Origin of the sequence: Marinobacterium weihaiense (assembly GCF_019061305.1) — a bacterium.
Classification (GTDB): Bacteria; Pseudomonadota; Gammaproteobacteria; order Pseudomonadales; family Balneatricaceae; genus Marinobacterium; species Marinobacterium weihaiense.
This window is the reverse complement of the sequence record NZ_JAHQZT010000002.1, coordinates 1-115343: the sequence shown is the minus strand read 5'-3', so window position 1 is coordinate 115343 and position 115343 is coordinate 1. Positions and strand designations below refer to the sequence as shown.

General features: G+C 57.4%; 104 protein-coding genes and 4 tRNA genes (1 of these 108 running past the window's edge). 78 read left to right on the top strand and 30 right to left on the bottom strand.

The genetic code is table 11. From position 1 onward, the window contains the following. The 5 genes from KTN04_RS02365 to gloB all read right to left on the bottom strand — a co-directional run. On the bottom strand, positions 1–173 hold the 5' end (the start) of the coding sequence (locus KTN04_RS02365) for a microcin C ABC transporter permease YejB (RefSeq protein ID WP_217333699.1). Its footprint begins 913 nt before the window's first position; 173 of the gene's 1086 nt are visible here — the first part of the coding sequence; it begins with the start codon at positions 171–173; the stop codon falls past the left edge of the window. After that, positions 173–1978, bottom strand: a complete 1806-nt coding sequence (locus KTN04_RS02360; protein ID WP_328515949.1) for an extracellular solute-binding protein — start codon at positions 1976–1978, stop codon at positions 173–175. Before KTN04_RS02360 ends, KTN04_RS02365 begins: the two co-directional genes overlap by 1 nt. 50 nt (positions 1979–2028) lie before the next feature. Beyond that, a complete protein-coding gene (locus KTN04_RS02355) occupies positions 2029–2280 on the bottom strand; it encodes a hypothetical protein (protein WP_217333602.1) in 252 nt (83 codons plus the stop codon). A gap of 3 nt (positions 2281–2283) precedes the next feature. Further along, positions 2284–3909: a lytic transglycosylase gene (locus KTN04_RS02350; protein ID WP_217333601.1), complete on the bottom strand. Its 1626-nt coding sequence runs from the start codon at positions 3907–3909 to the stop codon at positions 2284–2286. Positions 3910–3973: 64 nt separating this feature from the next. Further along, positions 3974–4750: a hydroxyacylglutathione hydrolase gene (gloB, locus tag KTN04_RS02345; protein ID WP_217333600.1), complete on the bottom strand. Its 777-nt coding sequence runs from the start codon at positions 4748–4750 to the stop codon at positions 3974–3976. Positions 4751–4858: 108 nt separating this feature from the next. Here gloB and KTN04_RS02340 point away from each other — a divergent pair, with 108 nt between their 5' ends. From KTN04_RS02340 to nudC, 4 genes are read left to right on the top strand one after another with little or no spacing between them, the layout of a single operon-like run. Next, positions 4859–5617 carry a class I SAM-dependent methyltransferase gene (locus KTN04_RS02340; protein ID WP_217333599.1) on the top strand — a complete coding sequence of 253 codons (759 nt, stop codon included), beginning with the start codon at positions 4859–4861 and terminating at the stop codon, positions 5615–5617. Positions 5618–5623: 6 nt separating this feature from the next. Beyond that, positions 5624–6064 (top strand): ribonuclease HI, encoded by a 441-nt coding sequence (gene rnhA / locus KTN04_RS02335; protein ID WP_217333598.1) that lies wholly within the window; start codon positions 5624–5626, stop codon positions 6062–6064. Next, on the top strand, positions 6061–6780 hold the full coding sequence (dnaQ, locus tag KTN04_RS02330; protein WP_217333597.1) for a DNA polymerase III subunit epsilon: 720 nt from the start codon (positions 6061–6063) through the stop codon (positions 6778–6780). The genes rnhA and dnaQ overlap by 4 nt, the downstream gene beginning before the upstream one ends. Continuing rightward, entirely contained in the window at positions 6777–7556 is a 780-nt protein-coding gene (nudC, locus tag KTN04_RS02325) for an NAD(+) diphosphatase (RefSeq protein ID WP_254262323.1), read from the top strand. The genes dnaQ and nudC overlap by 4 nt, the downstream gene beginning before the upstream one ends. Here nudC and KTN04_RS02320 read toward each other — a convergent pair. Beyond that, a complete protein-coding gene (locus tag KTN04_RS02320) occupies positions 7546–7869 on the bottom strand; it encodes an SCP2 sterol-binding domain-containing protein (RefSeq protein ID WP_217333596.1) in 324 nt (107 codons plus the stop codon). The two genes, nudC and KTN04_RS02320, sit on opposite strands and share 11 nt — an antisense overlap. A 104-nt stretch (positions 7870–7973) precedes the next feature. On the opposite strand from KTN04_RS02320, the gene sohB reads away from it, so the two are divergent. The 7 genes from sohB to cydC are packed head-to-tail and all read left to right on the top strand — an operon-like array spanning position 7974 to position 15851. Next, complete coding sequence (gene sohB, locus KTN04_RS02315) at positions 7974–9038, top strand: protease SohB (protein ID WP_217333595.1); 1065 nt, start codon at positions 7974–7976, stop codon at positions 9036–9038. 9 nt (positions 9039–9047) lie between these two features. Continuing rightward, positions 9048–9767: a TetR/AcrR family transcriptional regulator gene (locus tag KTN04_RS02310; RefSeq protein WP_254262322.1), complete on the top strand. Its 720-nt coding sequence runs from the start codon at positions 9048–9050 to the stop codon at positions 9765–9767. Next, entirely contained in the window at positions 9767–10249 is a 483-nt protein-coding gene (locus KTN04_RS02305) for a L,D-transpeptidase (protein WP_217333594.1), read from the top strand. The genes KTN04_RS02310 and KTN04_RS02305 overlap by 1 nt, the downstream gene beginning before the upstream one ends. Before the next feature lie 4 nt (positions 10250–10253). Continuing rightward, positions 10254–11264 (top strand): beta-N-acetylhexosaminidase, encoded by a 1011-nt coding sequence (gene nagZ, locus KTN04_RS02300; RefSeq protein WP_254262321.1) that lies wholly within the window; start codon positions 10254–10256, stop codon positions 11262–11264. Continuing rightward, positions 11264–12418 carry a mechanosensitive ion channel family protein gene (locus KTN04_RS02295; protein ID WP_217333593.1) on the top strand — a complete coding sequence of 385 codons (1155 nt, stop codon included), beginning with the start codon at positions 11264–11266 and terminating at the stop codon, positions 12416–12418. The genes nagZ and KTN04_RS02295 overlap by 1 nt, the downstream gene beginning before the upstream one ends. Then, positions 12415–14121, top strand: coding sequence for a thiol reductant ABC exporter subunit CydD (cydD, locus tag KTN04_RS02290; protein WP_217333592.1), 1707 nt, complete (start codon positions 12415–12417; stop codon positions 14119–14121). Before KTN04_RS02295 ends, cydD begins: the two co-directional genes overlap by 4 nt. Beyond that, positions 14118–15851, top strand: a complete 1734-nt coding sequence (cydC, locus tag KTN04_RS02285; protein ID WP_217333591.1) for a thiol reductant ABC exporter subunit CydC — start codon at positions 14118–14120, stop codon at positions 15849–15851. The genes cydD and cydC overlap by 4 nt, the downstream gene beginning before the upstream one ends. Before the next feature lie 14 nt (positions 15852–15865). Here cydC and KTN04_RS02280 read toward each other — a convergent pair whose 3' ends face one another. Continuing rightward, positions 15866–16522 (bottom strand): CsiV family protein, encoded by a 657-nt coding sequence (locus KTN04_RS02280; RefSeq protein ID WP_217333590.1) that lies wholly within the window; start codon positions 16520–16522, stop codon positions 15866–15868. Positions 16523–16525: 3 nt separating this feature from the next. Continuing rightward, positions 16526–19969, bottom strand: a complete 3444-nt coding sequence (mfd, locus tag KTN04_RS02275; RefSeq protein WP_217333589.1) for a transcription-repair coupling factor — start codon at positions 19967–19969, stop codon at positions 16526–16528. Positions 19970–20140: 171 nt separating this feature from the next. Here mfd and KTN04_RS02270 point away from each other — a divergent pair, with 171 nt between their 5' ends. The 10 genes from KTN04_RS02270 to sthA all read left to right on the top strand — a co-directional run bounded on the left by KTN04_RS02270 (position 20141) and on the right by sthA (position 30549). After that, positions 20141–21583, top strand: a complete 1443-nt coding sequence (locus KTN04_RS02270) for a glyceraldehyde-3-phosphate dehydrogenase (RefSeq protein WP_217333588.1) — start codon at positions 20141–20143, stop codon at positions 21581–21583. Positions 21584–21892: 309 nt separating this feature from the next. Then, complete coding sequence (locus KTN04_RS02265; protein WP_217333587.1) at positions 21893–23233, top strand: Na(+)-translocating NADH-quinone reductase subunit A; 1341 nt, start codon at positions 21893–21895, stop codon at positions 23231–23233. A gap of 12 nt (positions 23234–23245) precedes the next feature. After that, positions 23246–24454, top strand: coding sequence for an NADH:ubiquinone reductase (Na(+)-transporting) subunit B (locus KTN04_RS02260; protein ID WP_217333586.1), 1209 nt, complete (start codon positions 23246–23248; stop codon positions 24452–24454). Then, entirely contained in the window at positions 24444–25220 is a 777-nt protein-coding gene (locus KTN04_RS02255; protein ID WP_217333585.1) for a Na(+)-translocating NADH-quinone reductase subunit C, read from the top strand. The genes KTN04_RS02260 and KTN04_RS02255 overlap by 11 nt, the downstream gene beginning before the upstream one ends. Positions 25221–25223: 3 nt before the next feature. Beyond that, complete coding sequence (locus KTN04_RS02250; protein WP_217333584.1) at positions 25224–25883, top strand: NADH:ubiquinone reductase (Na(+)-transporting) subunit D; 660 nt, start codon at positions 25224–25226, stop codon at positions 25881–25883. Positions 25884–25885: 2 nt separating this feature from the next. Further along, entirely contained in the window at positions 25886–26494 is a 609-nt protein-coding gene (gene nqrE / locus KTN04_RS02245; RefSeq protein ID WP_217333583.1) for an NADH:ubiquinone reductase (Na(+)-transporting) subunit E, read from the top strand. Between the two features lie 34 nt (positions 26495–26528). After that, positions 26529–27761 carry an NADH:ubiquinone reductase (Na(+)-transporting) subunit F gene (gene nqrF, locus KTN04_RS02240; protein ID WP_217333582.1) on the top strand — a complete coding sequence of 411 codons (1233 nt, stop codon included), beginning with the start codon at positions 26529–26531 and terminating at the stop codon, positions 27759–27761. Between the two features lie 17 nt (positions 27762–27778). After that, positions 27779–28819: an FAD:protein FMN transferase gene (locus tag KTN04_RS02235; RefSeq protein WP_254262320.1), complete on the top strand. Its 1041-nt coding sequence runs from the start codon at positions 27779–27781 to the stop codon at positions 28817–28819. After that, complete coding sequence (gene nqrM / locus KTN04_RS02230) at positions 28819–29058, top strand: (Na+)-NQR maturation NqrM (protein ID WP_217333580.1); 240 nt, start codon at positions 28819–28821, stop codon at positions 29056–29058. The genes KTN04_RS02235 and nqrM overlap by 1 nt, the downstream gene beginning before the upstream one ends. A 90-nt stretch (positions 29059–29148) precedes the next feature. Continuing rightward, complete coding sequence (gene sthA, locus KTN04_RS02225) at positions 29149–30549, top strand: Si-specific NAD(P)(+) transhydrogenase (RefSeq protein ID WP_217333579.1); 1401 nt, start codon at positions 29149–29151, stop codon at positions 30547–30549. 26 nt (positions 30550–30575) lie between these two features. Here the strand turns inward: sthA and KTN04_RS02220 are convergent, their stop codons facing one another. Next, a complete protein-coding gene (locus KTN04_RS02220; RefSeq protein ID WP_217333578.1) occupies positions 30576–30887 on the bottom strand; it encodes a hypothetical protein in 312 nt (103 codons plus the stop codon). Between the two features lie 150 nt (positions 30888–31037). On the opposite strand from KTN04_RS02220, the gene KTN04_RS02215 reads away from it, so the two are divergent. Further along, positions 31038–32288, top strand: a complete 1251-nt coding sequence (locus KTN04_RS02215) for a lipoprotein-releasing ABC transporter permease subunit (RefSeq protein WP_217333577.1) — start codon at positions 31038–31040, stop codon at positions 32286–32288. Beyond that, positions 32281–32961: an ABC transporter ATP-binding protein gene (locus KTN04_RS02210; protein WP_217333576.1), complete on the top strand. Its 681-nt coding sequence runs from the start codon at positions 32281–32283 to the stop codon at positions 32959–32961. Before KTN04_RS02215 ends, KTN04_RS02210 begins: the two co-directional genes overlap by 8 nt. Positions 32962–32967: 6 nt before the next feature. Here the strand turns inward: KTN04_RS02210 and KTN04_RS02205 are convergent, their stop codons facing one another. Beyond that, entirely contained in the window at positions 32968–33474 is a 507-nt protein-coding gene (locus KTN04_RS02205) for a DUF2062 domain-containing protein (protein WP_328515948.1), read from the bottom strand. Between the two features lie 107 nt (positions 33475–33581). Here KTN04_RS02205 and KTN04_RS02200 point away from each other — a divergent pair, with 107 nt between their 5' ends. From KTN04_RS02200 to murB, 8 genes are all read left to right on the top strand, one after another. Beyond that, positions 33582–35822 (top strand): DNA internalization-related competence protein ComEC/Rec2, encoded by a 2241-nt coding sequence (locus KTN04_RS02200; protein WP_254262319.1) that lies wholly within the window; start codon positions 33582–33584, stop codon positions 35820–35822. A gap of 61 nt (positions 35823–35883) precedes the next feature. Next, positions 35884–36504, top strand: coding sequence for a MotA/TolQ/ExbB proton channel family protein (locus tag KTN04_RS02195; RefSeq protein ID WP_217333573.1), 621 nt, complete (start codon positions 35884–35886; stop codon positions 36502–36504). A gap of 14 nt (positions 36505–36518) precedes the next feature. Further along, positions 36519–36941, top strand: coding sequence for an ExbD/TolR family protein (locus tag KTN04_RS02190; protein ID WP_217333572.1), 423 nt, complete (start codon positions 36519–36521; stop codon positions 36939–36941). Then, a complete protein-coding gene (gene lpxK, locus KTN04_RS02185; RefSeq protein ID WP_254262318.1) occupies positions 36941–37978 on the top strand; it encodes a tetraacyldisaccharide 4'-kinase in 1038 nt (345 codons plus the stop codon). The genes KTN04_RS02190 and lpxK overlap by 1 nt, the downstream gene beginning before the upstream one ends. Next, the gene (locus tag KTN04_RS02180; RefSeq protein WP_217333570.1) at positions 37959–38150 is read left to right on the top strand and encodes a Trm112 family protein; all 192 of its coding nucleotides are present in this window, start codon (positions 37959–37961) and stop codon (positions 38148–38150) included. The genes lpxK and KTN04_RS02180 overlap by 20 nt, the downstream gene beginning before the upstream one ends. 4 nt (positions 38151–38154) lie before the next feature. Further along, the gene (gene kdsB / locus KTN04_RS02175; protein ID WP_217333569.1) at positions 38155–38916 is read left to right on the top strand and encodes a 3-deoxy-manno-octulosonate cytidylyltransferase; all 762 of its coding nucleotides are present in this window, start codon (positions 38155–38157) and stop codon (positions 38914–38916) included. A 22-nt stretch (positions 38917–38938) separates the two neighbouring features. Next, positions 38939–39427, top strand: a complete 489-nt coding sequence (locus tag KTN04_RS02170) for a low molecular weight protein-tyrosine-phosphatase (RefSeq protein WP_217333568.1) — start codon at positions 38939–38941, stop codon at positions 39425–39427. After that, on the top strand, positions 39424–40443 hold the full coding sequence (gene murB / locus KTN04_RS02165) for a UDP-N-acetylmuramate dehydrogenase (RefSeq protein ID WP_217333567.1): 1020 nt from the start codon (positions 39424–39426) through the stop codon (positions 40441–40443). The genes KTN04_RS02170 and murB overlap by 4 nt, the downstream gene beginning before the upstream one ends. An 89-nt stretch (positions 40444–40532) precedes the next feature. Here murB and rne read toward each other — a convergent pair whose 3' ends face one another. Next, entirely contained in the window at positions 40533–43868 is a 3336-nt protein-coding gene (gene rne, locus KTN04_RS02160; protein WP_217333566.1) for a ribonuclease E, read from the bottom strand. Positions 43869–44332: 464 nt separating this feature from the next. On the opposite strand from rne, the gene rluC reads away from it, so the two are divergent. The 5 genes from rluC to KTN04_RS02135 all read left to right on the top strand — a co-directional run bounded on the left by rluC (position 44333) and on the right by KTN04_RS02135 (position 49429). Further along, positions 44333–45301, top strand: coding sequence for a 23S rRNA pseudouridine(955/2504/2580) synthase RluC (rluC, locus tag KTN04_RS02155; protein ID WP_217333565.1), 969 nt, complete (start codon positions 44333–44335; stop codon positions 45299–45301). Positions 45302–45318: 17 nt separating this feature from the next. Next, entirely contained in the window at positions 45319–46425 is a 1107-nt protein-coding gene (locus KTN04_RS02150) for a DNA-binding protein (protein WP_217333564.1), read from the top strand. A 68-nt stretch (positions 46426–46493) separates the two neighbouring features. After that, positions 46494–47468: an HTH-type transcriptional regulator CysB gene (gene cysB / locus KTN04_RS02145; RefSeq protein ID WP_217333563.1), complete on the top strand. Its 975-nt coding sequence runs from the start codon at positions 46494–46496 to the stop codon at positions 47466–47468. Positions 47469–47528: 60 nt separating this feature from the next. Further along, positions 47529–48146, top strand: coding sequence for a bifunctional phosphoserine phosphatase/homoserine phosphotransferase ThrH (thrH, locus tag KTN04_RS02140; RefSeq protein WP_217333562.1), 618 nt, complete (start codon positions 47529–47531; stop codon positions 48144–48146). Between the two features lie 47 nt (positions 48147–48193). Next, positions 48194–49429 carry a peptidoglycan DD-metalloendopeptidase family protein gene (locus tag KTN04_RS02135; RefSeq protein ID WP_254262317.1) on the top strand — a complete coding sequence of 412 codons (1236 nt, stop codon included), beginning with the start codon at positions 48194–48196 and terminating at the stop codon, positions 49427–49429. Between the two features lie 34 nt (positions 49430–49463). On the opposite strand, the gene pabB is transcribed toward KTN04_RS02135, so the two are convergent. After that, positions 49464–50840 (bottom strand): aminodeoxychorismate synthase component I, encoded by a 1377-nt coding sequence (gene pabB / locus KTN04_RS02130; RefSeq protein ID WP_217333561.1) that lies wholly within the window; start codon positions 50838–50840, stop codon positions 49464–49466. Between the two features lie 110 nt (positions 50841–50950). On the opposite strand from pabB, the gene KTN04_RS02125 reads away from it, so the two are divergent. The 7 genes from KTN04_RS02125 to KTN04_RS02095 all read left to right on the top strand — a co-directional run bounded on the left by KTN04_RS02125 (position 50951) and on the right by KTN04_RS02095 (position 59926). Continuing rightward, positions 50951–51817 carry an alpha/beta fold hydrolase gene (locus KTN04_RS02125; protein WP_217333560.1) on the top strand — a complete coding sequence of 289 codons (867 nt, stop codon included), beginning with the start codon at positions 50951–50953 and terminating at the stop codon, positions 51815–51817. Positions 51818–51947: 130 nt separating this feature from the next. Continuing rightward, positions 51948–52670: a GntR family transcriptional regulator gene (locus tag KTN04_RS02120; RefSeq protein ID WP_217333559.1), complete on the top strand. Its 723-nt coding sequence runs from the start codon at positions 51948–51950 to the stop codon at positions 52668–52670. After that, positions 52663–53556 carry a methylisocitrate lyase gene (gene prpB, locus KTN04_RS02115; protein WP_217333558.1) on the top strand — a complete coding sequence of 298 codons (894 nt, stop codon included), beginning with the start codon at positions 52663–52665 and terminating at the stop codon, positions 53554–53556. Before KTN04_RS02120 ends, prpB begins: the two co-directional genes overlap by 8 nt. An 87-nt stretch (positions 53557–53643) precedes the next feature. Next, entirely contained in the window at positions 53644–54774 is a 1131-nt protein-coding gene (prpC, locus tag KTN04_RS02110; protein ID WP_217333557.1) for a bifunctional 2-methylcitrate synthase/citrate synthase, read from the top strand. Positions 54775–54907: 133 nt separating this feature from the next. Beyond that, a complete protein-coding gene (gene acnD, locus KTN04_RS02105; RefSeq protein ID WP_217333556.1) occupies positions 54908–57523 on the top strand; it encodes a Fe/S-dependent 2-methylisocitrate dehydratase AcnD in 2616 nt (871 codons plus the stop codon). A gap of 228 nt (positions 57524–57751) precedes the next feature. Then, the gene (gene prpF, locus KTN04_RS02100) at positions 57752–58930 is read left to right on the top strand and encodes a 2-methylaconitate cis-trans isomerase PrpF (RefSeq protein WP_217333555.1); all 1179 of its coding nucleotides are present in this window, start codon (positions 57752–57754) and stop codon (positions 58928–58930) included. Between the two features lie 210 nt (positions 58931–59140). Beyond that, positions 59141–59926, top strand: a complete 786-nt coding sequence (locus KTN04_RS02095) for a CHASE domain-containing protein (RefSeq protein WP_217333554.1) — start codon at positions 59141–59143, stop codon at positions 59924–59926. Positions 59927–59979: 53 nt separating this feature from the next. Here KTN04_RS02095 and KTN04_RS02090 read toward each other — a convergent pair whose 3' ends face one another. Continuing rightward, positions 59980–61047 carry a 3-deoxy-7-phosphoheptulonate synthase gene (locus KTN04_RS02090; protein ID WP_217333553.1) on the bottom strand — a complete coding sequence of 356 codons (1068 nt, stop codon included), beginning with the start codon at positions 61045–61047 and terminating at the stop codon, positions 59980–59982. 234 nt (positions 61048–61281) lie between these two features. Here KTN04_RS02090 and dsbD point away from each other — a divergent pair, with 234 nt between their 5' ends. Then, entirely contained in the window at positions 61282–63129 is a 1848-nt protein-coding gene (gene dsbD, locus KTN04_RS02085; RefSeq protein WP_328515947.1) for a protein-disulfide reductase DsbD, read from the top strand. Positions 63130–63174: 45 nt separating this feature from the next. Here dsbD and KTN04_RS02080 read toward each other — a convergent pair whose 3' ends face one another. Both KTN04_RS02080 and KTN04_RS02075 read right to left on the bottom strand, forming a co-directional pair. Further along, positions 63175–65124, bottom strand: coding sequence for an acetoacetate--CoA ligase (locus KTN04_RS02080; RefSeq protein WP_217333552.1), 1950 nt, complete (start codon positions 65122–65124; stop codon positions 63175–63177). Positions 65125–65229: 105 nt separating this feature from the next. Next, positions 65230–65775 (bottom strand): hydrolase, encoded by a 546-nt coding sequence (locus tag KTN04_RS02075; RefSeq protein WP_217333551.1) that lies wholly within the window; start codon positions 65773–65775, stop codon positions 65230–65232. A gap of 345 nt (positions 65776–66120) precedes the next feature. Here KTN04_RS02075 and paaY point away from each other — a divergent pair, with 345 nt between their 5' ends. Continuing rightward, positions 66121–66729, top strand: coding sequence for a phenylacetic acid degradation protein PaaY (paaY, locus tag KTN04_RS02070; protein ID WP_217333550.1), 609 nt, complete (start codon positions 66121–66123; stop codon positions 66727–66729). A gap of 42 nt (positions 66730–66771) precedes the next feature. Here paaY and KTN04_RS02065 read toward each other — a convergent pair whose 3' ends face one another. Next, positions 66772–67326: a DUF2889 domain-containing protein gene (locus tag KTN04_RS02065; RefSeq protein WP_217333549.1), complete on the bottom strand. Its 555-nt coding sequence runs from the start codon at positions 67324–67326 to the stop codon at positions 66772–66774. Between the two features lie 33 nt (positions 67327–67359). Continuing rightward, on the bottom strand, positions 67360–68304 hold the full coding sequence (paaX, locus tag KTN04_RS02060; protein ID WP_407659233.1) for a phenylacetic acid degradation operon negative regulatory protein PaaX: 945 nt from the start codon (positions 68302–68304) through the stop codon (positions 67360–67362). Positions 68305–68724: 420 nt separating this feature from the next. Here paaX and KTN04_RS02055 point away from each other — a divergent pair, with 420 nt between their 5' ends. Continuing rightward, a complete protein-coding gene (locus KTN04_RS02055; RefSeq protein ID WP_217333548.1) occupies positions 68725–70119 on the top strand; it encodes an NAD(P)-binding domain-containing protein in 1395 nt (464 codons plus the stop codon). A gap of 71 nt (positions 70120–70190) precedes the next feature. On the opposite strand, the gene mnmH is transcribed toward KTN04_RS02055, so the two are convergent. From mnmH to efpL, 3 genes are all read right to left on the bottom strand, one after another. Beyond that, positions 70191–71303 carry a tRNA 2-selenouridine(34) synthase MnmH gene (gene mnmH / locus KTN04_RS02050; RefSeq protein WP_217333547.1) on the bottom strand — a complete coding sequence of 371 codons (1113 nt, stop codon included), beginning with the start codon at positions 71301–71303 and terminating at the stop codon, positions 70191–70193. After that, positions 71303–72337, bottom strand: coding sequence for a selenide, water dikinase SelD (gene selD, locus KTN04_RS02045; RefSeq protein WP_217333546.1), 1035 nt, complete (start codon positions 72335–72337; stop codon positions 71303–71305). The genes mnmH and selD overlap by 1 nt, the downstream gene beginning before the upstream one ends. Before the next feature lie 91 nt (positions 72338–72428). Further along, positions 72429–72995 carry an elongation factor P-like protein EfpL gene (gene efpL / locus KTN04_RS02040; protein WP_217333545.1) on the bottom strand — a complete coding sequence of 189 codons (567 nt, stop codon included), beginning with the start codon at positions 72993–72995 and terminating at the stop codon, positions 72429–72431. Between the two features lie 141 nt (positions 72996–73136). On the opposite strand from efpL, the gene KTN04_RS02035 reads away from it, so the two are divergent. Then, positions 73137–73508, top strand: a complete 372-nt coding sequence (locus KTN04_RS02035; protein WP_217333544.1) for a DOPA 4,5-dioxygenase family protein — start codon at positions 73137–73139, stop codon at positions 73506–73508. Here KTN04_RS02035 and ppsR read toward each other — a convergent pair whose 3' ends face one another. Then, positions 73509–74327, bottom strand: coding sequence for a posphoenolpyruvate synthetase regulatory kinase/phosphorylase PpsR (gene ppsR, locus KTN04_RS02030; RefSeq protein WP_217333543.1), 819 nt, complete (start codon positions 74325–74327; stop codon positions 73509–73511). It abuts the gene before it with no gap. Between the two features lie 244 nt (positions 74328–74571). Between ppsR and ppsA the strand changes: the two genes are divergently transcribed. Next, positions 74572–76902 carry a phosphoenolpyruvate synthase gene (ppsA, locus tag KTN04_RS02025; protein WP_407659237.1) on the top strand — a complete coding sequence of 777 codons (2331 nt, stop codon included), beginning with the start codon at positions 74572–74574 and terminating at the stop codon, positions 76900–76902. A gap of 275 nt (positions 76903–77177) precedes the next feature. Next, positions 77178–77363 (top strand): tRNA (uracil-5-)-methyltransferase, encoded by a 186-nt coding sequence (locus KTN04_RS02020; protein ID WP_217333541.1) that lies wholly within the window; start codon positions 77178–77180, stop codon positions 77361–77363. 181 nt (positions 77364–77544) lie between these two features. Here the strand turns inward: KTN04_RS02020 and nfsB are convergent, their stop codons facing one another. Further along, positions 77545–78198, bottom strand: coding sequence for an oxygen-insensitive NAD(P)H nitroreductase (gene nfsB / locus KTN04_RS02015; RefSeq protein ID WP_217333540.1), 654 nt, complete (start codon positions 78196–78198; stop codon positions 77545–77547). Between the two features lie 226 nt (positions 78199–78424). Between nfsB and KTN04_RS02010 the strand changes: the two genes are divergently transcribed. After that, positions 78425–79969, top strand: coding sequence for a diguanylate cyclase domain-containing protein (locus tag KTN04_RS02010; RefSeq protein ID WP_217333539.1), 1545 nt, complete (start codon positions 78425–78427; stop codon positions 79967–79969). Between the two features lie 107 nt (positions 79970–80076). After that, positions 80077–80907: a CvfB family protein gene (locus tag KTN04_RS02005; RefSeq protein WP_217333538.1), complete on the top strand. Its 831-nt coding sequence runs from the start codon at positions 80077–80079 to the stop codon at positions 80905–80907. A 60-nt stretch (positions 80908–80967) separates the two neighbouring features. On the opposite strand, the gene KTN04_RS02000 is transcribed toward KTN04_RS02005, so the two are convergent. After that, positions 80968–81975, bottom strand: a complete 1008-nt coding sequence (locus KTN04_RS02000) for an MsnO8 family LLM class oxidoreductase (RefSeq protein ID WP_217333537.1) — start codon at positions 81973–81975, stop codon at positions 80968–80970. Positions 81976–82120: 145 nt separating this feature from the next. On the opposite strand from KTN04_RS02000, the gene yghU reads away from it, so the two are divergent. Then, the gene (gene yghU / locus KTN04_RS01995; protein ID WP_217333536.1) at positions 82121–82960 is read left to right on the top strand and encodes a glutathione-dependent disulfide-bond oxidoreductase; all 840 of its coding nucleotides are present in this window, start codon (positions 82121–82123) and stop codon (positions 82958–82960) included. Between the two features lie 70 nt (positions 82961–83030). Here the strand turns inward: yghU and KTN04_RS01990 are convergent, their stop codons facing one another. Both KTN04_RS01990 and KTN04_RS01985 read right to left on the bottom strand, forming a co-directional pair. Further along, positions 83031–85280: a TonB-dependent receptor gene (locus tag KTN04_RS01990; protein WP_217333535.1), complete on the bottom strand. Its 2250-nt coding sequence runs from the start codon at positions 85278–85280 to the stop codon at positions 83031–83033. 155 nt (positions 85281–85435) lie between these two features. Continuing rightward, positions 85436–86056 carry a LysE family translocator gene (locus KTN04_RS01985; protein WP_217333534.1) on the bottom strand — a complete coding sequence of 207 codons (621 nt, stop codon included), beginning with the start codon at positions 86054–86056 and terminating at the stop codon, positions 85436–85438. 155 nt (positions 86057–86211) lie between these two features. On the opposite strand from KTN04_RS01985, the gene miaE reads away from it, so the two are divergent. Next, positions 86212–86877, top strand: a complete 666-nt coding sequence (gene miaE, locus KTN04_RS01980; protein ID WP_217333533.1) for a tRNA-(ms[2]io[6]A)-hydroxylase — start codon at positions 86212–86214, stop codon at positions 86875–86877. On the opposite strand, the gene KTN04_RS01975 is transcribed toward miaE, so the two are convergent. Further along, positions 86813–87586 (bottom strand): UDP-2,3-diacylglucosamine diphosphatase, encoded by a 774-nt coding sequence (locus tag KTN04_RS01975; RefSeq protein ID WP_217333532.1) that lies wholly within the window; start codon positions 87584–87586, stop codon positions 86813–86815. The two genes, miaE and KTN04_RS01975, sit on opposite strands and share 65 nt — an antisense overlap. Next, on the bottom strand, positions 87586–88089 hold the full coding sequence (locus tag KTN04_RS01970; RefSeq protein WP_217333531.1) for a peptidylprolyl isomerase: 504 nt from the start codon (positions 88087–88089) through the stop codon (positions 87586–87588). Before KTN04_RS01970 ends, KTN04_RS01975 begins: the two co-directional genes overlap by 1 nt. Positions 88090–88277: 188 nt before the next feature. Between KTN04_RS01970 and KTN04_RS01965 the strand changes: the two genes are divergently transcribed. The 3 genes from KTN04_RS01965 to cysS all read left to right on the top strand — a co-directional run bounded on the left by KTN04_RS01965 (position 88278) and on the right by cysS (position 92335). Further along, on the top strand, positions 88278–89957 hold the full coding sequence (locus tag KTN04_RS01965; RefSeq protein ID WP_217333530.1) for a glutamine--tRNA ligase/YqeY domain fusion protein: 1680 nt from the start codon (positions 88278–88280) through the stop codon (positions 89955–89957). A gap of 3 nt (positions 89958–89960) precedes the next feature. Next, a complete protein-coding gene (locus tag KTN04_RS01960) occupies positions 89961–90845 on the top strand; it encodes a hypothetical protein (protein ID WP_217333529.1) in 885 nt (294 codons plus the stop codon). Between the two features lie 98 nt (positions 90846–90943). Beyond that, entirely contained in the window at positions 90944–92335 is a 1392-nt protein-coding gene (gene cysS, locus KTN04_RS01955; protein WP_217333528.1) for a cysteine--tRNA ligase, read from the top strand. A 100-nt stretch (positions 92336–92435) separates the two neighbouring features. On the opposite strand, the gene KTN04_RS01950 is transcribed toward cysS, so the two are convergent. Further along, complete coding sequence (locus KTN04_RS01950; RefSeq protein ID WP_217333527.1) at positions 92436–94271, bottom strand: CHASE domain-containing protein; 1836 nt, start codon at positions 94269–94271, stop codon at positions 92436–92438. A 104-nt stretch (positions 94272–94375) separates the two neighbouring features. Further along, positions 94376–95230, bottom strand: coding sequence for a bifunctional methylenetetrahydrofolate dehydrogenase/methenyltetrahydrofolate cyclohydrolase FolD (gene folD, locus KTN04_RS01945; protein WP_217333526.1), 855 nt, complete (start codon positions 95228–95230; stop codon positions 94376–94378). Positions 95231–95453: 223 nt separating this feature from the next. Between folD and KTN04_RS01940 the strand changes: the two genes are divergently transcribed. The 18 genes from KTN04_RS01940 to KTN04_RS01855 all read left to right on the top strand — a co-directional run bounded on the left by KTN04_RS01940 (position 95454) and on the right by KTN04_RS01855 (position 110707). Further along, positions 95454–95530 (top strand) — tRNA-Arg (locus tag KTN04_RS01940). Positions 95531–95560: 30 nt separating this feature from the next. Beyond that, positions 95561–95636, top strand: a tRNA-His gene (locus tag KTN04_RS01935). A 32-nt stretch (positions 95637–95668) separates the two neighbouring features. Then, a tRNA-Leu gene (locus tag KTN04_RS01930) sits at positions 95669–95753 on the top strand. 22 nt (positions 95754–95775) lie between these two features. Continuing rightward, positions 95776–95851 (top strand) — tRNA-His (locus KTN04_RS01925). Between the two features lie 220 nt (positions 95852–96071). Further along, positions 96072–97415 (top strand): trigger factor, encoded by a 1344-nt coding sequence (tig, locus tag KTN04_RS01920; RefSeq protein WP_217333525.1) that lies wholly within the window; start codon positions 96072–96074, stop codon positions 97413–97415. 97 nt (positions 97416–97512) lie between these two features. Next, a complete protein-coding gene (gene clpP / locus KTN04_RS01915; RefSeq protein ID WP_217333524.1) occupies positions 97513–98148 on the top strand; it encodes an ATP-dependent Clp endopeptidase proteolytic subunit ClpP in 636 nt (211 codons plus the stop codon). Between the two features lie 91 nt (positions 98149–98239). Next, complete coding sequence (gene clpX, locus KTN04_RS01910) at positions 98240–99505, top strand: ATP-dependent protease ATP-binding subunit ClpX (protein ID WP_217333523.1); 1266 nt, start codon at positions 98240–98242, stop codon at positions 99503–99505. 221 nt (positions 99506–99726) lie between these two features. Beyond that, the gene (locus KTN04_RS01905) at positions 99727–100713 is read left to right on the top strand and encodes a DctP family TRAP transporter solute-binding subunit (protein WP_254262329.1); all 987 of its coding nucleotides are present in this window, start codon (positions 99727–99729) and stop codon (positions 100711–100713) included. A gap of 64 nt (positions 100714–100777) precedes the next feature. Then, complete coding sequence (locus KTN04_RS01900; protein WP_217333521.1) at positions 100778–101272, top strand: TRAP transporter small permease; 495 nt, start codon at positions 100778–100780, stop codon at positions 101270–101272. Next, the gene (locus KTN04_RS01895) at positions 101262–102566 is read left to right on the top strand and encodes a TRAP transporter large permease (RefSeq protein WP_217333520.1); all 1305 of its coding nucleotides are present in this window, start codon (positions 101262–101264) and stop codon (positions 102564–102566) included. Before KTN04_RS01900 ends, KTN04_RS01895 begins: the two co-directional genes overlap by 11 nt. 197 nt (positions 102567–102763) lie before the next feature. After that, complete coding sequence (gene exaC / locus KTN04_RS01890) at positions 102764–104284, top strand: acetaldehyde dehydrogenase ExaC (RefSeq protein ID WP_217333519.1); 1521 nt, start codon at positions 102764–102766, stop codon at positions 104282–104284. A gap of 336 nt (positions 104285–104620) precedes the next feature. Continuing rightward, on the top strand, positions 104621–104692 hold the full coding sequence (pqqA, locus tag KTN04_RS01885) for a pyrroloquinoline quinone precursor peptide PqqA (protein WP_003253598.1): 72 nt from the start codon (positions 104621–104623) through the stop codon (positions 104690–104692). A 71-nt stretch (positions 104693–104763) separates the two neighbouring features. After that, positions 104764–105684 carry a pyrroloquinoline quinone biosynthesis protein PqqB gene (pqqB, locus tag KTN04_RS01880; protein WP_217333518.1) on the top strand — a complete coding sequence of 307 codons (921 nt, stop codon included), beginning with the start codon at positions 104764–104766 and terminating at the stop codon, positions 105682–105684. A gap of 10 nt (positions 105685–105694) precedes the next feature. Beyond that, complete coding sequence (pqqC, locus tag KTN04_RS01875; protein ID WP_217333517.1) at positions 105695–106453, top strand: pyrroloquinoline-quinone synthase PqqC; 759 nt, start codon at positions 105695–105697, stop codon at positions 106451–106453. Continuing rightward, entirely contained in the window at positions 106446–106724 is a 279-nt protein-coding gene (gene pqqD, locus KTN04_RS01870) for a pyrroloquinoline quinone biosynthesis peptide chaperone PqqD (RefSeq protein WP_217333516.1), read from the top strand. The genes pqqC and pqqD overlap by 8 nt, the downstream gene beginning before the upstream one ends. Then, positions 106717–107877 (top strand): pyrroloquinoline quinone biosynthesis protein PqqE, encoded by a 1161-nt coding sequence (pqqE, locus tag KTN04_RS01865; protein ID WP_217333691.1) that lies wholly within the window; start codon positions 106717–106719, stop codon positions 107875–107877. Before pqqD ends, pqqE begins: the two co-directional genes overlap by 8 nt. Further along, positions 107843–109789 carry a S9 family peptidase gene (locus KTN04_RS01860; RefSeq protein ID WP_217333515.1) on the top strand — a complete coding sequence of 649 codons (1947 nt, stop codon included), beginning with the start codon at positions 107843–107845 and terminating at the stop codon, positions 109787–109789. Before pqqE ends, KTN04_RS01860 begins: the two co-directional genes overlap by 35 nt. A 72-nt stretch (positions 109790–109861) precedes the next feature. Beyond that, complete coding sequence (locus KTN04_RS01855; protein WP_254262316.1) at positions 109862–110707, top strand: DMT family transporter; 846 nt, start codon at positions 109862–109864, stop codon at positions 110705–110707. Between the two features lie 61 nt (positions 110708–110768). Here KTN04_RS01855 and KTN04_RS01850 read toward each other — a convergent pair whose 3' ends face one another. Beyond that, the gene (locus KTN04_RS01850) at positions 110769–111677 is read right to left on the bottom strand and encodes a hypothetical protein (protein ID WP_217333514.1); all 909 of its coding nucleotides are present in this window, start codon (positions 111675–111677) and stop codon (positions 110769–110771) included. 329 nt (positions 111678–112006) lie between these two features. Here KTN04_RS01850 and KTN04_RS01845 point away from each other — a divergent pair, with 329 nt between their 5' ends. From KTN04_RS01845 to KTN04_RS01830, 4 genes are all read left to right on the top strand, one after another. Then, the gene (locus tag KTN04_RS01845; protein ID WP_217333513.1) at positions 112007–112978 is read left to right on the top strand and encodes an ABC transporter substrate-binding protein; all 972 of its coding nucleotides are present in this window, start codon (positions 112007–112009) and stop codon (positions 112976–112978) included. Positions 112979–113041: 63 nt separating this feature from the next. Further along, on the top strand, positions 113042–113947 hold the full coding sequence (locus tag KTN04_RS01840; RefSeq protein ID WP_217333512.1) for an ABC transporter permease: 906 nt from the start codon (positions 113042–113044) through the stop codon (positions 113945–113947). Next, positions 113944–114747 carry an ABC transporter ATP-binding protein gene (locus KTN04_RS01835; protein ID WP_217333511.1) on the top strand — a complete coding sequence of 268 codons (804 nt, stop codon included), beginning with the start codon at positions 113944–113946 and terminating at the stop codon, positions 114745–114747. Before KTN04_RS01840 ends, KTN04_RS01835 begins: the two co-directional genes overlap by 4 nt. Positions 114748–114910: 163 nt before the next feature. After that, entirely contained in the window at positions 114911–115114 is a 204-nt protein-coding gene (locus KTN04_RS01830) for a hypothetical protein (protein ID WP_217333510.1), read from the top strand. Positions 115115–115343: the final 229 nt, after the last annotated feature.

Below are 115343 nucleotides of genomic sequence, written 5' to 3'. Positions count from 1 at the left end.
TGTTGTCCGCTACCGATACGGTTGGCAGCGGTTACCTCCAGTCCTTCCAGCTGTGCCAAGGTCTTTTCGACCGGTCCGCCGGGGGCAAACTGCACTAGCACGAAATTCAGTAGCAGTATCCCGAACAGGGTCGGGATGATCAGCAGAAGTCGTCGAACAATGTAAGCGGCCATCAGGGAGTTGCCCACCAGGTATCCAGCCCCAGATCATGGGTCGGACTGATCTCGGGGTGGCGGTATCGATTCCAGTAGGCGATGCGCCAGGCGCTGATGTGATAGTGCGGAATGATATAGTGATTCCACTGCAGGGCGCGGTCGAGTGCGCGGGCACGCAGTACCAGTTGTTCCCGGTCGGGGGCGGCAATTAACAATTCCACCAGTTGATCGATGGCCGGGTTGCTGATGCCGATCAGGTTGCGGCTGCCGACACGATCTGCAGACTGCGAATGCCAATAGTCGCGCTGTTCGTTGCCGGGCGAGCTGGACTGGCCGAAGCTGGAGACCACCATATCAAAATCGAACTGGCGCAGGCGGTTTATATACTGGGATACGTCGACGATGCGAATATCGGCACTGATGCCCAGACGCTCCAGATTGCGAATAAAGGGTGATGCCACTCGTTCGAATTCTTTCTGCACTAGCAGGATTTCAAAATGGAAGGGGGTGCCTTGGCTATTGACCAGGCGTCCGTTGTCCAGGCGCCAGCCGGCCTGTTGAAGCAGGCGCAGGGCCTGCCGCAGCTGTTGGCGGTTGCGGCCACTGCCATCGGTGCTGGGCGCCTGGTAAACCTGAGTGAATACCTCGGCAGGCAACTGGTCGCGCAGGGGTTCAAGAATGTCCAGCTCGGCCTTGGTTGGCAGTTCGGTAGCGGCCATGTCCGAGTTAGAGAAGTAGCTGTTGCTGCGTGTGTAGGCCCCGTAGAACAGATTGCGATTGGTCCATTCGAAGTCGAAGGCAAGGGTCAGGGCTTGGCGTACCCGAGCGTCGGCAAACAGGTCGCGGCGCGTATTCATGACAAAGCCCTGCATGCCGCGGGGGTTGCCGTGTTCAATCTCTTCTTTGAGGATGCGGCCGTCTTCGAAGGGCGCGCCGGTATACCCCGTCGCCCAGGCCTTGGATGAGTACTCGGCACGGAAGTCATACTCGCCGGCCTTGAAAGCTTCCAGTGCAACCGTGCTGTCACGGTAGTAATCGTACTGGCGGATGTCGAAGTTGTGTCGGCCCCGGTTCACAGGCAGGTCGGTACCCCAGTAATCGCCGCGGCGCTCGTACACGACCGTACGGCCCGGATCGATTCGCGCGATGCGATAGGGGCCTGAACCGGTCGGAATCTCAAGCGAAGGAGTCGAGAAGTCGCGATCGGCCCAGTAATGCTGCGGCAGTATGGGGACTTCACCCACGATCAGTGGCAGTTCGCGGTTTATCGTGGCGTTGAACTCAAAGCGAACGCTGCGCTCAGACAGGGCGGTGACCTGCTTGATGTCGCCGTAATAGCTCTTGAAAAACGGACTGCCCTTGTCGAGCAGAGTCTCGAATGTAAAGACAACGTCCTGAGCACGGACCGGTTTGCCATCGCTGAAGCGTGCCTCAGAGCGGATATCGAATTCAATCCAGCTGCGGTCTTCGGCGACCCGCAACTGTTTGGCCAGCAGGCCATAGAGTGAAAAGGGCTCGTCATACGCTCGTGCCAGCAGCGAGTCGTACAACAATCCTGTGCCTTCGGCGACGGTGCCCTTGATGATGAAGGGATTGAGACTATCGAAGGTGCCGATGGCGGCTTCGCGCAATTGCCCGCCCTTGGGAGCATCCGGATTGGTGTAATCGAAATGACTGAAATCGGCGGGATACTTGAGGCTGCCGTGCATGGCGATGCCATGTTGAGACGCGGTAGCGGCATGGGTGACAAAGGACATGCTGCCGAGCAATAGCAGCAGGGCCGTCCTGAGGGTGGAGGTGAAGTAACTGACTTTACCGGACACGGCTATCTCCTTTGGCTCATGCTGGAAGTGTCGACTCGGGGTATGACTGTCTAATGTGGCAGTGGTTCGCCCGAGTCGGCCTGCTGCTGCAACCGGCGATGGCGTTCTTCACGCTTTACGCCGTCTGCCAGCATTGCTTGGTGATGCTGTTGCAGGGCCGCCAGCCACTGGTCATCACCACCGGCCAGTTGCTTGATCAAGTCCTGATCCATCCAGTGCTGAATCTTGCGAAACAGAACCCATTTGAATGCGATGGCCAACACCACGGATACGACAATAATGAAAATACTGAGCCCGTCCAATGCTTACCTCGCGTCGGCAATATTGACATACAGTGTCAGCGGCTGGCCGGGACGCAACAGAGTATTCGCGTCCAGGCTGTTCCAGCGCAGAATTTCACCGACACTGACATTGAACCGGCTGGCAATGCGTGAAAGCGAGTCGCCTTTGCGAATGCGATAGCCTACTTTGCGTGTCATCGCGCGACTGACAGACTCGGGTATGCTGGCCGGCAGCGTGGTGGCCGCCAGGTTGGTGGCTTCATCGGCCTTAATACGTGCCTGGGTGTTGCCGGCACCGATGACCAGGAGTTTTTGCCCGGTACGCAGGGTATCGCCGGGCGCCATCTGGTTCCAGCGTGCCAGTGCGCGCACACCGACACCGTAATGACGGGCAATGCTCCAGAAACTTTCGCCTTCGCTGACGTGATGATACCGGGAGTCTTGATTGCGCTGCTCCAGTGCCTTGATGCGTGCCTGTTTGCGTTGAGTGGTGCTCAGGGCGTACTGCTCGCTTGCGCGGCTGGGCTTGGGGACGACCAGCCCCTGACCCACTCGAATGGTGCTGCCCTTGAGACGATTGCCTTGACGGATGACGCTCACGGAACTGTTGAAGTGCTGGGCAATGCCGCTGAGGGTGTCGCCGGGTTTGACCGTGTAACGGTGCCAGCTGACTCGCTGGTCTGCAGGCAGTTCAGCGATTCGGTTGCGCAGGCGTTCGGCCTGCTCGATCGGCACCAGCAGAGCGTGAGGGCCTTCGGGGTCAGTCGCCCAGCGATTGAAGCCGGGATTGAGGCGGTACAGTGTCTTCAGGTCCATCTCAGCCATTTCGGCCGCGCGGGCCAGGTCGATCTGGCCGCCGGTTTTCACGATATCGAAGTGCGGCTCGTTGTCGATGGGGGTTAGGCTGATGTTCATCGCCTCGGCATCGCGCACCATGCGTGCAACAGCCAGTAGCTTGGGCACGTAGGCTTCTGTTTCACTCGGCAAATCCAGTGACCAATAATCGGTGGGCTTGCCCTGCTCGCGGTTACGGCGGATGGCGCGATTGACTGTGCCACCCCCGGCATTGTAGGCAGCCAGAGCCAGCAGCCAGTCACCGTCAAAGCGTTTGTTGAGCTGCTGCAGGTAGGTCAGGGCGGCGTCAGTGGATGCCAGAATATCTCGACGGCCGTCATACCACCAGCTCGAACGCAGGCCGAAGTGGCGTGCGGTACCAGGAATGAACTGCCAGGGGCCGGCTGCACGACCATGTGAATAGGCGAAGGGGTCAAAGGCACTTTCGACAATCGGTAGTAGCGCAATCTCGGCCGGCATGTCCCGCTTCAGCACTTCATGAATGATGTGATGGTAGTAGGGTACCGCGCGCTCGGTAACCCGGGTCATGTATTTCGGGTGCTTGCTGTACCACTTCAGCTGACGTTCAAGCCGGGGCTGATCCAGATCCAGTGGCAGTTGCATGTGAGCCCGCGTCAGGGCCCAAAGATCAAGCTGGGCCTCGTCTTTCAGAGGCTTTTGTTGTGCCTGCTCAACTTTTGAAGGGTGAAGTGCCGGTGTGGCGGCATCTACACCGGATTTCATGGGCTGGGTCTGACATCCGGTCAACACCAGCCCCAGGGTCGCGGCCATAACGGCGGCAGGCACAAGTCGCATGGATAATCTGTCCTGAAATAACCTTGAAAAACATGATTCTATGGACCCGGCCAAGAGGGGTCAATCAGAACCGGTTTTTCCACTCCCGCAGCGCAGCCAGTACGGCTACCTCTGACTCCAGTGGATTGCCGTTGAAATGTTCAGCGGCCTGGGCGACGGCTGTCTCTGCTGTGCGCATGAACGGGTTGATGTGTCTTTCCTGCTGGATGCTTGACGGCAGCGTGGGATGGCCCTGCTGGCGCAGTCGGTGGCAGTGCTCATGTACACGACGGATATCTGCATTGCCAGGCTCGACACTGGCTGCAAACGCCAGGTTGGCCAAGGAGTATTCGTGGGTGCAGTACACTTCTGTACTGTCGTCCAGAGAAGAAAAGTAGTTCATGGCATCCAGCATCTGGCGGGCGGTACCCTCGAATAGGCGGCCACAGCCTGCCAGGAATAGGGTGTCGCCACAGAACAGCTGTGGTGTGTCCTCAGGCTGCAGGTAGCTGATATGGTCACGGGTATGGGCCGGGACCGCCTTTATGTTCAGTGTGTGTCCGAGAATGGACAGAGTGTCACCATCCCTGAGAGGGTTCGTAATGCCTTCGAAAGGGGAGTCTACCGGACCATATACGGGGGCAGAACCATGTTTCCGCAACTGGTCTGCACCGCCGGTATGGTCATGGTGATGATGGGTAATCAGTATTGCGCTGAGCTTCAGTCCCTGTTGCTGTAGCCAGTTCAGGACCGGTACAGCATCACCCGGATCCACTACGACCGTTTCACCCGGTGCTCGTGCCGATGTGAGGGCCCAGATATAGTTGTCGTTGAAAGCCGGAATGGGGGTGACATCAAACATGATGGTATCCTGTAAGTTGCCCGTTTGCACAGGGGGTTTCACGGTTCAGAGGGTGCCAAGGGTACTGTATAATAATGCACGATTACATCCGGACAGGAGGTGCGACAGATGAAATTCGGTGAGCAGCTGCCGTACCCGCAATTGGCATCAGCCCTGAGTAACTGGTTCGACAGTCCGCTTGGTCAAGAGTTGCTGCAGGCTGAGCAAGCGTTTGCCGAAGACGTGCTGCCCACGCTGTTCGGTTATCACCTGTTACAGGTAGGCTGGGATCATCGCCAGCGTCTGTTGGATGCCAGTCCGGTTTCGCATCGCGTGATGCTGATCCCGCAGATGCAGCTTGGGGCCAATGCGCAAACACTGATTGCTCGTCATACGGAACTGCCGGTGCTGAGCAATGAGATCGATGTGGTCATCCTGCATCACGCGCTGGATTTTGCTGAAAACCCGCATCAGGTGTTGCGGGAAGCGGCACGGGTGTTGCGCCCGGGTGGGCATCTGTTGAGTTTCAGTTTCAATCCGGTCAGTTACTGGGGCGCATGGCGCCTGTGCAAGCGTCCGGTGCCGCCCATCTCCGGTGGCCACTCGCTCAGCCAGAGGCGCTTGCACGATTGGCTGGGCCTGTTGGAGATGACCGAGCTCAAGACCGTCAGTGCCTGCCACTCTCTGCCGCTGGAAAGCGATGCCTGGCGTCGGCGCCTGCGCATGTTCGAATGCTGCAGTCGGCGCCTGCCGTTTAAGACCGGTGCAGGGTTAATGATCCTGGCGCGCAAGGATGTGGCGGGGATGACGCCGTTGCGACCTGACTGGAAACAGAAACGCCTGCTCAGCATGCCTGTTGCAGAGCCCAAACCGACCGCCAGAGGATGAGTGGATTTGAAAGCAGTTGAAATATTTACCGATGGCGCCTGCAAGGGAAACCCGGGGCCCGGCGGCTGGGGTGCATTATTGCGCTACGGCGATCAGGAAAAGGAGTTGTATGGTGGCGAAGCGGATACCACCAACAACCGCATGGAGCTGCAGGCTGCCATTTCGGCGCTTGCCAGTCTGAAACGCCCCTGTCATGTAGTGCTGACAACAGACTCTCAGTATTTGCGCCAGGGTATCATGAGCTGGATGGCAGGCTGGAAGCGCAATGGTTGGAAAACAGCGGCCAAGCAGCCGGTTAAGAACCAGGATCTGTGGCAGGCGCTGGATGAACAGGTGGCTCGACACGAAATCGACTGGCGCTGGGTCAAGGGCCACAGTGGCCATGCCGAAAACGAACGGGCCGACCAGTTGGCCAACCGTGGAGTAGAGGAGTTCGGCAAGTCGTGAGTACACGTCAAATCATTCTGGATACCGAAACGACCGGTATCGACCCGGAAGCCGGGCATAACATCATCGAAATCGGCTGTGTCGAAATGGTGCGTCGCAAGCTGACCGGCAGCACCTGGCACAAGTACATCAAGCCTGATCGTGAGGTCGAGGCAGAGGCGATTGAAGTACACGGCATCACCAATGAGTTTTTGGCCGATAAGCCGAAATTTGCCGTGTTGGGCGCCGAGTTCATCGAATTTGTACGCGGTGCCGAGCTGATTATCCATAACGCGGCATTTGATATCGGCTTCCTTGATACCGAGCTGGCACGCAACGGCTTCGATATCCGCATGGAAGACATCTGCTCCGTGACGGATACGCTGGCCATTGCGCGCAAGAAGCATCCAGGGCAGCGCAACAGCCTGGATGCGCTCTGTCGTCGCTACGGCATCGACAACTCGCACCGAGAACTGCACGGCGCTTTGCTGGACTCCGAGATTCTGGCGGATGTCTATCTGGGGCTGACCGGCGGCCAAACGGCTCTACAGCTGGGGCAATCCGGGCAAGATGATGACTCCGGTGACGAGCCGGTGCGTCGGGTGCAGGTGGCGCCTGCTGCACTCAAGGTGGTGCACCCATCAGCTGAAGAACTTGAACAGCATCAGGCGTTTTTGGCGCTGCTTGACAAGAAAAGCGAGGGTGCGGTTTGGCGGCAGCTACAGGAGGAGGCATGACGGCAATGCAGTGCCGTGCCGAGCGTATGTACTTGGCATGTGAAGGGCAGTTGTTGTGGCAGGCAGATGTACTTGAGCATGAGTTCAGCCGGTTGGCATCGCTGAATCTGGAAGTGGAGGCGCAGTTTGAAGTCGAAGACGGCTATGGGTTGGCAATCTTGCGCCGGGTGCCCGAGGGGCTAAACACGAATGTTGGCCTGCGACAGGCGTTGGCGCGGGCACAGGATGAAGCGGCTTTCACGCGCATTGCTCGAGCGGCGCAGTTGGCCACCTGGTTTGATCAGCATCGTTTTTGTGGCCGATGCGGCGCGGCCATGCAGGCACATGTGCGAGATTTGGCGCGCTGTTGCCCTGATTGTCACCTGGTACAGTATCCGCGTATCTCGCCCTGCATCATTGTTCTGGTTCGGCGTGGCTCGGAGTGCCTGCTGGCGCGCGCCTCACGTTTTCCGCCCGGGCGCTTCAGTACCTTGGCGGGTTTTATCGAAGCCGGCGAGAGTGCCGAGTCAGCCGTACGACGTGAAATCATGGAGGAAGTGGGCATCGAGGTTGAGAACCTCGAGTATTTCGCCAGCCAGTCTTGGCCCTTCCCGCATCAGTTGATGATTGGCTTCTTTGCTGATTATGCCAGCGGTGAACTCAAGCCGGATGATGAGGAAATTGTTGAGGCGGGCTGGTTTGCTCGGGATAATCTGCCCGATCTGCCACCTCCGTTCAGCATTTCACGACAGCTGATCGATCATTTCTTTGCCGGTCAGGCCGAGGTCAGCGACTGAACAGCTTGCCCAGGCGCGTTGCCAGCATCACGTTGCCCTCGGCACGCAGATGCCCCTTGAGGTAGGCGCTCATGCCGTCCTGCTCGCCACTGATGACGCGCATGAGCGTTGCCTCATCCAGATGCAGAACCAGGCTCGGATCATCGTGTTCACCAAACTGGCTGTAACAGGCCTGCTGTTGGATCTGGATATAAAACGAGTCGGCATCGGTGAGTCTGAACTGGAGCACCGCATCGAGGTTGCTGGCCTGTTCCGGGTTGAACTTGTCCGGCAGCTTGTTGACGATACGTTCGAGCGTCAGGGGCGAAGTCATGATGAGTAATTCCTGAAATGCATATAGGCATGATCTGTAACGCGATTATGGTACAGTAGCGCGAACGCTGAAGCGAACTTCCAGTGCCTGAACGGAGAGATAGATTGACAGCTTTTTTTGCCGAATATGGCCTGTTCCTGGCCAAGCTTATTACCCTGATAGCGGGTCTCTTGTTGCTGGTTGGCGGTATTGGTGCTCTGGTGGAGCGCCGTCGGGAGCCGCGCGAGGGGCACATCGAGGTCAAGAGCCTCAATGATCGCCTGGAAGACATGAAGACCGACATTGAAGCGGCGGTGGTGGATGAAGCGCTTGCACGTCAGCATGACAAGTTACGCCGCAAGCAGGAAAAGGCGGAAGCCAAGGCGCTGAAGAAGGCCCTGAAGCAGGGCAAGGAACCGGAAAAGCCGCGCAAGCGCGTGTTCGTACTCGACTTTGACGGTGACATGCATGCATCCGATGTTGAGTCATTGCGCCAGGAAGTGACCGCAGTGCTGACCATGGCCGATAAAGATGATGAAGTGGTGTTGCGCTTGGAGAGCCCCGGCGGGTTGGTACATGCCTATGGACTGGCCAGTTCGCAGCTGGAGCGCATCAAGTCCAAGGGCATTCGCCTGACGGTCTGTGTTGACCGTGTGGCGGCTAGCGGCGGTTACATGATGGCTTGCATTGCCGATCACGTGATCGCGGCCCCCTTTGCACTGGTCGGCTCGATTGGTGTGGTGGCGCAGTTGCCCAATTTTCATCGTTTGTTACAAAAGCATGATGTTGATTATGAAGTACTCACCGCCGGTGAATACAAACGCACCTTAACGGTGTTCGGTGAAAACACCGACAAGGGGCGCGAAAAGTTTGTTGAGGAGCTTGAAGATACGCATGCGCTGTTCAAGACTTTTGTATCGGAATATCGCCCTCAGTTGAATGTGGAAAAGGTGGCAACCGGCGAGGTCTGGTATGGTCGCCGTGCACTGGATGAGCAGTTGATTGATGCGATTTCGACCAGTGATGATTATCTTTTCGAGTTGTGCAGGGAACACGACGTATTCGAGCTTAGTTATGAAGTCAAGCTCGGCCTGCAGGAACGCCTGGGCCAGTTGGCAGTGAATACATCAGATGGCTTGTTGCTGCGGTGGTGGCAGCGAGTCACAAACAGTCGCTTGTTGTCACGATAAGGCGAAATGATGAACATTGATCAGAGCCAGATGGCCAACCGGGGAACCATCACTACCATGTCTGTAGAAAAGTCGACATACCAGACTTCGGATACTGCCAGTCGCATCATTCATGCGGCCGAGAAACTGTTTGCGGAGCAGGGTTTCAAGGAAACGACTATGCGCCAGATTACATCACAGGCGGATGTCAATCTGGCGGCCGTCAATTATCATTTTGGATCCAAGCAAGGACTGATTCAATCGGTTGCCCAGCATTCGCTGAACCCTTTGTGTGATGCTATCGATGCAGGGCTGGATGCTTTCAATGTGCAGCAGCAGACACCTGGTCTTGATGCTTTGCTGCAAATTCTGGCACGTGCGCTGGTTCGTGTGCATCAGCGTAATGACTATTCTCTTGCCGTGTTGATGCGCCTTCTGGACCAGGCTTACCGCCCCATTCAGCAGGAGTTGCAGGGGTTTATCCGTGCTGAGTACGGCACTCGTATTTCGGTCTTTTTGCATTATCTACGCCAGCAGGCGATGCCGCTGAGCGAACGTGAGTTTTTCTGGCGTCTGCATTTTCTCATGGGATCGGTCATTTTCACGTTATCCAACATGCACGCTCTGATTGCGTTGGATCAGCCCGGCGCAGAACCGGATGCTGCTGCTGAGGTCGAACATATTCTGCAGCGCATGGTGCCCTTCATCTGTGCCGGCATGGCTGCACCCGAGCGGGTCGAGGCGCACTAATGCCCATCCGGCTGCAGGTTTCTATCGCTCGCCAGCAGTTGCAGCTGCTTGATGATGGCCGCCTTGTGCAGACGTTTCCCATATCCACGGCTGTGGCTGGCGTTGGTGAACGCAACGGTTCAGGGGCAACGCCTCGTGGGCGCCACTTTATTCGAGCCTGCATTGGCGCTGGTCAGCCCAGCGGTGCGGTATTTGTTGCGCGTCGTCCAACCGGTGAGGTGTATACCGATGTGCTGGCACAGACTTTCCCCGAGCGCGACTGGATCCTGAGCCGAATTCTTTGGCTGTGCGGCTGTGAGCCTGGGCGCAACCGAGGCGGCCAAGTCGATACCCAGCGCCGCTATATTTATATCCATGGAACTCCCGATACCGAGCCAATGGGAGTGCCGCTTTCACACGGGTGTATCCGGATGCGAAACGCCGACGTGATCGAGCTGTTTGACCGGGTCATGCCTGGAACCATTGTTCAAATTGACGAGTAAGCCGATGACTACAGGCGTTTTGATGCTGGACCTGGAAGGACTAACCGTCACTCCCCAGGAAGCCGAGCTGTTGCAGGCCCCCGAAGTCGGTGGCCTGATTCTGTTCAGTCGCAACTTTGAAGGCCCCGATCAGCTCAAGGCCCTGATGGGCCGGGTACGTGAGCTGCGCCCGGACTTGCTGGTGGCTGTTGATCAGGAGGGAGGGCGCGTACAGCGTTTTCGTAACGGTTTCACCCGGCTGCCGCCCATGTCTGTATTGGGGCGGCGCTGGCAGCAGTCACCGGGCGCAGCGATCGCTCAGGCTCATGAAATCGGCTGGTTGCTGGCGACCGAATTGCGTCAGTACGATATAGACATCAGCTTTGCTCCGGTATTGGATCTTGACTGGGGCAACAGCAGTGTCATCGGCGACCGTGCGTTCGGTGCAACGGCCGAGGCTGTGACAGAGCTGGCGGGTGCGATCATGTCCGGCATGCATGAAGCCGGTATGGCTGCTACGGGCAAGCATTTTCCCGGCCATGGCTGGGTGCAGGCTGACTCCCACCTGGAGCTGCCGGTCGACGAGCGCAGCTTTAACGAGATTGAGCAGCACGACCTGCGGCCATTTGACGCCTTGATCCGTCGCGGCCTGGATGGCGTAATGCCAGCACATGTTGTGTATCGTCAGCTCTGTTCAGCGCCAGCCGGTTTCTCCACATTCTGGCTGCAGCAGGTGTTACGTCAGCGCCTGCACTTCGATGGTGTCATCTTCAGTGACGACCTGAGCATGGAAGGTGCCAGTATGGCCGGCAGCTTTGCTCAGCGCTGCGAACGGGCGTTGGCTGCCGGCTGCGACATGATCTTGGTATGTAATCACCCCGAAGGGGCGCGTGAGGTGCTGGCCCACTTGCAGGCGAATCACGGGTCCGGCTCTCATCGCTTGGCGCGCATGCGTGCACGTCCGGCTCGGATCCCTGATGCCGAACGTCTGAGCGCAAGCCGCGCACTGGCTGCAGAACTGATCAAGGAGGCGTAATGCTGGAGCAGCTGCTCAAACCCATTTTGGCACCACTGTTCGCTCAGTGGCCGGGCTTGAACGAATTTGGCTGGCAAATTGCTGCCGCTGTGGTTGTGGCATTGATATGGTTGCTGACAGTGGTCTTCAACTGGGTCACGCTGCGGCTGATTGTTCGCTTGAGTCGGAAAGCGCCGATATGGGATGAATTGCTGCTCACGTCCATACGTAATCCAATTCGCCTGCTGATCTGGGTGGTGGGGCTGTCGCTGCTGCTGGAGATCTTCAGCCGCAACGGGCTGCCCGTGAGCACTCACGCGGGCACCGAGCTGCGTCGCTTTGGTGCGATTATCATCATTGCCTGGGGGGGGCTGAGGTTCATCAGCTCAGCTGAGACCTTTTTTACTCAGCCCGCACGGGGCAGCAAGCAGGTTGACCGGACAACGGCAGATGCCATTGCCAAGTTATTGAAGCTGATCGTGGTTATCCTTGCGGGGCTGACCGTATTGCAGTCAGCCGGTGTCAGCGTATCCGGTATCCTCGCATTCGGTGGCGTGGGCGGCATTGCCGTCGGCTTCGCTGCGCGGGACTTGTTGGCCAACTTTTTTGGTGGTCTGATGGTCTACATGGATCGTCCCTTTCGCGTGGGCGACTGGATCCGCTCACCGGACAAGGAAATCGAGGGCACAGTTGAACATATCGGCTGGCGCTTAACGCGTATCCTGACATTTGATCAGCGGCCGTTGTATGTGCCCAATGCGACTTTTGCCAATATTGCAGTTGAAAACCCTTCGCGGATGCGCAATCGTCGTATCTACGAGCACGTGGGCGTACGTTACGATGATGCTGCCAAGGTCAAACAGATCGTGGATGATGTCCGCGAGATGCTGATGCAACATCCTGAAATAGACACTCATCAGACCATGATCGTGCACCTGAATCGTTTCGGGCCTTCATCCATGGACTTCATGGTGTACACGTTTACCCGCACTACTCAGTGGGTGAAATATCATGCCATCAAGGAAGATGTCATGCTCAAGATTGCCGACATAATCTTCAGTCATGGTGCCGAGTTTGCGTTCCCGACGCAAACGCTGCATATCGCTTCGGGGGTGGATGATGGCCCCGAGCCGCAGCCGCTACCGGCAGACATGCAGGCTGAGCTGCATCGATGAGTACCGACGATCGAGCGTTGCAGCGCTGGTTGAAGCAGTGGGCACGTTCTGAGAAGCGCTGGACCTGGATCAGTGTGGGCGCCGGTATAGGTATCGGCTTGATGCTGATCTTGCAGGCACACCTGCTTGCGAGTGTGGTCAATGAAACCCTGTTTGCCGATCGTTTGCTGGATGAGCAGTGGCCTGCACTCTGGTTGCTTTTGGCTGCTCTACTCGGTCGAGCGGCGTTGGGTGTCCTGCGTGAATGGGCCGGGCAGAACAGCTCTATTGCCATCCGCCGTCAGCTGCGCGGCGATCTGCTGCATGCGCTGTCGCGTCTGGGGCCAGCCTACAGCAGCGGTCAGCGCAGTGGGGCTTTGGGCAGCGAGCTGCTGGAACAGGTTGAAGCGCTGGACGGTTTTTTTTCCCGCTATTTGCCCCAGATGGCGTTGGCCGCCATGCTGCCGCTGGTTATTCTGGCATTCGTATTTCCGGTCAACTGGGCTGCCGGCCTGATCTTTCTGCTCACGGCACCTCTGGTGCCAGTGTTCATGGCACTTGTCGGCACCCGTGCGGCCGAAGCCAATCGGCGCAATTTCTCTGCCCTGTCTCGCTTGAGTGCTCACTTTCTGGATGTTGTTCAGGGTATCGTGACGCTCAAGCTGTTCGATCGCAGCCGTGATCAAGCGGATATTATCGAACGAGAAGCGGAGGAGTTTCGGCAACGGACCATGCAGGTGCTGCGCCTGGCTTTCCTGTCATCAGCAGTGCTCGAGTTTTTTGCCTCCATCTCCATTGCTGTCGTTGCCGTATACCTGGGCTTCAGCTTTTTGGGTCATCTGGATTTCGGCTATTGGGACACCCCTGTCAACCTGTATCAGGGGCTTCTGATCCTGTTGCTGGCGCCGGAGTTCTACCAGCCTCTGCGTGAGCTGGGTACGCATTACCATTCCAAGCAGGAAGCGGTTGCGGCGGCCGAACGCCTGCGCAGCGTACTGGAAGCGGATCCGGTGGCGTTGCCCGCTGAAGGTGCCGGTGTCAGTGCACCGATACGCGAGCTCACGATTGAAAGAGCCCGTTTGCAGTACCCGCAGCAACCCGAGCCAGTGTTGAGAAACGTGACATTGCAACTGAGCCAGGGGCGTATGGTGGCGCTTGTTGGGCCCAGTGGAGCCGGCAAGTCCAGTTTGTTACAGGTCATGCTTGGATTCAGAGCGCTGGATGCAGGGAAGATCTTGGTCAACGGCATGCCCCTTGAGCAGATCGGTCAGTCCAATTGGCTGCGGCACGTTGCCTGGGTCAGTCAGCATACTTCGCTGTTTCCGGGGACCTTGCGTGAAAACTTGCTCCTTGCAGATCCGGGTGCGGCTGATCATGTCTTGTACGTGGCACTGGAGCAGGCCAACGCCCTTGAATTCGTACAACGCCTGCCTAAGGGGCTGGATACCCGGGTGGGTGAGCAGGGCGTGGGACTGTCGGGTGGTCAGATCCAGCGGCTGGCGCTGGCACGGGCCTTTCTCAAGGATGCCCCCGTGCTACTGCTGGACGAGCCGACTGCCAATCTGGATCGCGACAGTGAGACGAAAGTGCTGGAGTCGCTGAGGAGGTTGTGTCGGGGGCGCATGGTGTTGATGCTGACACACCGACGTCAATCCATGTTGCAGGCTGATGAGGTCTGGTATCTCGATCAGGGTGAAGTGAAGCTCAGGGAGGCTGACGGATGAGGTCACTGTTGCCATTCGTGTCCATGCTGTTCAGGCAGAAAGGTTGGGTGCTGGCCGGCATATTGCTGAGTTTGGTGACGCTTCTGGCCGCCATTGGTCTACTCACGCTGTCAGGCTGGTTCATATCTGCTGCCGCCCTGGCAGGCGTTTCCGCACTATCGTCACAGCAGTTCAATTACTTTACTCCGGGGGCCGGCGTGCGAGGCTTTGCCCTTGCGCGTACGGCCGGTCGCTATCTGGAGCGAATTACCACGCATGAAGCAACTTTTCGAATGCTGGCTTACCTGCGCGGCTGGTTTTATCGTCGTCTGGAAGCGCTGGGGCCGGCGCGGCTGCAGGGGTACCGTTCAGGGGATCTGCTCAATCGGCTGGTGGCCGACATCAATGCACTGGACAACCTCTACCTGCGGGTGCTGGTGCCCACCTTGGTTGCTGTGCTGGTTGCGTTGCTGGTGGGTATTTTTCTGGCGCTCTACAGCCCATCGATTGCGGGTGTAGCACTGGTCGGGCTGGCATTGGCAGGCGTGGTATTGCCGCTGATTGCACAACAGGTTGGGCGGACCCTTGGCCAGCGTCAGGTAACGTTGCTAAGCGATTTACGCGTTCGCCTGCTCGGTATGGTTCAAGGGCAGGCGGATCTGCACATTTATGGCGGTGTGGGTGCCGCGATCGAACAAGTACAGGCGGTTGAGAGGCAATTGCAGAGAACGCAGCTGCGCATGGCGTTGATTTCTGGCCTGACCTCGGCATTGGTTGTATTTATTGGTGGTGTGGCCGGGCTGGTGACCTTGATGCTGGGTATCGATCAGGTGCAGGCTGGTGGTTTGGCACCGGCGCACTTGGCGATGTTGCTGTTCTGTGTGTTGGCCGTCTTTGAAGCTGTAGCGCCGTTGCCGCTGGCATATCAGTATTTGAGCAAAACCTCGGCGGCAGCCGAGCGCCTGTTGGATATCAGTCAGCAGCCTGTCATGCAGCAATTTCCTGAGCACGGTGCGATGCCGATGCGCCCCGGTGAGATCGAGTTTGACCAAGTCAGTCTTTGCTATGCCAACGATGCCCCGCCGGCGATTGATCGGCTATCGTTTTGCATACGCCCCGGTGAGCGGGTGCTGGTGCTGGGGCATACCGGGAGTGGCAAGAGTAGTCTGGTCAATCTGTTGGCCCGTTTTCATGCCGCAGACACCGGTCGCGTGCTGCTCGGAGGGTGTCCGGTTGAGACATTCGACGAGTCGACGCTCAGAACTCAGCTGAGTGTACTGTCTCAACCGGTACAGCTGTTTGCGGGGAGTGTGGCGGATAATCTCCGTTTGGCCGGCGCTGAAATGCCTGACGTCGAGATGCTGAACGTGCTGTCTATGGTTGAGCTTGATGAAGCCCTAGGGGAGCAGCCGCTGTCATGGCCGATTGGTGAGTCCGGCAACCGGTTGTCCGGGGGGCAGCGCAAGCGCCTGGCGCTAGCACGAGCGCTGCTTAAACCCTCTCCGGTGCTGATCTTGGATGAGCCCACGGAAGGGTTGGATGCCGAAACCGAGTCGCGGGTCATGTCGGCTGTCTTGCGGGCTTGCTTCGAAGCCGGTCGTACCCTGGTTATGATCAGCCACCATTTGCAGATGGCTGAAGCCTTTGATCGAATTCTGATTCTAGATAAGGGGAGCCTGCTAGAGGCGGGTACGCCAGCCGAGCTGAAAGCGCGTTCGGATAGCCGCTTCAATCAGCTGCTGGCGTTATAGCCTGCCGGTTTCGGTCAGTTCAGTGCGCGAATGCGCAGTAAAATGCCAAAGCGCGGATGGTCGATGTAGTGAGTTTCGTTGGAGCGCATGCGGCGTGTCTGGTCAAGGCGCCACAGGCTGTCTTCGATGGCATCCGGCAGTGCCGCGGCCGTTAGTGCTGCCTGCCCCGAGTCTGTCGTCGACTCTGGGGTATTATTCCGTGCCGGTGCTCCCGTGTCGTGTGTCTTGAGATCAATCACCGGATGGGCATGCAGAAAGCGCTGTTTGTGCAGACGGATGCTACCGTCCAATTCGAACTTTCCCTGACTGGCCGAAATGCGCACTTCACGCGCGCGTGATTCTGCACCAATCGATTGAAGCCAGCCACCATGGTAGATCACCCGGTAGTTTGGATCGCGTTGCAATGCGGCTGCGCTACCGGCCAGGAAGCGGTCATTTGGTGGCAGCTCTTCAAAATTCGCAAGCGGGTAGCCATCCCAGGGCTGCGTATGGACAGCACCGCTGAGGTCGAGCGGGGGCTGCTGTGGCCAGTATTCCTGTTGCAGGTCGGCAGCAGTGTTCTCATGGCTGAACACAAGCATTTCAACCTTGTAGAGGCTGGCGGCCTGGGTCAGTGTGGGCAGGGCCGCCATAGCAGCCAGAGCCAGTGAGCGGCGCAGTGATGAAGCCATGAGTTACGCATTCTCCTTGAGTGACAATTGGGTCAGCAGGGCTTCCACGGCTTCGAAGCGGGAAGCGACCTTCTCCATGGGCTGAGTAAATCGCAATACGCTGCCGCCGTCCAGCCGGAAGCGCTTTGGCTGGCGCTGGATCATGGTAATCAGCGTCATCGGGTCCACGCTGGGCTCGGCCTCAAACTCGACCCGGCCGGCTCTGTCGCCGGCATCCAGTTTAACGATGCCAAGCGCTTCGGCACGCAGTTTGATATGGGTCAATCGCAGCAGGTTGCGGGTAGGCTCCGGCAGCAGGCCGAAGCGATCGATCATTTCCACCTGCAACTCATCCAGTGCCTCGGCGCTGTCAGCGTTGGCAATGCGCTTGTAGAGAATCAGGCGGTTGTGTACGTCCGGCAGGTAATCATCCGGTATTAGAGCCTGCAGGTGCAGGTTGATCTCACAGCCGTGATGCAGCGGCTTGTCCAGGTCTGGAGTCTTGCCCTGTTGGATCGACTTGATGGCCTCGTCCAGCATCTCCATGTATAGACTGAAGCCGACGCTCTGCATCTGTCCGCTTTGCTCCTCACCCAGCAGCTCGCCGGCACCACGAATTTCCAGATCGTGGGTGGCCAGGGTAAAACCGGCTCCAAGCGTGCTGGACTGTCCGATGGCCTCCAGGCGCTTGACCGCATCCGGTGTCATCACTTTGGGGGGGGGCGTCAGCAGGTAGGCGTAGGCCTGGTGGTGTGAACGCCCGACACGGCCACGTAGCTGGTGCAGCTGGGCCAGGCCGAACTTGTCTGCACGGTCGATGATAATGGTATTGGCACTGGGAACATCGATGCCGGTCTCGATGATCGTGGTGCAAACCAATACGTTGAAACGCTTGTGGTAGAAGTCGCTCATGACCTGTTCCAGTTCGCGCTCACGCATCTGGCCATGGCCGATGGCGACTCGTGCTTCCGGCACAAGTTCGCTGATCTCGGCAGCGGTCTTTTCGATGGTTTTGACTTCGTTGTGCAGGTAGTACACCTGACCACCACGCAGTAGCTCACGCAAAATCGCTTCTTTTATCATCGGCCTTTCGCTTTGGCGAACAAAGGTCTTTACCGATAGGCGTCGTGCGGGTGGAGTCGCAATGATCGACAGGTCACGAATCCCAGACATGGCCATGTTCAGGGTGCGGGGAATCGGTGTGGCGGTCAGAGTCAGTATATCGACCTCGGAACGCAGCGACTTGAAACGCTCTTTCTGCTGTACCCCGAAACGGTGTTCCTCATCGATGATCAGCAGGCCCAGGTCGCTGAAGCGCATGTCGCCCTGTAGCAGTTTGTGTGTGCCGATCAGAATATCCACTTTGCCTTCGCTCAGAGCCTCAACCGTGGCCTGCTGCTGTTTGGCGCTCTTGAAGCGCGAAATCAGTTCCACCGTCACCGGCCAGTCGGCAAAGCGATCACGGAAATTTTCGAAATGCTGTTGGGCCAGGAGCGTGGTCGGCACCAGAACGGCGACCTGCTTGCCGCTCTGGACGGCGATGAAGGCAGCGCGCATGGCCACTTCTGTCTTGCCGAAACCCACATCGCCACAGACCAGTCGATCCATCGGTGCAGCGGCGCGCATGTCGGTCACAACGGCTTCGATGGCGTTGGCCTGATCCGGGGTTTCCTCGAACGGGAAGCTAGCCGCGAACTGTCGATATTCATCGTCGCTGCAGTCGAAACTGAAGCCCTTGCGTGCGGCACGACGGGCGTAGATATCGAGCAGCTCGGCGGCGGAGTCGCGCACCTTTTCGGCCGCCTTGCGGCGGGCTTTGCTCCATTGTTCGGTACCCAGACGGTGCAGGGGCGCCGACTCGTCACTGGCGCCTGAATAGCGACCGATCAGGTGTAGAGACGAGACCGGAACATAAAGCTTGGCTTCATCCGCATACTCAAGCACTAGGAACTCGGAGGCCTGGTTGTCCAGCTCAATGGTCTGCAGTCCCTGATAGCGCCCCACGCCGTGGTCGATATGAACAACCGGCGCTCCGATCGTCAGTTCGGACAGGTGGCGGATTGCCTGATCCGCATCGATCTGCTCCTTTTCGCGTCGACGGCGTTGAAAGACCTGGCGTCCGAACAGCTGGCTCTCGGTTACCAGTTGAAGCTGGCCTTCGATGTGCAGACCCAGCTCAAGCGGTGATGTGGTGATGGCCAGTGTTGGTTTCTGTTCGAGGAAATCGGCCCAGTTGCTGCACTCGATCAGACTGAGGCCGGCCTTGCGGGCGTGTTCAAGCAGTGCCTCGCGGCGACCAGCCGATTCGGCACAAATCAAAGTCGGCAGTTGCCCCAGGGTTTCCTGCAGGCGGGACAGGGGGGTCTGAGTGTTCTGGCTGGTCAGGTTGGGCGGTTCCTGGCAGGGCAGATTGTCACGGCCGGGTTTGATCTCTTCGGCCTCGGTGTTGAGGCGCAGACAGGGGTAGTCACGCAGTCGGGTAAAGAGTTCATCGGTCGACAGGAAGAGCTCTTCCGGCGTCAGTACTGGACGCTGCAGATCACCGCTACGCTCGTCATGGCGCTGGCGCGCATCGGTACAAAACTGGTCGGTCGCCTGCTTCAATGCCCGGTCATGCAGAATCAGGGTGTTATTCGGCAAGTAGTCGAACAGCGTGACCAGGTTGTCGAAAAACAGCGGGGTGTAGTATTCGATCCCAGGTGGCGTCAGGCCACTGGCAACATCCTGGTAGGTCGTGCAGCGTGTGTGGTCGACGTCAAAGCGTTCACGCCAGCGCTGCTTGAAGCGTGTAATGGCTTGACTGTCGAACGGAAACTCGCGCGCTGGCAACAGACGGATGCGGTCGACTTTTTCAATCGAGCGTTGGCTGTCAGGGTCAAAGGTACGGATGGTATCGATCTCGTCATCGAAAAGATCGATGCGCAAGGGCTGGTCCGCCCCCATCGGGAAAAGGTCGATGATGGCACCGCGAATGGCGAACTCGCCATGCTCGTACACGGTATCAACGGCATGATAACCGGCATCGGTAAAACGCTCGCGCAGCGCCAGAGTGTCGAGTCTCTGGCCCGTTTCCAGAAACAGGGCGTTGGCACTGACAAAACTGACCGGTGGCAAACGATGCAACAGAGTGGAGGCTGTCACGATCAAAACGCCGCGGGTCTGGTCTGGCAGTTGATGCAACGTCTGTATGCGGTTGGAAATGATATCCTGGTGAGGTGAAAAACTGTCGTAAGGCAGGGTCTCCCAATCCGGCAGCAACGTTGCAGGCAGACGATCGCCACAGAAAAAGGTGACTTCTTGCAGCAGTCGCTCGGCGCTTTCCATATCTTGGCTGATTAGCAGCGTGATACCGTCATGCTGCTGTGCAATGTGGTCGATCAGCAGGCCTGTCGCACTGCCGACAACTTGCCCCAGCCGTTTCTGATCGCCCGGGCCATTGAAAGTGGGGAGGGTGAATACCGATGACAAACCTGGCTCCTTGATCCTGCACGTAAAAGCGAAGTGTACCCCGTGTGGCGTCAGGGCGCAGCCTCATGAGGTCGGAAGACCAAAGTCTACGTCGACGGGTTTGCCCCGGATCCCCGAAAAGGGGATAATGCGCGCACCCAAATTGAGCGTTGACAATTTCGGAGTTACCCCGTGAGCCAAGAACTGATTTTTACAGACTGGAAAGCCCGTGAAGCGATCGCTGAAGCGATGGTACCCCTGGTTGGCCGTCTGTACCGTGACCGAAACGTAGAAATCTCTGTTTACGGTCGTCTGATCGTCAAACGATCTGTCATCAACATCCTGAAAGCCCATCGCTTCGTACGCCAGGTTGAAGGTCAGGAAATCTCTGTTGTAGATACTTTCCCGGTGCTGGAAGCTGTCGCTGAAATGGATGTGACCAATGCGCACATCGATATTGGCAAGCTGGCGGTAAAATTCCGTGATGAAGGCAACGGCCGTACCCTGCAGGCATTTCTGCAGGCTGAACTGGCAGATGCTTCTACCGAGCCGGCTGAAGCGCATGAGTCTACGGATGTTGTGCTGTACGGCTTCGGTCGTATCGGTCGCCTGCTGGCGCGTCTGATGCTGGATCGTGCAGGTGGTGGTCATTCACTGCGTCTGCGTGCCATCGTGGTTCGCAAGGGTAAAGCCGACAATGATCTGGAAAAGCGTGCCAGCCTGCTGCGTCGCGATTCCGTTCACGGTTCCTTTAAGGGCACCATTCAGATCGACGAAGAAAACAACGCGATTATTGCCAACGGTAACTACATCCAGGTGATCTTTGCCGAAGGTCCGGACAAGGTTGATTACACCCAGTACGGCATCAAGAATGCACTCGTCATCGACAATACCGGTATCTGGCGTGATGAAGCCGGCCTGTCACTGCATCTGCAGTCCAAAGGCGTTGCACGTGCGCTGCTGACGGCGCCGGGCAAGGGTGTCAAGAACATCGTCATGGGTGTTAACCACCAGGATGTGTCTGACGATGATCGCGTTCTGTCCGCGGCATCTTGCACCACCAATGCCATTGTGCCGGTGCTGAAAGCGGTTAACGACCAGTTTGGTGTCGAGAATGGTCATGTTGAAACGGTTCACTCCTACACCAACGACCAGAATCTGATCGACAACTACCACAAGGGTGATCGTCGTGGTCGTGCAGCGGCGCTGAACATGGTGCTGACCGAAACGGGTGCGGCTAAAGCGGTTGCCAAGGCGTTGCCGGAACTGGAAGGCAAGCTGACCGGCAACGCGATTCGCGTACCGACTCCGAACGTTTCCATGGCGATTCTGAACCTGAACTTGGGTAAAGAAACCGACAAGGAAGAGCTGAACAACTACCTGCGTGAAGCGGCGCTGCATTCCGAGCTGCAAAAGCAGATCGATTACAGCAACTCTCCGGAAGCGGTATCTTCCGATTTTGTCGGCTCTCGTGCAGCCGGTGTTGTTGATGCGCTGGCAACCATCGTTGATGGCAACCGTTGTGTTCTGTACGTGTGGTACGACAATGAATTCGGTTACAGCTGTCAGGTCGTGCGCATGGCGCAGCATCTGGCCAAGTGCACACTGGACGCATTCCCTAAAGCCAAGGCCTGATGAGGCCTCTTTTTAGCTGAAAAGGCTGCCGAGTGCAGCCTTTTTTGTAGTCCTTTTTCAATATTTCCCAAGTGAATAACTATATTCCAATTGAGTCTATAATAAAGGTTATAAACCCTTAGCCATTCGGCCAAGTAAAACAGTGGTTTGTAGCAAAAGACGCGTGGACTCGGTTATACTTGCAGGGATTTTTTGGTGGGAAATCTCCAGGCTTTACTGTCAGTGAACAGGGCGTCGTCAGGCGGCCTGTGTAGCCTCACTACAGCTGTCCGGAGCCTCCTGAATTATTTTGCAAGTTGGGTGAGACGAATGATCAAGATCAAAAAGGGTCTGGATCTACCGATCACGGGTGCGCCGGAACAGACCATCCAGGATGGTCCGAAGGTGCGTACCCTGGCCCTTCTTGGCCAGGATTATATCGGTATGAAGCCGACAATGATGGTCAAAGAAGGTGATCGAGTAAAACTCGGTCAGGTGATCTTTACCGATAAAAAAACAGAGGGGGTTCAGTATACGGCACCCGGAGCGGGCACCATTCGTGCAATCAACCGTGGCGAACGTCGTGTATTGCAATCCGTGGTCATTGAGCTGGATGATCAGGAAGAAGCGGTCGAGTTTGCGCATTACTCTGCTTCCGAACTGGAGACATTGAGCCGCGAACAGATCGAAGAAAATCTGCTGACGTCCGGTCTGTGGACGGCGCTTCGCACGCGCCCGTTCAGCCGTGTGCCTCAGAAAGGCAGTGTGCCCAGCTCCATTTTCGTGACCGCGATCGACACCAATCCGCTGGCGGCCAGTCCCGAGCTGATCATCAATGAACAGCCGGACGCCTTTACCAACGGTCTCAAGCTGCTGACGCGCCTCAGTGGCGGCAAGGTGTTCCTGTGTCAGGCCAGCGGTGCCAACATTCCGACAGCTGATGGCGTGACGGTCGAAAGCTTTGCCGGTAAACATCCGGCAGGCAACCCCGGTACGCACATTCACTTCCTGGATCCGGTATCGGCTGACAAGATGGTGTGGACGATCGGCTACCAGGATGTCATCGCATTTGGCAAGCTGTTCACCGAAGGGCGCCTGCCGACGGATCGTATTGTGGCGGTTGGCGGCCCTCAGGCCGAGAAGCCTTGCCTGTTGCGTACCCGTCTGGGTGCGTCTACTGACGAACTGCTGGCGGGTCGACTGAAGACCGGTAAGAACCGCGTCATCAGCGGTTCTGTCTGGAATGGTCGTGCCGCGAATGGTCCGCATGCATTCCTGAGCCGTTATGCCAACCAGGTCAGCGTGCTGCTGGAAGGTGACAGTCGTGACTTCATGGGCTGGATCGCGCCGGGCAGCAACAAGTTCTCCGTGTTGAACATGTTCCTGTCCAAGTTGAGCCCGGGCAAGAAGTTCAATTTTACCACCACCACGAATGGATCCGAGCGGGCAATGATTCCCGTAGGTCAATTCGAGGCGTTGATGCCACTGGATATCCTGCCGACTCAGCTGCTGCGTGCGCTGGTGACCGGCGATATCGTGACCGCGATGCAGCTGGGCTGTCTGGAACTGGATGAAGAGGACCTTGCGCTGTGCACCTTTGCGTGCCCAGGCAAATACGAATACGGTCCCATCCTTCGCGACAACCTGACGCGCATCGAGAAAGAGGCGTAAGAGAGGCTGGTCATGAGTTTGAGAACCGTTCTGGATAAAATGGAGCCGCACTTTCACAAGGGCGGCAAGTATGAAAACTGGTATGCACTGTATGAAGCAGTGGACACCATTTTCTACACCCCGGGTCATGTGACCAAGTCGGCCGCACACGTACGTGATGGGGTTGACCTGAAGCGCATTATGATCCTGGTATGGCTGTGTACCTTCCCGGCCATTTTCTTTGGCATGTACAACGTCGGCCTGCAGGCAAATACTGCCATGGCCGAACTGGGCCTAACTGAATCAAGTGGCTGGCGCGGTGCACTCGCAGCGTCCCTGACCGGCTTCAACCCCGAGAGCATCTGGGACAACATCATTCATGGTGCGGTCTACTGGTTGCCGATCTACATCACGACCTTCGTGGTAGGTGGCTTCTGGGAAGTGCTGTTCGCCATGAAGCGTGGCCATGAAGTCAACGAAGGTTTCTTCGTGACCTCCATCCTGTTTGCTCTGATTCTGCCGCCGACCATCCCGCTGTGGCAGGTGGCGCTGGGCATCAGCTTCGGTGTCGTGATCGGCAAGGAAGTCTTTGGCGGTACCGGCAAGAACTTCCTGAACCCGGCACTGACCGGTCGTGCGTTCCTGTTCTTTGCTTACCCGGCACAGATGTCTGGTGACGCTATCTGGACCGCGGTTGACGGTTTCTCCGGCGCGACCCCGCTTGGCCTGGCGGCCATGGGTGGTGTGCAGGCCATTCTGGATGCCCAGGTAACCTGGTTTGATGCTTTCTTCGGCACTATTCAGGGATCTGTAGGTGAAACATCCACCCTGGCTATTTTGATTGGCGGTTCCGTCATCGTTATGGCGCGCATTGCAGCCTGGCGCATTGTGGCTGGCGTATTTCTGGGCATGGTGGCCATGTCGAGCCTGTTCAACATGATCGGTTCCGAAACCAACCCCATGTTCAGCATGCCGTTCTACTGGCATCTGGTGCTGGGCGGCTTTGCCTTCGGCATGTTCTTCATGGCAACCGACCCGGTGTCAGCTTCGATGACTAATGCCGGCAAGTGGGCCTTTGGTGCCCTGATCGGTGTCATGGTGGTTCTGATTCGTGTGGCTAACCCGGCCTTCCCGGAAGGTATGATGCTGGCCATTCTGTTTGCCAACTTGTTTGCACCGCTGATCGACAACTTCGTTGTCCAGGCGAACATCAAGCGGAGGATGAAGCGTAATGTCGTCTAATAACGATACCATGGGCAAAACGCTGCTCGTGACCATTCTGCTGTGTGTTGTCTGCTCGGTAGTCGTGTCAGCAGCGGCTGTAATTCTCAAGCCCCAGCAGGTTGCCAACAAGGAACTGGACCGTAAGAGCAATATTCTTGCGGCTGCAGGTATCTCAGATCCGAACAAGAGCGTGGATGAGCTGTTCACTCAGATCACCACCAAATATGTTGATTTGGATACTGGCAAATACGTCGATGTGCCGGCGGGTTATGACGATGCCAAGGCGGCCAAGGATCCGCAGCAGAATGTGCGTCTGAGTCGTAGCGAAGACAAGGCAGGCATCAAATCCATTGCCCAGATCAAACCGGTTTATCTGGTGCAGGGCGAAGATGGCAGTGTTGACAAAGTGGTTCTGCCGGTGCACGGCAAGGGTCTCTGGTCCACCATGTACGGTTTCTTGGCACTGGAAGGTGACCTGAATACCGTCGTGGGCCTAGGGTTCTTCTCGCACGGCGAGACCCCAGGCCTGGGTGGTGAAGTTGACAATCCGTCCTGGAAGGCACTGTGGCCTGGCAAGGAAGTGTATGGCGAGGACAAAACCGATCCGCAGATTCGCCTGATCAAGGGCAGCGTGGATGCGTCTACACCCAATGCCGAGCACAAGATCGACGGCCTGTCCGGCGCTACTTTGACCAGTAATGGCGTCACCAATCTGGTTCAGTTCTGGATGGGCGAGAGCGGCTATGCGCCGTTCCTGAACAACCTGCGTGCAGGAGGGGCTTGATCCATGTCCAAGACTAAAGACGTTCTGGTAACGCCGATTTTCAAGAATAACCCGATCGCGTTGCAGATCTTGGGTGTATGTTCTGCGCTGGCGGTTACCTCTAACATGGCAACCGCCATGGTGATGACGCTGGCAGTTATTGCCGTTACCGCGTTTTCCAACTTTTTCGTGTCGCTGATTCGTAACCACATTCCGGGCAATATTCGTATCATCGTACAGATGACGATCATTGCCTCGCTGGTAATCGTGGTGGATCAGATTCTCAAGGCGTTTGCCTACGAGATCTCCAAGCAATTGTCGGTATTCGTTGGTCTGATCATCACCAACTGTATCGTCATGGGTCGTGCGGAAGCCTTCGCCATGAAGAACCCGCCGATTCAGAGTTTCATGGACGGTATCGGTAACGGTCTGGGCTATGGTGCGGTGCTGCTCTTCGTCGGTTTCTTCCGCGAGCTGTTCGGTGCCGGTTCCTTGTTCGGCATCGAGATCCTGCCGCTGGTCAACAACGGTGGCTGGTATCAGGGCAACGGTCTGATGTTGCTGCCGCCGAGTGCCTTCTTCCTGATCGGTATCTTCATCTGGATCATCCGTACCTGGAAGCCGGAGCAGGTTGAAAAGCCTGACTTCGAAATGGCGCCGAATACCAAGAAGGAGGCTGCGTAATCATGGAACAGCTGATCAGCCTTGCCGTTAAGGCGATTTTTGTCGAAAACATGGCGCTGGCCTTCTTCCTCGGGATGTGTACCTTCCTGGCGATCTCGAAGAAGGTTCAGACCGCAATTGGCTTGGGGATTGCCGTTATCGTGGTGCTTGTTATCACGGTTCCGGTCAACAACCTGATCTTCAACTATCTGCTGCGTGAAGGCGCGCTGGCCTGGGCCGGTTACCCCGAGGTGGATCTGAGCTTCCTGGGTTACATTTCCTACATCGGCGTTATCGCTGCGATCGTACAGATCCTGGAGATGTTTCTGGACAAGTTCGTACCGGCACTTTACAACGCGCTGGGCGTGTTCCTGCCGCTGATCACCGTAAACTGCGCCATCATGGGTGCTGCGCTGTTCATGGTAGAGCGTGACTACAGCTTTGGTGAGAGTGTGGTATACGGTGCTGGCGCCGGTATCGGCTGGGCATTGGCGATTGCTGCCTTGGCGGGTATTCGCGAGAAGCTCAAGTACAGCGACGTGCCACACGGTCTGCGTGGTCTGGGGATCACCTTTATCACTGTAGGTCTGATGTCTCTCGGCTTCATGTCGTTCTCCGGCGTTCAGCTGTAAGGCCGACATGGATTGCAAAGGATAGGATAAACAGATGAATACAGAAGTCATTATCCTCGGCGTTGTGATGTTTACGGCGGTGGTGCTTGCACTCGTCGCCGTTATCCTCGCAGCCCGAGCCAAGATGGTCAGCTCCGGCAATGTGACCATCGAGATCAACGATGATCCGGAAAAATCGATCACTGTGCCGGCCGGCGGCAAGCTGCTGCAAACCCTGGCTGACAAGGGGATCTTCCTGGCATCCGCCTGTGGCGGTGGTGGTACTTGTGCGCAGTGCAAATGCCAGGTAACCGAAGGTGGCGGCTCCATGCTGCCGACCGAGGAATCACACTTCACTCTACGTGAAGGCAAGGAAGGTTGGCGTCTGTCCTGCCAGGTTGCCGTCAAGCAGGATATGAAAATTCATGTGGAAGACGACGTTTTCGGCGTGAAAAAGTGGGAGTGCACAGTCGAATCCAACCCGAACGTGGCCACTTTCATCAAGGAGTTGACGCTGCGTTTGCCGGAAGGTGAGAACGTGGACTTCCGTGCCGGTGGTTATGTTCAGCTGGAAGCGCCGCCCCACGTTGTGAACTACAAGGATTTTGATATCCAGGAAGAGTTCCGTGGTGACTGGGACAAGTTCGACATGTGGCAGTTTGTCTCCAAGGTTGATGAGCCGGTTATTCGCGCCTATTCCATGGCGAACTACCCCGAAGAGCGTGGTGTGGTTAAGTTCAACATCCGTATCGCCTCACCGCCCCCGGGCAGCCAAGGTATTCCGCCGGGCCAGATGTCGTCTTACGTGTTCAGTCTGAAGCCGGGTGACAAGATCACCGTGTACGGACCCTTCGGTGAATTCTTCGCCAAGGAAACCGACAACGAGATGGTATTCATCGGCGGTGGTGCCGGCATGGCACCGATGCGTTCGCATATCTTCGACCAGCTGAAGCGCCTGAACTCCACCCGTAAGATTTCCTTCTGGTACGGTGCTCGCTCCGTGCGTGAGGCCTTCTATGTCGAAGAGTTCGACAAGCTGGCAGAGGAGAACGAGAACTTCACTTGGCACCTGGCGTTGTCCGACCCGCTGCCGGAGGATAATTGGACCGGTTATACCGGCTTCATCCACAATGTGTTGTATGAGCACTACCTGCGCGATCACGATGCGCCGGAAGACTGCGAGTACTACATGTGCGGTCCACCCATGATGAACGCATCCGTTATCAAGATGCTGGAAGACCTGGGTGTTGAGCCTGAAAATATCCTGCTGGATGACTTCGGTGGCTGATATTGATGGCTGATCAGATGCGTCTGACAAAATGGCTGGCAGCTTCGCTGCTGGCCGTTTTTGTTTTGGGAGTGCTGGGGTGCAATCAGGCTCCCTCCAAGCGTGTGGTGCAGGTGCAAGGTCTCACCATGGGAACCAGTTTCAGCATGAAGTGGGTGGACACTGATTCGACCCGCGTGGCAGATGTCCAGGCCCGGGCCGGTGCTCTGTTGAGTCGTATCAACCAGCAAATGTCGACCTACATCGACGATTCTGAACTCTCGCTGATCAATGCTGCCCAACCGGGCAGTCGTCACTCGCTGAGCCCTGAGCTGCTTGAAGTCATGGTGCTGGCGGAGCAGATCAGCGAGCAAACGCGCGGCGCGTTTGACGTGACCGTGGGACCGCTGGTCAACCTGTGGGGATTTGGTCCAGACGGGCGCATTACTCACCAGCCCGAGGTTGATCAGGTGCGCCAGCTCAAGGCTCGGGTCGGGCATGACTATCTGCACCTTGATGTCGAGGAAGCCTCACTGTTGAAAGAGGGTGAACAGTACATTGATCTGTCTGCCATCGCCAAGGGCTACGGTGTGGATCAGTTGGCCGCTCTGCTCGAGGCGGAAGGTATTACCGACTATCTGGTCGAGATCGGAGGTGAGTTGCGCGCGAGAGGTTACAAACCCGGCAAGGAGCCCTGGCGCCTGGCAATCGAAGTACCTCATCCCGATACGCGCGAGGTGCAGCAGATCATCAGTATTGATCGGGGTGGGGTTGCGACCTCTGGTGATTATCGCAACTATTTCGAAGAAGAGGGTGTGCGTTTTTCCCATACAATCGATCCTCGCACCGCGTATCCGATCCGGCACCGCCTGGCGTCAGTGACGGTTATTGCCGACCAGTGTGCCGAGGCGGACGCATTGGCAACGGCCCTGATGGTGATGGGCGAGGAAGAGGGTTACAATTTCGCCCTTGAGCAGGGCATCAAGGCGCTTTTTATCAGCAAAGCCAAGGTGGGGTTTGAGACGCGTCATACGCCAAGCTTTGCGCCGTATTTGCAAATATCGAATGGGGGACAGTAATGGATATCATGATTCTGACGTTCGCTGCACTGTTGTTGATCATTACGGCTATGTCCGTGGGCGTTCTGCTGGGACGCAAGCCAATAGCAGGCTCCTGTGGCGGTATGGCATCGCTTGGGATGGATACTGTATGTGACATCTGCGGTGGCGATCCAAACAAGTGTGATGAAGAGCAGGAAAACGTCAACGTCGCTGTATCACCGGCTGAGCTGGCGTACGAGATTAAATCTAAAGGTTAATTGGTTGTTGGTATCTGGATCTCTAAGCTGGTGTGCGACCTCAGAAGCATTCCGGGTCGGCATCGGTTCTGATCAACTAAGGGGAAAAAAATGGCTGTATATGACTATGATGTCGTGGTAATCGGTTCCGGTCCTGCGGGTGAGGGGGCTGCAATCAATGCAGCCAAGCAGGGGCGTCGGGTCGCGATTGTCGAGGAGCAGGATACCGTAGGCGGCAACTGCACCCACAAGGGCACCATCCCGTCCAAGGCACTGCGTCATTCCGTCAAGCAGATCATCGAGTTCAACACCAACCCGATGTTCCGTGACATTGGTGAGCCGCGCTGGTTCTCTTTCCCCAAGGTGCTGAACCGTGCCGAGAAGGTCATCTCAAACCAAGTGATGCTGCGTACCAACTTTTATGCGCGTAATCGTGTGGATGTTTTCTTTGGTCGAGCCAGCTTTCAGAAGCAGGGTGAGATTCAGGTGGAAGGGCTCAACAGCGGTCGCGAAATTCTTCGTTCCAAGAATTTTGTCATTGCGACCGGTTCCAGTCCCTGGTGTCCGCCGGATATTGATTTCAACCATCCGCGTATCTATAACTCGGATACCATCCTCAAGCTGAGCCATACACCGCGCACGCTGGTGATCTTCGGGGCAGGTGTTATCGGCTGCGAGTATGCGTCCATCTTCAGCGGCCTGGGTGTAAAGGTTGATTTGATTGATATGCGCGATCGTCTGCTGTCCTTCCTGGATGATGAAATATCCGATGCGCTGAGCTATCACCTGCGCAACAATGCGGTGAAGATCCGTCACAACGAGGACTATGAGTCCGTGACTGGCGATGCGCATGGTGTCACCATTTCACTGAAGTCCGGCAAGCGGATTCGTGCTGATGCTTTCTTGTGGTGTAACGGCCGCTCCGGCAATACCCGTGAGCTAGGCCTTGATGCCATCGGGCTTGAAGCCAATAGTCGCGGTCAGCTGACCGTGGATGAGCATTACCGTACGGCCGCCGAAGGTGTTTACGCGGTTGGCGACGTCATCGGCTGGCCGAGCCTGGCATCGGCTGCTCTGGATCAAGGGCGCTCCGCGTCTGCCGACATGCTGTCTGCAGATGACTTCCGTTACATCAATGATGTGCCGACTGGTATCTACACGATCCCGGAGATCAGCTCTATCGGCAAGACCGAGGAAGAGCTGACAGCAGAGTGTGTGCCCTATGAAGTTGGGCAGGCGTTCTTCAAGGATACGGCGCGTGCGCAAATCTCAGGTGAGCCGGTTGGCATGCTGAAGATTCTGTTCAACCGTGAAAATCTGCAGATCCTTGGTATTCATTGCTTCGGTGACCAGGCATCCGAGATCATTCACATTGGCCAGGCGATCATGAGTCAGGAAGGTGAGGCCAATACCCTCAAGTATTTCATCAATACAACCTTCAACTACCCGACTATGGCAGAAGCCTATCGCGTGGCAGCGATTTCAGGACTGAACCGTATCGCCAATCTGTAATTGAGACCCTTCAAAAGCCGGAGTTTTTACTTCGGCTTTTTTGTGCGCGTTTTCGGGGGCAGGTATGCCTCATCTTCCAGGTATTTTCCTGTTACCTTGAGTTTGGACTCCACCCAGCGGTTGTAGAACTTCCAGATCAGAAAGGCAGGAGCCATGAGTACCATGATTGCCACCATCAAGCCGGCACCGGCGTGAGAATCTGGAAACTGTTGACTGATCAAGTCCAGCATGCCCAGCTCGCGGCCAGCATAAAACCAGGCAATCAGTCCCATGAATCCTGCTCCGGTAGCGACCAGATACAAGCGCGGATGTGGTGTGTCCAATGGTGTTTGGCTCATGCGAAAGTCTCGCTGGGTGTTTTGATTTGGCATCATCATACCAGCCGGGTTAAGGCGCTGCTAAGCCTGAAGATGTACTGGCCGCAACAGCATCACGAATTTGACGAATCTGTTAGAGCTCTGCCGATAACTGTGCTTTAATCCTGCCCCATGTTTAAACCACTATCGATATTTGTCGGCTTGCGCTATACCGCAGCCAAGCGCGGCAATCACTTCATTTCATTCATTTCTCTGGTGTCGATGCTCGGCTTGATGTTGGGTGTAGCGGCGCTGATCGTCGTGCTGTCGGTTATGAACGGTTTCGACCGCGAGCTGCGCCAGCGCATTCTGGGTATGGTGCCTCATGCAACACTTTCCGGATATGCTGATCAGGGGTTGGAGGATTGGCCGTCGCTGCGTACCGATGTGCTGGCACAACCGGGTGTGGCCGGTGCAGCGCCCTTTGTGCAAGCGCAGGGCATGCTGACCAGTCGCGGACGTGTTCAGGGGGTTCTGGTGAACGGCATAGACCCCGAGCTTGAGCCTGGAGTGTCGATCATCGGCAATCACATGCAGGCGGGAGAGCTGAGCGGGTTGGCCGCCGGTGAATATGGCATCGTGCTGGGAGAGCTGCTGGCACGGTTTCTGGGTGTTGATGTGGGCGATAAGGTGACGCTGGTACTGCCGGAGGCCTCAATCAGCGTTGCGGGCGTGGTGCCGCGTTTGAAGCGGTTTAACGTAATCGGCATTTTTTCGGTCGGTGCCGAACTGGATGCCAATCTGGCGTACATTCACCGCGTTGACGCGGCGCGCTTGAAGCGCATGCCGACCGGCCATGTGGATGGTCTACGTTTGAAATTCGATGACCTTTTCCAGGCACCGCAGCAGGCGCGTGACATTGCGCGAAGCCAGTCGCGTCCTCTGTATGTCAATGATTGGACGCGTACCCATGGCAACCTGTTTCAGGCAATCCAGATGGAAAAGCGCATGATTGCACTGTTGCTGCTGCTGATTGTCTTCGTGGCGGCATTTAACATTGTTTCCACGTTGGTGATGGTTGTCACGGACAAGCGTTCCGACATCGCCATTCTGCGCACCATGGGGGCCACCCCGGCCGTGATCCTGCGTGTGTTTATGGTGCAGGGTATCCTGATCGGCCTGATCGGAACCGCGCTGGGTGTGGCGCTGGGCGTAACGCTGGCACTGACCGTGACCGATCTGGTGGCATGGATCGAACAGTTGATGGGGATTGAGTTTCTGTCCGCGGATGTCTACTTCATCAGTTATCTGCCGTCCCAGCTGATCTGGTCGGATGTGATCATGATTACGTCGGCAGCGTTGGCGATCAGCTTTGTGGCAACCTTGTATCCCGCCTGGCGCGCATCACGGACACAACCGGCGGAGGCATTGCGTTATGAGTGACACGGTTCTTAGCTGTACCGGCATTGACAAGTCTTATGACGAGGCCGGGCAGCCGATTCGGATTCTTCAGTCGGTCGAGTTGGCGGTTGCCGCCGGTGAGCGTTTGGCAATCATCGGCAGTTCCGGCAGCGGCAAGAGTACGCTGCTGAATATTCTGGGTGGCCTGGACCGGCCTGATGCCGGTGAGGTCAACGTAGCCGGGGAGTCCCTGTATGCCATCAGTGAGCGCAGTCGTTCACGCTTGCGTAATCGTTCGCTGGGATTCGTGTATCAGTTTCATCATCTGCTGCACGAGTTTACCGCTGTGGAAAATGTGGCCATGCCGCTGATGATCGGTGGTGTATCGACTGATCAGGCGCGTGTACAGGCCGAGGCCTCGCTGGCACGGGTTGGGTTGAGCCATCGTTTGAGCCACAAGCCAGCACAGCTCAGCGGTGGCGAGCGTCAGCGAGTCGCCATCGCACGTGCATTGGTAACCGAGCCGGCCTGTGTGTTAATGGATGAGCCGACCGGTAATCTGGACCGTCAGACCGCCGAAGACGTACTTGTCTATCTGGATGAGTTGAATCGGACGCTGGATACAGCGTTTGTCATTGTCACTCACGATATGCAGCTGGCGGGGCGTATGGGGCGGACGTTGGAATTGGTGGATGGCGTTCTACAGCAGGGGTAGCCGGCATCATCGGTTATGGCGCTTAAGACGCGACCTGATGCGTTTGCGCCAGCTGCGATTGACGTGCCAGATCCAGAAGCGGCTGATGGCAATATAGCCGATCAGACTACAGACAATCCCGCTAACGGTGCTGCCCAACAACAATGGCCACCAGATGGCATTGAATTCAGCCTTTATCGTCGCCAGCTCCCAGGACCAGTCGGCGTTAATGCCGGACTCGACGCCTAGCATCCAGCTGCCAAGACGGTAGCAGGCGTAGAAAATCGGCGGTATGGTAAACGGGTTGGTAATCCAGACGAGCCCGACGGAAATGGGCAGGTTGCTTGATGCCAGGATGGCGAGCACGGCTGCCACAATCATCTGTCCTGGTATGGGCATGAAAGCGCAGAGGATACCGACCATGAATGCCCGTGCCACCGACTTGCGCGTTAGGTGCCAAAGGTTGGGGTCATGCAGGTGCCGACCGAGCCAGCTCAGATGACGATGGCTACGCAGCATCTGCTCATCGGGCATGTATTTTCTAATCAGCTTGCGAGGCATCGAGGACAGATATTACCGGTTCTGATGGGTGATGCCATTATGCCGCCAGTTATGGATTAAGCCAACCGTAAGGATCATGGATGATCGCTTATCTGCTTGGAATTCTTTGTGTTGCCAGTCTACCTGATCTGACGTGGGCTTGGGGGATTTGGGTTGCGATATCAGCAAGCGCCCTGTATCCGCCGCTGAGGTCGGTATCACTGCCGTTTTCACTGGGTATTTTGATTGCTGCCGGTTATGGCGAATGGCAGCTGTACCATCGTTATGATCAGTCTCCTCAGACCCTGACCCTGGCGGTAGAGGTCGTAAGCCTGCCTGAACGGCGTGCGTATGGGTATCGGCTCATGCTTGAGCCTTTGGATGAAGAAACTCTCCCGGTTGCGGTTAGGCGGATACGCTTGATCAGTGCCGGCTACTATCGTCACGATCAGCACTTTGCTTCCGGTGACCGCCTGCAGGTGCGGTTGCGTGTGAAACCGCCTACAGGGCTGAGTAACCCGGGCAGCGCTGATCGCGAACGCTGGTATCTAAGCCGGGGCATCGATGCTAGGGGGACTGTGACTGCGGTTGTGTCCCGGCTACCTTCGGCTTCAGGCTGGTCCTCGGGGAGGGCGGATTTATCCAGCTTTCTCGCCGGCACCTTCCGTCCTGAAACGGCTGCCACGCTGCAAGCGCTGCTGACAGGTAATCGCAGTGGTGTGTCGGAGTCGCAATGGCAGTGGCTCCGAGTCACCGGCACGGCTCACCTGTTCGTTGTCAGCGGCCTGCATGTGGCTGTAGCCGGTGCGTTTGGCTGGTGGCTGGGCCGTGGCATGATGCTGCTGCCTGCCCTTGTAGGACTTTCCATGGCGCGTTGGCATTGGGTGCCTTCGATTGTTGCCTTGCTGGTCGCGGCCAGTTATGCCGGGTTGTCCGGCTGGGGTATACCCGTGCAAAGGGCCTGGTTGATGCTGGCGGTCTTCATGGCCGGCAACCTGTGGCTGCAGCCGATTTCCGGCTGGCAGCGCTGGCGCCTGGCGCTGGTGGCGGTATTGACGTTGCAGCCGCTGGCAATTCTTGAAACGGGTACCTGGCTGTCGTTTGGTGCGGTTGCCCTGATTCTCTGGTATGTGCAGCAGCGTACCGTCAGCAGTGTCAAGACAGCGTTGTCATCCTGGTTGGGCATTCAGTGGGTGCTGTTTATCGGCATGCTGCCGCTCATGGCCAGCGGCTTCAATCAGTTGAGCCTGTTATCCATACCGGTCAACCTGCTGTTGGTGCCACTTGTCTCCATTGCGATCTGGGTCCTGCCGGTGCTGCTGGCGCTAGCCAGCATGGGTGGTAATATCGGGTTTCTTGCCATCGCACTTGTTGAAGCGGGTACCAGTCTGGTGTGGTCGTTTCTGGCCTGGAGTGCCGAGGTGCCCGGCCTGCATGTGCCGGTTTCAGCGCCTGAAGGCTGGGCGTTGTTGTGTGTTGCTCTGGGCGTATCGGGCTTGTTGTTGCCTATGCCAGTGCCCTACCGCTTGTTGGCGCTGCCGTTGCTGCTACCGGTGTTGAGCCCAGCATCTTTGCCGCCGGCAGGTCATTTCCGAGCGCACCTGTTTGACGTAGGGCAAGGGCAGGCGTTGTTGGTGGAAACAGCCGAAGGGGCTCTGCTGTATGATACCGGCCCTGGATATGGCGGCGGGGGAGCTGCTTTTGGCTACACGGTACAGCCTTGGCTCGAACGGCGTGGCATAGATCGATTGAAGACATTGATCATCAGTCATGCCGACAGTGATCACAGTGGCGGTGAGTCTTTTTTACGTGTGCGCATGAAAGTTGAAAATTTTTATGCCGGCGAGCCTGAGCATCATGTTGGGGCAACGCGTTGCAAGGCTCAATATTGGCAAAGCGGATCTGTCAGGTTTCGCTTTCTGCCCGCCTTTGCACAGGATGCTGATGTCAGTGCCAATAACCGATCCTGCGTTCTGGAAATTGAAACAGACCAGTGTCGCTTGCTGGTGACCGGTGATCTGGATGTCAGCGGTGAGTACCGGCTTCTATCAGCTGGATATCGACACAAGCCGACCTGGCTGATTGCAGGGCATCATGGCAGCCGAGATTCCACATCCAGCGCTCTGCTCGAACTGTTGGCGCCTGAGCAGGTGCTGATCAGTGCCGGGCGATTCAATCGGTTTGGTCATCCTCATGAAGAGGTGATAGACCGGCTCGCTGTGCACCATATTCCCTGGAAGACGACCAGCCACTCAGGGGCGCTGGAAATGGTAGCTGATTCGAAACAGTGTCTGCTGCGGAGTTATCGTGAACAACAAAAGCGTTATTGGACAGCCGGTTAACGCCTTACTCCGCGCAAGGCTGCTGTGATAAAGTTCATCGACTCAACAGGAGGAGTTGCAGGTGTTTGAAATTGTTCTTGCGGGTGGCTGGTTGATGCTGCCGATCGTGGCCTGTTCCATTGTGGCACTGGCTATCTGTGGTAATCGGCTGATGGTATTGCGGCCGCAGCTGATTGCGCCAACTGGCCTCTTGGCCGAGGTCTGGGAGCTTACCCGCAGCGGGCAGTTGTCGCCCGAGCGTTTGGGGGCCATTCGCGAAAGCAGCCCTCTGGGCCGTGTCATTGTGGCCGGCTTGAATAATTCGCGTCACGGGCGTGACATCATGAAAGAGAGCATTCAGGAAGAAGCTTCGCACGTGATTCACCACCTTGAGCGCTTCCTCAACCCGTTGGGCACCATTGCCGCAATTACTCCGTTGCTGGGACTTCTGGGGACTGTAATCGGCATGATCAAGGTATTCATGGAGATCATGCTGCAGGGGACCGGCAATGCCAGCATTCTTGCAGGCGGCATTTCAGAAGCGTTGATTACCACGGCTGCCGGCCTTGCAGTTGCCATTCCGGCGCTGGTGATGCACCGCTATTTTCAGCGCCGTATCGATACACTGGTGCTGACCATGGAGCAGGAATCCATCAAACTGGTCGAAGCGATTCACGGTGACCGTGAAGTCGATATTCACTGATCGCGGAGGTTGCGGTGAAATTTCAACGTCAACGACGCGAAGAGATCAATATCAATCTAACCCCGCTGATCGATGTCGTGTTTCTACTGCTGATATTTTTCATGGTCACCACGACGTTTACCCGTGAGTCCCATCTGAGTATCAGCCTGCCGGAATCATCCGGTGAGACCCATTCAGCTCCGCAAGAGGTTGACACGATAGATGTGGTTGTCGGGTCGGAAGGACAGTACACCGTCAACGGTCAACCGTTGGTCAGTCATGATGCCCTGACCCTCAAGCGTGCGGTGGTCAAGTTGGCCGGGGACAAGCGTGATCAGCCCTTTGTCATTACAGCTGATGCCAATGCTGCACACCAGTCTGTGGTGACAGTAATGGATGTGGCCGGGCAGCTCGGGTTTTCCAAGCTGAGCATTTCAACACGCAAAAGTGATGATTGATGGCGCTTTCTGATGACTGGTATGCGCGGCGCAGATGGTTGCTTGCGCTGCGCCCTCTGTCGTGTCTCTTCACGGCTGTAGCACGTTCGCGCTTCAAGCGTTTGAGGGTGTTGGGAAGCGCTGCGGCTGGGGTGCCGGTACCGGTGATTATCGTCGGCAATATCACGGTAGGGGGGACCGGCAAGACCCCCATGGTAATAGCGCTGATAGAGTTGTTGCGTCGGGCAGGCTATCGCCCGGGCGTGGTCAGTCGTGGCTATGGTGCTTGCCCCTCCCGTTATCCTTTTCATGTAACGGCTTCAACATCACCTTCAGAGGGTGGTGATGAACCTTGTCTGATCGTGCAGCGAACAGGCGCTGCGTTGGTGATTGATCCTGATCGTATGAGTGCTGTCCGTTCTCTGCTGAGTGAACATGACTGTGATGTGATCATCAGTGATGACGGTCTGCAGCACTATGCGCTTCCTCGGGATTTGGAAATTGCCGTGGTCGACGCTGCTCGAGGGCTTGGTAATGGACGTTGCCTGCCGGAGGGGCCGTTGCGTGAACCTCCCGAGCGACTTCAATTTGTCGACTGGGTGGTGTGCAACGGCGATGGAGACCCACCGGGTCTGCCATTGTCACTTCCCGCCAGGGTATCCATGCAGCTGAAGCCCGTCGGGCTGGTCTCTCTGGAGGATGGGCGACAGGTTTCCTGTCGTGCCGAATTGCCGGGATGTCGCGTACATGCGCTGGCCGGAATCGGGAATCCATCGCGGTTTTTCGATACACTGAGACAGCTGGGCTTCGACCCTATTGAGCATCCGTTGGCGGATCACGCTGATGTGCCTGAAGCGTTATTGGCACTCGCAGACGAATATCCAGTGATCATGACAGAAAAAGACGCGGTCAAGTGCCGCCATCTTGGTCCCAGGGGGTGCTGGGCGCTACGTGTCGATGCCGATCTTGGCGCCGCATTTGATACTCAACTATTACAGCGGCTGGCACCCTGGCCGCCGCATCAGACAGGACAAAACAATGGACCCGAAACTGCTTGATATTCTGGTTTGCCCCGTATCCAAGGCGCCGTTGGAGTGGAACAAAGACACCAACGAGTTGATCTGTCGAGCCAGTGGTCTTGCTTATCCTATTCGTGATGATATTCCGGTCATGCTGGAGTCGGAAGCGCGTACGCTGACGGCAGATGAGCGCCTGAAGGAGAATCACTGATACCATGAGCTTTTCCGTTGTCATCCCGGCGCGTTTTGCGTCCAGTCGTTTTCCGGGTAAACCGCTGGCCGATCTGGCCGGCAAGCCGATGGTCCAGCACGTATATGAGCGTGCCTGCGAGAGTGAAGCGGTGCGTGTTATCATTGCCACGGATGATGAGCGTATTGCAGCGGTGGCGCGTGGTTTCGGGGCCGAAGTATGCATGACCTCGGCAGAGCATCCGTCCGGCACCGACCGCTTGCAGGAAGTCGTGAAGACGCTAGGCTTTTATGCCGATGACATCGTGGTGAATGTGCAGGGCGACGAGCCATTGATTCCGCCGCGCATTATCAACCAAGTGGCACATAACCTTATGGCAATGCCCAATGCGGGCATTGCGACGCTCAGCGAGCCGATTGAGACGGTCGAGGCGCTGCTGAACCCCAATGTGGTGAAGGTGATCACTGACCATCAGGGGATGGCGCTCTACTTTAGTCGGGCCCCCATGCCCTGGCCGCGCGATGCCTTCATGCAGTCACAGGATACCTTGCCGCAAGGGTTCGATTGGCAGCGTCACATTGGTCTCTATGCGTACCGTGTAAAAATGCTGAATGACTTCGTGGCCTGGCCGCCGGCGCCGCTGGAGCAGACTGAATGCCTGGAGCAGCTGAGAGCGCTTTGGAACGGAGTGGGGATCCATGTGGCGGCTGCGGATGAGGCGCCGCCTGCAGGGGTAGACACGCCGGAAGACCTGGCGCGTATCGCTAAGTTGATGGCGCACGCTTGAGTCGTCTGTGAGGAGTGTTCACATGAGCCATAAACCATCCATTCTGTTCGTGTGCTTGGGCAATATCTGTCGTTCACCAACGGCGCACGGTGTTTTCGAGCACCTGCTGGAGCAGCAGGGTGAAAGCGCATCCTATCAAGTGGATTCGGCCGGAACGGCCGCCTACCACATCGGCAAGGCACCTGACCCGCGCAGCCGTGCAGCTGCTCGGCGTCGCGGCTACGACCTTGAGGACCTGCGTGCTCGGGCTGTTGAGCCGGAAGACTTCGAGCGCTTTGATTATATCCTGGCCATGGATGAAGCCAATCTGCGGGATCTGCGCAGCCTGTGCCCGCGCGGTTATCGTGGTCATCTGGGGCTGTTTCTTGCGTTTGCGGAAGGCATTCGTGTGCGAGAAGTCCCGGATCCCTATTATACCTCCGGCGAGCAGGGATTTGAGGAAGTGCTGGACCTGGTGGAATCGGCCAGTAAGGGGCTCTTGCGTCACCTGCAGCAGGCTACCGATGCATGACCGGGCTTAACATTGAAGCCGGAGCATCCTTGAAGCACCTCAACAGTTTTGGCTTTGAGGTCACCGCAGAGACGTTGATTACACTGACCGAGCGCAGTCAGTTGCCTCTACTGATGGCTCACCTGGCGCAGAGCGGCGATGAATTGCTGTTGCTGGGTGGCGGCAGCAACCTGGTGCTTGCACCCTTCGTGCCGGGTACGGTGTGTCACATGGCCATCACTGGCTGGAATCTGATCGAACAGGATGAATCCTGTCTGCTTCAGGTGGGAGCCGGTGAAAATTGGCATGACACCGTTGCGCGTACTTTGGATGAGGGCTGGTATGGGCTGGAGAACCTGGCTTTGATTCCCGGTACGGTCGGCGCGGCGCCGGTGCAGAATATAGGTGCCTATGGCGTGGAGCTCAAGGACAGGGTCAACCGGGTAGAAGTTTACGACCGTGAAATGCACCGGCTGTACTGGCGTTCGGCGGATGAGTGTGAGTTCGCCTATCGAGACAGCATATTTAAAAGTGGTGCCCCGGGTCGGTTTATCATTACGGCGGTTGAGTTCAGGCTGAGTCGAAAGGCACGTGTCGCAATTGATTACGCACCGTTGCAGGCCGAACTGTCCGGTATTGCCGATCCTTCGCCACAGCAGGTGTTTGAAGCCGTTTGCCGTGTTCGTCGGAGCAAGTTGCCATCTCCCAAGCAGTTGGGCAATGCCGGCAGCTTTTTCAAGAATCCAATTGTTACGGCAGAGCAATGTGCGCAGTTGCGTGCACGGGAGTCTGAGCTGGTTTACTTTGCCGAACCTTCAGGGCGGTGCAAGCTGGCTGCCGGTTGGCTGATTGACCGTTGTGGCCTTAAAGGGGTGCGCCAAGGCGCGGTTGGTACTTATCCGAAACAGGCGCTGGTCTTGGTGAACTGGGGCGGAGGTGATCGTGAGGCGGTGGAATTGCTAGCGGAACGGATTCAGCAGCAGGTGCAGGAGCGTTTCGGTGTCATGTTGGAGCCAGAGCCGCGTTTTTATCCCTGATACCCGAGCCAGGTGGTGCGGCGAAAGCCGGTTTACTCAAATAAAAAAGCCGCTGCAGTGATGCAGCGGCTTTTTTAGTGCGCCTGGTTTTATTGGTCGCTGGGTTGCTTTTCAGCCTGTTGGCGGCGTCGAACCTCCCTGGGGTCGTTGGGCGCACGACCGCCACGACGACGACGGCGCTGCTTTTCAACCGGAGTTTCATTGACCTCGGTCTGAGCAGCCGGCTTGTCGGCACTGTCTTCAGGCGTTGCCTCGGACTTGGGTGTCGCTTCGGTCTTGGTCGGCTCGACTCCGGTTTTGCTTGTGGCCGGGGAGTGCTGATCGGCAGCCTGATTCGGCGCTGCAGCAGTTTCAGTAGCCTCGGGCTTATTGGCCTTGTCTGCTTGCTGAACATTTGTGCCGGACACGGTCGGTTCAGCAGCCTGTGCAGCTTCGGCAGTGAGTGGAAGCGCGTGGCTTTCCTGCTCATCGTCTGATATGCCGGGCTCGGCCGATTGAGCAACCGCCTTGGTTTCCGCTGGCTCCTCGGTGGTGGTTGCAGGGACTTCAGCCGTCTTCGTGTTGGCGTTGTCATCTGCTTTCTGCTCGGCCACGGTTGGCTGTGCCTGCTGATTCACGCTATCGACAGCCGTGCTGTCCAGTGGCAGCTCCTGCTGTGTTTCTTCATGGCGAGCGCTGCCAGCGGTGGCCTGTGCCTCGGATTTGCTTTCGGCCTTCTTGTCACGGTTGCGTGAAGGACGGCGGCGGCCGCGAGAGGGGCGCTTTTCACTGCGTGCTGCCGGCTGCTCTGACGCAGTATCGCTGCCAGATTCGGTGCCAGCGGCAGTGGCTTCGTCATCAACGTGTTGCTTGACTTGCTGATCGCTCTCGGACTCCTGCTCGGTGACCTCTAAGGTCGTGTCTTTTGCAGTCGTCTGGTCAGCAGGGGCATCAGCGGTCTCTGCAGTTTTGCTGCTCGACTCGGGCGCGTTGCCCTCGGTAGCCGTTTCGGCAGGGCGTTTCTTCGCCTCCGACTCGGCGCGACTATCGGCAGTGGGTTGCCCAGCGGTCGCGTTAACGTCGGTTGCTGTGGTCTCATTTACGCCCAGCGTTTCGTTGGTGATGACCTTTTCGGTCAGCAGCGCCTGGATATCGCGTTCAGCGCCTTCATCACGCAGCTCTTCCGGCAGCGGGGTACGGGTTGCGGCCCGCTGCTCGGTATTGCGGCGACGGCGACCTCGACGTCGAGCACGGCTATTGTCATCGTTGCTCTGGTTGACGGATGAATCGGTAGTACGCTTTTCGGGTGCGCTGTCGGTTGTGCTTTCCTGGCTGGCTTGAGTCGCGTTATCCGCTGAATTTTCAGTCGGGTTTTCATCACGACGGCTGCGGCGGCGACGGCGACGGCTGCCTTCCTTCTTCTCGGGCTTCTGGCCGGATTCGGTCTCGCCAATGGCAGGAAGGTTCTGGTCGCGCTCCACCGTGATGATTTCATCATTGTCACGTTTTTCGGGACGCGAGCGGCGGCGGTCACTGTTGCGGCGATTGTTGCTGTGGGTGCGACGATTGTCACGGCCGCCACGACTGCTGCTGCGCTGCTCGGGCTTGTCATCGCTGTCGGCGGATGCGCGCTTTTCCGGTGCCTTGGTCGCGGGTGCTTCCGGTTTCGATTGTGCGGTTTCACCGCCCCCGAACAGACCGCGCAGGGCGCCCAGGATGCGCTCGCCAAATGAGGGAGTCGATGGTGTTGCCGGTGCTAATGGTTCGCTTGCAGCTGGGGTCTTGGGAGCCGGATTTTCGGTCGGTTTTTCCACCGGTGCGGCTTCGGCAGGCGGTTGAGGTGCGCGGGTAGGCGGTACAACTGCCTTGACAGCAGCCTGCTCGCGTTTGGGGGCTACGGCGCGAGCAATTTCCTGAGGCTCGGGCTCGGTTTCTGGTTGCAGGTTGTAGCTGGCATCTTGTGTTGTAGTGACCGTATGGTCATCCCGCAGACGAACGACCTCATAGTGAGGTGTTTCCATGTTCGGGTTGGGCACTATAACCACACGTACCTGATGGCGAAGTTCAATATCATGTACTTCGTGACGCTTTTCGTTAAGCAGGTAAGTGGCTACTGTCACCGGCAGAATGGCACGAATCTGCGCAGTGCGGTCCTTGGACGACTCTTCTTCGATCAGGCGCAAGATGGACAGGGCCAATGACTCAGTATCACGAATACTGCCTTGGCCGTGACAGCGCGGGCATACACTGCCACGCGATTCTGCCAGCGATGGGCGCAGGCGTTGACGCGACATTTCCAGCAAGCCGAAGCGGGAGATACGGCCCATTTGCACGCGTGCGCGGTCCAGCTTCAAGGAATCACGCAGGCGGTTTTCCACTTCGCGCTGGTTTTTGATCGGTGTCATGTCGATGAAGTCGATCACGATCAGGCCACCAATATCACGCAAGCGCAACTGGCGGGCGATCTCTTCAGCCGCTTCCAGGTTAGTCTGCAGAGCGGTTTCCTCGATATCGCTGCCGCGTGTCGCGCGTGCCGAGTTGATATCGATGGACACCAGAGCTTCGGTGGGGTCGATCACGATGGAACCACCGGACGGCAGTTTTACCTCGCGCTCAAAGGCCGTTTCGATCTGGCTTTCAATCTGGAAACGGTTGAACAGCGGCGTCTGTTCCTTGTATAGCTTGATGCGGCTCTCGTAGCTCGGCATTACCTGCTGCACAAACAGCTGAGCCTGTTCGTAGACGCTTGGGTTGTCGATCAGCACCTCGCCAATATCGGCGCGCAGATAATCGCGGATGGCGCGGATAACAACGTCACTCTCTTGATAAACAAGAAAGGGTGCGGGGCGCTGATTTACTTCCTTGATCGCATCCCACAGAGTGATCAGGTAATCCAGATCCCACTGCAGCTCTTCCGAGCTGCGGCCGATGCCGGCGGTGCGCACGATGGCGCCCATACCCTCGGGGATATTGACGCCGGATAGGGCTTCCTTGAGCTGAGCACGGTCTTCCCCTTCGATACGGCGTGAAATGCCGCCGGCACGAGGATTGTTCGGCATCAGTACCAGGTATCGACCGGCCAGGCTAATAAAGGTGGTCAGTGCGGCGCCCTTGTTGCCGCGTTCTTCCTTGTCGACCTGTACGATAACTTCGGTACCTTCCTTGAGGACTTCCTTGATGCTCGGGCGCTGGCCGCGCTCGGGCTGTTTGCAGAAGTATTCACGGGAGATCTCTTTAAGCGGCAAAAAACCGTGGCGCTCGGCGCCAAAGTCGACAAAGGCTGCTTCCAGGCTGGGCTCGACACGGGTAATTCGGCCCTTGTAGATGTTGGCTTTTTTCTGTTCACGGCTGTCGGATTCGATATCCAGATCGAACAGGCGCTGGCCATCTACCAGAGCGACACGCAACTCTTCTGGCTGAGTTGCGTTGATAAGCATTCTTTTCATGTTGTGTGCGTTCTCATAAACGCAACGCTTCTCGCCCTGCAGTGAGGGAGAAAATCAATGTCCAGTCTTTGGATGAGCGTGGCCAAACGGGCTCTGACGCTCGTGCAGCCTCGCAATCGGCGGGCTGCCACTATCGGCAGTGAAGGAAACGCGGACCTATGTCGTTATAGTCTTTGGCTGGTGCTACCGGCCTGGTCGGGCGGGCAGGTTCCTGGTCAGCGTGCGTCTTCACCTCCAACTGAACCTTCCGTCATTCGAAGGTCGTGAAAGCGTTACGTGAAAGTGTTGTGTTTCACGAAAAATCTTGTGTAATGCCGTCGGTCGGATCTTGTGCGGCCACTCGTCCGGAGTGAATGGCGGGGCCGGCTGCATGGATTTCAAATTTACTAAAGCCAACCGCCTGCGGCATCGGTAGAATATAACAGCTAACCCCTAAGGCATCAATTGAGAGTCCATCCGTCCTTATGGCGCAAAACCAAGTACAGCAACAACAGAAGGTCCGCTTTGTGGAAGTGGACGAAGATCAGTCCGGCCAGCGCGTTGACAATTTTCTGCGTACCGCCCTCAAGGGGGCGCCCAAGAGCCTGATCTATCGCATCCTTCGCAAGGGGGAAATTCGGGTCAACAAAAAACGGGTCAAACCGGATACGCGCCTTCAGGCTGGAGACGTGATTCGTATCCCGCCAGTGCGTGTGGCCGAGCGCGGCGAGGCGGCTCCGGTTGGCGCTGGTCTGGCACAGCACCTCGATGGTGCGATCCTGTATGAAAGTGACAGCCTGCTGGTCATTAACAAGCCGGCCGGTCTGGCCGTGCATGGTGGCAGTGGTGTTACCCTGGGTCTGATCGAGGCTCTGCGCCAACTTCGGCCGGATTGTCGTTTTCTGGAACTGGTGCACCGTTTGGACCGTGATACCTCTGGTTGCATCATGGTTGCCAAGAAGCGCAGCATGTTACGTTACCTGCATGATGCCCTGCGCTCGCGCAAGGTCAATAAAGTATATCACGCGCTAGTCGTGGGGCGCTGGTCGCGCCGTAAAGAGCGTGTTGACGCGCCCCTGCAACGTTTTGAACTGAAGTCCGGTGAGCGCATTGTCAAGGTCCACCCGGATGGCAAGGCGTCCGTGACCGAATTTCGCTTGTTGCGTCGATACCAGGATCTGGCAACAATGATCGAAGCGCGACCACTCACGGGACGCACTCATCAGATCCGGGTGCATACCCAGTTTGCCGGTCATCCCATTGTCGGCGACATAAAGTATACGCCGGATGAACAGAATCTTGTGTTTCGCGAGCTGGGCCTCAAGCGGCTCATGTTGCATGCGGCTCGTCTGGAGCTGACACTGCCGGACGGCGAGCGACTCAAAGTTGAAGCACCTCTGGATGAAGGCACGAAGGCCGCGCTTGCGCGTCTGGCTGAAAGTCACTCAGATTGAATGAAGGAAACGTCTTGATGGATAAGCAGCTCAAGGCCGATATCTTTGCCGCTGCCGACCAGTGCCTGCTGTCGGGCCGTGCGCCGAGTGCGTCACGGTTGTCACGGAGTCTCGAATGTATAGCCGATATTGATCTGGAGGCTGTGCTTGAAGAGTGGTGGTACGCCCTGTCTGGGCGCATTCGCTTCGGTGATGCGCGTAGTGTTGGGTCAGAGATGCCCGAGTCCATGCGGCAGGCATTCGGACGGATTTGGCAGCAGGCCGTTCAGGAGGCCACCGAAGAAGTGCGCGCCGAGCATTTGCGCACGTCGCCTGTTGATGAGCAAGCTGTGCGGGAGCGGGATGAGGCCGTGAAGCGTAGCCAGGCCGCGCTCGAGGAGCTTGAGCAGCGTTATCGCGAGCAAGAGCTGAAGCTGGATCAGTCACAGGAGCGCGTACAGTCACTCGAGGCTGACCTGACAGCGGTGCGCCAGGAGTTGGCGGGGCAGACGACACTGCATGTGCAAGAGAAGCAGCGACGCCAGAATGCCGAGCAGGAACTGGAGCAGCTGCGCAAGGCGCATGAAGATACCAAGCGCGTATTCGACCAGCGGGTTCGGGACGAAAAGCGACACAGCTTGGAGGCGCTTGCCAAGGTGGATGTCGACATGCGTCACTACCGCAATGCCTTGGAGAAACTGCGAGATGAAAGCGGCCGCAAGGAGGCCGAGCTGACACGTGAAATGCACGAGCTGCAATCGCGGCTGGCTCAGCGTGATGCTCGAGTAGAAGCGATGAATAACCAGTTGCGTTCACAGGATGATGCCATCAATGTGCACAAGTCCAGTGATGCCCAGCAGCAACGTGAAGTTGCGCGTCTTGGTGCGCAGCTGCTTTCAGAGACTAACCGCAGCAAACGCTGTGAAGAGCAGCTGCGTACCGTGGAAACTCAATTGACCAGCCTGAAGCAGAAGCATGCCGGTGAGGCGGCCGAATATGTCCGGCGTGAAAATCAATTGCGCGCCCAGCTGAAAGAGCGGGATGAGGCGCTTCAAAAGGCGCAGGTGCGAGCCAAGGGGCTGGAGGAGCGCTGCGATGCAATTGAAGAAGAGATGCGCAGGCTGAAGCAGAGGCCCCAGGGTTGAAAGGGAATTGAATACATATTCCTTTCTGTTATATTAGTGATATATTTATAACCAGAAGGGTGAAGTCAATGAAGCTGCAGCAGTTGCGTTACATCTGGGAAGTCGCGCGTCATGATCTCAATGTGTCGGCAACCGCCCAGAGTCTTTATACCTCTCAGCCGGGGATCAGCAAACAGATCCGCCTGTTGGAAGATGAGTTGGGTGTTGAGGTCTTCGCACGCAGCGGCAAGCATTTGACACGTGTTACCCCCGCCGGTGAAGCCATTCTCGCGATTGCCGGCGAAGTGCTGCAGAAATGCGAAGCGATTCGCCAGGTTGCCCAGGAATTCAGCGACGAACGCAAGGGCAAGTTGGAAGTGGCTACGACGCACACACAAGCGCGCTATGCATTGCCTGAAACCATTCATGATTTTATCAAGATCTACCCTGAGGTGTCGTTGCACATTCACCAAGGTACGCCGATGCAGATTTCCGAAATGGCGGCCGACGGCACGGTCGACTTTGCTATTGCCACCGAAGCCATGGCGCACTTCAGCGACCTGATCATGATGCCCTGTTATCGCTGGAATCGCTCAGTGGTGGTGCCGGAGGGACACCCGCTGACCGAGCTGCCCGCGCTAACGCTGGAAGCGCTGGCCGAATGGCCGCTGATCACGTATGTGTTCGGATTTACGGGGCGCTCCAAGCTGGATGATGCCTTCACCAACAAGGGGCTGGAGCCCCGCGTGGTGCTGACGGCCGTTGACTCGGACGTCATCAAGACATACGTCAAGTTGGGGCTGGGTGTGGGCATTATTGCCACCATGGCGTTCGAAGAGGGTAAGGATGATGGGCTGGTGGCGCTGGATGCGAGCCATCTGTTCGAACACAGTGTTACTCGCATCGGCTTCCGCAAGGGTACCTTCCTGCGTGGTTACATGTATGACTTCATTCAGACCTTTGCACCGCACCTGACACCGGACCTGGTACGCCAGGTACAGGCTTGCGGTAACCGCCATGACGTGGATGCGCTCTTTGCCGATATGGAACTGCCCGAGCATTGAAAGGATGCGGGTGACAGGGTAAATTGTGCGGCTATTATTAATTGACTGGAGGCGTCCCGCGTGGAACTGGCTTGTCTTGACCTGGAAGGTGTATTGATCCCTGAAATCTGGATCGCGTTTGCGGAAGAAACCGGCATTGAGGAGCTGAAGGCCACCACTCGGGATATTCCTGACTACGATGTGCTGATGAAGCAGCGTCTGCGCATTCTGGACGAGCATGGTCTTACCCTGCCGCAGATTCAAGATACCATCAGCCGCTTGTCGCCACTGGAAGGCGCACGTGAGTTTGTGGATTGGCTTCGCGAGCGTTATCAGGTCGTGATTCTGTCGGATACCTTCTACGAGTTTGCTGCACCACTGATGAAGCAGTTGGGCCACCCGACACTGCTGTGCCACAAGCTGGAAGTGAACGAAGAAGGGCGCATCACTGACTACACCCTGCGTCAGCGCGATCCCAAGCGTCAATCTGTTCGAGCGTTTCAGCTGCTGAACTACCGCGTGGTTGCGACCGGTGACTCCTACAACGATACCACCATGCTGGCTCAGGCCGAGGTCGGAATTCTATTCCACGCGCCGCAGAACGTGATCGAAGAGTTCCCGCAGTACCCTGCCGTGCACACCTATGAAGACCTCAAGGCTGAGTTTGTCAGGGCCAGCGTGCGCGACCTGACACTGTAAGCTCAATCGCCCCGGCTTTGCCGGGGCCATATAGGAGACCCTTGGCTATGAAGCGATATCTGCGCAAGCCCTTGATGCTGGGTGTGTTCTTGCCCGCGGTGGCGTTGACGCTGGGGGCATTTTCCTACCAGCCACTGGAGTACTCGCTGTCACTGGATTTGCCTGAAATGTCTCAGGCAGATATGCAGGCGACAGACCCCGAGGCACTGCATGAAGTCAGTATCCCGGATTATGTCTACACCATTCAGCCCGGGGATACGCTGAGTACAATCTTCGAGCGTCTGGGCGTGTCCCAAAAGCAGATGTACGAAGTGTTGGAAAGTGATGTTTCCATTCTGGCGCTGGATACCCTCAAGCCCGGTGACAGGCTTGGTTTTTGGCTTAGTCAGGACCGGCTTGAACAGCTTGAGCTGCGTTTCAGTGCCGCACATCAGGTCGTATTCACTCGGGCGGGTGAAGAGGCCTTTGAGTATCGTGATGTACGCATCGAAGGTGACTGGAAAGAAGAGGTTGTCGCGGGCGAAATTCATGGCAGCTTCTATACATCCGCCAAGCGAGCCGGGCTGACTGATGCGGAAGTGCAGCGTGTTTCCGCGCTTTTGCAGGACAAGATCAACTTCCGTCGTGATCTGCGTGCCGGTGATCAGTTCCAGGTCGTGCGCGCCAGGCAATATGTCGATGGTGAGGCAACCGGCAACATGCGCCTTGAAGGCTTGCGGGTATTGAACCGGTCGCGTGAACTTACGGCGTTCATGTTTGATGGGCACTATTACGACCTCAATGGTGAAAGCCTTGCACGTGCATTCATGCGGTACCCGACCAAGCGTCGGTTCCGTTTGAGCTCGCATTTCAACCCCTACCGCAAGCACCCGGTCACCGGGCGTGTGCGTCCGCACAACGGCACGGACTTTGCGACACCGATCGGCACCCCGGTGATGGCGACCGGTGATGGTGTGGTCACGCGCGTAACGCGCCACCCCTATGCCGGCCTGTATATCGTGATCGATCACGGCGAAAAGTACCGGACACGCTTCCTGCATTTGAGCAAGGCGCTGGTGCGCAAGGGGCAGACAGTGAGTCGCGGTCAGAAGATCGCTCTGACCGGTAACTCAGGTCGCTCCACAGGCGCGCATTTGCACTACGAGCTGCATATTAATGGTCGTCCGGTGAATGCCATGAAGGCGCCGATCCCGGTGGCGGATGCCGTGGGGGATGAAGACCGCGTTGCCTTCAATGCGCTCAAGGATCGTTTGTTGTCTCAGATGGCGACTCCCCAGGGCTGATCTCGGCCCCGGGGTCATGCCGGGATATGCTACTTCAGTTTGGCTGTTCCAGCGTTTTGATCAGATTGTTGACCTTGTTGAAGGTCTCCTGATATTCCTCTTCGATAATCGAATCCGCCACTATCCCACCGCCGGCCCAGCAATAAATATTGCCTTGGCTGCACAGCAGTGTGCGGATGGTGATGCTGGTGTCCATGCGTCCGCAGCAGCTGATGTAACCGATGGAACCGCAATAGATGGAACGGCGATGGGGTTCCAGCTCATCGATGATCTCCATGGCGCGTATTTTCGGGGCGCCGGTGATGGAGCCGCCCGGGAAGGCGTCACGCAGCAGCGTCAGCGGGCCGGCGTCAGGTTTGAGCTGTCCGCGAATGACGCTGACCAGGTGGTGCACATTGGGGTAAGGCTCCAGGCTGAACAGCTGAGGTACTTCAATGCTGCCGGGTTGGCAGTTGCGGCTCAGATCGTTGCGCAAGAGATCCACGATCATCAGGTTTTCGGCGCGATCCTTGCCGGAGGATGCCAGCTCCCGTGCCAGAGCTTCATCCTCTGCGGGGGTTTTGCCACGCGGGCGTGTGCCCTTGATCGGGCGTGTTTCCACTTCACCTTTGTGGGTGCTGAGCATGAAGCGTTCGGGTGACAGCGACAGGATCGCACCCTGTTCGGACTCCATGTAGGCCGCGAACGGTGTGGGGGCAATCTGGCGCAGCGCTTTGTATGCTTGCCAGGGATCCCCCTGGAAAGAAGCCTGAAAGCGCTGGGCAAAGTTGATCTGGTAGCAGTCGCCCGCGTGAATGTAATCGTCAATGCGCTGCAAGGCTCGGCGGTAGTCGTCCGCACTCAAATTGCTGACAAAAGGTTTCAGCAGCTTGAACGCGGGTGTGCGGGATAGGCAAGGATCGACCAAGAGGCTCTCCCTGACTCGGTTCACCAGTTCGCTGTCTGCCAGCGGGTGAAAGATCAATCGGCTGGTGCGAGTGTGATGGTCAATGATCACTGCCCAGAGGTAGCGACCGACGTTCAGCCAGGGGTAGTCGATATCGGCGGCCGCCTGCTCGGGAAGCTGCTCAATGGCGCGGCCAAGGTCGTAGCCGAAAATGCCGATCATGCCACCACAGAACGGCAACGCTTGCGGGTTATCGGGTCTACCCAGCTCGTCCAGGCACTGCTGCAGACATGCAAAGGGGGCTGTGTGAGCGTTGTCCAGCGGCTGGAGTCGGCTGTCAAGCAGTTGCAGTCCTTGTGGGCCGAAGCGGATGATACGGTCGGGCGCTGCTGAAACGATGTCATAGCGCCCCCCCAGAGCCTGCGGCTGGCTGCTGTCCAGCAATACCGGATGGCCCAGGTGTCGGATGCGCGCCAGCAGGTCATGGGCGCTCACGTCATAATCGATGTACTGCTGTTGGATCAACCTGAAACCTCGGCAAAAGGGTTATTTTAGCCTGTTCCGCCTGCGGGGGGCGAGACCTGTCAGGTACGCGCTTATAATGACGTCTGGATGTACACGCAGGATTATTTTTCATGAAACACCCTTTTGATATTCAGTCGTCAGTTTTGACGCTTCCCGATCAGCACCTGAGCTACCGCCTGTACCGCAACCCGGATGTGGCGCATGATCGACGGTTGCTGCTGATTCATGGTGCCGGTGTGGCCGGGCGTGATACCTGGCATATGTTGACGGCCTTTCTGCAGGGCTGGCGTGAAATACTGGTGCCGGATCTGCGCGGTACCGGCGAAAGCCGCTATCCGGACGGGGAGGAGCATGCGTTTGACGTCCACACGCTGGTCAGTGATATGGGGGCGTTGGTCGACCATCTCGGTTGGTGGCAGTTTGATCTGGGCGGGTACTCTCTGGGTGGGCTGGTAAGCCTATTGCTGAAGCAGCGATACCCCTACCGGGTTGGCAAGCAGTACCTGCTGGAATCGGCGGTGTTGGACCGTCCCGACTGGGACAGCACGGTCGAGTTGCGCCGTAAATATTCGGCTGCTGCCGTTCATCTGCGTTCGGATGATCGTGAGCGCGGCATTCGTCAGTTTCTGGATACTATCTCACCTAATCGCAAGGTTACGGCACAGGCCGACTCGGTTGCAGTCAGCCGACTGGCGCTACGCCCGCTGGGATTTGCACATGCGCTGGATGCGGTGACGGATGCGATCAACCGGCTGAACCGTGACGAACTGCTGCATGCGCAGGGCGATGTCAGCAGTTTCATTGGTGGACAGAGTGTTGAATTAATGCATCAGTTGCATCTTAGTCTGGCCGAACGCATGCCGAACTGGCACTACTTCATGGTGCCCGGGACGGATCATTCGCTGCCGTTTCAGAAACCGCGACAGATCGCGCGGATCATGAATGATGAGCTGCAGCGCTATCAACACATTAGCTGAGGGAATCCCCCTAGACTTTTGTCTGATGTTGACAATTTTTCAGTCTGGTTGAGTTGACGGCCTGAATTGGCATCGGTATCTTAGTTTCTCAAAATATTGTCGACAATCTTGATCAGGGGTTGTGTAAAACGTGAATGAAAAAAGCGGGCAGCCAAAAGTGGTGCCACTGGAACCTGAAACTCGAACCCTGGCTGATCGCGTGTGCCGTCAGATCGTGACAGCCATCGTCAAGGGCGAGATTCCTCCGGGACAGAAGATCAGTGAGCCTGAGCTGGCTCGGACCTACGGTATCAGCCGTGGCCCGCTGCGTGAAGCCATTCGCCGTCTTGAGGGCTGGCGCCTGGTTGAGCGCAAGGCGCATGTCGGCGCGCGTGTCGTTAAGCTGTCAGCACACGAACTGATCGAGATTTATCGTGTAAGAGAAGCGCTTGAAGGCATGGCTTGCCGTCAGGCGGCCCAGAACATGACGGACGACGAAATTGCCAGTCTCAAGCAGCTCTTGGATGAGCACGAGGCTTCCGTCGAACAGCGCGAAGGGCGCTCCTACTTTCAGAAGGAAGGCGATCTCGACTTCCATTACCGAATCGTGCAGGGCAGCAAGAACTCCAAACTGCTGGAACTTCTCGGTGACGACCTGTACCACCTGGTACGCATGTACCGTTATCAATTCAGTGTATCCAGCTCGCGCCCCAAACGTGCACTCAAGGAGCATCGACAGATTATCGATGCAATCGAGTCACGGGACGAAGAACTGGCCGAGATGCTGATGCGCCGCCATATCAGTGCCGCGCGCCGCAACATCGAAGCCAAGCTGGAAACCGATATCAAACCAGAAGGGGATAAACATGGCTGAGAAACTGACTGCGGGTGCGCGCTTCCGTAAAGCGCTGGCTGAGAACCAGCCGCTGCAGATCGTTGGTACCGTCAATGCTTACAACGCAATGATGGCAACTCGTGTGGGTCACCAGGCAATTTACCTGTCCGGTGGCGGTGTCGCCAACGCTTCCTACGGCCTGCCCGATCTGGGTATGACCTCCATGAATGACGTGCTGGAAGACGTGTGCCGCATCACCAGTGCCGTTGACACGCCGCTGATGGTCGACATCGATACCGGCTGGGGTGGTGCTTTCAATATTGCTCGCACCATCAAGGAAATGGAAAAGGGCGGTGCTGCCGCTGTTCATATTGAAGACCAAGTGGCGCAGAAGCGCTGTGGTCATCGCCCGAACAAGGAAATCGTTTCTCTGGAAGAGATGGTTGACCGTGTCAAGGCGGCTGTCGACGCGCGCACTGATGATGACTTCTTCATCATGGCGCGTACCGATGCCTTCCAGATGGAAGGTCTAAATGCTGCGGTAGAGCGTGCCCAGGCATGTCTGGAAGCCGGTGCAGACGGTATCTTCGCTGAAGCGGTGCACACGCTGGACGACTATCAGGCGTTCTCCAAGGGCATCAACGGTGCTCACCTGCTGGCCAACATTACCGAATTCGGTGCTACGCCTCTGTTCAACAAGGCCGAGCTGGCGGAAGCCGGTGCCACCATGGTGCTGTACCCGCTGTCCGCTTTCCGTGCTGCCAACAAGGCCGCGCTGAATGTATATGAACACCTGCTGCAGGACGGTGATCAGAAGGCTGTTGTCGACACTATGCAGACCCGCATGGAACTGTACGATTTCCTCAACTATCACGATTTCGAGCAGAAACTGGACGCCCTGTTCCAGGAAGGCAAGAACAAATAATTACAACGTCATCATCCGGATAACGGATCGAGATAACTGGTAACGGGAGGTCCCCAATCCTCCCGACAACAGATTAAGGAGAGACAGATGGCAGAAGCAAAGAAACTCGGTGGCGCAGGCCTGCGTGGTCAGTCTGCTGGTGAAACCGCGCTGTGTACCGTGGGTAAATCCGGTGCCGGCCTCACCTACCGCGGTTACGACATCAAGGAACTGGCTGACAAGGCGCAGTTCGAAGAAGTTGCTTACCTGCTGCTGTATGGCAAGCTGCCCAACCAGGCAGAGCTGGACGCCTATAAGGCAAAACTGAAAGGCATGCGTGGTCTGCCGGACGCCCTGAAAATCGTACTGGAGCAGATCCCCAAGGATGCTCATCCGATGGACGTCATGCGTACCGGCTGTTCCATGCTGGGCAACCTGGAGACCGAGCAGGACTTCAGCGAGCAGCATGACAAGATCGATCGCATGCTGGCGGTGTTCCCATCGATCATTAACTACTGGTACAACTTCGCCCACAATGGCAAGCGTGTTGATACTGAAACGGGCGCTGATTCCATTGCCGAGCATTTCCTGTGGACCCTGCATGACAAACAGCCGGACCCGCTGCACGTTAAGGTGATGCACGCATCCCTGATCCTGTACGCGGAGCACGAGTTCAACGCGTCTACCTTCACGGCGCGCGTCTGTGCGTCCACCCTGTCCGACATCCACAGCTGCGTCACCGGCGCAATCGGTTCTCTGCGTGGCCCGCTGCACGGCGGTGCCAACGAAGCGGCCATGGCGATGATCGAGAACTGGACATCGGCTGACGAAGCCGAAGACAAGATCATGGGCATGCTGGCGCGCAAGGACAAGATCATGGGCTTCGGCCACGCGATCTACCGCGAGTCCGATCCGCGTAACGCCATTATTAAGGAATGGTCCAAGAAGCTGGCTGATCAGGTGGGTGATACCGTCCTGTACGCGGTGTCAGAGCGTGTTGAAGCGGTCATGTGGCGCGAGAAGAAGCTGTTCTGCAACGCTGACTTCTTCCATGCATCCGCGTACCACTTCATGGGTATCCCGACCGAGCTGTTTACGCCGATCTTCGTATGTTCGCGTGTTGCCGGCTGGACCGCTCACGTCATGGAGCAGCGTGCCAATAACCGCATTATCCGTCCGTCCGCGGACTACACCGGCCCTGAATCGGCCGAGTGGGTGCCGATCGAAGAGCGCGCCTGATGCGCCGGGGTGCAGCCGCTCACGCAGCTGCGCCCCGTCTTCGTTTGGTATACAGGTCTGAGTCTCCGGCTAACAGTAGCCGGATTGTCTCAGGCCCGCGTCAATGAACACTACTCGATGGACTCCCGACGCCATGAATACAGAATTTCGTAAATCTCTTAACGGCACAGGCCTGGATTACTTCGACACCCGCGCGGCGGTTGATGCGATAGAACCCGGTGCCTATGCCAAACTGCCGTATACGTCTCGTGTCCTGGCCGAGCAGCTGGTTCGTCGCTGCGATCCGGCCGCGCTGACCGACTCCCTCAAGCAGCTGATCGAGCGCAAGCGTGATCTGGACTTTCCCTGGTATCCGGCGCGTGTCGTCTGTCATGACATCTTGGGTCAGACCGCGTTGGTCGACTTGGCCGGTCTGCGTGATGCTATTGCTGAAAAGGGTGGTGACCCGGCCAAGGTCAACCCGGTTGTACCGACACAGCTGATCGTCGACCATTCTCTGGCCGTTGAAGCGCCGGGTTTTGATCCGGAAGCGTTCGAAAAAAACCGCGCCATTGAAGATCGCCGCAACGAAGACCGTTTCCACTTCATCGACTGGACCAAAACCGCGTTCAAGAACGTGGACGTGATCCCGGCCGGTAACGGCATCATGCACCAGATCAACCTGGAGAAGATGTCGCCGGTGATTCAGGCGCGCGACGGCGTCGCCTACCCGGATACCTGTGTCGGTACCGACTCGCACACTCCGCACGTGGATGCGCTGGGTGTAATCGCCATCGGTGTGGGCGGTCTGGAAGCCGAAACCGTGATGCTGGGCCACCCGTCCATGATGCGTCTGCCGGATATCGTCGGTGTCGAGCTGACGGGGCAGCGCAAGCCGGGCATTACCGCGACCGATATTGTACTGGCGATCACCGAATTCCTGCGCAAGGAGCGTGTGGTCGGTGCTTACCTGGAGTTCTTCGGCGAAGGGGCGGACAGCCTGACCATCGGTGACCGTGCCACCATCTCCAATATGACACCGGAATACGGTGCCACTGCGGCGATGTTCTACATCGATGACCAGACCATCGACTACCTGAAGCTGACCGGTCGTGAGCCGGAGCAGGTCGCACTGGTTGAGCAGTACGCCAAGGAAACCGGTCTTTGGGCGGATGATCTCAAAACCGCTCAGTACGAGCGCGTACTGACGTTCGATCTGTCGTCTGTTGAGCGTAACCTGGCCGGTCCCTCCAACCCGCACCGTCGTCTGCCGACGTCAGCACTGCACGAGCGCGGCATTGCCGACGAAGACAAGCTGGCTGCGGCGCGCAAAGAAGAGGAGGAAGGTCTGCTGCCGGACGGCGCTGTCATCATCGCGGCGATCACGTCCTGCACCAACACCTCCAACCCGCGCAACGTAGTAGCGGCCGGCCTGTTGGCGAAGAAAGCCAACGAGCTGGGTCTGATCCGCAAGCCCTGGGTCAAGTCTTCTTTTGCGCCGGGTTCCAAGGTGGCGCGTCTGTACCTGGAAGAAGCCGGCCTGCTGCCGGAACTGGAAAAACTGGGCTTCGGTATCGTGGCCTATGCCTGCACCACCTGTAACGGCATGTCCGGTGCACTGGATCCGAAAATCCAGCAGGAAATCATCGACCGCGATCTGTATGCAACTGCCGTCCTGTCCGGCAACCGCAACTTCGACGGCCGTATCCACCCGTACGCGAAGCAGGCGTTCCTGGCGTCTCCGCCGCTGGTTGTGGCCTACGCCATCGCCGGTACCGTGCGTTTCGACATCGAAAAGGATGTGCTGGGCACCGACCAGAACGGTAACCCGGTTACCCTGAAGGATCTGTGGCCGTCGGATGAAGAGATCGATGCGATCGTCAAGGAAAGCGTGAAGCCGGAGCAGTTCAAGCAGGTCTACATCCCGATGTTCGATCTGGGTCAGGTCGAAGAAGCGGAGAGCCCGCTGTACGACTGGCGTGAAATGTCCACCTACATCCGTCGTCCGCCGTACTGGGAAGGCGCACTGGCCGGTGAGCGTACCCTGAGTGGCATGCGTCCGCTGGCGGTGCTGGGTGACAACATCACCACCGACCACCTGTCACCGTCCAATGCCATTCTGGCCAGCTCTGCGGCCGGTGAGTACCTGGCGAAGATGGGCCTGCCGGAGGAGGACTTCAACTCCTACGCGACCCACCGTGGTGATCACCTGACCGCACAGCGGGCTACATTCGCCAACCCGAAACTGCTGAACGAAATGTGTCTGGATGCGAATGGTGAGGTGATTCAGGGCTCTCTGGCGCGTCTGGAGCCGGAAGGCCAGCAGATGCGCATGTGGGAAGTGATTGAAACCTACATGAACCGCAAGCAGAACCTCATTATTGTTGCCGGTGCCGATTACGGTCAGGGCTCGTCTCGTGACTGGGCGGCCAAGGGCGTGCGTCTGGCCGGCGTGGAAGCGATCGTGGCCGAAGGTTTCGAGCGCATCCACCGTACCAACCTGGTCGGCATGGGCGTATTGCCGATGCAGTTCAAGGACGGCGAAACCCGTCACACCTACGGTATCGATGGTACCGAGACCTATGATGTGAAGGGTGAGATCGCGCCGGGTGCTGAACTGACGCTGGTGATCAACCGTCGCAACGGCGAAACCGTTGAAGTGCCGGTGATCTGCCGTCTGGATACTGCGGCCGAAGTAGAAACCTACAAGGCTGGTGGTGTCCTGCAGCGCTTCGCCAAGGAGTTCCTGGAAGCGGAAGGCGCTGCCTGATTCCAGTCCTCCCCAGTCCCGAACCGTCGTTGATGGTTCGGGCGTGTCCCGGATAGGGCGCAGACACAAGTGCTGCAGTGTTACCGGGGCGGACCGTGTGGCGCCATGGATGGCGCCATCGAGCCCCCAGGGATGGGTTTACGGCGTGTCCGAACCGGTAATACTGTAGCGCTCCTTTCCTTGTCTGAATGCTCCCGTCCGGCAACCGACTTATTTTGGAGCATCTACATGTCCAGTGTTCCCCAGATTAAAGTACCGGCTACTTACATCCGTGGCGGTACCAGTAAAGGCGTTTTCTTCCGTCGTCAGGATCTGCCTGCCGCTTGTCAGGAGCCCGGCGAAGCCCGTGACAAGCTGCTGATGCGCGTAATCGGCAGTCCCGATCCCTACGGTCAGCAGATCGACGGTATGGGTGGCGCGACTTCGTCCACGTCCAAAACCGTTATTCTGGATAAAAGCACCCAGCCCGATCACGATGTTGACTACCTGTTTGGTCAGGTGGCGATCAACAAGGCGTTCGTGGACTGGTCCGGCAACTGCGGTAACCTGACCGCTGCTGTCGGCGCGTTTGCTATCAGCGGTGGCCTGGTCGATGCGGACCGTATCCCTGAAAACGGCATCTGCACTGTGCGCATCTGGCAGAAGAACATCCAGAAAACCATCATTGCCCATGTGCCGATCACCAATGGTGAAGTGCAGGAAACCGGTGACTTCGAACTGGATGGCGTGACTTTCCCGGCGGCTGAAGTGGTGATCGAGTTCATGGACCCCGCCGATGGCGAAGGCTCCATGTTCCCGACCGGTAACCTGGTGGATGATCTTGAGGTGCCGGGTGTTGGTACCTTCAAGGCGACCATGATCAACGCCGGTATCCCGACCATTTTTGTTAACGCGGCGGATATCGGTTACACCGGTACCGAACTGCAGAAAGACATCAACTCCGATGCCGAAGCGCTGGCGCGTTTTGAAACCATGCGTGCCTATGGTGCGGTGAAGATGGGTCTTATCCAGGATATCGAAGAAGCGGTGGCGCGTCAGCATACGCCGAAGATTGCGTTCGTTGCTCCGGCTACTGATTACGAGGCTTCCAGCGGCAAGCAGATCGGTGCCAACGATATTGATGTCTGCGTCCGCGCGCTGTCCATGGGCAAGCTGCACCACGCCATGATGGGTACGGCATCGGTTGCCATTGCAACCGCGGCCGCCGTGCCGGGTACGCTGGTGAACCTGGCCGCCGGTGGTGGCGCCCGTGAAGCCGTGACCTTTGGTCATCCCTCCGGCACCCTGCGTGTGGGGGCGGCTGCGGAAGAAGTGAATGGCGAATGGACCGCCAAGAAAGCGGTGATGAGCCGCAGTGCCCGCGTGCTGATGGAAGGTTTTGTGCGCGTACCGGGTGATACCTTCTGATTGCGCAGCTATAGAATCTACCTTAACGCCCGCATTTGCGGGCGTTTTTGTGTCTACCTGTAGCTGAGAGCCGGCGTTTGCTGTGGCATAGTGTAATCTGGAAACTGTCAATGACTGACGGGAGAGTCGGATATGCCTCTTGTAAACCCGAAAGGATCTCGGTTTGGCTGGTATGGTCTAGCCATTGCGCTATTGATGGCGGGAGTCCTGGTGACAGAACAGGTTGCCCAGTTGGCCAGGGTACGCCAGCAGCAGGTTGAACAGCTGGAAGCCGCCGTCTATCTGGCGCAGCTACGCGGGCGACTCGATGATGAATTGAATGCCGTTATCTTCCTGGTGCGCAGTCTAGCGGCGTTCGTGTCGGCTAACCCCGACAGCGGTGCCGACCGCTGGCACAATGTGTCGCGGCAGGTATTGGGGGAAACGGACCTGGTACGCAATATCGGCCTGGCACCGGACAACATCATTCGCTTTGTGTACCCGCTTGAAGGCAATGAGCAGGCGCTGGGGCTGGATTACCGTCGCCATGCCGAGCAATGGCCGCCGGTGGAGCGTGCCATGACAACCGGACGTATGACACTGCAGGGGCCCATCGAACTGGTTCAAGGCGGGCAGGGGTTGCTGGCGCAAATGCCTATTTCGTACTCGTCCGGTGGGCAGCCACGCTATTGGGGGGTGGCATCGATCGTGATTCACTTTGACCGATTGCTGGCCAATGCAGGCGTGAGTGTACAACAAGATGGTTATGAGCTGGCCATTCGTACGGAAGGTGGACCGGATGCGGTATCCAGGCTGTTACTGGGGGATGCGCGTGTATTCGAGAGACCTTTGGCGCAGGTACAGATCTACATGCCCGATACCCATTGGGTGCTGGCAATGCGTCAAACACCTGTAGAGCAGCGCTCGCTACTGATAATACGTGTTGTGGGGGTGTTGCTGTCATTACTGCTGGCGGGCTCAATAGTGCTTTGGCGTGAGTTCAGACAGACTAACTGAGACAGCAGGTTCGGTAGGCACCGGCAGCCTGTAGACTGCCGGATGCTTGGGGATCAGCGCTTGGGCAGCACATCCTTGAGCTTGGTGTTCATGTCGCGCAGACACTGTTCGGTGGTATCCCAGTCGATACAGGCATCGGTCACGGAAACGCCATGCTTGAGCTGGCTCAGATCATCCGGGATCGACTGGTTGCCCCATTCCAGGTTGCTCTCGATCATCAGGCTGACGATGGAGCCGTTGCCTTCCAGAATCTGGTTGGCGACGTTCTCGGCCACCAGAGGCTGTAGTGCCGGATCCTTGCTGGAGTTGGCGTGGCTGCAGTCGACCATGATGTTGGCCTGCTGACCGGCTTTCTCCAGCGCCTGTTCACACAGCTTGACGCTGACGGAATCGTAATTCGGCTTGCCGTTGCCGCCACGCAGTACAACATGACCGTAACGGTTGCCGCGAGTACGTACGATGGAAACCTGACCGTCGCCGCTCATGCCCAGGAAGCTGTGCGGGTGCAGCACGGATTTCATGGCGTTTACGGCTACGTCTAGGCCACCGTCGGTCCCGTTCTTGAAGCCGACGGCACAGGATAGACCCGAAGACATTTCACGGTGGGTCTGAGATTCGGTGGTGCGTGCGCCGATGGCCGACCAGCTGATCAGATCCTGCAGGTACTGCGGGGTGTTCGGATCCAGTGCCTCGGTTGCCAGCGGCAGGCCCATTTCCGACAGGTCGATCAGCAGCTTGCGCGCAATGTGCAGACCCTCTTCGATATCGAAGGAGTCATTCATGTGCGGGTCGTTGATCAGACCTTTCCAGCCCACGGTGGTGCGGGGCTTCTCGAAATACACGCGCATGACCAGATACAGGCTGTCCTTGACTTCTTCGGCCAGCGCCTTGAGCTTGCGGCCGTATTCCAGTGCGGCTTCAGGGTCGTGAATGGAGCAGGGGCCCACCACGACAAAGAGGCGCTTGTCCTTGCGGTCCAGAATGTCTTTGATCACCTGGCGCCCCTGCATCACAGTTGCCGCGGCGGCTTCGGTGATGGGTAGCTTGGCCTTGAGGGCTTCCGGCGTGATCAGCGGAACATTGGAATCGATATTGAGGTCTTCTACGCGTGTATCGGTCATCTTATAGTCCTGACAGCGGCTGAAATGCTGGTTGTCGGCTTTGTCTGCAGCCGATTCATTCTGTTTTACCACATCAATGCAGACGTTATAAGTGTCTGAAGGTGTTAGATTCTGCCTGATACCGGCAGGCCGGGTGCAAATGATAGAATTCAGCAATTGTTGATATACGGGCGAACATTTCCCTGTGCGCCCTGTCACACTGTGATAACTCGGTTTGAAAGAAGGAAATATATTGTGCGAGTGCGTGCGGTGCTGCAGCCCGTTTTGATGCTGTTGATGCTGTTGTCGGCTACGGTTGCCCAAGCGAGCCTGTTTGGCAGCGGCGCGTCAGCCAATCAGCCGGTTGATGTGGACGAAGCCTTCCAGTTGCGGGTTGAGTCGCCGGCTCCGGGCGTTGCGCGTCTGGTATGGGCGGTCAAGTCGGATTACTACCTCTATCGGGAAAAAATCGGCGTTACGCTGCCCGAGGGGGTTGAACAGGTCGCCCGGCGTGATGCCAGTGGCGACATCAAGGACGATCCCCTGTTTGGCCAGGTTGAGGTATATCACGAGCTGGCCGAGGTGGAGCTACTGCTGGGGCGCGCGACCGAGGGTAACGATGACGTCGAGATTGATGTCACCTATCAAGGCTGCTGGGAAGGCGGGGTCTGCTATCCGCCGGTGACCAAAACCGTCAGTGTTGGTCAGTTGCCGCTGGCATCGGGGCTGAGCTGGCCTGAAGCAACGGATGAACAGGTCGTGGTGGAGCGCCAAGCGACCCAAACGGTCCCGGTCAGTGAACAGGACCGTTTCGCACAGCTGCTGGCCGGTGACGACTGGTGGCTGATGCTGGGCGCCTTTTTCCTGGCAGGGCTGGCGCTGTCGCTGACGCCTTGTGTGTTGCCGATGATTCCGATTCTGTCCAGCATCATCGCCGGTCAGGGAACTCATATCAGTACGGCGCGTGCCTTTTCACTGTCACTGGTCTACGTGTTGGCCATGGCGCTGACCTATACCCTGGCAGGTGTTGCAGCCGGGCTGTTCGGTGCCAATTTGCAGGCCGCATTCCAGAACCCCTGGGTCATCGGGACATTCAGTGGGCTCTTCGTGCTGCTGGCCTTTTCCATGTTCGGTTTCTATGACCTGCAGCTGCCTGCGGCCCTGCAGAGCCGCCTGAGCAATGTCAGTCATCGCCAGAAGGGCGGTACGTTGACCGGTGTAGCGGTGATGGGACTGTTGTCGGCGCTGATCGTTGGTCCCTGCATGGCGGCGCCGTTGGCGGGGGCGTTGATCTATATCGGCCAGAGTGGTGATCCGGTGCTGGGGGGCACGGCGTTGTTTACCCTGTCCATGGGTATGGGGGTGCCCTTGCTGCTGGTCGGAGCTTCTGCCGGCAAGTTGCTGCCAAAGGCTGGTGCCTGGATGGAAGGGGTGAAGGCCGGTTTTGGTGTGGTACTGCTGTTGATGGCCGTCTGGATGCTGGATCGCATCCTGCCGACGACTGCAACCATGTTGATGGTCAGTTTGATTCTGTTGCTCAGTGCCGTATATCTGGGCGCGGTGGACCGTCTGCCCGACCATGCACGGGGCTGGCACCGTTTCTGGAAGGGCGCAGGGCTGATCCTGTTGATTTATGGTGCGGCACTGCTGATCGGGGTGTTGTCCGGCAGCAAGAGCTTGCTGTATCCGTTACAGGGCCTTGCCGGTGGTTCGGCACAGGCGCAACAGAACCGTGCGGAACTTCCCTTTGAAGTGGTGAGCCGCGAGGCCGACCTGGATCGGCTGCTGGAGGAGGCCAGGCAGAACGGGCAGCCAGTCATGCTCGATTTCTATGCCGACTGGTGCATCGCCTGTATCGAACTGGAGTACGTCACCTTCAACGATCCGGGTGTGCAGCAGTCGCTGCAGCCCTTCAAGCTGATCAAACTGGATGTGACCGCCAATGATGATGATGCCAAGGCGCTGTACCGTCGCTTTTCCATTATCGGCCCGCCGGCACTGATCTTCTTTGATGCCAGCGGTCAGGTGAGACCGGAACTTACCCTGATCGGGGTGATCGACCCGGATGATTTCATTGCGCAGACCGAATACGTCAAGCGCTGAGCCCCGTTCAAAACGAAAGACCCCGCCTTAGCGGGGTCTTTGCATTCAGTCCTGTAGCTGTGGCAAATCGCGGAACAGCTCCAGGGCTTCGGGGTTGGCGAGGGCATCCCGATTCTTGACCGCTTCACCCATAACCATCTTGCGTACCGCCAGTTCGACGATCTTGCCACTGATGGTGCGGGGGATATCGGTCACCTGAATCACCTTGGCCGGCACATGGCGCGGTGTGGTGTTGGCGCGGATGGTGTCGCGAATGCGCTGGGTCAGGGCGTCATCCAGCTCCAGTCCGTCCTGCAACCGAACAAAGAGCACCACGCGAACGTCTCCCTGCCAGGGCTGGCCGATACACAGGCTTTCTAGAATGCCGTCGATCTTCTCGACCTGGCGATAGATTTCTGCCGTTCCGATGCGCACCCCGCCGGGGTTGAGCACGGCATCGGAACGGCCGTGGATGATCAGGCCGTCATGCGCCGTAATTTCACCGTAGTCGCCGTGCGCCCAGACGTTATCGAACTGGCTGAAATAGGCATCTTGGTATTTACGGCCGTTAGGGTCGTTCCAGAAGCCGATCGGCATCGACGGGAAGGGGCGTGTACACACCAGCTCGCCCTTTTCTTCACGTAGCGGCTTACCCTCGTCGTCGAAAATCTCGACCGCCATGCCGAGGCCGCGACACTGGAGTTCCCCGGCATACACGGGGCGAATCGGGCAGCCCAGCGCGAAGCAGGACAGAATGTCGGTGCCGCCGGAAATGGATGACAGCTGCAGATCCGGCTTAATGTCGCGATAGGCATACTCAAAGCTCTCATGTGCCAGTGGAGAACCGGTGGAGAGCAGGGCTTTCAAACCGACCAGGTTATGGGTCTCGCGCGGCTTGACGCCGGCTTTTTCCAGTGCCGCAATGTATTTGGCACTGGTGCCGAAAATGCTGATGCCTTCCTGTTCGGCGATATCCCACAAATGCTCGGGTGACGGAGCAAAGGGGGAGCCGTCAAAGAGTACCAGCGTGCAACCGGTTGCCAGGCCGCTAACCAGCCAGTTCCACATCATCCAGCCGCAGGTGGTGTAGTAGAACAACCGGTCGTCCCGACTGACATCGGTGTGCAGCAGGTGCTCCTTGAGGTGCTGTAGCAAAGTGCCGCCAGCACCGTGGACGATGCACTTGGGCACCCCAGTGGTGCCGGAGGAATACATGATGAACAGCGGGTGGTCGAACGGCAGCTGTTCGAACTCGATCTCCTCGGCGTCCGCATCCACAAAGTCCTGCCACAGGCGTGCCTTGGTCAGCGTGCTGATGTCCGGGTCTGCATCAATAAAGGGCACCACGACGATGGTTTCCACTGATTGCAGTTGGTTCGCAATCCCCTGTACGCGCTCAAGGCTGTTGAGCACCTTGCCGTTGTAGCGATAGCCGTCTGTCGTGATCAGAATACGGGGTTCCACCTGCCCGAAGCGGTCCAGTACGCCGTTGATACCGAAATCCGGTGAACAGGAGCTCCACACGGCACCGATGGAGGCGGTGGCCAGCATGCCGATCAGGGTTGCGGGGACATTGGGCATGAAACCGGCCACCCGGTCTCCCGGCTGGATGCCCTCACGGCGCAGGGCGCTGGCCAGCTGTGCCACCTGCCGGTACAGCTCGGCGTGCGACAGTTCGATGCGGCAATCGTCTTCGCCGCGAAAGATCACCGCCGGACGGGTATCACGCCAGCGCAGCAGGTTTTCCGCATAGTTGAGCCGAGCCTGCGGGTACCAGCGTGCGCCCGGCATACGCTCCGGGTGTTCCAGGGTGAGGTCTCCCTGTTCGGATGCAATGATATCCGCATACTCCCACAGGCTGTCCCAGAAGGCGGGGCTATGGTCAATGCTCCAGGTATACAGGCTGTCATAGTTGCTGAGCAGAAGCCCATGGGTTTCGTTCACCTGCTGCATGAAACGGTAGATTTGAGTGTGTTCGCAGCGGTGTTGATCCGGCGTCCAGAGTGGCGCTGTCATCGACCTCTCCTGATTTAATTGTTATGAATGAGTGGCAAGACGGTAGCAATGAAAGTTTACGTTAACGTAAACTTTCATTGATCGGAGCAGGGGAGTCAAGAGCGATCAACGCAGAAAGCGCGTGCTGATCTCGCGGAAGGTATCGGTGCCGGCCTTGCGCAGCCATTCGAATGCCACCATTTCACGGGTCACGATGTAAATGCCGCACTGGCGGAAACGTGCCAGCGCAGCGGCCTTGTCTGCCGGGGAGCGAGAGGAGACGCAGTCCTCGACGATATACACCTCGTGTCCCTGTTGTTTCAGTTCGAGTGCGGTTTGGAGCACGCAGACATGGCTTTCCATGCCGATTAGTATCATCTGTTCATGGTTGCCTTCGTTGATGAAGCGGTCCGGTTCGGTATCCGACATGGCGGAAAAGGAAATCTTCTCGACAATGTGCTCCGGCTTCAGTCGTTCGGCTACGGAGGCGATGGTGCTGCCCAGGCCCTTGGGGTACTGCTCGGTTGCCAGAACCGTTACATTCAAGCGGTTGGCAATATCGATCAGCCAGTTGCAGTTGTCGACAACACGAGCGACATCATCAATGACCGGCGCCATCCGCTCTTGAATATCAATGACCAGAAGACAGGATTTTTCGGGATGTATCAGCATGGGGGCACCCTCTTGTTATGTTCATCCCCAGCATAGACGCTGCAGCGTACAACTTGAATGCCTGTGCACGATTCCAGGTTGATTATGCAGCAGGGAAAAAAGGGCAGACCGGAGTCTGCCACTCAAGGGCAAAGTATGATTGCTTGTCTCAGGCGACATGGAGCCTGAAAGGAGGCGAGAGTGCTGCAGTGATCACCGCAACAACGATTGTATGCTAGCATAGGCCCATAAAGAGATACATAAAAACAAAGTATAATATTTATTGTGTATCATATTGATGTAGGCGGTTATGCGTTACCCGGCTTGCCGTCTTCCAATAACGATAACAACCGCAAGGAGCCTCAAATGAAAGTGTATTCCATTGACGGTATTACGCCTGTCATTGATCCAACCGCCTTTGTTCATCCCAGTGCCGTCCTGATCGGAGATGTCATCATCGGGCCACGCTGTTATGTAGGCCCGGCCGCCTGTCTGCGTGGTGATTTTGGCCGTCTGGTGCTGAAAGAGGGCGCCAATATCCAGGATACCTGCGTCATGCACGGTTTTCCGGGCACGGATACCGTGGTGGAAGAAGATGGCCACATCGGCCATGGTGCCGTGCTGCATGGCTGTGTCATCAAGCGCAACGCACTGGTCGGCATGAACGCCGTGGTGATGGACGGAGCTGTCGTGGGCGAGTCCTCGATTGTGGCGGCCATGGCATTCATCAAGGCTAAGTTCGAAGTGCCTGAACGCACTCTTGCGGCCGGTTCGCCGGCACGCATTGTGCGCCAGTTGAGCGATGAAGAGATTGCCTGGAAAACGGCCGGTACCGGTCAGTATCAGGATCTGGCGATCCGCAGCCTCAATACCATGCAGGCCGTTGAGCCGCTGACCGAGGTCGAGCCTGACCGCAAGCGCCTCGACTTTAATGGTGAGGTGGTTCCACTGTATCAGGTAAAAGAGCAGCGCTGATCGATCGCGGCCGGTTCGACCGGCCGTGATCAACCTTATTCGTTACTCTTCGCTGAATTGGGGCCAGTACTGCTTCACGACCGGGCCGCGGGTATCAAAGGTATGGCAGGTGTTGAGCATGGGCGGTCGACCGCCTCCCTGAGCCCCGAAGTCTTCACGCTTTTCGCGTTCGTTATGCGTGGTCTGGTAGGCGGTTGTGGCCAGTACACCCAGCATTTCCAGCAGGTGCGTGCAGCCCTGAGTCCCGCCCAGCAGTTCACGGGTCAGTCGAGTAAAGCCGGGGGCGATACGGTGGCCGATCAGCTTGCGAAAGCTGTCCGCAATCTGCGGGCAATGTCGGAACGGGGTGTAATCCATGCAGGCCTGGACATCGAGAATATTCAGGTCGTAATCGATGGTCAGGCGCAGCGCCATCTTGTGCAGTGGCTCACCTGCGGGGATAACGCCATCATTGCGTTCTGCTACCTGTAGATCAAAGCTCTTGATATCGATGAGCTCGCCTTCAATGTCCCATAAACCGTCATTGCGCTTGTAGCCGTTACAGGTGACATAGCGCGTATGGAGCGGCTCACGCTCGACAGGCGGTGGCAAGGGCATAGGTATGTACCTCGAAAAATCAATTCGGCGGAATCAGAGTCCGCCGAAGCGTTTGTAAAAGCGGGGGGCCGGTTCGGGCAGGGGGCCGTCGGCGGTTTCCTGGGTTTCGGACAGCCATTGGTCCGCCTGAGCATAAATTAGCCGGTAGATGTTCCGACACAGAACGCGTGCAGAGGTGCCGGCCCAGTCGGCAGGCAGCAGTTTCTCCGGCAATAGCGGATCACGCAGTAACAGGCGCCGGTAGTGGTGGATCAGGAGTGTACGCAACTGGAAGCATTGCTCAGGTTCAAGCTCGTCCGCAGACTTGATGGCACGCAGGATTGGGCGGAAGCGGTCCAGAAACTGTTGGTAGTCCTCTGCCAGTTGCTGCAGGTTCCAGCACTCATGTACCAGCTGCTTCAGGGCTTCTGAGGTATCACTGCCAACCATCTCAGAGCGCATGTGAATGACTTCGTTCTGTACGCACAGCTCTTGGAGGGTGTTGTTGAGCTCAAGAGTGTCCGCCATGGGGTGTGCCATGATGCTGGGGGCGATGTTGCCGAAGCCTTGCCACTCCAGTTCCTTTTTTAACACCTTGCGCAGCTCGTTATCGAGTTGATTGCCCAGCACCATGTCCCATTTGCCGTCCCATTCCGGATACAGCTCAGCGTAGATACGGCGGAAGGCGCTTTCAAAGCGGCGGCGGCCGGAGTCGGTCAGGCTATAATAGCTGCGTCGCCCAATTTGGTTGGAGGTCAACCAGCCGTCCTTGGTCAGACGAAAAATGGACGTGCGTACCAGACGCTGATTGAGTCCCAGCGGTTCCAGCAGATTGATGAGGCTGCCCAGCCATACGGTCCCGCCACGCGGCGCAATGGCATCACCGAAAATGGTAATGATCAGTGACCCGCCACGAATGGGCCTTTGTTCATGGAACTCTTGTACGAGTTCTTCGATGCAACGTATTTTGGTCATGCCTCGGTCTGTTGTCGTACTCATGGCTGTTCGTCGTATGCGCTTGAAACAGAGACTGGAACAGCAGGCTGGAAGTTTCGGGCATCTGCCATGGGGTTCTCAATGAGGCTGCCCCCTGCATCAGCCATGTCATGACACACACTATACCAAAATCAGACGGCAAAAGTGTGTCATAAATACCCGCTTCAAGGTGTCCATTCGTATGATAAGGATCGTCTTCGGTTGCGGGTTGACGAATTCAGATAAAAAGTTGAATCCCCTTGTCCTGCAAAACCTATCCATACTAACCCTTTAGTATTCTGTTTAATAAGGTTTTGTCCAAGTGGTTCGAGTCCTGGTCAGTGTGAGGGATAGCGGCTTATTTCGAGGAAATAGGGTCTTTTGTTGAAAGTTGATTACCAAATCCTTAACATAAAAAGGACTATTACTGTAAGGGAGTGTGTTTTGAGTAATCAAAAGATTGCAATTTTAGGTGCGGGTCCCAGTGGTTTGGCGCAGCTGCGTGCATTTGAAGCAGCCCGTCGTGCAGGTGTTGAAAACCTGCCGGAAATCGTATGTTACGAAAAGCAGAATGATATCGGTGGCATGTGGAACTACACATGGCGCACAGGCCTGGACAAGAACGGTGAGCCTGTCCACGGCAGCATGTATCGTTATCTCTGGTCCAACGGACCGAAAGAATGTCTCGAGTTTGCCGATTATTCCTTTGACGAGCACTTCGGCCGTGCGATTCCATCGTACCCGCCCCGTGCCGTGCTCAAGGATTACATCATGGGACGAATCGACAAACAGGCCATCCTTAAATATATTCGTTTCGAATGTCCGGTTCGTTGGGTTGCCTATGACGAAGCAACCGAGAAGTTCACCGTGACGGTCATGAACCACAAGACCGGTGAGCAGGAAGTCGACGAGTTCGACTACGTCGTCGTCGCGACAGGCCACTTTTCCACGCCGAACATGCCGTATTTTGAAGGCGTTGAGCGATTCCCGGGCCGCGTTCTGCATGCGCACGATTTCCGTGATGCGTTGGAATTCAAGGGCCAGGATATCCTGCTGGTCGGTGCCAGCTACTCGGCGGAAGACATTGGTTCCCAGTGCTACAAGTACGGTGCCAAGTCGGTCACGATCAGCTACCGCAGTAATGCGCTGGGCTTCGAGTGGCCGGAAGGCATGGAAGAGCGTCCGTTGGTAACGCATCTTGATGGTGATGTGGCCCACTTTACTGATGGCACAACCAAGCGTTTTGACTCTATCATAATGTGCACAGGTTATCTGTTCCACTTCCCGTTCTTGCCGGATTCACTTCGTCTGCAGACACACAACTGCCTGTATCCGGATAACCTGTACAAAGGTGTGTTCTTCCAGAATAACACCAAGCTGATTTATCTGGGCATGCAGGACCAGTACTTCACCTTCAACATGTTTGATGCTCAGGCATGGTTTGCACGTGATGTTATGCTGGGCCGCATCCAGTTGCCTGAAGCTGAACAGCGTCGTGCGGACATGGATCAATGGCTGAAGCGCTACGACGGCTGCAGCAGCTGCAGTGACTCCATTGACTTCCAGGCCGGTTATATCCGTGAGTTGATCGACCAGACCGACTATCCGGATTTTGCTGTTGAAAAGCAGGCCGACTTGCTCAAGCAGTGGCAGCTGGACAAGAAGGAAGGCATCATGACCTTCCGCGAGAAGACTTATCGTTCAACCGTGACCGGCACTCTGGCGACCGAGCTGCCGAGTTCATGGCTGGACATCAAGGATGATTCTTTGGAAGGTTTTATGTCGCTGAGTTTCATCGAGCGACAGGAGAAGCTGGAGCACGAAGCGGAAACAGCCTGATAGGCTGCAGTGAGTGCTTGCTGAACGCTGAAGCAAAAGCCCCGGTTGCCTTGGCACCGGGGCTTTTTCGTTCAGGTCTCACGCCCGATGGGGGATGCAATCGAGTGTAAGTAGCCCAGGACCTCATCACGGTTGCCGCGGAAGACAACGCGGGCCTGCTGGCGCTCGCTTTGGAAGTGATACATGGGATCGTAGTACTCATTCAACAGGGCGGCGATCCAGTCCCGATGCCGACCGGCCTCGCCCGACTGCTGTTGTTGCGCCAGAGCCTCGTCCATGATGGCGGCCAGACGTTGATAGCGCTCGTGCCCGAGTCGCTTGACGATATTCTGCAAGCTTCGACGCAAGCGAGCCGCAAAGGCGTTAAAGCCCTCTGCCGAGCCGTAAAGCTGAATAAACTCGGCGGACAGGTCAATGACATAGTCCTGCAGGATGCGCTCGATGCGCATGTCCAGCGGTTCTTCCAGCCACACCAGCGGCGAGTCAACAAAGCGCTGGTGCAGACGCAGTGGTACATGACAGCTGCCGATGGCACGATTTTCGTCTTCGATCACGAAATGATCGACGCCAGCATCACGCTTGCGCAGCAGATCGATGGCCAAGCCGTTTTCGAAATTGATCTGTGTCGGCTGTGGCAGGGCATGGCGCCCAAAGCTGGAGCCGCGATGGTTGGCATGGCCTTCAAGGTCCAGTGCCGTCTCGAGCCGGTGCAGCAGTTCGGTCTTGCCGCAACCGGTCAGGCCACCCAATTGAGTGAAGCGACAGCTCTCTGCCGCATCATCCAGGGTATCGATCAAGAAACCGCGCAACGCCTTGTAACCACCGGTAATCAGTGGGTAATCAATACCGGCTTCATGCAGCCATTGTTGGACCGTGTGAGAACGCAGGCCACCGCGAAAGCAGTACAAATAGCCGTCGGGGTGGCGTCGGGCAAAGTCTGCCCAGGCGGCCATGCGCTCGGCCTTGATATCACCGCTGACCAATCGATGCCCGAGTCGGATGGCGGCGTCCTGGCCATGCTGTTTGTAGCAGGTGCCCACCTTGTGGCGCTCATCATCGGTCATCAACGGCAGGCTGTGACTGGTGGGGAAGGCGCCCTTGGCGAATTCGACCGGAGCGCGGGTATCCATTAACGCGGCACCGCTGAGAAAAATGCGGCGATAATCGGCGCTTTTCTCCGCCATCAGTACACCTCGACTGCATGATCAGTGGCAGCGATCAGCTCACCAATTGGGGACAGTTCCAGCGACAGTGCCCGGGCGCAGGCGAGAAAGTCCGCTTCGGCGTCAGGCGTTACGGCCACCAGCAGTCCGCCGCTGGTTTGCGGGTCACACAACAGCTGCTGTTGCGCCTCGGTGAGGGGGGCGACCCGATGGCCGTAGCTGGAAAAGTTGCGACCGGTGCCTCCGGGAATGCAGCCTGCCTCCAGGTAGTGATCCACACTGTCGAGGCGCGGCACGGCAGCAAAGTCCAGGCGTGCGGTCAGACTGCTGCCATCCGCCATTTCAACCAGGTGTCCGAGTAAACCGAAACCGGTGACATCGGTCATGGCGCGCACGCCATCCAACTCTGCAAAACGCTGACCGGCACTGTTCAGGGTGCACATGAGATCGCGTGCCACGCCGACATCCTCGGCACGCAGTTTGCTCTGTTTTTCAGCCGTGGTCAGAATGCCGATGCCCAGCGGCTTGGTGAGATAAAGTCGGTTGCCGGCTTCGGCACCATCATTGCGCTTGAGCTGCTTTTTACTGACCTTGCCCGTCACGGCCAAGCCGAAGATCGGCTCGGGCGCATCAATGGAGTGTCCGCCCGCCAGTGGCATGCCGGCCTGGTCGCAAACGCTGCGAGCGCCACGAATCACTTCGCCCGCCACTTCGGCCGGCAGTAGATTGATCGGCCAGCCCAGAATGGCAATGGCCATCATCGGAGTGCCGCCCATGGCGTAGATATCGCTAATGGCATTGGTGGCGGCGATACGGCCGAAGTCGTAAGGGTCATCGACAATCGGCATGAAAAAGTCCGTGGTCGAGACAATGCCGGTCTCGTCATCGATAGCGTATACCGCAGCATCATCCCGTGACGCATTGCCCACCCACAGGTGAGGGTCCAGGGTCTGGCTGCCGCTGCCGGCGAGGATGGTGTCGAGGACGGCGGGTGAAATCTTGCAGCCACAGCCGGCGCCATGACTGTACTGGGTAAGGCGAATGGGTTCTTGCATCAATCAACCTGTCTGTCGGGAAATGCGGAGTATGGTACACCAAAAGTGAACGGCAGCCGGGGGGCGTAGCGCAACCCGGTGTTGTGCGTCATCAGGCGCGTGACAGGAATTTGCCGGTTTCAGTATTGATTTTCACCTTTTCACCGGCCTCCAGGTATTCGGGCACTTGCAGTTCCAGGCCGGTCGCAAAGCGGGCCGGTTTGGTGCGGCCGGTTGCGCTGGCTGCTTTCATGCCCGGCACGGTTTCGACTATTTCCATGATGACGGTGGACGGCAGCTCAACGGCAAGAATCTCACCGTCCACCAGCAGTGCCATAATGTCGTCCAAGCCGTCCATCAGGAAGGGCAGCTGGGCTTCAATGGCTACGCTGTTGAGCATGTACTGACTGTAATCCTCGCTGTCCATGAAAGTGTAGAAATCACCTTCCTGGTACAGAAAAGACACCTTGCGGCGCTCCAGGGCGGCATCCTTGATCATTTCATCGCCGGTAAAGGTCTGCTCGAACTTGCCGCCGGCGGGCAGCTTGTTGAAACGCATGCGGTACAGTGTTTTGGCACCGCGTGCGGTCGGGCTACTGATATCAATCTGCTGTACCAGCATGTACTGTCCGTTGATTTCAACCAGATTACCGCGTTTGACATCAGCCGCTTTGGGCATGGCAAGGCTCCCTACAATCAAGTCATTAACAATGGCGCCATTGTAGGAGAAAGCGGCTGCAGGGCAAGCGTCAGGTGCCAGTTTGTGTCGTGGAACCGTGCGCCGTACACTGCCGTTTTGCCTGAATATGAGAGAGCCATGATGAGCACAGAAACAACCGGTGCTTACCCGGTCAACCGCCACGCCGATTACCACGCCCATCTGTACTTCGATGCCGATACGCTGGCGCATGTACAGGTATTGTGTGAGCGCATCAGCCGGGAGTTTGGCCTCAAGGTGGGGCGCATTCATCAGAAGCCGGTTGGTCCACATACCCGCTGGAGTGTACAGGTCATGTTCACCGCCGCAGATTTTGACTGTTTCATCCCCTGGCTGGAGGCACAACGCGGCCCGCTGGATGTGTTAGTGCATGGCGTGACCGGTGATGAGTACAGGGATCATACTGACCACGCTTATTGGCTGGGCACTCCGGCGGCGCTCGATTTGTCAATCTTTACTGCACCGCCGGGCTGATCAGCTGATGCGGCGGGTGAGGCCGGACTCATTAATGATACGGGTGGCGATTTCTTCAATGGAAAAATTGGTGGTGTTTATACACTTGATATTTTCCTTGGTGAACAGGCGCTCCACTGTACGTACTTCAAAATCGCACTGGTCAAGGGATGCATAACGGCTGTTAGCGCGGCGTTCGTGGCGTATGGCCGCCAGTTGGAAAGGATCAATGGTCAGACCGTACAGCTTGTGACGATGTTCCTGCAGGACGTCGGGCAGACGGTTGGCTTCCATGTCCTCTTCGGTGAGCGGGTAATTGGCCGCGCGGATGCCGAACTGCAGGGCCATGTATAAACAGGTCGGTGTCTTGCCGCAACGCGATACGCCTACCAGAATGATATCGGCCTTGTCATACTGGCGCGTACGGGCGCCGTCATCGTTGTCCAGCGCAAAGTTGACTGAGTCGATGCGGTCTTTGTAGCGCTCCATCTCATTGATGGCATGTGACTTGCCGACCGAGTAGGAGGAGTGGGTTTCCAGTTCCGATTCCAGTGGCTTGAGAAAGGTGGAAAAAACGTCGATCTTGAAGCCGTTGCAACTCGCCAGCAGGTTGCGAATTTCGTCATTGACGATGGTGTCGAGCACGATGGGCTGCTTGCCATCTTCTTCCGCTTGCTGGTTGATACGAGCGACGACGGCCTCGGCCTTTTCGATGGTGTCGACATAGGGCAGGGTGATCTTTTCAAACCGTATTGCTTCAAACTGCGAGAGCAAACTGTTGCCGAGCGTTTCGGCGGTAATGCCGGTGCCATCCGAAATGAAGAAAGCCGTGCGTTTCATGTAGCGGTCCTGATTGTCGACAATATTGCGGGTGTTCCCTTAGGGACAGGACGCTACTTTAGCAGAAAATAACGCCCAAGTTCTTGTAGTTAAATTACATTTTGTTCAGGCCAAGATTTTTTCAATATTCTGCAGTATTATCACGTTTTCGGTGAAAACAATAATAATGATCCTTATGTCAAACGGCTCAGACTCAGGAGAATTGGCTTTGCAGGATTACGTACTGCGCCTCGAACAGGCGGGCATGGGAGATGTCGACAAAGTAGGTGGCAAGAATGCATCTCTCGGCGAGATGATCCACCAGCTCAGTGATGCAGGTGTGCGTGTGCCCGGCGGTTTTGCCACCACCGCGCAGGCCTACCGTGACTTTTTGGCGCAGAGCGGCCTTGCCGATCGCATCAATAAGGCGCTGAATGAACTGGATGCGGATGACACCCGTGCCCTTATCGAAACCGGCAGTCAGATCCGTCAGTGGATAATGGACGCGGATTTCCAGCCGGAGCTGGACAAGGCCATCGACGCAGCCTGGGCCGAAATGACTAACGGTGACGAGATCGCCGTGGCCGTGCGCTCCTCCGCCACCGCCGAAGATCTGCCGGATGCTTCTTTTGCCGGTCAGCAGGAAACCTTCCTCAATATTCGAGGCCTGAACAACGTCAAGCAGGCGATCAAGGAAGTGTTTGCCTCTCTCTACAACGACCGTGCCATTTCTTACCGTGTCCATAAGGGTTTCACCCATGCGGAAGTGGCACTGTCGGCCGGCATTCAGCGCATGGTACGTTCTGAAACCGGTTCGTCCGGTGTCATGTTTACCATGGATACAGAATCTGGCTTCAACCATGTGGTATTTATCACCTCGGCCTATGGTCTGGGTGAAACCGTGGTTCAGGGTGCCGTCAACCCGGACGAATTCTACGTTTACAAGCCGACTCTGGCACAGGGCGCACCGGCCATTCTGCGCCGCACCCTGGGTTCTAAAGCGATCAAAATGGTGTATACCGACGATGGCAGCGCCGGTAAGGCCGTGGAAACCGTGGATGTGCCCAAGGTCGAGCGCAACACCTTCTCCATCAATGATGCCGATGTGGAAGAGCTGGCGCGCATTGCGGTCATCATCGAAAAGCACTATGGCCGCCCGATGGACATCGAATGGGCCAAGGACGGTGACGATGGCAAACTGTACGTGGTGCAGGCGCGTCCGGAAACTGTCAAGAGCCAGAACAAAGGCACCGTTATCGAGCGTTACTTGCTGAAGGAAAAGGGCAAGGTACTGGTCGAAGGCCGCTCTATCGGTCACCGGATTGGTTCCGGCCCTGTGCGCGTGGTCAGTGGTCTGGAGCAGATGCATGAAGTTCAGCCGGGCGATGTCCTGGTTACCGACATGACCGATCCGGACTGGGAACCGGTGATGAAGCGGGCATCCGCCATCGTCACCAACCGTGGCGGCCGTACCTGTCATGCGGCCATCATCGCCCGTGAACTGGGTATCCCGGCGATCGTCGGCTGTGGCGATGCCACCGAAAAACTGACCGACGGCCAGGAAGTGACCGTATCCTGCGCCGAAGGTGACACCGGCCGTGCCTATGAAGGCAAGCTGGCATTCGAACACCAGAGCAACAGCGTCGAGTCCATGCCGAGCCTGCCGTTCGACATCATGATGAACGTGGGCAACCCGGACCGCGCCTTCGATTTCCAGTCGCTGCCCAACGCCGGTGTCGGCCTGGCACGTCTGGAGTTCATCATCAACCGCATGATCGGTGTGCACCCGAAAGCGCTGCTGAACTTTGATGACCAGCCGCGTGACGTCAAGCAGATCATCGAGCGTCGTATCGGTGGCTATGCTTCACCGGTCGACTTCTACGTCGACAAATTGGTCGAAGGCATCTCTACTCTGGCGGCGGCGTTTTATCCGAAGAAAGTGATTGTGCGCATGTCCGACTTCAAGTCGAACGAGTACGGCCACCTGATCGGTGGCGATCGTTATGAACCGAGCGAAGAGAACCCGATGCTGGGCTTCCGTGGCGCGGCACGTTACATCTCCGACAACTTCCGCGATTGTTTCGAGTTGGAGTGCCGTGCCCTCAAGCGCGTGCGCGACGAAATGAAGCTGACCAACGTGGAAATCATGCTGCCGTTCGTGCGCACGCCGGGCGAAGCCAAGCAGGTGGTTGAGCTGTTGGAAAACAACGGGCTCAAGCGTGGTGAAAACGGCCTGCGCCTGATCATGATGTGCGAGATTCCGTCCAACGCGCTGCTGGCGGATCAGTTCCTGGAATACTTCGATGGATTTTCCATCGGCTCCAACGACCTGACCCAGCTGACCCTCGGCCTGGACCGTGATTCCGGCATTATCGCGCATCTGTTCGACGAGCGTAACGAAGCGGTCAAACGCTTGCTGGCCATGGCGATCGAAGCTTGCCGCAAGCAGGGTAAGTACGTCGGCATCTGCGGTCAGGGTCCGTCCGACCACCCGGATCTGGCACGTTGGCTGATGGAGCAGGGGATCAGCAGCGTTTCTCTGAACCCGGATTCCGTGCTCGATACCTGGTTCTTCCTGGCGAACGAAAAAGCCTGAGGCTTTAAAAGGTCGTCAGTCAGTGTTTGATGGCTGACTGAAAAACACCCGCCCGGGCTTGCCTGCGCGGGTGTTTTTGTCTGGAGCTGCAGGTATGCCCGATGGATAAGCTCGTAGGTTGGTCATTGACGGTGGCCCGATCAGCAGAACAACGGAATAGAGTATCGAGCTTCAACCCGTTTGGTGGTGTGGCCGTGTCGTTTGGTGGTGTGGCCGTGTCGACACGCTGATGCGCGCTCTCCATGATGATCTGACAAAGTGTGCGAGGTAAGTGTATGTCTAACGATAAGGTGGTGTATTTTGGCGCGGAGGGTCAGCGGCACCGTGAGCGCAAACAGCACGAGCGTAAAGAAAGTCGTGCGGATGCCATCCGTGCGCGATTTTCGGCTGCCTTGCCGGCCGCCAAGGCCACGCCGGTGAAGGATTATTTCAACAAGAAGCGTGCGAAGAAAAAGCGTTGAACGCGAGCCGGTTTGGATTGGGCGGGTCCATCAAGACCAGGCTGTGAATCGATATCATTGCCGGGCATCAGGCCATGTGTTGCCGGGTTGCGGGGGAGAGAAGGGCGAGGTGCCCCGTCTTAACTGAGCGGTGCCTTGCCAACTTGATGGGGGCGGCGTTGAGCCGCCCTGTGTTGGTGTGTTAAATCATCGTAAACAGCTCAGCCTCGGGCAGGCGGGACTTGGGCAGGCTGGCGTTGAAGTCGTCTTGGTGGCGGTAGCCCAGTGCCACGGCGGCAACGGCGGTGAAGCCATTTTGAGTCAGATTGAACTCGTCGTTCAACGCAGCCGTATCGATACCTTCGATCGGTACGGCGTCGATGCCTAGGCTGGCGGCGCCGAGTAGCAGACCGCCCATGTTGAGGTACACTTGTTTTTCGGACCAGTGCTGCACATCGTCAAAGGTATCGCGGTGCAGGCCGACAAACATGGAGCGTATCTGGTGCGTCATGGTCTTCTGCTCATCCTGCTCGAAACGGCCATCAGCGTCTTCGGTTTCTAGCAGGTGCTGCAGGTAGTCATCCTCAACGCTGGTGCGGGCGCAGAAGAGCACAACATGTGAAGCATCCAGGATCTTGCGTTCATTGGCCTGAAACACGCCTTGAGTTCCCCTGGTCAGGCGCCGCTTGCCGGCAGCGGTGGCGGCCACAATGAAGTGCCAAGGCTGGGAGTTGACGCTGGAGGGGCTCAGTCGCAGGGCGCTTATCAGTTGGTCGATCTTGTCTTGAGGTATAGTACGCTGTGCGTCAAACACTTTGGTGGAGTAACGGGTTTGCATGGTTTCAGTAATGTTCATCGGGGTTGACTCCGGTTGATCAGATGAATGCAGTCTTCACTTAATGGGGGCGAGGGAGTGGCTTGCAAGTGTCGTCGGCTGTGACACCCGGTTGAAGCGGTTGCGACGTTTTGTCACGGCCGAGGAGTGGGAACCCATGTAAATCATTTGTGTCTGATGGAGCTGTTGCTTAATATGACAACCAAAATACCGAGCATGCTGGTTCCGGTTTGAATGGCTGATTGTTATGGATGATTCCTCTGCCGAAGGTATGGCAAATGTTCTGGTGCATCGCACCAATGAGATCACGGCCCTACTGGGCACAATTGCACAGCGTGAGCAGGACCTACAAAAGCAGCTCAGGCTCTTTGCCGCGTTTCTGGATGCCTTGCCCAACCCTATTTTCGTCAAGGATGACCACGCTGTTTTCATTGCCTGTAACCGGGCATATGAAATGGCGTTCGGAATTGATCGGGATGATTTTATTGGCAAGACAGTGCTCGATCTGGAGTACTTGCCGCTTTCCATGCGGACCCGTTTTCAGCAGGACGACTGTGACCTGTTGAAAGCACGTGGTGAAACCCGTGAAGAAATTGAACTGCCTTTTGTCGATGGTTCGCTGCGTACTGTGCTTTATCAGCGCAAGACCTTCAGTCTTGGTGAGGGGATGGGCGGTGGCATGCTGGGGTTGATCGTCGATATTTCCCAGCGCAAGCAGGCGGAGGATTTCGAGCGTTTTCGCAGCCATATTCTGGAGATGCTGGCAGCAGGTGCCGAGCTGCAACCATTGTTACAGGTGGTGGTGAGCGGGATTGAAGCGCTCCACCCACACATGGCCTGTGGCATCATGCTGGCCAATGATGAGGGTACAGAGCTGTTCAGCGCCGCTTCCGGCAGTTTGCCTGTGTTTTACACCGAGGCCATCAATGGTACCCCTATCGCGGAGGGGGTGGGCTCCTGTGGTACCGCCGCCAGTACCGGAAAGCGTGTGGTCGTGGAGAATCTGGCGACCCATCCTTACTGGCAGTGTGTTGCGGACCTGATCAAGCAGACCGACCTGGCTGCCTGCTGGTCCCAGCCGGTACGTTCCAGCAGCGGCGAGGTTTTGGGTACCTTTGCCATTTATCATCGTACACCTGCAGTGCCGACTGGCGCTGAGATCAATCTGATCGAGCATGCTGCGCGTCTGGTCAGTATTGCCATCGAGAAAACCCGTGCCGAACAGACCATTCGCAAGCTTGCGTTCTACGACGTGCTAACGGGTTTACCAAACCGACGTCTGCTGGATGAGCGCCTGCAGTATGCGCTTGCTACCGTGCGCGGGGCCGGCGGTAGCGGTGCGTTGATGCTACTGGACCTTGATAACTTCAAGCCGCTGAATGATCGTTTCGGGCATGAAGTAGGTGATCTGTTGCTCAAGGAGTTGGCGCACCGTCTGCAGGGCGTAATGCGTCGCACGGATACCGTGGCACGGCTGGGGGGAGACGAGTTCGTGGTGGTGGTGGATGGCCTCAGTGAAAATGTGGAGGAGGCGCGGGAGCAGGCATTGGCCATTGCTGAGGATGTGCGCCGTGTAGTTGCTCAGCCATTTATGCTGTCTGTTCCGTGCACGTCCTGGGCTGGCAAGCGCATTGAACATTGCTGCACCTCCAGTATTGGCGTGCTGCTGTTCAAGGGGGAAGCCAAAAGCCAGGCCAGCCTGTTGCGGCTGGCGGATGAGGCCATGTATCAGGCAAAAGAAGCCGGTCGTAACCGGGTTTGCCTGTATGAGGGTCACTCGGCAGGGGCATGATGGAAGCAATCTCGGGTATACTGCAACAGGCACCTTTGAGGTGCCTTTTTTGATTCTGCGGCGCCTGCGGGCACCGGCAACTTTGTAGCCTGATAACGGGGTAGTGCATGGCCGAAACAGGGCAATTCAACAAGCTGAAAGTGATACGTGAAGCCGACTTTGGCGTGTATCTGCAGGGGGGAGCTGAGGGGGGCATTTTATTGCCGCGTTCGGAAGTGCCTGAAGGAGCGCGCACGGGCGACAGCCTGCAGGTGTTTGTATACCTGGACTCGGACGATATGCCGGTGGCGACCCTGCGCCGCCCCCGTGTACAGGTTGGGCAATTTGCCAGCCTGAAGGTGGTGGATGTCAACAAGGTTGGGGCGTTTCTGGATTGGGGGCTGCCCAAGGATCTGTTTCTGCCCTTCAATGAGCAGGTCAGGCCGTTGCAGCCAGGCGATTACGTCACCGTGTTCGTCTATCTGGACAATACCGGCCGTATCGCGGCCACGGCCAAGCTCGAAAAACACCTGGAGTCCGGCGAGGACTATCGCCAGGGGCAGCTGGTCGAGCTGCTGGTGGTTCGACCCACCGAGATCGGCTACCAGGTGATTATCGACAACCGGGCCCTGGGGTTGCTGCACACGCAGGATATCCATCGCCCGGTGCGTCCGGGGCAGCGCCTGTCCGGGTTTATCAAGCAGGTGCGCGATGAAGACGGCAAGATCGACGTGATGCTGGAAAAGCCTGGCTATGGTCGCATCGACCCGCTGGCGCAGCAGGTGCTGAAATACCTGGAGACGCGCAACGGCTTCTGTCCGCTGGGGGACAAGAGTGATCCGGACGCCATTCGTGAAACCTTCGGGGTGAGCAAAAAGGCTTACAAGATGGCCATCGGTCAGCTGATGAAGGCCGGGCGCATTCGGCAGGACGCCGATGGGATTCATCTGCAGGACTGAGCCTGCCAGGGGTGGGGCAACACCGGCTTTGGCCGGGCTGCCCCTCGGGGAAATGCACGCTTACAGATGCTTGGCCAGCAGGCGATAGCTGTCCATCCGGTCGTGATGGCTGTGGGTGACTGTTACGGTTGATACCTCGTCACAGTAGAACTGATATGCCAGGCTTTCGATCTCCTGCCAGCACTGATCCGGTGTGCCCACGGTGTAGCCCTTGAGAATATGGTCATAGAAGGCCTGTTCGGAGGTGGACATGGCCTTGTAGCGATCCTGGACCTGCTCAGGCGTCAGAAAGTCTTCACGTTGTCCCATCTGGGCCGCCAGCTTGCGGTACACGGCCGTGCCGGCGCGTAGTTTGGCTTCTTCTTCCGTTTCCGCACAGATACAGGCGATGGCCAGCATCCTGTTCGGCTCGCCTGTATGTCCGGCCTTTTTCCACGCTTCCGCATAGCTGTCAAAGATGGCCGGGTTGCAGTTGTCCGGGTCGATAAAGCGTGCCAGGGCCAGGTTGTAGCCGAGGTGCCCGGCCAAGCCTGCACTGCCACCGCTGGAACCCAGCATCCACAGCTGCGGCTTGGGTGAGCTGTCCGGCAGTACCTTGATCGTGCTGTAGGGGCTGTCAGCCGGCAGGGTACCGTTGACGAAGCCTTCCAGCATCTGCGCCTGGTGCGCGTATAGGTCACCGTGGTGTGGTTCATGCGGGAACGCCAGCGCATGCGAGGTCAGCCCGGTACCACCCGGTGCACGTCCTACGCCCAGATCAATACGGTCCGGGTGCAGGGTGGCCATCATCTTGAAGCATTCAGCAACTTTCAGCGGGCTGTAGTGAGACAGCATGACACCGCCACTGCCGACGCGGATGCGCTCGGTGACGCTGGCAATGCTGGCGACCATGATTTCGGGGCAGGGGTTGGCGAAATGAACGCTATCGTGGTGCTCGGCCACCCAGAAGCGGTGGTAGCCCAGGCTGTCACATAGCTGTGCAAGTTCAACGGTAAGACGGGGGGCTTCAATCTTGGCGTGGGAGCCATGGACCGGTGACTGGTCGACAACAGACAGCTTGATGTTCATTCGGATCTCCTTTATTAACTTAATATATTAACTATATGTGCCTGTGGGTTCAATCCATGGCTAACCCGCTGTGACGTCGTGGAACCCTTGCCTTTGGCATGGGTCAGAAGCCAGACTAATTGTTTCATTCCAACGGGAGTAGCATATGTCGGGTTCCAATTGGGTACCGCCAAAGGTCTGGACCTGGGAGCAGCCCAGTGGCGGTCAATTTGCCAGTACCAACCGCCCGGTCGCAGGGGCTACGCACGAGCAGGTGTTGCCGAAGGGAGAACATCCGCTGCAGCTGTATTCGCTGGGGACGCCCAACGGTGTCAAGGTGACCATCATGCTGGAAGAGTTGCTGGCGCTGGGGCATTCAGATGCGGAATATGACGCCTGGCTGATTCGCATTGGCGAAGGTGACCAGTTCGGCAGCGGGTTTACCGAGATCAATCCCAACTCCAAGATTCCAGCGCTGCTGGATTGTAGCCAGACGCCGCCGCTGCCGGTGTTCGAGTCCGGTTCCATTTTGTTGTATCTGGCCGAAAAGTTTGGTGCCTTTCTGCCTCAGGGTGTGGCCGGCCGTACGGAGACGCTGAATTGGCTATTTTGGCAGATGGGCAGTGCGCCCTTCGTTGGGGGTGGCTTCGGGCATTTTTACGCCTATGCGCCCGACAAGCAGCAATATCCGATTGACCGTTATGCCATGGAAACCAAGCGTCAGTTGGATGTGCTGGACCGCTTGTTGGCCGAGCGTGAGTACGTGGCGGGTGATGCCTATACCATCGCGGATATGGCGATCTGGCCTTGGTATGGCGCGCTGGTGCTGGGCCGCCTGTATGATGCAGCCGAGTTCCTGCAGGTTGACACCTATACCCACGTACAGCGTTGGGCAAAAGCGATTGATGCGCGCCCGGCCGTGCAGCGTGGGCGACGCGTCAACCGCACCTGGGGGGATGAGTCCCAGCAGGTGCCGGAGCGTCATGGTGCGGATGACTTTCGTTGATTGACCCCTTGAGCGTGCTGCTCGCCCCTCACTTTGGCAGTGCCGGTCGAGCAGCAGTCAGGTCACTGAATCAGAACGTCACTTTGACCCCGACATAAGCCGAGCGCCCCATGCCGGGAACAGCAATGCCCCAGGGGATGCCATTCATCGACATGGTGCGTCCCTGGCCAGTATAAACGCCACCGGTGGGCAGGGCGTAGCCCCGGTCAAACAGATTTTCGATACCGAAGTCCAACCGTGTCTGTTGCCAGCTGTGACTGGCACGCAGGTTGATCAGGCTGTACCCGTCGGTCTGAAGCTCGTTGCGCACATCCGAGACGCTGTCCTTCTCATCCACCACGACCCATTCAACGGCGTTATCCCAGCCCGCTTGGCGATGTGTCAGGGTGAATCGGCCGTTCAAGGGCATGATGTTGTAAAGGTCATCACCGGTATCGCGGTTCTGGCCATTGGTGTAGTTGATCACGCCCTGCAGGCCCCAGTCGCCCCAGTCAGTGCTGGCCAGCGGCATTTGCATGGCCAAGTCGATGCCGTAGAGGCGGGCGTCTTGGTTGTCATATTGCAATACATTGAACTGATCGGCCTGCCAGCCAGGGCGCTGGACGGCGTCGATATAATCATTGACGTGCGTATAGAAGGGGGTCGCCGTGACAAACCAGCGGCGGTCCTGTGCATGCCAGTCAAAACGGGCAGAGGCGGTGTAGGCGACCTCGGGGTTCAGTTCGATGTCCCCCAGGTAGCCGTTGCCGTCGCCGACGAAGTTGTTCATGGTTGCCGCCATGGGCCAGCTTGACCAGGTATAGCGTTCGTACAGGTTGGGGGAACGTACCTTGCGTGCCAGGCCCAGCTCGATATCGAGGTTGTCGCTGTGGCGGTAACGGGCCAATGCGGTCAGATCGATATTATGGTCGGTCTGGCTGCGGTCGCTGGCATTGAACGCGGCGGTTTCAGCAGCCTGGCCTGCCATCATGCTGTAGCCGTGAACACGATCGGCGTCCATGTCGACACGCTCGTAGCGGATCCCCGTCAGTGTCAGCCACTGGTCGGTGTGGCGTGCTTCCAGCTCGGCAAACAAGGCAGTACGGTCACGCTGGCCGTTGTTTACGTTCTGGAAGGTGTTGGGTCCCATGCCGCCACCCGAAGCGGTCCAGTAGTCGTCCAGCCGGTAACGCTGATACTCGGCACCCAGGCGCAAGAGGTCATCCGTGCTCAAATCGATATCCGCTTTCAGTGAGAGGCCGGTGTTGGCGCTTTCCGAATACATCGGCATGCCGGCAGCGCAGGTCTGGTCGCGGCCATCCACCATGAAGCCGATCGGGCTGCACGGGTTGCCGGGGCCCGACAGGGCGCCGTACCAGTAGCGCTTGTCGGCACCGAAGTCCATGTAGTGGTCAACGTCTTCATGGTAGGCGCGCGCTTTCAGCATGCCCCACTCCATGCGGCGGGTCCAGGCCAGGTTTGCCAAGGTTTGTTCATTGTCGAGCAGGTCCATGCGCTGGTTTGGATAGAGCTGCTCGGGCATGTCCTGAACGCTCAGGCGGCCCTCGAACAGGTCGTCCCCGTTTCTGAATGCCAGGCTCAGGCTGTGGTTCTGTGTTTCGTATGCCGTGGAGCCGACTTCATCGAGTGGCAATGTGTGGCCAGGTCGACCGGTTTCAGGCGAGGTTTTGAAATCGCTGCCAGCCGTATAATTATCGGCTTGGCTCCAGGCGCCGTCATAGCGGATGCTGAGGTTTTCAGAAGCATGGGTCGCCGAGACGTTGCCGCCCATAGCGTCATTGTTGCTGCGGTAGAATGCGCCCACTTCTCCCTTGTTTAGCCGGCCTTCGCCGTCTCGTGCAAACTCGGGCTCGGCTCGGTCAGCCACGACAGTACCGCCAATACTATCGCCTCCCACGCTGACAGGTGTAATGCCGGCAAATACCTTGAGCTGACCAATCTGGCTGGGCTCGATATAGGACAAGGGCGGATTCATGTGGTTGGGGCAGGCAGCAATCAAATCGGTGCCATCCACCTTGATGCGCAGGCGATCATCCGCCAGCCCACGAATGGAGGGCAGGCTTGAGACACCGCCGGCTCCGTTCAGGCTGACGCCGGGCACATCTCGCAATAGGCTGGCGCTGTCATTGGTCGCGGCGCGCAGCTGCTGCACGACGGCCGGTGTCACCTGGGCGGCATTTTCCAGCGGGGTGTCGGGCAGCGGCGCTTCCACAATCAGCGGTGTGTCCTGTGCGCTGGCACCTTGCGCCAGGGTGATGCAGGCAATAGCGGTCGACAGCCGACCCAATGTGAAAAGCGGTGTTCCTTGTGCGTTGTTCATCCAGGCTCCTGATTCGTCGCTGTAAACAGCGGCTACATGCTGTTAACGAAGGGGAGAGGTATGATAATAAACAGCGCCCGTGGACGGGATGAGACACAGTGTCGCGCGGCAAATTGTCGCAGTTGTTGAAAGCCGGCACGAGACCGGCGCATGTGTCAGTGTCGCAGTGCCAGGTAAGCGCCGGCCCCGGCCATGATGGAGCCGGCGCTGCGGTTGAGTCGTTGCACCGCGCGTTCCGACCGGAACAGGCTGCGAGCTCGGGCGGCAAAGGCTGCGATGGTCATCAGTGCGGCCATCAGGCTGAGCAGCGTCAGTACCGAAGCCAGAGCGATATCGGCATGGCTGAGCAGGCTCAGGTCCATGAAAGTCGGCAGGAAAGCGATATAGAACAGTATGACCTTGGGGTTAGACGCGGAAATCAGGAATCCCTGCAGGAAGCTGCCCAGCATGCCGGCGCGGCTGAAACGACTTGCGGCCATGGCATCTTCACTGACCGGCGCGGTCCACATCCGGTAGGCAAGGTAGAACAGGTAGGCGGCCCCGAGGATGCGGACGAGGGTAAACAGCTCCGACCAGTGGGTTGCAATGGCCGCTAGGCCCAGGCAGGCCGCGACCAGGTACAACAGGTCGCTGAGGATCATACCCAACGACAACGGGATACAACTGCTCGCGCCGCTGACCAGCGCACGAGCCAGAATGGCGAACACGCCGGGGCCGGGAGTAATGCCGAAGATGAATACGGCAATGAAAAAGGAAACAGCACTTTCAAAGGTCATGATGAGCTCGCGGGGGCATTGATGGAGACATTTTGCATACTGCGGTGGTGCCTGCCGGCTGCAGTTTGTAAAATTGCCTCAACCGAAACGAAATTTAGCCACATCGGGGTGCACAAGTTGCGCTTTCCGGGTGGCGTTGCAGAAGTGACTTTTTAATGGAAGTTCTCGACGAAATCAAAGCCTTCCTGGGTTCTGAAACACCGCAAGAGTGGCTGGACCTGGCGGCTCGCCCCGAAGCAATGCACATTTTGCTTACTGATCACGCCCATTGTGAAAAAAAAGCGGCCTCCACGGCGATGACGCTGATGTTTCGCTATGTGGATCGACCGGATCTGCTCAACAAGATGTCGCGCTTGGCGCGAGAGGAGTTGATTCACTTCGAACAGGTACTTGGTCTGATGGAGGCGCGTGGTCTGGCCTACGGTCACATGAGCCCGGCACGCTATGCCGGTGGCCTGCGCAAGGATGTGCGGACATCCGAGCCGGGGCGGTTGGTCGATGTGCTGATCATTGGTGCACTGATCGAAGCGCGTTCCTGCGAGCGTTTTGCGGCACTGGCACCCTCATTGGATGATGAGCTGGCTAAGTTCTATCGCTCGCTGCTGAAATCGGAAGGGCGCCATTATCAGGACTACCTGCATCTGGCGCGGGAATATGCTGGTGAGCCGATTGATGACCGTATCGAGCATTTTCGTGCGCTGGAGGCAGAGCTCATTCAGTCGGAAGATGACGAGTTCCGCTTCCACAGTGGCAAGCCTAGCGCGGTGCTGCTAGCGAATCCTGAAGCACTGGTGCCAGAGGCCCCTCGGTCGGTAGCTTGAACGCATACTGACGACAGCCGTCCTCATCCATTTCCAGATACCAACCGTGTGTATCCCAGTCACCCAGCACGATGCGGACACCGCCATCGGGTGATTGGTCCGTGTGCAGGCAAGGGCGATGGGTGTGGCCATGAATCATAAGCGTGGCACTTTCGTTCACCATGAGCTCGCTGACGGCGGCCGGCGTCACATCGGTGATATAGGCGGCCTTTTGGGCGCCTTGTTCCTGGCTGGCGGCGCGCAGCTGGCGGGCAATGGCCAGGCGCTCTTCCACGGGCTTGTCAAGAAAGTCGCATTGCCAGCCAGGGTCGCGGACCTGCCGGCGAAAGGCCTGGTAATCAACATCATCCAGGCACAGCTGGTCGCCATGCAACAGCAGCGTCTTGCCGTGAATGGTGGTTAGGTGATGCAGCTCTGGCAGTAACCGTGCGCCAATACGCTCAGCGAAAGCCTGGCCTAGCAGGAAGTCGCGGTTGCCGTGTTGAAAGAACAGGCTGACACCGGCGGCACTCAAGGCGGCCAGTTGGTCATAGAGCGGCTGCAGATAGTCTGGTGCGGCATCGTCACCAATCCAAGCCTCAAAGATATCACCCAGCAGATACAATTCGTCGGCACCTGCGGCTTTTTCATGCAGAAAAACGGCAAACGCCCGGATGATCTCCGGGCGTTCGTGATCGAGGTGCAGATCTGCAACAAAAAGACGTTGCATTAGCCCTCCGGCTGCTCGATGCGGGCGGATTCGATGATGATGTCTTCAACCGGTACATCCTGATGGCCTGCACGCATGGTGGTGCTGACTTTCTTGATCTTGTTGACCACGTCCATGCCTTCAACGACCTTACCGAATACGGCGTAACCCCAGCCTTCGGTGCTCTTGGTCGTGTGGTCCAGGAAGGTATTGTCAGAGACGTTGATGAAGAACTGTGCAGAGGCCGAGTGTGGATCCATGGTGCGCGCCATGGCCAGGGTGCCCGCCTGGTTGGACAGCCCGTTGTCGGCTTCGTTCTGGATCGGTTCACGCGTTTCCTTGGGGATCATGCCTGGTTCGAAACCGCCGCCCTGGATCATGAAGCCATCAATGACGCGGTGGAAAATCACGCCGTCATAAAAGCCATCACGAACATACTGTTCAAAGTTGGCAGCGGTGGCAGGTGCCTTTTCGTGGTCCAGTTCAATGGTGATTGCGCCGACGTTTGTTTGCAGGATGATCATTTCCAGTTCCCTGTTTCTCTTATGTGTGGGCCCATTATACTCAAGTATTAAGTTGCTGCATCCATCGGCGCAGCTGAAATTGTTTTCATGCCTGTGCCGGGTGCGTGTCGCGTGCATCTGCGGTTATAATGCACGCCATAGATTCCGGCATAGCGGCCGGCCTTTTTCAGCTTCGACAAGATATGGATATGACCAACAACGACAGCACCAAGCCGAACAACTTTATCCACCAGATTATTGAAGATGATCTTGCCAAGGGCCTGAACGATGGCCAGGTGGTAACCCGTTTCCCGCCTGAACCCAATGGCTATCTGCACATTGGTCATGCCAAATCGATCTGCCTGAATTTCGGCACGGCTCTGCGTTTCAACGGCCAGTGTAACCTGCGCTTTGATGACACCAACCCGGAAAAGGAAAACCAGGAGTACATCGACTCCATCATTGAAGATGTGCGCTGGCTGGGCTTTGAGTGGAACGGTGATATCCGTTACAGCTCCGACTACTTTGATCAGCTTTACACTTGGGCCGTGCACCTGATCAAAGAGGGCAAAGCCTACGTCGATAGCCTGAGTGCACACGAAATGCGCGAGTTCCGTGGCACCCTGACCTTGCCGGGCAAGAACAGCCCCTACCGCGAGCGCAGTGTCGAGGAAAACCTCGAACTGTTCGAAAAGATGCGTGACGGTGCCTTTGATGAAGGCGAGTGCGTGCTACGTGCCAAGATCGATATGGCGGCGCCGAACATGAATCTGCGTGATCCGGTGATCTACCGTGTGCGCAAAGCGCACCATCACCAGACCGGCGACAAGTGGTGTATTTACCCGTCCTATGACTTTACCCACGGTCAGTCCGATGCACTGGAAGGGATTACGCATTCCATCTGTACGCTGGAATTCGAAGACCACCGCCCGCTGTACGAGTGGTTCATCGAAAATCTGCCGGTGCCGGCCAAACCGCGTCAGTACGAATTTGCACGCCTGAACCTGAACTACACCGTGACCAGCAAGCGCAAGCTGAAGCTGCTGGTGGACGAAGGTCATGTGGACGGCTGGAATGACCCTCGTATGCCAACCATCTCGGGCATGCGCCGTCGCGGTTTTACCCCGGCGTCCATCCGCAATTTCTGCGACATGATCGGCGTGACCCGCTCCAACGGTACCGTTGACATGGGAATGCTGGAATCCGCCATCCGTGATGATCTCGACGCCAATGCGCCGCGCGCCATGTGTGTGGTGGACCCGATCAAGGTGACCATCTCCAACTATGCCGAAGGCGAAGAAGAGTGGTTTGAACTGCCGGCACATCCGAAGGATGAGTCCATGGGGCTGCGCAAGGTGCCCTTTACGCGTAATTTGCTGATCGAGCGTGAAGACTTCGCCGAAGAAAAACCGCGCAAATGGAAGCGGATGGCGCCGGGCGATGCGGTGCGCCTGCGTGGAGCCTACGTGGTGCGTTGTGACGAAGTGATCAAGAACGAGCAGGGTGATGTCGTGGAGCTGGTGTGCAGCTATGATGCGGACACCAAGGGCCAGAACCCGACCGATTACAAGCCTAACGGCGTGATCCACTGGGTATCGGCGGATAACTCTGTGCCGTGCGAAGTGCGCCTGTATGATCGCCTGTTTACCGAAGCCAACCCGGATGGTGATAAGGAGCGCGATTTCCACGAGTTTCTCAACCCCGAATCGCTGCAGGTGATGACCGAGGCGCGCGCCGAGATTGGGCTCAAGCACGCTGTTTCGGAAAGCCGTTTCCAGTTCGAGCGCACCGGTTACTTCTGTGTTGACCCGGATTCGACCGAATCGCGTCTCGTGTTCAACCGCACGGTTACCCTGCGTGACTCCTGGGCCAAGATCAAGGGCAAGTAAGACGTGCGTGCCGGAGTGAGTTGTGCCCGCCTGCTGGCAATGCTTTTGTTGCTGGTAGGTGGGTGTGCCTCCTCTCCGGCCAGTGTGCCCGGTGCCGATTTGCGCGTACAGCGGTTGGGCTTGATCGACGACGTTGTCAACGAAACATCCGGTTTAGCTGAATATGGCGGCTATGTCTGGACCCACAATGACAGCGGCGGCGGTGCCCGGGTATATGCCCTGGACCCGGATACGGCGTCCTTGCGCGCGACCTACACGCTTCAGGATGCGCTCAATATCGACTGGGAGGAGCTGGCGCAGGATGATCGGCACCTCCACGTGTTGGATTGTGGTGACAACCTTGGCTATCGGCGCTGGCGGCAGGTGTATTCCGTAGGCTGGCAGGATCTGGATGCGGCAGGCGGCACTTCGGTGCCGTCGATGCTGACCGAGTTCCGGTTCGCGGATGCGCGTCCTACCCAGGGGGCTTACAAGCACGACAACGACTGCGAAGCGGCCGCGATGGTGGAAGGCCGGCTCTGGATCTTCAGCAAAAACTGGATCGATCAGGCCACCCGGCTGTATCGCGTGTCGCTTGATGGCGGTCGTCATGCCCTGATCGCCGAGGCCGAATTTGCCGTTGGCGGGCAGATCACGGCTGCTGATTATGACCCGGTGCGTGCTGAACTGGCGTTGCTGGGCTATATTCGCAAGCGCTTCAGTTCGTCGGCTTTCCTGTGGCGCATCCCGGTCAGCGACGGCGAGCCTCAGTGGTCTGACGCAAGGCGTCAGTCCATTCTGTCGGTGGGACAATGGGAAGCGATTCGCTGGCGCTCGAATGGTGTGCTGCTCACGCGAGAAAGCAGCCTGCTGGGTAGCAGTGAGCTGGGATTTATTCCCTTGCCCTGATGGCAACCCCTTGAAGTCCAGACAGATTCCTGTGAAGTTATAACATCCTTGCACCCATTGGATGGGTGTTTACCTTTATCAATGTTCGGCAGACCCTAATGCTTCATATCTACAATACACTGACCAACAGCAAAACGATTTTTACCCCGATCGAACCCGGCAAAATCCGCATGTATGTTTGCGGCGTTACCGTTTATGACTACTGTCACATCGGTCATGCCCGTGTCATGGTGGCGTTTGATGTGATCACCCGTTACCTGCGTGCGCGGGGCTGGGATGTCGATTACGTGCGCAACATCACCGATGTAGACGACAAGATTATTCGCCGGGCGGCTGAAAACAACGAAGGTGTTGACCAGCTGACCGAGCGCATGATTGCGGCCATGCATGAAGATGAGGATCGCCTGAGTGTGCTGCGCCCGGACCAGGAGCCGCGTGCTACGGCGCACATCGATGACATCATCGAAATGATTCAGACCCTGATCGACAAGGGCTACGCTTACGCGGCCGAAAATGGTGATGTCTATTACCGTGTCGAAAAATTCGAGAGCTATGGTCGCCTGACCAACAAGGTGATTGAAGATCTGCGTTCCGGTGCCCGTGTGGAAGTGGAGGAGGCCAAGGAAAGCCCGCTCGATTTTGTGCTCTGGAAAGCGGCTAAGCCCGGTGAGGTCAGCTGGGATACACCCTGGGGGCAGGGTCGTCCGGGTTGGCACATCGAATGCTCGGCCATGTCCAAGTGCTGCCTGGGCGACACTTTCGATATTCATGGCGGCGGTCCTGATCTGCCGTTCCCGCACCACGAAAATGAGATCGCCCAGTCTGAGGCGGCCAATGGCTGCGCCTATGCACACTACTGGATGCATGCCGGTCCGGTACGTATGGGGGCGGAAAAGATGTCCAAGTCACTGGGCAACTTCTTTACCATTCGTGAGGTGCTGAAGCATTACAACCCGGAAGTAGTGCGCTATTTCCTGTCTGCGGTGCACTATCGCAGTTATATCGATTACTCCGAAGACAGTCTCAAGGAAGCCCAGAGTGCGCTGGAGCGTTTCTATCAGGCACTGGCATCGGTTGATGCCGCTGATACTGCCACAGGGCTCGAAAATGGCTTTGAGGCTCGGTTCTACGAGGCGATGGATGATGACTTCAACACACCGCGCGCGTTGGCAGTGTTGTTCGAGCTGGTATCCGAACTGAACAAGGCCGTGCGCGAAGGCAGCGATGATGCGCCGCTGCTGGCGGCACAGCTGAAGCAGCTGGGCGGCATGATCGGGTTGCTGCAGCAGGATCCCAAGGCGTTTCTGCAGGGGAGTGCCGGCGAGGGTGATCTGGCAGCCGAAGAGATCGAGGCACTGATCGACCAGCGTAACCAGGCACGCAAGGATCGCGACTTTGCCGAAGCCGATCGCGTCCGTGACCTGCTGGCTGCAAACGGCATTGTGCTCAAGGACAGTCGTGAAGGCACCAGCTGGTACCGCGAACAGTAAAACTCCAGGACGCCATCACCCGATGGCGTCTGTTTTTATGACTTCTCTGTCATGCGGCCCCGCCCATGCAGTGCCCGGGCGGGGCCGCAACACGCATGGATCATGACGGGGCGCTACTCGACTCTAGTGCTTGTTCCAGGCTGTTTCGCGCTTCGGTCACATCACTCATCAAACACACAAAGTGCGTAATCTGGTTGTGCTCGTCATGCAGGGCGTGAATATCGGTTTGCTGGATATACAATCGGCCGTCTCGTGTACGGTTGATGATGTCGCCGCTCCAGTGGCCGCGCTCCTGAAGACTTGACCAAAGTTCAAAGAAAAACGCACTGTCGTGTTGCCCAGAATTGAGCAGGTCCGGCGTGCGACCCTGAACATTGGCTTCTATATAGCCTGTCATAGCCTGAAAGGCAGGGTTGACCAGTTCAATAGCGCCATGCGCGTCGGTTACCATGATGGCGTCACTGCTGTTGTAGGCAATCACCCTGGCAATGCGCGCTTCTAGTCGTTGACGCTTTTCGGTGCTGATGTCACGGAACATCACCTGAACAGCTTTTTGGCCCTTATAGTTGATAATGGAGCTGGAGACTTCGGCGGTAAAGGCCTGGCCATTGATGCGTACCAGCTTTTGCTCGGTTGGTTCCAGTTGTGCGCCCTGATGCAGGGCATGGCGACGGCGCTGAAAAGCCTTCTGGCTGTCGGGGTGTACCAGCTCGCTTACCGGTCGGTTGATCAGTTCCTGCGGTGATGTGCAGCCCATCAGGCGGGCGGCATTGGGGTTGGCCATTTCAACGCAGCCATCAACATGTACAACGATGGCCTCGGGGGATTGTACAAAGAGGGTACGGTAACGCTGATACATCTCCTCGGCACGTGAGGCCATGCGTCGACTCACCTGCAGCGCCTGGTGTCGTGCAATGATGTAGAACATCAGCATCAGTGTCAGCATCAACGTGATGGAAATACCCGATATCAGTGTGGCCGAGTCATGTTGGCGGGTCAGCATCAAGCTGGTGTCAGGGTCCAGGTTTGCAAACCTGAGTTGAATTGACTGGCCGGCAATCGTCAGTTCCGAGGTCTGCATCAGCTCCGCGTCGGGAGGGGAGTGCTGAGGGTGAGTATCGTAGCTGGCTTGCTGCAGAGACTCACGTGGGTCAATGACTTGAATGCGCAACGGCGCTTGCAGGTTGTCCAGGCTTGATTGTACGAGTGTGCCCATACTGAAGCCGATGGTGACAACGCCGAGGAAGCGATCCTGCGGTCGTGTTTGGTCAATGACCGGCAGCAGCTGCAGGTAATCCAGTGAGTGGATATCGGTCGGCAGCAGTGACAGTGGTCGACTCAGTACGGGTTGGTGGCTACGGATAGCCGCAGTTGCCGCTTCACGCCGTTTGGTCTCGCTCATCAAGTCATAGCCACGCATGCGGCCTTCGATGCTGGCGGGCACCAGATGCATGACCACAAGGCTGGGTTGGTTGGCAGGCGGTGGTGGGAATATATTGAAAGCGCTGTCGTTACCCTGGTTGATGGATGCTGTGAAACGGTCCCGGTTTTGTGCATCCAAGTAGCGTGTAAAGGAGAGACCGACCAGGCTGAAATTGGCCAGATCAATATCAAAACTTTCAAACATTTGATGCCAGCGCTTGTTCAGTGCGTCGGGAGGCAGGTCTGCATTGTTCAGCACGAGTCCGCGTCCGGCCGACATCAATAGCGTGAATCGATCCAGTTTTTCTTGAATTACCTGTGTCGTCTGTTGTGTCAGGGTTTGAAAGCGGTCTTGAGCACGGGCGCGTTCCTGTTCGGCTGTTGTGCTGGCCAAATGGAAGCTGATGATCAACCCTGTGATAAGGGTCAGGGTTGCGAAAAAGGGGCTATGCCGCATGCGTGTATCCGGCAGGCCTTCATCGTTGATAGGCTGTAAATCCTGTTCGGCGTGCATCCTGCGTCATCCTGCAACTTCGAGGATAGTCTCAGGGCCAGTCATTCCATATTGCCTGGCCCGTTCAAGGCCCGGCCCTCATGAGTTGAGTGCCGGGCAGGGTGTTACGGGTTCAGCTTGATGGAAGCTTCCAGTGTGTTTTCCATCAGGCTGGCAACAGTCATTGGGCCAACACCGCCGGGTACCGGTGTGATCCAGCCGGCACGCTCGGCCGCCGGTTCGAATTCAACGTCGCCTACCAGACGACCACTGTCAAGGCGATTGATACCGACATCAATCACGATGGCGCCGGGTTTGATCCACTCGCCTTTGACCAGGCCGGGGATACCGACACCCACAATCACGATATCGGCTCGACGCACGTGGAATTCCAGGTCGCGCGTAAAGCGGTGAGTGGTGGTCGTGGTGCAGCCGGCCAGTAGCAGCTCCAGTGTCATCGGGCGGCCGACAATGTTGGATGCGCCCACGATGACGGCTTCTTGTCCGTGCAGATCAACGCCGGTGGATTCAAGCAAAGTCATGACGCCTTTGGGGGTACAGGGGCGCAGTACCGGTATGCGTTGTGCCAGGCGGCCCAGGTTGAAGGCGTGAAAACCGTCTACATCCTTATCCGGGCGAATCTGCTCGAGAACTTCGGTTGCATCCAGGTGGGCGGGCAGGGGGAGCTGCACCAAAATGCCGTCAACCTCGTTATCATTGTTAAGGCTGTTGATCAGGGTCAGCAGTTCTTCGCGTGAGGTTTCAGCAGGCAAGTCAAATGCCTTGGAGGTAATGCCGACTTCGGCGCAGGCATTCTTTTTGTTACGGACATATACCTGAGAAGCTGGGTCGCTACCGACCAGGACTACCGCGAGGCTGGGGGCGCGTTTGCCTTCCGCCAGTCGGGCATCAATGCCGGCGCGAACTGTCTGCCGAACGTCTGAAGCAATCTGCTTGCCATCAATGATCTGGGCGCTCATGAGTGAGGTCTTTTCCTTTGAGTGCTGTGTGTAGATGAAAAAGAATAGGGCGATTTTCTCATCTTTACTGCTTGGCCGCCAATGGACTTTTATCGCGTTTTTGGTTACAGGGCGTTGTTTCTTTTAAAAATTTTTCAAAAAGGTGTTGACGCTCCCAGAGAGGATGACTAATATACGCAGCTCCTCGACACGGGGTGTCACCCAAGGCGAGGCGGCGTGTTAAGCGCTCGTAGCTCAACCGGATAGAGCAACGGCCTTCTAAGCCGTAGGTTGCAGGTTCGAGTCCTGCCGGGCGTGCCAGCCCGTCTAGGTTGAGTAATAGAGGTTATGGTGGGCGTAGCTCAGTTGGTAGAGCCCCGGATTGTGATTCCGGTGGTCGTGGGTTCGAGCCCCATCGTCCACCCCATACCTCAAGCAGTATCATCAGCACAAGCTGATGCGGAAGTGGTGGAATTGGTAGACACGCTGGATTTAGGTTCCAGTGCCGCAAGGTGTGAGAGTTCGAGTCTCTCCTTCCGCACCAAGTACACCGATGCACTAATGTGGTGGGCGTAGCTCAGTTGGTAGAGCCCCGGATTGTGATTCCGGTGGTCGTGGGTTCGAGCCCCATCGTCCACCCCAGTGCAACCCTCCTGTTTGATATCCCTTTGATTTAGTTCAGAATATCTCTTCGTTTTATGTCTGCGAAAAGCCACTTAACGTGCCGTTTTGCTTGACTAATCGAGGCGCTTGCACGAAAATTTCGCGCTTTAGAATTTTGGCTCTGCTGGTCGGTCGTTCTGGTATTGAGCGAGCCTGCAGGTCGCACCATCATGCTGCAAAACTATTTGTGAGGATCTCCATGCAAGTTTCTGTTGAAACGACTTCCGGCCTTGAGCGTCAGCTGACCATCACTGTTCCGGCTGAACGCATCGACCAGGACGTTGACAAACTGGTCGCCCAGCAGGCACGTACTCGTCGTCTGGACGGTTTCCGTCCGGGTAAAGTACCGCCCAAGGTGATCAAGCGCATGTTTGGCAGCGCGATCCGTCAGGATGTCCTGGGTCAAGTGGTTCAGGAAAGCTTCTATTCTGCCGTTGAGCAGGAAAAACTGCAGCCGGCCGGTGGCCCGAACATCGAGTTCAAAAACGACAAGGAAGGTGAAGATCTCCAGTTCGTTGCCACTTTCGAAGTGTACCCGGAGATCGAACTGAAAGATCTGGCCGGTGTTGAAATCGAAAAGCAGACCGCTGAAATCACTGATGCCGACATGGATCAGATGATCGAAACCCTGCAGAAGCAGCAGGCTAACTGGGTTGAAGTTGACCGCGCCGCTGCTGAAGGCGACCGTGTGAAGATCGACTTTGAAGGTTTCGTCGATGGCGAAGCGTTCGAAGGCGGCAAGGCCGAAGGCCACGATCTGGTCCTGGGCTCCGGTTCCATGATCCCGGGCTTCGAAGATGGTCTGGCTGGTAAGAAGGCAGGTGAAGAGTTTGACCTGGAAGTGAGCTTCCCGGAAGACTATCACGCTGAAAACCTGAAAGGTAAAGCGGCTACCTTTAAGACCAAGGTACAGTCCGTTTCCGCTCAGGAACTGCCGGAGCTGAACGAAGAGTTCTTCTCTCGCTTCGGTATCGAAGAGAAAGAACTGGACGGCTTCAAAGCTGAAGTGCGCAAGAACATGGAGCGCGAACTGAAGCAGGCGCTGAAAATGAAGCTGAAGGATCAGGTCTTCAACGAACTGCTGAAAGTCAATGATATCGACGTGCCGGCAGCCCTGATCGACAGCGAAATCGACAACCTGCGTCGTCAGGCGATCCAGCAGTTCGGTGGCGAAAACGCCAATATCGACCCGAACATGCTGCCGAAAGAGATGTTTGAAGATCAGGCCAAGCGTCGCGTCAGCGTCGGCCTGCTGATCCAGGAAGTGGTCAAGGCGAACGAACTGGAAGCGGATGAAAGCCGTGTACGTGAAACAGTCGAAGAGATGGCGTCCACTTACCAGGATCCGCAGCAGGTTATCGACTGGTACTACGGCAACGACCAGATTCTGAATCAGATCAAGAGCCTGGTGCTGGAAGATCAGGTGGTTGATCATCTGGCGGCATCTGCTAAAGTCACTGAAAAGGCTGTTCCTTACGAGGAAGCCATTCAGCCGGCACCGCAGCAGGAAGACGCTGCTGAAGAAGACGAAAGCGAAGCCTGATCCGGATATCCCGGTCAGGGCGTAAGCCATAAAGGAAACGACAGTTGGCTTGGCTGACTGTCGTTTTTTCGCTTATCAGGGTAAGGAGAATGACTGCATGGCAGATATCTACACCGGGCGCGGAAACGACATCATGAATTCGGGCCTGGTCCCGATGGTAGTTGAGCAGAGTTCACGTGGTGAACGTGCCTATGATATCTACTCTCGCCTGCTCAAGGAGCGGGTGATTTTCATGGTTGGGCAGGTCGAAGACCACATGGCCAACCTGATCGTGGCCCAGTTGCTGTTTCTGGAAGCCGAAAACCCCGATAAGGATATCCATCTGTATATCAACTCGCCGGGCGGTTCTGTCACGGCGGGCATGGCCATTTACGATACCATGCAGTTCATCAAGCCGGATGTGAGCACCATGTGTATCGGTCAGGCCTGCAGCATGGGTGCCTTCCTGTTGGCCGGTGGTGCCAAGGGCAAGCGTTTTGCGCTGCCGAATGCGCGCATGATGATTCATCAGCCGTTGGGCGGTTACCAGGGTCAGGCGACGGATATTGAGATTCACACCCGTGAAATCCTGACCATCCGTGAAAAGCTGAATCGACTGCTGGCAGAGCATACCGGTCAGGATCTTGAGACCATCGTGCGTGATACCGACCGCGACAACTTCATGGATTCGAAGACAGCGGCCGAGTATGGCTTGATTGACTCGGTTTTGGATCGCCGTCTGGGCACCGACTGATGTCATCACCGTCACCGGCTACCGCTTCGGGGGTTGAAATTGTCGAGTGTCGGGCGCATACACAAGAGTAAACGGTTTTAGAGGTAATAAGATGGCAGACGAGACGACCGGCAACGGGGGCGATAGCAGCAAGCTGTTCTGCTCCTTCTGCGGCAAAAGCCAGGACGAAGTGCGTAAATTGATCGCAGGTCCCTCTGTCTTTATCTGTGACGAGTGTGTGGATCTCTGCAACGATATCATTCGTGAAGAGATACAGGAGTCTGACGAGCAGGAACCGCGCGAAAGCCTGCCCACGCCCGCAGAAATCAAGACAACGCTGGATGACTATGTGATTGGCCAGGAGCGTGCCAAGAAGGTGCTGGCCGTCGCAGTGTACAACCACTACAAGCGTCTGCGCTTCCAGCAGAAAGGCGACGTGGAGCTGGGCAAGAGCAACATCTTGCTGATCGGCCCGACCGGCAGCGGCAAGACTCTGCTGGCCGAAACCATGGCGCGTCTGCTGAATGTACCCTTCACCATCGCGGATGCCACCACACTGACCGAAGCCGGTTATGTGGGTGAAGATGTTGAAAACATCATTCAGAAACTGCTGCAGAAGTGTGACTACGATGTTGAAAAGGCCCAGCTGGGTATTGTCTACATCGATGAAATCGACAAGATTTCACGCAAGTCCGATAACCCTTCCATCACCCGCGATGTTTCCGGTGAAGGCGTACAGCAGGCACTGCTGAAGCTGATTGAGGGTACGGTGGCATCGGTTCCACCGCAAGGTGGCCGCAAGCACCCGCAGCAAGAGTTCCTGCAGGTAGACACATCCAACATTCTGTTTATCTGTGGTGGGGCCTTTGCGGGGCTGGAAAAGCTGATCCGTGACCGCAGTGAGCGGAGTTCCATTGGCTTCAATGCCGTGGTCAAGAGCAAGGATGAAAGCCGTCTGAGCGAAGTGCTACATGATGTTGAAGCTGAAGATCTGGTCAAGTTTGGCCTGATCCCGGAATTCGTCGGCCGACTACCGATGATTGCGACCCTGTCCGAGCTGGACGAGGATGCACTGATCCAGATTCTGACTGAGCCGAAGAACAGCCTGGTCAAGCAGTATCAGGCACTGTTCGAGATGGAAGGTGTCGAGGTTGATTTCCGTGAAGAGGCGCTCAAAGCCGTTGCGGACAAGGCGCTGGAGCGTCGTACCGGTGCACGTGGTCTGCGTTCCATCCTGGAGGCGACGTTGCTGGATATCATGTATCAGTTGCCATCTCTGGAGAACGTTGCCAAGGTGGTCATTGATGAAGGCGTGATCCATGGCAGCTCTGATCCGATCTTGATTTACGAAAATCAAGATGCCAAGGGCAGTGCGTAAGCATTAGACTTTAGTAGAGCATTTCGCTGAAAATCCCCGCTTTTGCGGGGATTTTTGTTTGTCTGTAACAAAATACTGACATTTCATTTTGCGCCCTATTCAGTCCGCGCCTTATAATCCCTCGGCGGTGGTTAACATCCGAACTGTTTCGGATTCAAATTTGCCGTGCCTGCTGGAATACAACGATAAGGACTGGATAGATGCTCAAACGTCGTACATTCATGGCCGCAGCGGCTGCCTGCATGCTGATGAGCCCCATTGCCCACGCTGAATACAAGGCTGAATACACGGTTTCCACAGTTTTGCCCTCGGCTTTTCCCTGGGGACAGGCGGCCGATAAATGGGTCGAGCTGGTAAAGGAGCGTTCAGAAGGGCGCATCAACATGAAAGTCTACAGCAGCGCACAGCTGGTCTCCGGTGATCAGACCAAGGAATTCTCCGCCATGCGCTCGGGCCTGATCGACATGGCCGTGGGTTCCACCATCAACTGGTCGCCGCAGGTGCCAGAGCTGAACCTGTTTTCGTTGCCGTTCCTGATGCCAGACCACAAGGCCATCGATGCCATTACTCAGGGCGAAGCCGGCGAAATGGTGTTCAAGGCGATCGAGAAGCGCGGCGTTACACCGCTGGCCTGGGGCGAGAACGGCTTCCGTCAGCTGTCGAACTCCCAGCAGGTCATTGACGAGCCCGCTGACCTCAAGGGCATGAAAATCCGTGTGGTCGGCTCGCCGCTGTTCCAGGATACTTTCAGCGCGCTGGGCGCCAATCCGACACAGATGAGCTGGGCGGATGCCAAGCCGGCCCTGACCACCGGTGCCGTTGATGGTCAGGAAAACCCGATTTCTGTCTTCGATGTGGCGCGTATCGACCAGGTGGGTCAAAAGCACCTGACGCGCTGGGGTTACATGGCGGACCCGTTGGTATTCGCGGTCAGCACCCGTGTATGGCGTCAGTTCTCGCCGGAAGATCAACAGTTGCTGAAGCAGGCGGCCATTGATGCCGGTCAGTGGGAGATCAACAAGTCTCGTGCTGAGCTGGATGAAACCCTGGCGCGCATCAAGGAACGCGGTGTTGAAGTCACCGAGTTGACCGATGAGCAGCATGCGGCATTTGTTGAAGCCACACGTTCGGTTCATGAAAAATGGACCCCGCGCATCGGTGAAGCACTGGTGCAGAAAGCGCAGGATGCAGTCGTCAACCGTGACTGATCGCACCTGAACCGTCTGAACGCCCGTCCCGGTGACGGGCGTTGTTGTCTTGAACGGAGCCGAAATGTCTACCCGACGCCCCAAGTTCAGGCCTGAAGCCTGGCTCGCTACCCTGGCGCTGATCGCTATTTGCCTGATCAGTCTGGGGAACGTCATCGTCCGCTATGCGACCGATGCATCCTTCGCATTTACCGAAGAGTTTTCGGTGTTCTTTCTGGTGCTGCTGACGTTTTCCGGTGCGGCGGTTGCTGCCCGTCACAACCAGCACATTCGCATTGAACTGATCGAGCACCATCTGCCGGCACCTCTGCTGAAAGGAGTGTATGTGCTGCAGTGGCTGGCCAGCATGATCGTGCTGGGCATCACTGCCTGGTACGGCTCGATTTTTGCGCTGGAGGAGTACCAATGGGAATCCCTGTCACCGGGGCTGGGGCTGCCGAACTGGATCTACGTGGTGTGGCTGCCACTGATGGCCGCGGCCATCATGATTCGCACGACGCAGAACCTGTTTGACCGCCTGCGAGGCAAGCAGGACGAGGAGGTGGTGCATGAGTCCTGATCTGTTGATGATCGGCAGTTTTCTGGTCGCTTTGCTGCTGGGCGTTCCGGTTGCCATTGCGCTTGGATTGGGCGGGGTCGTGGGGATTGTTGCCGGTCTGTCACCCGACATGCTGGCGACACTGGGAACCAATACCTACAACAGTGTGGCCAAGTATCCGCTCATTGCGATCCCGCTGTTTATACTGACGGGACTGATTTTCGAACGGGCCGGGGTGGCGGCCAGTCTGGTGCGCTTTGCCCAGGCGATGATTGGTCCGCGCCATGGCGGTCTTGCCGTGGTTGCCGTTTTGGTGTGTCTGATCATGGGTGGCATGAGCGGCTCAGGCCCGGCGGATGCAGCGGCTGTAGCCATGGTCATGCTGCCGAGCATGCGCAAGGCTGGTTACCCGCAACCGTTTTCCGCTACGCTGATTGCGGCATCTTCATCGACGGCGATTCTGATACCGCCTTCCATTGCCCTGATTCTGTATTCGATCGTGGTGCCGGGGGTTGACCTGCGAGCACTCTTTGCCGCAGGGCTCTTTCCGGGCGTGCTGGCGGGGCTGTCGTTGCTCGTGCCGGCCATGCTGCTGGCACGCAAGCATGGCTGGGAAAACCCAGAAGCTTCTGAAAGGCCCCCACTGTGGGAAAGTTTCAAGGCGGCACTGCCAGCACTGTTTGCCCCCGTCATCATTCTCGGCGGATTGCGCTCGGGCCTGTTTACCCCCACGGAAGCAGCGGTGGTTGCAGTGGCGTACGGTGTCATTGTCGGCAGTCTGATCTATCGCAACCTCGGTTTCCGGGATCTGATCAACCTGATCACGGAAGCGGCTGTCACTTCGGGCGTGGTGATGCTGATCATCGCACTGGCGGGCATTTTCGCCTGGGCCGGCACTACGTTGGGTACCTTCCAGCATCTGGCAGAAGGCCTGTTGTCCCTGTCGGACAACGGCTGGATATTGTTGCTGCTGGTGATGTTGCTGGTACTGCTGGCGGGCATGCTGCTGGATGCGGTTTCGATCTATTTGATTCTGATTCCGATTCTGTTGCCGCTGATGAATCACTTCGAGTGGAACCCGGTCTGGTTCGGCATTCTGTTGGCCATGAATATTGCCATTGGCCAGTTTACGCCGCCGGTAGCCGTTAACCTGATGGTCACGACGCGTATCGCCCAGATCCGGCTGGAGCATACCATGGGTTGGGCGCTGATCTTCATCGCGGCCATGGCGTGCAGCCTTTTGCTGGTCATGCTGGTGCCGGGGATTGCCCTGTGGTTGCCGGAACAGCTCGGGTATGTCGTCGGTAAGTGGTAACAGCTTTACTGCGGGTGGGGGCCACCGGTCTCTACCCGCTTTGATCCCAAGCAAAACAACCTCCTGCCTACTACCAAAGAGCCACATTCTCAGGTCCAAGGCACTATACTCGGGCATCAGTTGCGCTAGCTAAGATTGATCCGTCAATCGTTACTGCTCTTCGAGCGTGATGGGTATAACAACAAGAGGCCAAGAATATGATCTACGCACAGCCAGGACATGCAGATTCCATCGTTACACTGCAGCCGCGCTACGGTAACTTCATCGGTGGGGAATGGAAGGCCCCGGTCAAGGGTGAGTATTTCAAGAATGTCTCACCGGTTACAGGCGAAGCCTTCTGTGAAATGCCGCGCTCAACCGCTGAAGATATTGAGCTGGCGCTGGACGCCGCTCATGCCGCCAAAGACGCCTGGGGACGTACATCGGTTCAGGAACGCTCTAACATCCTGCTGAAAATTGCCGATCGCCTGGAAGAGAACCTCGAGCAGATCGCGGTTTCCGAGACGTGGGACAACGGCAAGGCCGTTCGTGAAACACTGGCGGCTGATGTGCCGCTGGCCATCGATCACTTCCGTTACTTTGCCGGTTGTATTCGTGCCCAAGAAGGTTCCATCGGCGAGATCGACGAAAATACCGTGGCCTACCACTTCCATGAGCCGCTGGGTGTTGTCGGCCAGATCATCCCCTGGAACTTCCCGCTGTTGATGGCGGCCTGGAAGATCGCCCCGGCGCTGGCTGCCGGTAACTGCATCGTGCTGAAACCGGCCGAGCAGACGCCTTGGTCAATCCTGAAACTGGTTGAAACCATCCAGGACTTGCTGCCGGCAGGTGTACTGAACGTGGTCAATGGCTTTGGTGCCGAGGCCGGTCAGGCGCTGGCGACCAGCACCCGTATCGCCAAGATCGCTTTCACCGGTTCTACGCCGGTCGGTGCGCATATCCTCAAGTGCGCCGCTGAAAACATCATTCCGTCGACTGTCGAACTGGGCGGCAAGTCGCCGAACATCTACTTTGAAGACGTCATGGATCATGAAGATGCCTTCATCGACAAGTGTGTCGAGGGTACGGTTCTGGCCTTCTTCAACCAGGGCGAAGTGTGCACCTGTCCCTCACGTCTGCTGGTACAGGAAAGCATTTACGACCAGTTTATCGAGCGCGTGATCGAACGCATCAAGAAGATCAAGCGTGGCAACCCGCTGGATACCGAAACCATGGTCGGTGCCCAGGCCTCTCAGGAACAGTTTGACAAGATTCTGGGCTACCTGGACATCGGTCGCAATGAAGGTGCGGAAGTGCTGATCGGCGGTGACAAGGAGCAGCTGGAAGGCAGCCTGGGCAGCGGCTATTACATTCAGCCGACTCTGCTCAAGGGCACTAACGACATGCGCGTGTTCCAGGAAGAGATCTTTGGCCCGGTTGTCTCCGTGACCACCTTCAAGGACGAGGCGGAAGCGCTGGCCATTGCCAACGACACCGAGTTCGGTCTGGGGGCCGGCGTCTGGAGCCGTGACATGAACCGTTCGTACCGCATGGGTCGCGGTATCCAGGCCGGTCGTGTCTGGACCAACTGCTACCACCAGTATCCGGCACACGCTGCCTTCGGTGGCTACAAGAAGTCCGGTGTAGGCCGCGAAACTCACAAAATGATGCTGGACCACTACCAGCAGACCAAGAACATGCTGGTCAGCTACGACATCAATCCGCTGGGCTTCTTCTAAGCCGCGGATCCCCCCGAAATCGCGCACAGGGACGTGCGTTCACGGCTGCTTCACCCTGGCAGCAATTGCTCTGCAGCAACATCTTTAACGGCCTTCGGGCCGTTTTTTTATGTGAGGCAAAGAGAAGGCTTTGTATGCCCAAGCGTAGCGTTTAGGTGGCCTCGATTTGACATCACGGGGATGTGTGCCCAGTGGCTGTTTGGCGCACATACCTGCGTCTGCGCTACCAAGTCACACCCGAATTCGTTCCAAAGTACCATATTGAGGCAGGGGGGCGGTTGCCTACTATCAGGGTGTCTCCAACGACATCTTGATAACAACAAAGAGGAAAGCATCATGTGGACCAAACCTGCCTTCACTGATCTGCGCATTGGCTTCGAAGTCACCATGTACTTCGCCAACCGCTAAGCGCACAGGGCAGCCCGCAAGGGCTGCCAACCTGCCTATCGCTCTTCCTACCCCCAGCGGATAACACAATAATGAAAATACAGATTTTAGGCTCAGCGGCCGGGGGCGGCTTTCCACAGTGGAACTGCAACTGTGACAACTGCAAAGGCCTGCGCAACGGCACCCTCAACGCCAAGGCCCGTACCCAATCCTCCATCGCGGCCAGCCTCAATGGACGTGACTGGATCCTGTTCAACGCCTCGCCGGATATCCGCGCTCAGCTGGAAAGCTTCGAGCCCCTGCAGCCCAAGCAGGGCAAGCGTGATACCGGTATCGCCGCCATCGTGCTGATGGATAGTCAGATCGACCACACCACCGGGCTGCTGATGCTGCGCGAAGGCTGCCCGCATCAAGTCTACTGCACCGACATGGTCAAACAGGACCTGAGCACCGGTTTCCCCGTGTTCAATATGCTCGAACACTGGAACGGCGGCCTGACGTGGAATCAGATCCCCAGTGATGCTACCTACAACGAATTTACCATTCCCGAAGTACCGGGCATTACCCTGACCGCCGTGCCGCTACGCTCCAGTGCGCCGCCGTACTCGCCGCACCGCAACGATCCGCATCCGGGCGATAACATCGGCATGCTGCTGAAGGATGATGCCACCGGACGTTCTCTGTTCTACGCACCGGGCCTGGGCCAAATTGAAGCGCATCTGCGCCCGATTATGGAAGACGCCGACTGCCTGCTGGTGGACGGCACCCTCTGGCGGGAAGACGAGATGATCCACGCGGGTGTCGGCGACAAGCTGGGCGTACATATGGGCCACCTTCCTCAATCCGGTGAGGAGGGAATGATCGCCTACCTGGATACGCTGAATAAGCCGCGCAAGGTGCTGATCCATATTAACAATACCAACCCGATCCTGATCGAAGACTCCCCCGAGCGGGGCGTACTGGCCGAGCATGGTATCGAAGTGGCCTTTGACGGCATGAGCATCGAACTCTGAGGAGAGCATCATGAGCAATACTGAACCGATGAGCCGCAGCGAATTCGAACAGGCACTGCGTGCCAAAGGCGACCTCTACCATATTCATCACCCATATCACGTCGCCATGTATGCCGGGCAGTCTACACCCGAGCAGATCCGTGGCTGGGTCGCCAACCGTTTCTACTATCAGGTGAATATTCCGCTCAAGGACGCGGCGATTCTGGCCAACTGCCCGCATCGCGATGTGCGACGCCAGTGGCTGCAGCGCATCATGGACCACGACGGTTACGATGGCGCCGTGGGCGGCATCGAAGCCTGGCTGCAGCTGGGTGAAGCGGTAGGCCTGACCCGTGACGAAATTCTCTCCCACGAGCATGTGTTGCCGGGCGTGCGTTTTGCGGTGGATGCTTATGTGAACTTCGCTCGCCGCGCCACCTGGCAGGAAGCGGCCAGCTCCTCGCTGACCGAGCTGTTTGCACCGCATATCCACCAGTCCCGTCTGGATACCTGGCCGACGCACTACCCCTGGATCAAGGCCGAGGGCTATCAGTACTTCCGCAACCGCCTCACCGAAGCGCGCCGCGACGTGGAACATGGCCTGCAGATTACGCTGGATCATTACACCACCCGCGCCGAGCAGGACCGCATGCTGGAAATTCTGCAGTTCAAGCTGGATGTACTCTGGAGCATGCTGGACGCCATGAGCATGGCGTATGAACTGGAGCGTCCACCGTACCATACGGTGACGCAGGCAAGGGTCTACCACCGAGGGCTGTTCAATGACTAAACCGACCCTGGCGCACACGCCCTGCCTGAACCCCATGTTTCGATTTCAGTGGGAAGAGGCGCAGAACTGTCATGTGCTGCTGTATCCGGAAGGCATGATCAAGTTGAATGACAGCGCGGGTGCCATCCTCAGTGAAATCACCGGCGAGCAGGACTGCGCGGCCATCATTCAAGCGCTGGAAGCGCGTTTTCCCGAGGCCGGCGAGCTGGGCCCGGATGTGCTGGAGTTTCTGGAGGTTGCCCATGAGCAAAACTGGATCCGCTATGCCTGAGCCGACAGGGCCTAAGCAAAGCGCAGCACCGGCCGTTGCCCCCCAGAGCCCGCCGCTCTGGCTGCTGGCCGAGCTGACCTACAAATGCCCGCTACAGTGTCCTTATTGCAGCAACCCACTGGATTTTGCCGACCACGGCGAAGAGCTGACCACCGAACAGTGGATCGATGTATTCCGCCAGGCGCGCAAGATGGGCGCCGCCCAGCTGGGCTTTTCCGGCGGCGAGCCGCTGGTGCGCCGGGATCTTGAACAGCTGATCGCCGAAGGGCGCAAGCTGGGCTATTACACTAACCTGATTACCTCCGGCATCGGCTTGAACGCCGACCGGATCGCCGCCTTTCGTGAAGCCGGACTGGATCATATTCAGATCAGCTTCCAGGCGTCGGATGAAACGGTCAACAACATGTTGGCCGGCTCCGACAAGGCGTTCCAGCAGAAACTGAAGATGGCGCGTGAAGTCAAAGCCCAGGGCTACCCCATGGTGCTCAACTTCGTCACCCACAAGCACAACATCGACCGCATTGACCGCATCATCGAGCTGTGTGTGGAACTGGAAGCGGATTTCGTCGAGCTGGCCACCTGCCAGTATTACGGCTGGGCCTACGAGAACAAGGAATCCCTGTTGCCGACCCGGGCACAGCTGGAACGGGCCGAGCGCATTACCAACGAATACCGTGACAAGCTCGCCGCCGCAGGCAACCCGATCAAGCTGATCTTCGTGACCCCCGACTATTACGAAGAGCGCCCGAAAAAATGTATGAACGGCTGGGGCGAGATCTTCCTGACTGTGACGCCGGACGGCACCGCGCTGCCCTGTCACAGTGCCCGCATGCTGCCGATCGAGTTCCCCAATGTGAAGGACAGCAGCCTGCAGCATATCTGGCGCGATTCTTTCGGCTTCAATCACTTCCGCGGCGATGACTGGATGCAGGAACCCTGTCGCTCCTGTGATGAGAAGGAGCTCGATCTGGGGGGCTGTCGCTGCCAGGCCTATATGCTGGCCGGAGACATGAACGCTGCCGATCCGGTGTGTAGCAAATCACCGCATCATCAGACGATTCTCGACGCCCGCGCCGCCGCCGAGAACAGCGGTGAAGACAGTCCGATCACCTTTCGCAATGAACGTAACTCCCGTGTATTCGCCCGCGGCTGAACCTCTCAGTGCCGAAGCCGCCGTTGCCGCGATCCATGACTACTCGGGGCTGAGGTTTCATCAGGGGCAGCTGCTGGGGGTGAGTTTTGATGCGGCCAGTGGGCGCAACCGCCTGTGTCGGTTCGTTGAGGGCACAGCGGTTAGCCTGCTGCCCGAGCGTTTCAGCGTGCGCAGTCGCGTGCATGAATATGGCGGCGGCGCCTGGTGCCTGGCCGGTGATCGGGCCTGCTTCGTGAACGACAAGGACCAGCAGATCTGGCAACTGGATGTGACGCTCGGGGGCATGAATGCACAGGGTTTGAGAGCAGGGGGCTGGGCCTGCGAACCCCTGCGCCTGACCCGGGCCGAACAGACCCGTTTTGCCGACCTGCAGTTCGATGCCGATCGAGCGCGCCTGATCGCCATCAGCGAAACCCACCCGGCAGCGGGAGAGGCCATCAATCGATTGGTCAGCATTGCCTTGTCAGGCGCTTCACAGGGGCAGGCGATCACCCTGGCCGAAGGTGCCGACTTCTACAGTTCACCGGCGCTGAGCCCCGACGGTCGCCAACTGGCCTGGATCGAGTGGGATCACCCGCATCAACCCTGGCTCGATACCCGTTTGATGCTGGCGCAGCTTGATGAGCAGGGCAGGGTGCAGCAGGTACGCCGGTTACATATTATAGCCGGTGCGGATGGGGCCATCGCCTGGGCACAGCCACGTTTTGCGCCGGATGGGCGTCTGCATGCAGTGGCCGATGCCGACAACTGGTGGCGGCTCCATGTGCTGGCGGGCACCGATATGCAGCCGCTGCCGGGTGAACCGCCGGCCGCAACCGAATTCACCACCGCACCCTGGCAGTTTGGCCTGAGCACTTATGGCTGGACGCCCCGGGGTGAGTTGATCGCCATCGGCCAATGCGAAGGCTATTCGCGCCTGTGGCGGCACCATGGCACGACCTGGCTGCCATTCGAGCTGGGTGTCATGCCATCGCGGCTGCATGCGCTGGTATGTGCAGATGAGCAGCTGGCCTGTGTGGCCGAATTTGGTGATCGGCTGCCGGGGCTGTTACATGTCGATACCGGCTTGGCGGCCGATGACCTGCATCAGTGCCGCCTGTTGCACGGTGGCACTCGGCCCGACTTTGCTGTCAGCCTGCCGCTGAGCCAGTCTGCCAACCTGCCGGATTCGGAAGGGCGGGTGCCGTACTTTCTCTATCGCCCTCAGGGCGCACCGGCCGATCAACGTCTGCCTCTGGTGATCTGGACCCACGGCGGTCCCACCGCCAGCACCGCACCGGTGTTCAGGCCCGCCATCCAGTTCTGGACCCAGCGCGGCTTCATGATCGCCGATGTGAACTATCGCGGCAGCACCGGTTATGGCCGAGATTATCGTCTGGCACTGGCCGGGCGCTGGGGCATCACCGATGTCGACGATGTACAGGCGGTGGCCCGTTCCCTTATCGATCAGGGCCTGGCGGACCCTCGAGCCGTGTTCATTCGGGGCAACAGCGCTGGTGGCTTTACCACTCTCAATGCACTCTGCCATTCGGAGCTGTTCAGCGGGGGGGCCAGCCTCTATGGCGTCAGTGACCCGGCCCGGCTCAATGCGCTGACCCACAAGTTCGAGTCCCGTTACCTGTACTGGCTGATCGGTGACCCCGAGTGTGATGCGGCCCGTTACCGTCAGCGAGCGCCGCTGCAGCAGGCCCATCGAATCCGCGTGCCGGTGATCTTCTTTCAGGGCGAGCAGGATCGCGTGGTGCTGCCGGAACAGACCCGTGCCATGGCCGCTGCCCTGAGTGCCAAGGGTGTTCCGGTGGAAACGCACTACTTTGCCGAGGAAGCTCACGGCTTTCGCCAGCCTGCGAATCAGGCGGCCGTGCTGAAGAGGGAGTTGGCGTTTTACCGCCATATCATCGCCATGGCATGATCGGTTGTGTAACCGTTCCGTGAACGCTCGGGCCGTTATGCCGCTTTCAATGTCGGGAACAGGAGTCGGCCTATGGGCTATCAACTGAGTGTGCGTGCCTTAAGTCTGACCGTCCTGGCCATGCTGGCCTTTGCGGGCAACTCCCTGTTGTGCCGTATCGCTCTGACGGAAACCGCCATTGATGCCGCCAGTTTCACCAGCGTTCGCCTGGTGTCGGGCGCGTTGGTGCTGGCGCTGCTGGTGCAGTTGTTCAAGCGGGAGGCCTCTGGTTCTGGCAACAACCTCTCCGCGCTGGCGCTATTCCTCTATGCTGCCTGCTTTTCCTTTGCCTACCTCACGCTGGACAGCGGCATGGGTGCGCTGATTCTGTTCGGTGCCGTACAGGCGAGCATGATCGGTTTCGGGCTCTGGCGGGGCGAACGGTTCTCACTGCTGCAACTGCTGGGCCTGCTATTGGCACTGGGCGGGTTGATCGCGCTGCTGTGGCCGGGTGTTTCGGCACCCCCGCTGACCGGTGCGTTGCTGATGCTGGTCGCTGGCGTCGCCTGGGGCGTGTATTCGCTGCGGGGTCGGCAGGGGGGCGATCCGACACGGGTCAGCGCCGGTAACTTTCTCAGGACAGTGCCGCTGGCGGTGGCGCTCAGCCTGGTCATGCTGGCCGACCTGCAGGTTGATACGGCGGGGTTGTCCTATGCCGTGGCCTCCGGTGCGCTGGCATCGGCGTTGGGGTATGCCATCTGGTATACGGCCTTGCCGTTACTCAAAGCCAGCCATGCGGCCACGGTACAGCTGAGTGTGCCGGTCATCGCCTCGGTGGGCGGCGTGCTGTTGCTGGATGAGGCCCTGACCCTGCGCCTGGTGCTGGCGGCCATCGCCATTCTGGGCGGCATTGCGCTGGTGATTCTGGAGCGGCGCTGAGGACTAGCCCTTGTCCAGAGCTTCGGCAGGCTGGCGGTTGCCAGTCTGATGTTGTAACGGTTCAGTGCCCGTCTTTGTTGCGGCCGCGCCGAGTGACGCCACTGAGCACTTTATCGCCCAGGCGACGCGTCCCCTTACCTAGACGGCCCACACCGGATAAACCGGTGCGGGTCAAGTTGCCCGCTGTTTGACTAATGCGGCTGCCCAGCCGGAAACCGGCAGCATCGTCAAAAATGGCTTTTATACGGTCGCGCGCCTCTTGCTCGCGTGTGTCGACATGACCACCCAACGCAATGATTCGATCCAGAAAACGCAGGATCTCGGCACTCATGGAGCGGTAGTTGCAATCGGGGTTATCCTTCTTATACGACGCCAGCTTGCGAGCCACGTCCTCCAGGCTATGCTGCTCCAGTTCATGGCTGATTTTTGCCAGACCGGCCTGAACAAAGTCGGCGTCATAGCCCCAGTCATTCACGAAGTAGTGGCTGATCAACGCTCGTTCGGCATCATCAACCGGTGCGTCAATTGCAGCCAGCTTCATGCCCAGGGTGGCGATCATGTCGAACAGGCCCACGGCCAGCAGATCGAGTGGAGTATTGATGAATTCCGGAATCACCTTCACGCGGGATGAATTGCCGCGCACAAACTTCTTGCCAATGATCACGCTAAGGCCTGCACCCAGAGCACCGGCTGCAATGGCCCAGCCCAGCGGCGTAACCGCTGTCCCCAGACCCAGAGCGCCGAGCAGGCCGCTGGGGGCAAAAAAGGTGCTGGCCACAAACGATGACTTCGCAATGGCCGCTCCGGTAATGGCCCCGTTGCCGGCATCCAGCGCATCCAGCAGATAGCGCTTCAGTTTCAATGATGCAAAGGCTTCTTCACCGATATCCAGCTGCGCCTTGAAACGCAGATCGTTGGCGACGACCTGTTCAATGCCGTCGCTCCATGTCATGTCATCCGTTTGAGTCATGGTGTGCACCACCCCTGCTATACGCCCGTTTCAGGCCGGTAGCTATTCAATCACTTCAGTTTACACCAGAGCAAACGCAATTCGAAAACGGGCTCAAGGGCCAATATCCGGCCTGTTTCACTGCTTTGATCAATCAAATCAGCCCCTTGCTCTTCACTTTTGTTCGGCTCTGGTAAACTATGGCGCCAAGTGTGCAGTAACCGAGCCCGGCTCGCCTTCAAAGCAGCAGAGATGTGGGACATGACGGCGCACGTTTTTTCCGTCGTCGGGCACGCATGTATGTATGGCCCACACACCTCTGAATACGATAACTGACCGGAGTGTTTTCGATGAAACCTTCAAAGACCCTGAAAAAACTGTTGGCCACGGCCGTGGCAGCGAGTGCACTGAGCGTTTCGGCCGTGCAAGCCGATCAGCTGTATGTGGCCACGACGGCAATAGTGGAGCATGCGGCGCTAGACTCCGTACGCGATGGCATCAAGGAAACGCTGGCGGAAAACGGTTACACCGATCAAAACCTGAAATTTACCTACGAGAGCGCCCAGGGCAATCCGGCCATTGCCGCGCAAATCGCGCGAAAGCTGGTGGGTGAACAGCCGGACGTGCTGGTCGGTATCTCCACGCCGTCAGCACAGAGCCTGGCCAGCGCCACACGCGACATTCCGGTCGTATTCTCCGCCGTGACCGATCCGCTGGCCGCTAAGCTGGTTCGCAGCCTGGAAGCGCCGGGCGGCAATGTGACCGGTCTGTCCGACAAGACGCCGGTGGCCCAACACCTGGAAATGATCAAAGAGTTTGTACCCGAGCTGCAGCGCCTGGGCGTGCCGTACAACCCGGGCGAGCCCAATGCCGTGGCGATCGTTGAGATTCTGAAACAGGAAGCGGCCAAGCAGGGGATCGAAATCGTGGAAGCGCCGGCACCCAAATCTTCCGATGTGATGATGGCGTCGCAGAAGCTGATCGGCAATGTCGAAGCGATCTACTGCCCGACTGACAACACCATCCTGACAGCACTGGAGTCTGTGGTAAAAGTCGGTATCGACGGCCGCATCCCGGTATTCTCCGGTGATACCGGCTCGGTCAAGCGGGGCGCCGTCGCGGCACTGGGCTTTGACTATTACGATATCGGTCGCCAGACCGGCGATGTAATCGTGCGCATCCTCAAGGGTGAAAAAGCGGGTGACATTCCCGTGCGCGTCGCCACCGGCTCCGACCTGTATGTGAATGCCAAAATGGCACCGCGCATGGGTATCGAAATTCCTCCGGCCGTGCTTGAGCGTGCCACCAAAATAATCCAGTAACACCTGCCCCGGCTCGGCTGAACCGGCCGTGCCGGGTTGTGATACCTGACAAGGCAAAACCTTATGTCTCTCTTTTCCTTCATGGGCACGCTGGAGATCGGTTTCATCTTCGGCCTGGTGGCGATCGGGGTCTACCTGACGTTCCGTGTGCTTGATTTTCCCGACCTGACCGTAGACGGCAGCTTTACCCTGGGTGCCGCCATTGCCGCGGCCCTGATCATCAGTGGCGTTAACCCCTATCTGGCGACACTCTGCGCCGTCTTTGGCGGTGCCGCCGCAGGCCTGGTGACCGCCTGGCTCAACCTGCGCTTCAATATATTGCACCTGCTGGCCAGTATTCTGACCATGACGGCGCTCTACACCATCAACCTGCGCGTGATGGGTAAACCCAACCTGGCCCTGATAACCGAACCGACCGTACTGTCCCCGTTCGAGTCCCTGGGCATCCCCAACATGTACCTCAAGGTGATCTTCGTCGGGCTGGTTGTTCTGGCGGTCGGCCTGCTGATCGCCTGGTTCCTCAATACACAGTACGGCATGGCGATGCGCGCCACCGGTGCCAACCCGCGCATGGCGCAGGCCAACGGCATCGTGGTGAATCAGAAAATCTACGCCGGCCTCGCGCTGTCCAATGCGCTGGTCGCCATGGCGGGCGCACTCTTTGCCCAGACCAACGGTTTTGCCGACTCCACCATGGGCATCGGCACCATTGTGGTGGGCCTGGCGGCCGTGATCGTGGGCGAAAGCCTGCTCAACAGCCGCTCCATGCTGATCATTGTTCTGGGCTGTATCATCGGCTCGCTGCTGTACCGCTTGGCTATCGCGCTGGCGCTGAATGCCGATTTCATCGGTTTCACCACCTCCGACCTCAACCTGATCACCGCCGTGCTGGTGGGCCTGGCTCTGATCCTGCCGCAGCTGCGCCGTGAGTGGAAAGCCCGCAAGGCCGCCAAGGGAGATGCCGCATGATCCGCTGTGAACAGATCAAAGTCACCTTCAACCCGGGTATGGCAACCGAAAAACGTGCCCTGCGCGGGGTCGATCTGACCATCCCCCAGGGCGAGTTCGTCACCGTTATCGGCTCCAACGGCGCCGGAAAGTCCACGCTGCTCAACACCATCGCCGGTGACATCCGCTGCTCGTCCGGCAAACTCAGCTTTGATGACCGCGACGTCACCGGCCTGTCGGCCGCCGCCCGCACCGCGGACGTGGCCCGCGTCTTCCAGGACCCGCTGGCAGGCACCTGTGGTCAAATGACCATCGAAGAAAACATGGCCCTGGCCTACGGTCGCGGCAAGCGTGGCGGCCTCAAGCTGGCGCTGAACGAACGCCTGCGCAAACTCTTCCGCGAACAGCTGGCACGGCTCAACCTGGGCCTGGAAGACCGCCTGGACGCCCAAATGGGCTTGCTCTCGGGCGGCCAGCGTCAGTCCGTCAGCCTGCTGATGTCCGCCCTGCAGCCGAGCAAGATCCTGCTGCTGGACGAACACACCGCCGCGCTGGACCCGAAAACCGCTGCCCTGGTGATGGAGATCACCGACCAGATCGTGGCCGAGAAACAGCTCACCGTGCTGATGGTGACTCACTCCATGCGCCAGGCGCTGGACCACGGTACCCGCACCATCATGATGCACGAAGGCCAGGTTGCCTTTGACCTGGCCGGTGAAGAACGCAGCAACTACGGCGTGAAAGACCTGCTCAACCTGTTCGCCCAGATCCGCCCCGACGGGGAAGAACTGGACGACGACAAACTGCTGCTGGGTGCCTGACACCGGCCCGGCAGACCCCCAACAGAGTGCTCAGACCTTGGTCGGTATGAGCACTCTGTTGCTTTATCCAAACACTCAATCAGGTTAAGCTCGTATCAATAGCCAGTGGCATGGAGTTGGCCACTGCACGGAACCCCCTCAGGCAGATAACAGGGAAGTGGCCATGCCAGCCACCGTCACAGCCCCAAGCGGTACAAATCATCATAAGAACAGTCCATTTTCTGCGGATGCGAACACCTGTCTGCCGGATATCCGCTGGGTGATGTTCTACAAGAGAAACTACCTTTTTGATGCCTGTTTGAAATCTACTGCTTTGATTTATATAGGTTTTATTTTGGTTGGCAGAATTAAAAAGTATACCCACTAATAATTATTTATGAGGTAGCAGACCTCATAAATGGACTGTTAAATGACTAAGGAGATACCGTGAGCAAAGAAGCTCAAGTTGAACAGGAAGCAACTTTAGAAAGGTTGCCAGCAGTGCCGCCTGGTGATGTTGATGCATTGAAAGCATTGTTCAAAATAGCTTTAGAAAAAAGAGATTTTGAAATAACTCAACTGGTTCAGAGAAATAACTTCTTCATGATTTTTCAAGG

What these genes read in the sequence shown, in the direction of transcription:
- KTN04_RS02350 (WP_217333601.1), bottom strand. Translation starts at nt 3,909, where the DNA reads ATGCGACTTGTGCCTGCCGCCGTTATGGCCGCGACCCTGGGGCTGGTG.
- gloB (WP_217333600.1), bottom strand. Translation starts at nt 4,750, where the DNA reads ATGTTTGATGTCACCCCCATTCCGGCTTTCAACGACAACTATATCTGG.
- KTN04_RS02340 (WP_217333599.1), top strand. Translation starts at nt 4,859, where the DNA reads ATGAAATTCGGTGAGCAGCTGCCGTACCCGCAATTGGCATCAGCCCTG.
- nudC (WP_254262323.1), top strand. Translation starts at nt 6,777, where the DNA reads ATGACGGCAATGCAGTGCCGTGCCGAGCGTATGTACTTGGCATGTGAA.
- KTN04_RS02320 (WP_217333596.1), bottom strand. Translation starts at nt 7,869, where the DNA reads ATGACTTCGCCCCTGACGCTCGAACGTATCGTCAACAAGCTGCCGGAC.
- KTN04_RS02310 (WP_254262322.1), top strand. Translation starts at nt 9,048, where the DNA reads ATGAACATTGATCAGAGCCAGATGGCCAACCGGGGAACCATCACTACC.
- KTN04_RS02305 (WP_217333594.1), top strand. Translation starts at nt 9,767, where the DNA reads ATGCCCATCCGGCTGCAGGTTTCTATCGCTCGCCAGCAGTTGCAGCTG.
- nagZ (WP_254262321.1), top strand. Translation starts at nt 10,254, where the DNA reads ATGACTACAGGCGTTTTGATGCTGGACCTGGAAGGACTAACCGTCACT.
- KTN04_RS02295 (WP_217333593.1), top strand. Translation starts at nt 11,264, where the DNA reads ATGCTGGAGCAGCTGCTCAAACCCATTTTGGCACCACTGTTCGCTCAG.
- cydD (WP_217333592.1), top strand. Translation starts at nt 12,415, where the DNA reads ATGAGTACCGACGATCGAGCGTTGCAGCGCTGGTTGAAGCAGTGGGCA.
- cydC (WP_217333591.1), top strand. Translation starts at nt 14,118, where the DNA reads ATGAGGTCACTGTTGCCATTCGTGTCCATGCTGTTCAGGCAGAAAGGT.
- KTN04_RS02280 (WP_217333590.1), bottom strand. Translation starts at nt 16,522, where the DNA reads ATGGCTTCATCACTGCGCCGCTCACTGGCTCTGGCTGCTATGGCGGCC.
- KTN04_RS02265 (WP_217333587.1), top strand. Translation starts at nt 21,893, where the DNA reads ATGATCAAGATCAAAAAGGGTCTGGATCTACCGATCACGGGTGCGCCG.
- KTN04_RS02260 (WP_217333586.1), top strand. Translation starts at nt 23,246, where the DNA reads ATGAGTTTGAGAACCGTTCTGGATAAAATGGAGCCGCACTTTCACAAG.
- KTN04_RS02255 (WP_217333585.1), top strand. Translation starts at nt 24,444, where the DNA reads ATGTCGTCTAATAACGATACCATGGGCAAAACGCTGCTCGTGACCATT.
- KTN04_RS02250 (WP_217333584.1), top strand. Translation starts at nt 25,224, where the DNA reads ATGTCCAAGACTAAAGACGTTCTGGTAACGCCGATTTTCAAGAATAAC.
- nqrE (WP_217333583.1), top strand. Translation starts at nt 25,886, where the DNA reads ATGGAACAGCTGATCAGCCTTGCCGTTAAGGCGATTTTTGTCGAAAAC.
- nqrF (WP_217333582.1), top strand. Translation starts at nt 26,529, where the DNA reads ATGAATACAGAAGTCATTATCCTCGGCGTTGTGATGTTTACGGCGGTG.
- KTN04_RS02235 (WP_254262320.1), top strand. Translation starts at nt 27,779, where the DNA reads ATGCGTCTGACAAAATGGCTGGCAGCTTCGCTGCTGGCCGTTTTTGTT.
- nqrM (WP_217333580.1), top strand. Translation starts at nt 28,819, where the DNA reads ATGGATATCATGATTCTGACGTTCGCTGCACTGTTGTTGATCATTACG.
- sthA (WP_217333579.1), top strand. Translation starts at nt 29,149, where the DNA reads ATGGCTGTATATGACTATGATGTCGTGGTAATCGGTTCCGGTCCTGCG.
- KTN04_RS02220 (WP_217333578.1), bottom strand. Translation starts at nt 30,887, where the DNA reads ATGAGCCAAACACCATTGGACACACCACATCCGCGCTTGTATCTGGTC.
- KTN04_RS02215 (WP_217333577.1), top strand. Translation starts at nt 31,038, where the DNA reads ATGTTTAAACCACTATCGATATTTGTCGGCTTGCGCTATACCGCAGCC.
- KTN04_RS02210 (WP_217333576.1), top strand. Translation starts at nt 32,281, where the DNA reads ATGAGTGACACGGTTCTTAGCTGTACCGGCATTGACAAGTCTTATGAC.
- KTN04_RS02205 (WP_328515948.1), bottom strand. Translation starts at nt 33,474, where the DNA reads ATGCCCGATGAGCAGATGCTGCGTAGCCATCGTCATCTGAGCTGGCTC.
- KTN04_RS02200 (WP_254262319.1), top strand. Translation starts at nt 33,582, where the DNA reads ATGATCGCTTATCTGCTTGGAATTCTTTGTGTTGCCAGTCTACCTGAT.
- lpxK (WP_254262318.1), top strand. Translation starts at nt 36,941, where the DNA reads ATGGCGCTTTCTGATGACTGGTATGCGCGGCGCAGATGGTTGCTTGCG.
- KTN04_RS02180 (WP_217333570.1), top strand. Translation starts at nt 37,959, where the DNA reads ATGGACCCGAAACTGCTTGATATTCTGGTTTGCCCCGTATCCAAGGCG.
- kdsB (WP_217333569.1), top strand. Translation starts at nt 38,155, where the DNA reads ATGAGCTTTTCCGTTGTCATCCCGGCGCGTTTTGCGTCCAGTCGTTTT.
- KTN04_RS02170 (WP_217333568.1), top strand. Translation starts at nt 38,939, where the DNA reads ATGAGCCATAAACCATCCATTCTGTTCGTGTGCTTGGGCAATATCTGT.
- murB (WP_217333567.1), top strand. Translation starts at nt 39,424, where the DNA reads ATGACCGGGCTTAACATTGAAGCCGGAGCATCCTTGAAGCACCTCAAC.
- rne (WP_217333566.1), bottom strand. Translation starts at nt 43,868, where the DNA reads ATGAAAAGAATGCTTATCAACGCAACTCAGCCAGAAGAGTTGCGTGTC.
- rluC (WP_217333565.1), top strand. Translation starts at nt 44,333, where the DNA reads ATGGCGCAAAACCAAGTACAGCAACAACAGAAGGTCCGCTTTGTGGAA.
- KTN04_RS02150 (WP_217333564.1), top strand. Translation starts at nt 45,319, where the DNA reads ATGGATAAGCAGCTCAAGGCCGATATCTTTGCCGCTGCCGACCAGTGC.
- cysB (WP_217333563.1), top strand. Translation starts at nt 46,494, where the DNA reads ATGAAGCTGCAGCAGTTGCGTTACATCTGGGAAGTCGCGCGTCATGAT.
- KTN04_RS02135 (WP_254262317.1), top strand. Translation starts at nt 48,194, where the DNA reads ATGAAGCGATATCTGCGCAAGCCCTTGATGCTGGGTGTGTTCTTGCCC.
- KTN04_RS02125 (WP_217333560.1), top strand. Translation starts at nt 50,951, where the DNA reads ATGAAACACCCTTTTGATATTCAGTCGTCAGTTTTGACGCTTCCCGAT.
- prpB (WP_217333558.1), top strand. Translation starts at nt 52,663, where the DNA reads ATGGCTGAGAAACTGACTGCGGGTGCGCGCTTCCGTAAAGCGCTGGCT.
- prpC (WP_217333557.1), top strand. Translation starts at nt 53,644, where the DNA reads ATGGCAGAAGCAAAGAAACTCGGTGGCGCAGGCCTGCGTGGTCAGTCT.
- acnD (WP_217333556.1), top strand. Translation starts at nt 54,908, where the DNA reads ATGAATACAGAATTTCGTAAATCTCTTAACGGCACAGGCCTGGATTAC.
- prpF (WP_217333555.1), top strand. Translation starts at nt 57,752, where the DNA reads ATGTCCAGTGTTCCCCAGATTAAAGTACCGGCTACTTACATCCGTGGC.
- KTN04_RS02090 (WP_217333553.1), bottom strand. Translation starts at nt 61,047, where the DNA reads ATGACCGATACACGCGTAGAAGACCTCAATATCGATTCCAATGTTCCG.
- KTN04_RS02080 (WP_217333552.1), bottom strand. Translation starts at nt 65,124, where the DNA reads ATGACAGCGCCACTCTGGACGCCGGATCAACACCGCTGCGAACACACT.
- KTN04_RS02075 (WP_217333551.1), bottom strand. Translation starts at nt 65,775, where the DNA reads ATGCTGATACATCCCGAAAAATCCTGTCTTCTGGTCATTGATATTCAA.
- paaY (WP_217333550.1), top strand. Translation starts at nt 66,121, where the DNA reads ATGAAAGTGTATTCCATTGACGGTATTACGCCTGTCATTGATCCAACC.
- KTN04_RS02065 (WP_217333549.1), bottom strand. Translation starts at nt 67,326, where the DNA reads ATGCCCTTGCCACCGCCTGTCGAGCGTGAGCCGCTCCATACGCGCTAT.
- paaX (WP_407659233.1), bottom strand. Translation starts at nt 68,304, where the DNA reads ATGAGTACGACAACAGACCGAGGCATGACCAAAATACGTTGCATCGAA.
- mnmH (WP_217333547.1), bottom strand. Translation starts at nt 71,303, where the DNA reads ATGGCGGAGAAAAGCGCCGATTATCGCCGCATTTTTCTCAGCGGTGCC.
- selD (WP_217333546.1), bottom strand. Translation starts at nt 72,337, where the DNA reads ATGCAAGAACCCATTCGCCTTACCCAGTACAGTCATGGCGCCGGCTGT.
- efpL (WP_217333545.1), bottom strand. Translation starts at nt 72,995, where the DNA reads ATGCCCAAAGCGGCTGATGTCAAACGCGGTAATCTGGTTGAAATCAAC.
- KTN04_RS02035 (WP_217333544.1), top strand. Translation starts at nt 73,137, where the DNA reads ATGAGCACAGAAACAACCGGTGCTTACCCGGTCAACCGCCACGCCGAT.
- ppsR (WP_217333543.1), bottom strand. Translation starts at nt 74,327, where the DNA reads ATGAAACGCACGGCTTTCTTCATTTCGGATGGCACCGGCATTACCGCC.
- ppsA (WP_407659237.1), top strand. Translation starts at nt 74,572, where the DNA reads ATGGGAGATGTCGACAAAGTAGGTGGCAAGAATGCATCTCTCGGCGAG.
- KTN04_RS02020 (WP_217333541.1), top strand. Translation starts at nt 77,178, where the DNA reads ATGTCTAACGATAAGGTGGTGTATTTTGGCGCGGAGGGTCAGCGGCAC.
- nfsB (WP_217333540.1), bottom strand. Translation starts at nt 78,198, where the DNA reads ATGAACATTACTGAAACCATGCAAACCCGTTACTCCACCAAAGTGTTT.
- KTN04_RS02010 (WP_217333539.1), top strand. Translation starts at nt 78,425, where the DNA reads ATGGATGATTCCTCTGCCGAAGGTATGGCAAATGTTCTGGTGCATCGC.
- KTN04_RS02005 (WP_217333538.1), top strand. Translation starts at nt 80,077, where the DNA reads ATGGCCGAAACAGGGCAATTCAACAAGCTGAAAGTGATACGTGAAGCC.
- KTN04_RS02000 (WP_217333537.1), bottom strand. Translation starts at nt 81,975, where the DNA reads ATGAACATCAAGCTGTCTGTTGTCGACCAGTCACCGGTCCATGGCTCC.
- yghU (WP_217333536.1), top strand. Translation starts at nt 82,121, where the DNA reads ATGTCGGGTTCCAATTGGGTACCGCCAAAGGTCTGGACCTGGGAGCAG.
- KTN04_RS01990 (WP_217333535.1), bottom strand. Translation starts at nt 85,280, where the DNA reads ATGAACAACGCACAAGGAACACCGCTTTTCACATTGGGTCGGCTGTCG.
- KTN04_RS01985 (WP_217333534.1), bottom strand. Translation starts at nt 86,056, where the DNA reads ATGACCTTTGAAAGTGCTGTTTCCTTTTTCATTGCCGTATTCATCTTC.
- miaE (WP_217333533.1), top strand. Translation starts at nt 86,212, where the DNA reads ATGGAAGTTCTCGACGAAATCAAAGCCTTCCTGGGTTCTGAAACACCG.
- KTN04_RS01975 (WP_217333532.1), bottom strand. Translation starts at nt 87,586, where the DNA reads ATGCAACGTCTTTTTGTTGCAGATCTGCACCTCGATCACGAACGCCCG.
- KTN04_RS01970 (WP_217333531.1), bottom strand. Translation starts at nt 88,089, where the DNA reads ATGATCATCCTGCAAACAAACGTCGGCGCAATCACCATTGAACTGGAC.
- KTN04_RS01965 (WP_217333530.1), top strand. Translation starts at nt 88,278, where the DNA reads ATGACCAACAACGACAGCACCAAGCCGAACAACTTTATCCACCAGATT.
- cysS (WP_217333528.1), top strand. Translation starts at nt 90,944, where the DNA reads ATGCTTCATATCTACAATACACTGACCAACAGCAAAACGATTTTTACC.
- KTN04_RS01950 (WP_217333527.1), bottom strand. Translation starts at nt 94,271, where the DNA reads ATGCACGCCGAACAGGATTTACAGCCTATCAACGATGAAGGCCTGCCG.
- folD (WP_217333526.1), bottom strand. Translation starts at nt 95,230, where the DNA reads ATGAGCGCCCAGATCATTGATGGCAAGCAGATTGCTTCAGACGTTCGG.
- tig (WP_217333525.1), top strand. Translation starts at nt 96,072, where the DNA reads ATGCAAGTTTCTGTTGAAACGACTTCCGGCCTTGAGCGTCAGCTGACC.
- clpP (WP_217333524.1), top strand. Translation starts at nt 97,513, where the DNA reads ATGGCAGATATCTACACCGGGCGCGGAAACGACATCATGAATTCGGGC.
- clpX (WP_217333523.1), top strand. Translation starts at nt 98,240, where the DNA reads ATGGCAGACGAGACGACCGGCAACGGGGGCGATAGCAGCAAGCTGTTC.
- KTN04_RS01905 (WP_254262329.1), top strand. Translation starts at nt 99,727, where the DNA reads ATGGCCGCAGCGGCTGCCTGCATGCTGATGAGCCCCATTGCCCACGCT.
- KTN04_RS01900 (WP_217333521.1), top strand. Translation starts at nt 100,778, where the DNA reads ATGTCTACCCGACGCCCCAAGTTCAGGCCTGAAGCCTGGCTCGCTACC.
- KTN04_RS01895 (WP_217333520.1), top strand. Translation starts at nt 101,262, where the DNA reads ATGAGTCCTGATCTGTTGATGATCGGCAGTTTTCTGGTCGCTTTGCTG.
- exaC (WP_217333519.1), top strand. Translation starts at nt 102,764, where the DNA reads ATGATCTACGCACAGCCAGGACATGCAGATTCCATCGTTACACTGCAG.
- pqqB (WP_217333518.1), top strand. Translation starts at nt 104,764, where the DNA reads ATGAAAATACAGATTTTAGGCTCAGCGGCCGGGGGCGGCTTTCCACAG.
- pqqC (WP_217333517.1), top strand. Translation starts at nt 105,695, where the DNA reads ATGAGCAATACTGAACCGATGAGCCGCAGCGAATTCGAACAGGCACTG.
- pqqD (WP_217333516.1), top strand. Translation starts at nt 106,446, where the DNA reads ATGACTAAACCGACCCTGGCGCACACGCCCTGCCTGAACCCCATGTTT.
- pqqE (WP_217333691.1), top strand. Translation starts at nt 106,717, where the DNA reads ATGCCTGAGCCGACAGGGCCTAAGCAAAGCGCAGCACCGGCCGTTGCC.
- KTN04_RS01860 (WP_217333515.1), top strand. Translation starts at nt 107,843, where the DNA reads ATGAACGTAACTCCCGTGTATTCGCCCGCGGCTGAACCTCTCAGTGCC.
- KTN04_RS01855 (WP_254262316.1), top strand. Translation starts at nt 109,862, where the DNA reads ATGGGCTATCAACTGAGTGTGCGTGCCTTAAGTCTGACCGTCCTGGCC.
- KTN04_RS01850 (WP_217333514.1), bottom strand. Translation starts at nt 111,677, where the DNA reads ATGACTCAAACGGATGACATGACATGGAGCGACGGCATTGAACAGGTC.
- KTN04_RS01845 (WP_217333513.1), top strand. Translation starts at nt 112,007, where the DNA reads ATGAAACCTTCAAAGACCCTGAAAAAACTGTTGGCCACGGCCGTGGCA.
- KTN04_RS01840 (WP_217333512.1), top strand. Translation starts at nt 113,042, where the DNA reads ATGTCTCTCTTTTCCTTCATGGGCACGCTGGAGATCGGTTTCATCTTC.
- KTN04_RS01835 (WP_217333511.1), top strand. Translation starts at nt 113,944, where the DNA reads ATGATCCGCTGTGAACAGATCAAAGTCACCTTCAACCCGGGTATGGCA.
- KTN04_RS01830 (WP_217333510.1), top strand. Translation starts at nt 114,911, where the DNA reads ATGCCAGCCACCGTCACAGCCCCAAGCGGTACAAATCATCATAAGAAC.